The following is a 115,343-nucleotide window of genomic DNA, read 5'->3' on the forward strand; positions in this document are numbered from 1 at the left end:
CCCGGGAGGAGGGTGGCACGCCGGCGATCGTCGAGTCGATCCGGGCGGGCCTGGTGTTCGCCCTCAAGCAGTCCGTCGGCACCGACGTCATCGCCGGCCGTGAGGAGCGGCTGTGGTCGCGGGCGCTGCGCCGCTGGTCGACGAACCCGGGGATCGTGGTCCTGGGCAACCCCCGGGCGCGGCGGCTGCCCATCGTGTCGGTGCAGATCCGCCACGGTGCCCGTCACCTGCACCACAACTTCGTCGTGGCGCTGCTCAACGACCTGTTCGGCATCCAGGCCCGGGGCGGGTGCTCCTGCGCGGGCCCGTACGGGCACCGCCTGCTCGGCATCGACGAGGAACGGTCCCGGGCGTTCCGGGTGGAGATCGCCCGGGGGTGCGAGGGGATCAAGCCGGGGTGGACCCGGATCACCTTCGGCTACTTCCTGTCCGACCAGGTCGCCGACTACCTGATCGACGCCGTCGACCTGGTCGCCCGGCAGGGGCACCGGCTGCTGGCCGACTACCGCTTCGACGCCCGTACCGGCCTGTGGCAGCACCACCGGGGGCCGGGCCGGTCGGTGGGCCTGGCCGACCTGGCCCGGCTGGTGACCGGCGGGGAGCAGCCGGCGGCACGCCGGCGTCGGGCCGGGGAGGATGCCCTGGCCGGCTACCTGCACGAGGCGCGGGAGATCCTGGCCGGCCGCCGGGACCAGGTCGACGAGGGACCCACCGGCCTGCCGGCCGGTGTGGAGGCGTTGCGCTGGTTCCACCTCCCGCCGGCCTGCACCGCTGCCGCGTCACCGCGCTGACCGGGCGCCGCGCCGCCCGGTCATCCCCCGCCGCGCCCGGCGGCGGTTCCTGCCCGCCGCCGGACGCCCGAGCCGCTACTCCGCCGGGTCGGTGCGGGCGGAGCCGGCGACCGCGTAGACGACCAGCCCGGCGAGGGCGAACGTCACCGCGGTCACCGCGGCGGCCCGGCTGTCGGTCGGCTGGCCCTGCCAGGTGGCGACCGCTCCCCAGGTCCCGCCCTGCGGGTACACGGCCGCGATGGTGGTCCAGCCCACCGGCAGGAACCAGGACCGGGCGGCGCCGACCACGCTCGTGCACAGCGCGGTCAGACCGAGCAGCCCGGCGGCGTCGCGGACCACCAGTGCGGCCGGCCCGAACCGGGCTCCGGTGTGCAGCGTGGCGAGCAGCACCGCGAGGACGATCACCCCGCCGGCGAGCAGGTGCGCGCCGCGTCGCCAGGACCACCGCAGTGATGCCGTCCGGTCCAGGTTCGCGTCCGGGCCGACGAGGGTGGGGGCGAACGCCGCGACCATCATCAGGACGGTCAGCACGACCAGCATCGGGGTGGCGTCGCGGTCCTTGGCCAGGGCCCGGTAGAGCGCCCAGACCACCGCGGCGCCGCCGACCGCCGCGGCCAGGGCCACGGGTACCCGGCGTGAACGCAGGTAGAGCAGCGTCCCGGTCACCTGGCACTCCGGGACAACAGGCCCTCGGAGTCCCGGCAGGCCCGCACGGCGTCGCGGACGGCCGTGACCCGGGCCACCGCCTCGGCCTCGGGCAGTGCCCGCAGGCCCTGCCACAGGGTCTTCGCCCCGGTGGTGATCGACGGGTCCTCCTCGATCATGCCGGGAACCAGCCCGACGTCCGAGCGCGGCTCACGGCCGATGAGCCAGTACGCCGCCGCCCGCTCGACCGTCTCGTTGCGGTTCCGGCAGTCGTAGTCGTACGGGACGCCCAGGCTTCTGACGACGTCGAGGACCACGAGGTCGGGGTGGGCGAGCCGGCCCCGCTTGTCGATCCGGACCTCGATCGTGACGACCTCGTCCTGGACGGCCGGCTGCTCCTGGCGGTACCCGATCGTGCGGGTGTCCTCGTGCACGACGGTCGGCGCGTCCGGTAGTTTCGCCAGCGCCGCGAGGCCCTCCCGGGCCCGCGGGGTGATCGTGTCGAGCACGTTGGCGTGGACCCGGCTGACGCACACCGTCGGGGTGGCGTCGGTGCAGACCAGTTCCCGCGCGACGGGGTCGACCGGCCAGGTGAGCACGTCCCGGTCGGTGGGGAGGATCGTCGTCGCCACCCCGACCCCGAGCAGCACCGGCAGCACCGCCATCGCCCGCAGCCGCCACCCGTCGGCGACGAACAGCAGCAGGCCGGTGACGGCGAGCGTGGTCATCGAGATCGCCAGCGCGCCGCTGACCCGGCTGTCGATGGTCTGGTACTCGTGGAAGCCGCCGGAGCCGTGCGCCGGGGAGATCGCCGCGGCCAGCCGCTCCGGGGTCGAGACGGTGCTGAAGAAGACCAGCAGCACGCCGCCCACCGCCAGTGCCGGGGCGGTCACCAGGGCGGGCAGCAGCCGTCCGACGCCCAGTCCGAGCCACGCCGCGGCGACCAGGGACAGCGCGCCGACCGCGGTGACGACGACGAAGTTCAGCAGCGGCACGTACGAGGCGGTGTTGACGATCCAGGCGATGCCCGCCGCGGTCACCACCAGGTAGGCGACCACGAGGGTGAGGGCCATCGTGCCGAGCACCGGCAGCATCCGGGCGGCACGGGGGCGGGCGGTGGTGGCGAACAACTCGCCGACCTTCGCCCGGTGTTCCCGGCGGCCCTGCCAGGCTCCGGCCGCGAGGGCGAGCGGCCACAGCAGGAGCAGGTACTCCCGGATGGCCAGGGCCAGGGCCATCCAGCCGGTCGACCAGCGGCCGGTCGCCACGTACAGCGACCCGACCCCGACCACCACCGTGATCACCGCGGCTCCGAGCGCGGCGGAGCGGCGCAGTTCGATCCCCATGACGCCCACCCGGGCACCCCGCTTCCCGTCGGGCCGCCGGGCGGCGGCGGTGTGCGCGGCGATGGTCCGCCCGCTCATCGGGTGGCCTCCGCACGGTGCTGACGCAGCAGCGCCGAGTAGCCCCGCTCGGCCGGGCTGTCACCGGCGTGACCCGCGTCGCCCTGCGCGGCCAGCACCTCGGGCGTGCCCCGCCACACCAGGCGGCCCTCGTTGACCAGGACGACGTCGGTGCAGGCCGCCACCACGTCCTCGACCAGGTGGGTGGAGACCAGCACGCAGGTGTCGCCGCCGAGGTCGCGCAGCAGCTCCCGGAAGTCGAGCCGTTGTTCCGGGTCGAGGCCGACGGTCGGCTCGTCGAGCAGCAGGAGCCGTGGGTCGTTGACGATGGCCTGGGCGATGCCCGCCCGGCGCAGCATGCCGCCGGAGAGCGTCTTCATCCGGGCGTCGGCCTTGGCGGTGAGCCCGACCCGGTCGATGGCCCGCTGCACCGCCTCGGCGACGCCCGCCTTGGGCATCTCCTTGAGCCAGGCCATGTAGCCGACGAACTCCCGCACGGTGAACCGGGGGTAGTAGCCGAAGTGCTGCGGCAGGTAGCCCAGGGCGCGACGGACCGCCCGCAGCTCGGAGCGGCCGTCGACGGGGTGTCCGAGCAGGGTCAACCGGCCGCCGGCCGGGGACACGACGGTCGCCAGGGCGCGCATCAGCGTGGTCTTGCCCGCGCCGTTGGGGCCGAGCAGTCCGTGCACGCCGGTGGGCAGGGCCAGGTCGAGGCCGTTGACGGCGAGGTACCGGCCGGCCCGGACCTGAAGGCCCTCGGCGTGGATCGCCCAGGGATGGGTGGTGGTGGTCGTTTCGACCGCGCTCACCGCACGCATCGTCGCTGTCTCCTTCGGTAATTTCCAGGGCAGGGTGGCGGTCCGGCCCGGTGGCCGTACCGCTCCGCAAGGTCGGGGGTGGGGGTCGGTCAGGGGTGGGGGTGGGGATCAGTCGCGGTGGGAGAGCCGCCGGAAACCGTCGAGCCGGAGCAGGGCGACGACGGTCAGGACGGCCGTGACGAGCGCCCAGGTGCGGGCGCTGTCCGCCGACAGCACCACCGGCATCCGGGCGGCGACGAGGCTGGGGGCGATCACCGCGAGCGTCCAGGCCGTGATGAGGCCGAGCGCGGCGCGGCGTACGCCGACGAGGGTACCCAGCAGCAGGGTGGCGGCGGTGAACGCCAGGCAGGGCAGCAGCAGCAGCGCCATCGACGCCCCGGTCCCGGCGCCGACCACGGCGAGCGCGGGGATGACGAACGCCAGCACCGCGGCCGTGCGCCGCAGCAGCATCGTCAGGCCGGCGGCGGGCGTGGCGGCGATCAGCTCCCAGGCCGGGTCGGCCCGACGGTGCCAGGCGACCGCCACGCCGGGCAGCGGCGCCAGGGGCGCGATCAGCAGCACCACGGAGGGCAGGCCGACCCACAGCGCGCCGAGCAGCGCGGCGCAGCCGAGCACCGTCACCGTCATGACGAGCCAGGGCAGCAGGGTGCCGACGAACCAGCGGTGCCGGGCCACCGACCAGGACCGGCTGCGGCGGGCCGGGGCCGGGGTGGCCGCGATCTCCCGGTCCAGCGCCGTCGCGACCAGGTCGATCACGGTCCGGCTCTCCGCCGTGGTGCTGCCGGCCAGGCGGGCGCGGCAGTCGGCGCAGTCTTCGAGGTGGACCTCGATCGCCCAGACGCTGGCCTCGTCGAGACCGGGGTCGCCGGTGGCATAGCGGTCGATCTGGGTCAGGTTGGGGTGGGTGGTCATGACAATGCCTCCCGTAGGGCGACCCGGGCCCGGCGGACGCGGGACTTCACCGTGTTTTCCGGTACGCCGAGCAGCACCGACGCCTCGCGCGCCGAGAGCCCGTCGAGGACCGTGGCCCGCAGGGCGGCCCGGACGGCGGGCGGCAGGGTGAGCAGGGCATGCTCCAGTTCCTGGCCGATCCGGGCGGCCATCACCTCGTCCTCGGCGGCGGGGGCGGTGGCCGGCGTCAGCTCCACCTGCGGCACCTGACTGCGGCGGGCGCGGCGGCGGAACGCGTCGACCAGCCGGTGCGCGGCGATGGTCCACAGCCAGCCCACGGCGCTGCCCTGCGCCTCGTCGCCGGTGCGGGCCCGGGTGCCGGCGAAGCTGCCCGCCGCCCGCCAGACCGCCAGGTAGGTGTCCTGGAGCACCTCGGCCACCACGTCCGGGTCGGCGCAGCGGCGCCGCAGGCGCACCTCCAACCACGGGGCAGTACGACGGTAGAGCTCGTCGAACGCCTGGCGGTCGCCACGGGCGACGCGGCGTACGAGTTCACCCTCGTCGTCTGCTTCCATGTCTGTCCTCACGCCTGGTAAGACGACGGCCGCACCGGATCGGGTCCCCAATCGGAGTGACCGGCGTCACACTGTCGCCGGGTCGGGCTCCCCCCATCCTGACCCACCCGCCCGAAGCGGGTCGGCGGGCCGCCTGCCGCGCCGGTGCAGGTCAGTGCTGCTGGGCGGGGAACGCCGGCAGCGCGGTGTCCCGGGACACCGCGTCGAGGTCGCGCTGCGCGACGATGCTGGCGGTGATCTCGTCGGGCGGCACCGGACGGCCGAAGTGCCAGCCCTGCCCGTTGTCGCAGCCGGTCGCGGTCAGCCGGTGGGCCTGCTGGGCGGTCTCGATGCCCTCGGCGGTCACGACCAGGCCGAGCCGGTGCCCGAGGGACACGACGGTACCCAGGAAGTCGTCGTCCGTGCCGGGACGGCGGGCCCCCGGCCGCCGGACCGGCTGCGCCGACGGGCGGGTCAGGCTGGCGTCGAGCTTGAGACCGTGCAGCGGGAGGGAGCGGAGGTTGGCCAGGTTCGCGTAGCCGATGCCGAAGTCGTCGATGACGATCCGTACGCCGAGGGTCATCAGCGCCGCCAGGGATTCCGCCACCACGCCGGTCAGGTCGATCACGGCCTGTTCGGTGACCTCCAGCTGGAGCAGGTGGGGCGGCAGGCCGGTCCGGTCGAGGATCTGCGCCACCTCCCCGGCCAGGCCGTTCTGGCGGAGTTGGCGTACCGACACGTTCACGCTGACGTACAGCCCGGGTTGGATCCGCTGCCACTCGCCGGCCTGCCGGCACGCCTGCTCCAGCAGGTGGCGGCCGAGCGCCACCACGAGACCGGTGTGTTCGGCGAGGTCGATGAACCGGGCGGCGGTCAGCAGGCCGAGCTGGGGATGCCGCCAACGGGCCAGGGCCTCCACCCCGGCCAGCCGCCCGGAGCGCAGCGCGGCGATGGGTTGGTAGGCGGCGGTGAACTCGCCACGGTGCAGCGCCGCGGGCATGGCCGCCGACAGGCGGTAGCGGGCCGCGTCCGCGGCGCTGCGGTCCTGGTCGAAGCGGCGCAGGGTGGCCTTCCCGTCGGCCTTGGCCCAGTGCAGCGCGATCTCACTGTCCCGCAGCAGGGTGGCGCCGTCGTCGGCGACGCTGCCCTCGGCGACACCCGCGCTCGCCGTCAGGGGTACTTCGGTGTCGTTGACGTGGAACGGGGCGGCGAGCGTGGCCAGGGCCCGGTCGGCGATCTTGATGGCGTCCTCGGCGCAGGTGGTGTCGCGGACCAGGATCGCGAACCGGTCGCTGTCCAGCCGGGCCACCAGGTCGACCCGCGGGTCGGTGAGGGCGGCGAGGCGGTGGGCGATCTCGCGGAGCAGGAGGTCACCCACCTGGTGCCCGAGGACGTCGTTGACCGCCGCGAAGTCGTCGACGTCGAGGCAGCAGACCCCGACCCGGTCGACCGGCACGGCGGCGGAACAGAGGCGTCCCAGTTCCTCGGTGAACCGGGTCAGATTGGGCAGGCCGGTCAGCTGGTCGTGGGTGGCGAAGCGGCGGAACCGGGCCTCGCTGACCCGCAACGCCTCCTCGGCCTGGGTGCGGGCGGCCAGCGCGGCCAGCCGGACGGTGTCCTGTTCCCACAGGCTGCGGTCGTGCGCGGCGGACGCGAAGCCCGCCGCGAGCTCCGCCAGCAGGTCGTTGAGGCGGGTGGCGCGGGTGGGGTCGGCGGCGATGCCCAGCGCGGCGGGCAGCCGGGCGCCGATGACCGCGATCGTCCCGCCGAGCGCCTCCGGCGAGCCGAAGCCGGCCGCCACCAGATCGGCGCCGATCCGCTGGCCGTCACCGGGCCGGGCCGGGTCGGCGAGGACGGCGGTGACCAGCCGGGCGGCCAGTGCGCTGACGATCCGGTGCCGCTGCCCGGCGGTGATCGGCACGTAGTGGGCGCGGTGCAGGGCGGTGGCCCACGCCGTGACGAACCCCTCGACGCCGGGCCGGTACCGGTCGTCGATTCCGTCGGCGTCGGGCCGATCGCTCACCTGCGGCGTCCGACTCCGACGTAGAAGCTCATCCGCTCCGGGTGCTCGCCGACCTCGGCCGGCGACTCGGGACGCCACAGCGGTGACCACACCACGCCGGGCTCCACCAGGTCGAGGCCGGCGAAGAAGTCCTCCACCTGGGCGCGGGTGCGAGCGGTGACAGGCGTGTTGGTCCGGCCGCTGAGCCGGGTGCCCTCCCCCATCTCGTCCGGTCGGCTGTCGGTGGTGACGTGGCTGATCGCCACGCAACTGCCGGGGGCCAGGGCCGTCCACAGTCGCTTGATCAGACCGTACGGGTCGTCGTGGTCGGGGACCGCGTGCACCACCGAGACGAGCAGCAGGCCGACGGGCCGGTCGAGATCGAGCAGCCGGCGGGTCTCCGGATGCTCGAGGATGGCCTCCGGGTGGCGGAGGTCTTCGAGCAGGGCGACCGCGTTGGGCTGGCCGGCGAGGATGTGTGTGCTGTGCGTGACCGCCACCGGGTCGATGTCCACGTAGACCACCCGGGCGTCCGGGTCGACCTGCTGGGCGATCTCGTGCACGTTGCCGACGGTGGGGATGCCGGACCCGATGTCGAGGAACTGCCGGACGCCCTGGCCGAGCATGAACCGCACCGCGCGGTGCAGGAACTCCCGGTTCGCCCGCGCGACCAGGCGGAGATCGGGCACCGCGGCCAGGGCCTGGCGGGCGAACTCCCGGTCGACCTCGAAGTTGTGCGAGCCGCCGAGCCAGTAGTCGTAGGCTCGCGCCACGCTCGGCCGGCTGAGATCGACATCCGCTGGCGCCCACTCAGGCCGTTCCATCGTCGCCCTTCCCACCACCACCGTGACGTGACCGCCGCCACTATAGTCGGATATCTTCCACTCCCGTACCGCACCGCGATGACGGTGCGGGGCCACGGCGCCCAGCCGCCGACCGTATGTCCACACGGTACAGACATCGGCCGTCGCGCGCCCGGATCGGGTCGGGAGCGGACGGCGACCCTACGCGGAGGCGACGGACCTCGGCGGCCACGGGCCCGCTCCACTCAGCCACCGTCCAGGTTGCATTGGTAGCTTGCCGGCCCGGCGACTTCCACAGTGGAGGCCGCTGGAGTCGTTGCCGGACAACGGTTTCACGCACATCACGTCGGGTTTGCGGTCACCGCGTGCCCGACGGTCGTCGAGGGAGAGGTTCGTGGTGTTCAAGAAGATGCTGGGTGCGTTCGGGGTGGGCGGCCCCAGCGTCGATACGGTCCTGTCCAATCCGAGCACCCGACCGGGGCTGACGCTCACCGGCCAGGTGAACCTGACCGGTGGCAGCCACGACGTGGAGATCGACCAGATCACCGTCGGTCTGGTCACCCGGGTCGAGATGGAGGGCGCGGAGGAGGAGTACGACGCGCTCGTGGAGTTCCACCGGGTGCCGGTCGCCGGCGGCCTGTTCCTGCGCGAGGGGCAGCAGCTCAGCCTGCCGTTCCAGGTGGCGGTGCCGTGGGAGACGCCGGTGACCGAGCTGAACGGTCAGCACCTGCCCGGCATGACGATGGGCCTGCGTACCGAGGTGGCCGTCCGGGGTGCGGTCGACAAGGGCGACCTCGACCCGGTGTACGTGCACCCGCTGCCCGCCCAGGAGCGCGTCCTGGAGGCGTTCGGCCGGCTCGGCTTCACGGTGAAGGCGGCCGACCTCGAACGGGGCCACATCGCGGGGTCGCACCAGACGCTGCCGTTCTACCAGGAGATCGAGTACTACGCGGCACCGCAGTACGCCCACGCCGTCAACGAGGTCGAGCTGACCTTCGTCGCCAACGGGCACGGCGTGGACGTCGTGCTGGAGCTGGACAAGCACGGCGGGCTGTTCACCGGCGGACACGACTCGTACGGCCGGCACCACGTCGCCCACGGCGACGCGCACGGCGACTGGACCGCGCAGGTCGACGGCTGGCTCCGGCAGGCCGTCGACGGCCGGCAGGATCCGCACGTCGGCTACGGCTACGCCCCGCCCGCCCCGGCCTACGGGACGCCCGGCTACCCGCCGCCGCCCCCGCCGCCCGGCTACGGCGCACCGGGCTACGGCGCACCCGCCTACGGACAGCCTGCTTACGGACAGCCCGGCTACGGGCACGCGGGGCACGGGCATCCCGGCGGCCACCACAAGGAGGGGCACCACGACCACGACGGGCCCGGTATGGGTGCGGTCGCCGCCGGTGTGGTCGGTGGCGCGGCGCTCGGCTTCGCCGGCGGCATGATCGCCGACGAGATCTTCGACGACGAGGACGAGGGCGGCGACGAGGACGCCTGATCCCCCGCCCGGTCCACCGTGGATCGGGCAGAGGAATCATGATCTAATTCAACTGGTTCGTCCGTATATGGTCGGGATTTCCGACCACGAGTCAAGGAGTGTGCATGCCCGCAAGCGCCGACCTCACCAAGCTGGTCGACAAGGCATACCAGGACAAGGCCCTCACCGAGATCGTCGACGCCCCGGTGTCCGCCCTCGCCGGGGTCAGCGACGGCGACGCCAAGCTGCTCAAGGAGGCCTTCGGCATCACCACCGTGGGCGACCTCGGCCGCAACCCGTACTTCCAGACCGCCAACGCCCTGGTCGCCCTCACCGGCGCGAAGTGAGCCCACCCGGTGGCCCGGGACTCCCCCGGGCCACCGGGCACCCGCCCGCGCCGACCACTGTCGGGCGGACCGCGACGACGCCGGCACGGCCGCTGCCGACGGGCGTTCCCGACCGTCGTGCCGGATAATTGTCCGATGACAAATCCTGACCTCGACCCGGACGTGTACCCACCCCTCGACCCCCGCGAGCCGGTGCCGGACGACGTCGGCGAGCTTCTTCCCGACACGCCCGGCGAACTGCCGGAGGCCCCGGTCGAGCCGATGCCCGACGACGGCGATCCGGGCGGCGTGCCCGAGCCGGCCTGACGGCGGGCCCGTCCGGACCGGCCGCACCACCGGACACTGTCCGGTCACACCCCGGTCGGCGCGGGTGACGGTCGAGGCGCCACAGCGGCGACACCGTCCCCCGCCGGTCGGGGCGTCGGCCAGCGACCCCGACCAGCCGGAACGTGCCGCCACCGGGCGAGCTTTCGGGGGTTGCGGACCACCCACAGGTGCCCGACCCGGCCGGTGCCGGTCGCGGCGAGCGCGAGCACGGCGAGGGTACGGCCGAGCCGGTCGGTGGCGACCAGACCCGGCTCGCCGTTGACGGACGTCTCGTCGACGAGCAGGTCGGGTTGCCGCTCCCACACGCCCAGCAGGAAGTTGGCGATGGCCTGCGCCCCGTGCAGCGGTACGGCGGAAGCCGAGACGAGGCCGCCGCCGTCGGTGATCGCGGTGGCGTCCGGATCGAGCACGTCGACCAGGGCGGCGAGGTCGCCGGTCTGCCAGGCGGACCGGAACGCCCGCACGACCGCGGCGTGCTCGGCCGGACGCACCGGTGCGCGGCGTTGCTCACGGACCCGACGCCGGGCCGACGAGGCGAGTTGCCGGCACGCGGCAGGGGTACGGCCGACGATCCCGGCGATCTCGGGGTAGGTGAACCGGAACACGTCGTGCAGCACAAACGCGACCCGCTCGGCCGGGGTCATCGCCTGCAGCACCACCAGCAGGGCCATCGACACGGAGTCGTCCAGGCTCACCCGGTCGGCGGGGTCGACCACCGTCGAGGCTTCCCGGCTGCTCCAGCCGGTCGCCGGGAGGGGTTCGGGGAGCCACTCGCCGACGTACCGCTCCCGGCGGGCCCGTGCCGTCGTGAGCATGTCGAGCCCGATGCGGCTGGCGGTCCTGATCAGCCAGGCGCGGGGGTTGACGACGGCGTCGCGTTCCCCGTCGCTGAGCCGGTGCCAGCGCAGGTAGGTCTCCTGCACGGCGTCCTCGGCGTCGGCGAGCGAACCGAGCAGGCGGTAGCTGAGCCCCAGCAGGACCCCACGATCGCGGGTCACCGGGTCCGGCGGCCCCGGGTGGCCCGGCACGGCGTCCTGCGGCACCTCTGCTCCCTCCCCCGGCCGGCGCGACGGCCGTCGCGCGCCGCCCACGGCTATCGGATCACGTCCGGCGCGGCGGGCACCGCCTGACAGTTCGCCGACCGGCGTCGTCTACCTCACAGAGCGGGCGGTCCCGTCCGCTCACCCGGCAGCTCCACGCGGCGTCGGGTGCGGCCCGCCGTGGCGGCACCACCCGTGGGGAGCGCGTGCGAAGGAGAAGGCGATGTCCGACCCCGTCACGTTCGTCAACGTCATCGACGTCGACCCGTCCCGGCAGCAGGAGGTGATCGACCTGCTGGTCGAGGGCACCGAGAAGGTGGTGTCCCGGCGGCCCGGTTTCGTCTCGGTCACCCTGCTCGCCAGCCTCGACCGGACCCGCGTCGTCAACGTCGCCCGGTGGCGCAGCGCCGACGACGTCCGGGCCACCCAGGCCGACCCCGAGGCGGCCGAGTACGCCCGGCGGACCGCCGCGCTCGCCCAGGCCAGCCCCGGTCTCTACACCGTCGTCGGCGAGTTCACCGCGTGACCGTCGCGGCCTGACGACCGGCGGCCGGCTGCCCCCCGGGAGCGGCGTGGGGTTGCCCCGGCGGCCCGGCCGCTCTCGGCGTGTCGCCCGGCCGGCGTCGACGTGCGCCCGGCCGGGCAGCCGGCGCCCGGTGGTGCCCGGCCCACCCGGCCGGGTACCACCGGATCTTTCAACAGTCTGTTGACAAACAGAGTGTTGAAGCACAGGCTGACGACGTGCACGGGGACGAGGGGCAGCAGAGCGCGGCCGACGCCGAGCGGTGGGCGCGCAGGCGGTTGACCGACCGCGGCGGTCGGGACCTGCCGCGGTTGCCCTGGCTGGCCGAGGGGCAGCCGCACGACGCGACCACGTTGATCCGCCAGGCACTGTGGCGGGCCAACACCGACCGGGACGCGCTGGAGCTGCCCGAGGACCTGCTGGCGGCGATCGCGCTGCTGGCCGCCGCCCGGGCCGAACTGGACCAGCTCGAGGCCGGCCTGCTCTTCGTCGCCCGCGCGGAGGGGCTGACCTGGGCGCAGATCGCCCGTCCGCTGGGTCTGCGGACCGCCCAGGCGGCACAGCAGCGGCACGAGCGGGTGCTGTCGCGCCGCAGTGCCGACGCCGGTCCGTGAGCATCGTCGCGCTCGCCGACGCCGACGCCTCGTGCGGCCGGAAGGCGTACCGGCTCGGCGTCGCGCTGCGCGCCGGGCTGCGCGTACCGGACGGGTTCGTCGTCACCGGTCCGGCGGTCGACCCGCGGCGGATCGCCGGGCAGCTGGACCGGCTGGGCAGCGGGGCGGTCGCGGTCAGGTCGTCGGGGCTGGCCGAGGACGCGTCGACGGTGTCGTTCGCCGGGCAGTTGGAGACCGTCCTGGGTGCCCGCAGCCTCGACGACGTCCTGGGCGCGGTGCGCCGGTGCGCCGCCTCACCGGGTACGGAACGGGCGCGCAGCTACCGGGCACGTCTCGACCTCGGTGACGACGGGCCGGCCGCCGCACCGGTACTGGTGCAGGCCCTCGTCGAGGCCGACCACGCGGGCGTGCTGTTCACCCGGGACCCCCGCACCGGCGGCGACGCGGTGGTGATCAACGCTTCCTGGGGCCTCGGCGAGTCCGTCGTCGCCGGCGCGGTGACCCCCGACGAGGTGATCGTGACCGGCCCGACCGACGTCGTCCGGCTCACCGTGGGGGCCAAGCAGACCCGGCTCGACCTGCGCCGGCACGGTCTGGTGCGGTCCCCCGTCGCCGACGCGGACCGGGCCCGCAGCTGCGTGCGGCCCGACGAGGTGCCGCGACTGGTCGCCCTCGGCCGGCACGCCGAGGACCTCTTCGGCCCCGCCCTGGACATCGAGTGGGCGGTCGCCGACGACCGGATCTGGCTGGTGCAGGCCCGCCCGATCACCGCCCTGGGCGGCGCGGCACCCACCGACGACCCGGCGACGACCACTCCGGTGGTCACCGGTGTGCCCAGCAGTCCCGGCCGGGCCCGGGGGCCGGCCCGCCTCGTCCGCTCGGTGGAGGATTTCCACCGGGTGCGGCCCGGCGACATCCTGGTGTGCCGGACCACCGACCCGGCCTGGACCCCGCTGTTCGGGCTCGCCGCCGCCGTCGTCACCGAGACCGGTGGCATCCTCAGCCACGCGGCCATCGTCGCCCGGGAGTTCGGCATCCCCGCCGTCGTCGGCGTCGACCGGGCGATGACCGCCCTGACCGACGGCGAACCGGTCACCGTCGACGGCACCATCGGCACCGTCACCGCAGGGCACCACCGGTGACCCACCCGTCACCGACCGACCTGCTCGTGTTGCACGCGGTACGACTCACCGGCTTCGCCGACAGCCCCACCGTCGCCGCCCGGTTCGACCTCGACCCCGACCAGACCCACGAGGACCTCCTCGACGCCCAGGCGTACGGCTGGGTCGGCAGATCGTCCTTCGCCGGGCAGGCCGGGTGGTCGCTCACCACGGCGGGACGCCGGCGCAACGAGGCGCAACTGCGCGCCGAACTCGACCGGGTCCGTGCCCACGGCACCGTCGCCGACGCCCACGAACTCTTCCTGACCCTCAACGGCCGGGCGACCCGGGTCTTCACCGCCTGGCAGCTGCGACCGGGCGAGGCCACCGGGACGCTGCGTCAGCTTGCCGGACTCGCCGACGAACTCCGCGACCTCGAACGACACCTGGCCGCGTGCCTGGCCCGCTTCGGCGGCTACCACGACCGGTTCACCCGGGCGCTCACCCGGGCCGGCGACGATCCGGCGTGGATCACCGGCGTGCAGGTCGACTCGTGCCACCACGTCTGGTTCGAACTCCACGAGGACCTGATCGCCACCCTCGGCATCACCCGCTGACCGCACCACGCACCGACGCCCGCAACCGGCACGGTACTGGGACACTGCGCGCATGAGTCAGGGTGTGCCGGCGAGCCGGACGACGAGGTGGTGGAGCGCGTTGCGGATCATCCTGGTTCTGCTGTGGCTGCTCGGGGCCGCGACGACGTGGTCGACCGGGTGTACTGGACGGACACCGACCGGTTCGGACAGGTGAACACCACCGGTGCCGTCGGGCAGGAGAGCTACCCCGGACCCGGTGCCGTCGGCATCGCGCAGGAGTTGCGGGCCGCCGGGCTCGAACACCGCGCCGGTAACCTCAACGCACCGGTGTCCGTCCTCGGCGGAACCGGCGTCCTCCTCGCCGTCGTCGCGCTCGTCGTCGTGGTCACCGGCCCGGCGCCGGTCCGGGGCACCCGGTGGTACTGGTTCTGGTTGATCTTCCTCAGTCCGTGGGGTCTCGGACTGCTGCTCTGGACGGCCCGGGAGCGGCCGTGGTCACGGTCTGCGGCGGCGGTGGCCGCGCGGAACCCGGCATACCCGCGGGACCGGGGCGTTCTCGGCTTCGGCTTCGGCATACTCGCGTCGGTTCTGCTCGGTGCCGTCCTGTTGATCCTCCATGACGTGCTGGGCGACTGGTTGGTGCCGCGACCTGACGCCTAGCAGCGCGCGGTCCGCCCCGGTGCCGGCCGGCGCAGGTCCGATCGGCCCTCGGAAGCGACCGGAGTGCGGCACAATGCGCCCATGACCTCCACCGGATCGTCGCGGCTGTCGTTGTGGTCCACCGACTCGGTGTTGTCGATCGGGTCGCGGGGCTCGGTGCTGTCCATCGGCAGCGTCGGCTCGATCGCCTCCGTCGGCAGCGTCGGCTCCGCCGGATCGGTGCTGTCCATCGGGTCGGCGCTCTCGGTCGGGTCGGCCCTGGCGTGGCGGTCCCGCTGGTCGTTGCTGGCCGACCGTTCCTCGGGGGTCGCGATGGGTTCCCGCGCGAGCGCCCACGGCCTGGTCGGTCCGTCGGCGACGGTGGCTGCCGTGGCGCTGGCCGCCTACGCCGGCTACCTGCTGGCGCGCGGCCGCCGACCGGACGACGGCCGTCGGGGATGGTGACGTCACCCGGGCCGGCGGGGCCGCGTCGCCGCTGTCCGCTCCCGGGCCGGGTCAGCAGTTGCCGATCTCGTCGGTGCGTGTCACCGCCGCCGAGGTGAGCGGCTCGCCCGGTACATCGGGGACCGAGTAGGGCGCTCCGTCGTGCTTCGCGAGTTCCCTGGCGTACGCGTTGCCGACGAGGAAGACGTGCAGTTCGAAGCGCTGCCCCGGCGACCTCTCGTCGCCGACGACGACCCGGTTGGCCTGCCAGCTGTGCGGGGTGGGAAAGCGTAGCGGTTGCTCGTAGAAGTAGGTCCCGCCGGCCGGGCGGACGAAGAGCACGGCGGTGCGGCCGGCCGGTGGCTCGTCCCCCGTGCCGGAGACGTCCGAGCAGTTCGGCACCACCGTCGCGCTGGTGATCGCGAACCGCACCGTCGGCGTCCTGCTCACGGTCGGAGCGACCGTGGGCGGCGGTGTCCGGGTGGGAGGAGGGCTGCCCGGTGTCGTCGATGCCGTGGGGGTGGCCGGTGGGCTCGGTGGGTCGGTCGGCTCCGGCGTCCCGGGTGGACCTGTCGTCGGTTCCGGCGGTGTGGTGGAGCCGGCCGCAGATTCGGACGCCGCCGGTGTCTCCTTGGTGGCGGCGAGGTACGCCGGCACCGCCGCGATGACACCCACGACCAGTGTGACCAGCGCGCTGAGCGCCGCCACCTGTTCGGCGGGTTTCAACGTCCGCCACCATCGGTGCACACCCGCCCTCCTGGCCCGCCACCATTGCCGCATGCCCACCCTCCTACGTCGACAGACACCTGCTTGCAGTGAACACCGCACGGGCAACACGGACCCTCGTCCAGATGGGGTCGACGGGCGCGGAATCCGGGTGGACCGGTCGGGTCCTGATCGTCGAGGATCGGCGGGTGTCCGTGCCTGAACGTCAGATCCGTGCCCGCCACACGGCCACGACCGTCACCGTGTACCAGGCGTACCCACCCGGCATCGCGGTGCCGGCGGTGGCCGCCGGCCGTTTCGTGGCCCCCTTCAAGCGGGAGCGGATGACGTGGATCAAGCCGTCGTTCCTGTGGATGATGTACCGCTGCGGCTGGGCGACGAAGCCCGGACAGGAGCGCGTGCTGTCCATCGAGATCACGCGGGCGGGGTTCGAGTGGGCGCTGGCCCGGGCCTGCCTGAGTCACTACGACCGTGACCTGCACGGCGACCGGGAGAACTGGTCACGGCAGTTGCGGACCAGTCCGGTCCGGGTGCAGTGGGACCCGGAGCGTTCGCTGCGGCTGGCCGCGTTGCCGTACCGCTCGTTGCAGGTCGGGCTGTCCGGCGAGGCTGTCGACCGGTACGTCGACGACTGGATCGTCGCGGTCGAGGACGTCACCGCCACCGTCGGACAGATCCGGGACCTGCTGCGCCGGGGTGACGAGCAGGCGGCGGCAGCACGCCTGCCCGTCGAACACGTCTATCCACTTCCGGACGGGATCGCGGACGGCCTCGCCGCCAGTCCCGCCGAGAATCCCGACCGGCGGCACCGGCAGTGACAGTCGACGTGCCGCGACCCTGACCGCAACAGGTCGACCCACCCACCGGCGCTCCGGCCTCTTGCGCCACCGTGCGCCCCGGGCCCGGGGCGCACGGTGGACGCCGGGGTCGCGCCCGGCTCAGGGCCCGAAGCCCGGTGGCCGGGGCCACTGCTCAGCCTCCGGGTCGGGTCGGTAGCCCGGAGGGGGTTGCCCGGCCGGCGGGCGTACCGGGGCCGGTGGCGAGGACGGACCCGGAGGGTACGCCCCGGCGGTGGGTGCAACCGGGGCGCCGGCCACGGGTGGGCCACCGCCAGGCGGGGGCGCAGCCGCCACGCCGACCACGGGCCGGGCCGGGCCGGACCCGCCCGGAGCACCAGGCGCGGACGCCGGTGGGGTGGCGGGCCGTACCGCCGGTGGCGGGTGGCCGTCGGGCTGCGGCCCCGGGAGCGCCGCCACGGCGGCACGGGGCCGCCAGACCGGTTCCGCACCGATCAGGCTACGGAAATCGAACTGGCACTTCGGGCAGGTGCGCAGTGCGGTCTCGGCGCGGCGGTCACCGCACTTCTGGCAGTAGGTCACCACCGTCTCGTCGGCGTCCATCCCCTGGCAGCGGGGGCAGGCGAACGCGGGACCCTTGTTGTTGAGCTGCACCAGCCGGCCGGCGAGCACGTAGGGCGTGACGAGGCCGCTGATGCTGCTGGCCAGGTCCCGGGTCCGCCGGGTGCGCTCCTGCATGCGTTCCATCTCCGGGTTGGCGACCTTCTCCAGCCGGCAGGTGGTGCAGGTACGCAGGGTCCGTACCGGCAGCAGGCCGCGCAGCCGCGCCTGCTGGTGCAGGAAGGTCACCGCCGGCACGTCGGCCGGCTCGACGGTGATCCGGTCGGTCCCGCCCGCCGCGAGGCGTTCCTCGACCCGGAACACCAGCGACTGCACCTGCCCGACCAGTTTCGGCGGCATGCCGCCCGGCCGGCTGACGATCAGCGTGCCGACCATCAGCATGCCGTCGGCCAGCTCGGCGGGGACCTCGGCGACGGTGTCGGCCGTCTCGAAGGTGAAGGTCGCGCCGCCGGTACGGGTGACCACCGCCTGCCGTTGCGCCGACCCGTCGCCGTCGAGCAGCCGACCCGCGTGCCGGGAGAGCGCCGCCTGCGCCCGGTTGGCCAGGCCGGCGGCGTGCTGCATCATCGCCACGTCACCCGGGCCCGTCTGCCGCCACCACGGGGTGAACGACGCCGCGGCGGTCGGGTCGAGCCGGCCGAGCGCGGCGTCGAACGTGCTCAGCACCGACTCGAAGAGGCTGACGTACACCGAGGTCACGCCCCAGTTCCGCCCCAACCTGCCCGGCCAGCGGTCGACCAGCAGCACGCCGACCCGGACCCCGGGGCCGTCGGCCTCCAGGGTGACCCGCAGCAGCACCGGCACCTGCGTCGGCGAGAGGGTGACCCCACCGAGGCGGGAGCCACGAACCGCCTCCAGGAGGCTGAGCTGTTCGATCTTCAGGTCGAAGGCGAGGTCGCGGATGCCGCGCAGCAGGTGCTGGCGGGCCACGCTCGGCGGTGCGCCGAGCCGACGGTGGACGCCGGCCGCCAGCCGGCCGGGCTCCAGCCCGGCCGCGACGGCCGGCGGCACGGCACCGGGTCCGCCGGGGTCAGCCCAGCTCATTCCGCTGCGTCGTAGGAGACGCTGGTGTCGAAGCTGGACGCCGCGTCGTACCCCCCGGCGTCGTAGGACGTGCTGGTGTCGTAGGAGGTGCTGGCGTCGTAGGAGGTCGGGTCGTACGAGGTGCTGGTGTCGGTGCCGCTGGCGGCCCAGTCGATTTCGGCGGCGGCCGTCTCCACGTGGTCGGCCACGGCGTCGGAGTACTCGTCGGAGACCGTGTAGTTGTTCTCCGCGATGCTCGCGTGGTCGGCCGCCCGCGCCATGGCGCTCTCGGCGGCCTCGACGTTGCCGGCCGCCGCGTTCTCCACGGCGTAGTCGGCCCAGTCCTGCGCGGAGTCGGCCCAGTCGTCGCCGCTGTCCGCGTGCCAGTTCGACCAGTCCTGGTCGCTGACCGCGCCGCTGATCTCGCTGTCCACGATGGACGCGGACGGTTCCGGCAGCGCCGCTACCGCCTCGGTCAGGGTGGTGTCCCCGATCGGCGTGTCGGTGGTCAGGAAGTCGCCCCAGTCCGAGTCGGCACTCATGCTCTGATTCCCCAGATTCTGATGAACGGTGCGGTCAGCGGTCGCCGGGTGGCCCGGCCGAACGACCAGAACTGTCCCACGCCCGCGCCAGGGGCCGCGCGGTCGCGGCGGCGGGGCCGCGGAGCGTCGGCCGAGGTCACCACGGGTGCCGGCCGGCGGGGTGGCGATGGTGTCAACATGCCGACAGACCCGCCGGACGCCGTGCCGGCCCACCGGGTGGTCGGCGGTGGTGGGGTCAGCCCTTGACCGCTCCGGCGGTGAGCCCTTCGGTGAGGAACCGCTGCCCGAAGGCGTACATGATCACCACAGGGATGCTGACCAGCAGTGACGCGGCGGCGAGTTGCCCCTGCGGCACGACGTCTCCGGTGATCATCGACTGCATGCCCACGGGGAGGGTCTTGTACTCGTCCTTGGTGATGAACACGAAGGCGAAGAGGAACTCGTTCCAGGCGTTGGTCAGGGTGAACAGGGCGACCGCCAGCAGTCCCGGCTTGGCCAGGGGCAGCACCACCCGACCGAACGCCTGTAGCCGGGTGCAGCCGTCGACCAGCGCGGCCTCCTCCAACTCGATGGGGATCGACGCGAAGTATCCCGCCAGCAGCCAGGTGGCGAACGGCAGCGTGAAGGTCGGATACGTCACGACCAGCGACCACAGGGAGTCGGTGAGCCGGGCACCGATGAGCAGTTGGTACAGCGGGATGAACAGCAGCGCGCCCGGCATCACGTAGGTGACCAGAACCGTGACGGTGAAGCCCTGCGCCCCGCGGAACCGCAGCCGGGCCAGCGCGTAGCCGGCCAGGGCGGCGCAGACCAGCGCCACCACGGTGGACGCCGTGGACACCAGCACCGTGTTGAGGTACCAGCGACCGAACGGCTTGGTGGTGAACAGGTCGGTGAACTGTTGCAGGGTCCACGGGGTCGGCCACAGGTCGCGCTCGTGCAGAACGATCTGGCCGTCGGACTTGAAGGCAGTGACGACGATCCAGTACAGCGGGGCCAGGACGAAGACGAGCAGCGCGGCCAGGGCGATGCCGGAGGCCAGGCCCGACACCAGGGCGGACGTCCTGCGCCGTCCCCACGACTGCAACGCCGACAGGACCCGGCCGACCGCCGCCGTGACCAGCAGGATCACCCCGAGGACCAGCACCGCCTTCCACAGGATGTGCGGTGACGCCCAGGCCAGCGCGCCGGTGACCACCACGGCGGCGGCCCACGGCAGGGCCCGGCGCGCCGGCCCGGCGGGGCGGGTCGGCGCCGTGTCGGCGTCCCGCCGCAACAGCCGGACCAGCACGTACACCAGCACGCCGATGACCGGCAGCATGACGAGCGTGACGGCCGCTCCCGCGCCGTACTGGAGTTGGAGGATCGCCTTGGAGTACGCGACGAGCACGTACGGTGCGGTCGCGTCGCCGGGGCCGCCCTGGGTGAGCAGCCAGATGAGGTCGAAGTTGTTGAACGTCCAGATCGACGACAGGGTGACGGTCACGGTGATGACGTGGCGCAGTCCGGGCAGCGTCACGTGGAGGAACCGCCGCCACGCCGACGCCCCGTCGACGGTCGCCGCCTCGTAGAGGTCGGCGGGGATGGCCTTCAGCCCGGCGAGGAAGGCGACGGTGAAGAACGGCACGCCCTTCCACACGTTGACCATGATCACCGACGGCATGGCCAGGGACGCCTCGGACAGCCAGCCCGCCGGCCAGCTGTCGACCAGGTGCGCGTCGACCAGCAACGGCCCGATCCCCGACTCGGTGAGCAGCAGGTTGACGCTGCCGAAGATCGGGTCGAGCAGCGAGCGCCAGCTGAACGCGGTGACGACCGTCGGCACCACCCACGGCAGCAGGAGCAGACCGGCCAGCACTGCCCGTCCCCGGCGTCGGTGGTGCAGCAGCAGGGCCGCGGACAGGCCCAGCACCGCCTTGAACACCTCGGCGTACGCGGTGAAGACGAACGAGTTCACCACGCCGGTGTGGAACTGCTCGTCGTCGGTGAGGGCGAGGTAGTTGGCCAGTCCGACGAACACGCTGTGCTGGCCGTGCCGTTCGGTGGTGCTGGTGACGACCGCCCAGCCGATCGGGACGAGCACGAGGGCGCCGACGAGTACGGCCGTGGGAGCCAGGAACAGCGCCGCCAGCCGCCAGTCGCGTCCCAGCCGTCGTCGGGTCGCGGGACGCGCGCCGGGCCTCGACCGTGGGGATCCTCCTGACGCCGGGGCCGGCGCCGGGCGGACCGACGTCACTGCGGCAGACCCTGCTGGGTGAAGATCTGCACCATCTTGGCGTGGGCGGTCTGCACGGCCCGCGCGGGCGACGTGCCCTGGATGACCTGCTGCATCATGTCGGTCAGCACGTAGGCGCCGACGGCGGCCTGCTGCCCGGCGCTGGCCTTCTGCGGGAAGTCCAGGCCGTTCTTCGTCGACAGCGGCAGTTTCTGTTGGGTGATCCTGCGCATGATGGGGAATGCCGGGTCGCCGCTGGTGAAGAACGGGTCGGCGTCCCAGACCCGGTCCCAGGCCGGCAGGGCCAGCCCCGGAGCTTCCTTCGCCACGCCGACGAGCGCGGGGGCGCTGACCAGGTACTGCGTCAGGAGCTTGGCGAGTTCGGCGTTCTTGGCGCCCTTGAAGATGACGAAGCACTGGGACTGGCCCAGCAGCAGGGAGGTGTCGGTGGCCGGACCGGTGCAGTCGGGGAAGACGTGGGTGCGTTCGTAGACCGGGTTCTTCTTGGTCTTGGAGTCCGCGTAGACGCTGAACTGGTTGCGGGTGTAGCCGAGGATCCCGGCGAGCCAGTTCTCGTTGTTGCTGGAGTCGGTCCAGGCGGCGACCCCCGGCGGCAGCATCGGCTTGTACGTCGGGTTGGTGTAGATGTCGCCGAGGAAGGTGACCGCCTGGACGGTCTCGGGAGAGTCGAAGGTGACCTTCCGGCCGTCGTTGGAGGCGATCGCCCCGCCGTAGGAGTTGATCAGGGCCTCGATCATGCCGTTGGCGTCACCGGAGCGGTTGACGGTCATGCCCCAGCCGAACCGCCGTTTGCCGGGGTCGGAGATCGCCAGGCAGAGGTCCCGCAGCTCCTCCCACGTGTAGCTGTCCTTCGGGGTGATGCCCTTGTCCTGCATCCAGTCCTTGCGCAGGAACGACCCGATCCCGATGAAGTGGTACGGGATGGCGAACCACCTGCCGTCGAAGACGCAGAAGTTCTTGGACTCGGCGGTGGGTTCGCCGTACTTCGCCGTCAACGCCTGGACGACGTCCGTCACGTCCTCCAGGTCGCCGAGCGCCTGGAACTGGGCGACGAACCGCGAGTCGGTCATGAACGCGAGGTCACGCGCGACGCCGCCCTTGACCTCGGCATCGATCTTGGCGACGACGTCCCCGGCGTCGGCCTGGACCAGGCTGTTTCCGATCTTTGTGCCGGTGGTGTCGGCGAACTTCCTGATCGAGCTGTCGAGGGCCGCGTTCGCCGCCTCCGAGTACAGCTTCTGCGACAGCATCCCCATCGAGGAGCCCTTCAACGCCGCCGCGGCGTCGACGAGTTCCTGCGGGACCTCGGCCTGCACCCTGGGCGTCGACGGTCCACTTCCTCCGCAGGCGGCGAGGCCGGCCGCACCGAGCAGCCCCACCCCCATTCCCAGGAAGCCGCGCCGGGTCCGTAACGAGCCGTCCTCCGTGGACATCTGTCTCCTCCGTTCCGCCTCACCGCAACTCACCGAAGGCCGGGAAGGATGGTCTTCCCTTGTGGACGTCGGTACCGTTCGCCATCGAGGACGATCATTCGTCCTGGTGGAATGACCGCAGCATGTCGATCAGGGCGGCGCTGCGCTCACTCTACACATTTCGGAAAGTCGCGACCAGACCCTCCTTCCCATCGGAAGACACTTCCGGCAATTCACTGTGATCAATAGGGATGACGGCCGCCGCGAGGTCGGGCGCCCACCCGGCGGCCACCTGCCGGTCGCGGCGGGTCACGCCCGACGAGGGCACCCCTGCGGCGGCCCGCCGCACGACGGACACCGGTCGCGGTCGGGCGCGCGGCGTCGACGCGACCACGGACCCGCGCCCGTCGACCCGACGACACGAGGCACACATGCCCGAGGCGCACATGCCCGACGCGCACGGATCCGGCGTCCAGGCCGGCGTGGCACGATCCGGCCCGCCGGCCACCCGGTCGCCACCTCGACCCGACGCCACCTCGGCCCGACGCCGCCCGGCCGGTCCCGCAGCGGCCCCGCGCCCGCCCACCGGCAGCCTTCCCGTTGCCGATCGATGCACGTGCATCTATTCTTTGGCAGCCCATCGATTGCCGGAACAGGCAGTCGAAATACTGTCGAAACGCTTCGACAACCATCGTGCGACGGTTGACTCGAAGACGGGAGATGCTGATGAAATCCACACTGAGGAGGGTTCAGTTCGCCGTGCTTTCCGGCGTACTGGCGCTGGCCGGGTCGACGGCCGTGATGACGAGTTCCGCGTCGGCCGACAGCATGACCCAACTGAACGCCACCCAACTCGTCGCCAACATGGGAGCGGGCTGGAACCTGGGTAACGCCCTGGAAGCCAACGCCAACGGAATCCCCAGCGAGACGGCCTGGGGCAACCCGGTCGTGACGCAGGCATTCATCGACCGGGTGCGGGCTGCGGGATTCAAGACGATCCGCATTCCGGTCTCCTATCTGGGAAACATCGGGGCCGCCCCGAACTACACGATCAGCTCCGCCTGGCTGGACCGCATCCAGGAAATCGTCGACTACGCCTATGGCCGCGGACTGTACGTGCTGATCAACATGCACGGCGACGGCTACAAGACCATCAACGGTTCGTGGCTGATCTGCGACTCGTCGAACCAGACGACGATCAGGGACAAGTACCAGAAGGTCTGGCAGCAGGTGGCGACCAAATTCCAGAGCTACGGCGAACGCCTCGTCCTGGAATCCATGAACGAGGAGTTCGACGGTCAGTACGGCAATCCCACCCAGCCGTGCTACTCGAACATCAACGCCTACAACCAGATCTTCGTGGACACGGTCCGGCGGACCGGCGGGAACAACACCTCGCGCTGGCTGCTCATCCCCGGCTGGAACACCAACATCGACTACACCGTCGGCAACTACGGCTTCGTGCTGCCGACCGACCAGTACCGCTCGTCGTCCGTGCCGGCCAACGAGCAGCGGCTCATGATCTCCGTGCACTACTACGACCCCTGGGACTTCGCCGGTGAGGAGAACGGCACCATCACCCAGTGGGGGCCGGCCGCCACCAACCCGGCACGCAAGTCCACCTGGGGACAGCAGGACTTCATGGACGGGCAACTGAAGAAGGTGCGGGACACCTTCGTCGCGCGTGGATACCCCGTGTTCGTCGGTGAGTACGGTTCGGTCGACAAGACCTCGGCCGACTCGACGAACAACCGGTACCGGGCGGACTACGCGCGCACCCTGGTCGCCACCGCCAAGAAGTACGGGGCGGCCACCGCCTACTGGGACAACGGCTACAACGGCGCGTACGGGTTCGGGCTGTTCAACCGCAGCAGCGGCGCGGTCACCCAGCAGGGCATCATCGACGCCATCATGAGCGCCGTCGGCGGCACCACCCCGACCACGCCGCCGACCACCACGCCGCCGCCGACCACCGCTCCCCCGACCACCACGCCGCCGCCGACCACCGCCCCGCCGACGACCCCGCCGCCGGGCGGGCGCTCCTGCTCGGCGACGTACACGGTGACCGGTCAGTGGCAGGGCGGCTTCCAGGCCGAGGTGCGGGTCACCGCCGGCAGTTCGGCGATCAGCGGCTGGACGGTGACCTGGACGTTCGGCAACGGGCAGCAGGTGTCGCAGGCGTGGAGCGCGACGCTGACCACCAGCGGCGCGGCGGTGACCGCCCGCAACGTCAGCTACAACGGCGCGCTCGGTGCCGGCGGCAGCACCACCTTCGGTTTCCTGGGCTCGTCGGGCGGCACCAACGCCGTACCGGCGGTGTCCTGCGCGGCGAACTGAGCGGGCGGTGACCGACGCGGGCCGGGGGTCACCGACCCCCGGCCCGCGCGGATCCCGGCCGGCCGGAGCCGGGGCGGTCCAGCGCGCCCACCAGCAGGTCGTAGGTGGCCTGCACCGCCCCCGCCGCGCTCGGCACCAGCACCACTCCGGGACGTAGGCGGACCACCCGCATCAGGTCGTCGTACATGGTGCCGAGCACGGCCGATCCGTCGACGCGCGCGATGAGCTGACGGTGGTGGTGGACCCACTCGTCGTCGGTGTCGCGGGCGCGGCGGTGGAACCGCTCGATCGCGGTCTCCCGCTCGTCGACCAGGACGACCTCGTGGAAACCCGCCCCCTGCCCGCGTGCGAGCGCCGCGAGACCGTCGATCTCGTCGACCGTCGCGAGGTACTGCGGCAGGACGACGTCACCTCCGCCGGCCAACCGGACCGTCACCATCGCCCGCACCAGGGACCACACGACGGGCCAGGTGTCGAACTCCTCGTCGCGCCATCCGCCGACGAGGCGGTGCAGCGCGTCGACGTCGAGATTCAGGGTGCCGGGGTGGCGGTCGGCGTAGCGCGCCGAGAGGGTGGACTTTCCGATGCCCGGCGGCCCGTTCAGATGGATCAGTCGCGCCACCGCGTACCCCCGGTGTGGCGGTCACCCGCCCCGTCCAGGCCGTCGACCAGCAGTTCCGCCTCGTCCACCGAAATGGCCATGGTGGCACCGAGCAGCTCGACGGCCTGCTCACGCTGGCCGGCTTCCACGAGGGCCGCGATCCGGAGCCAGGCGAACGCGTCAGCCATCGCGTCGCTGTCGCCTCCGGCCGTCGACGGCCACCCGGTCGGCGGGGCGGTGGGGTCCTGGACCGGCCGGTCCCCCGCCGTACCGTCCGGGGTTTCCGCTCCGGGTGACGTGGCGTCCGCAGCAGGCGTGCCGGCGGCCGGCGGGTCGGCAGGGCCGGGGGCGCGGTCAGGGGAGGCGGCTTCGTGACTGCGGGCGGCGGCGATCCGGGTGGCCGCGGCCCACGCCCGGGTGTCCGCGTCCGGGGACGCGGCGGCGACGACCCGCGCCTCCAGGTCGCGGACCTGGGTGCCCGGCAGGTCCCGGCGGTCACCTCGACGGCGCAGGACCACCGTGATCACCGCGATGAGCGAGACCGCGACGACGAGGCCCACCGCCAGTGCCAGCAGGCTCGCGTCGGTGCCGCCGGGGCTCACCGGGTCGGACGGCCCCGGCCGGGCCGGTGCCGGTCGGCGACGGCGTGGAGCGGTACCCGGGCCAGGCGGGATGCGGTCGGGACCCGGCACGCGGCGGCCGGCGACACCGTCGCCGTGCTCGTCGCGGTCCCCCACCCCATGCCTGGCATCGTACCGGCGGGAAGGTCGCCCGCCGGGCCGCGCCCGGTCCGTATGCGGTCCCTTTGTCCCCCAGGGTCCGATACCGTGGGGCGGCCAGCAGGCACCTCATGACGACCGCCACCGATCGCCCCGGAGATCCCCCGACGTCCGCGCCCGACCGGTCGGGCCGGACGCGACCTGACCCGCCGCCCCACACCCCCACTGCCAGCCGCCGGCGGCGCAGCCCGGCCCCGGCGGCACGTCCGATGGAGACGGCATGACACGTCCCGATCCCGTCCGCCTCGCCGCACCCCTCCTGCTCGTCCTCACCCTGGCCGCCGGACTGCTCACCGCGCCGGCCGGCCCGGCGCACGCCGCACCGGCCAAGAACCCGCCGCTGACCACCCCCTGGACCGCCCAGGCGCTCGACGGCACGCCCCTGCCGGAGTACCCGCGACCCCAGATGACCCGGGCGGACTGGCTCACCCTCAACGGCGAGTGGCAGTTGCGCCAGTCCGCCACCGACGACGCCCCGACGTTCGGCACCGACCTGCCCGAGCGGATCAACGTGCCGTTCCCGGTGGAGAGCGCCCTGTCCGGGGTGCAGCGCGCCGCCGGCGACACCCGCAACTACCTGTTCTACCGGCGGGTCGTGACGGTGCCCGGGAGTTGGAACGGACGTCGGGTGCTGCTGCACTTCGGCGCCGTCGACTGGCAGAGCACCGTCTGGGTCAACGGCGTGGCGGTCGGTGGGCACACCGGCGGCTACGACGCCTTCAGCTTCGACGTCACCGCCCAGTTGCGGGGCGGCGCGAACGAGATCGTGGTGAAGGTGTGGGACCCGACGGACAGCCGGCAGAACGGCAGCCTGCCGCCGATCGGCAAGCAGACCAAGCAGCCCGGCGGGATCTTCTACACCCCCAGCTCGGGCATCTGGCAGACGGTGTGGCTGGAACCGGTGCCGACCGCCTCGATCAGCCGGGCCGACCTCTCGCCGCGCCTGGCCGACAACACCCTGCGCGTCCGGGTTCTCACCCGGGGCGACGTCAGCGGGCACAGCGTCCTGGCCGAAGCGCTCGACGGCACCACCGTGGTCGGCTCCGCCACCGGCGGTTTCACCGAGTTCACGGTGCCCGTGCCGAACGCCCGCCGTTGGTCGCCCGACACCCCGTTCCTCTACCAGCTACGCGTCACCCTGCGTAATGCCGCGGGCGTCCAGGTGGACCGCACCACCCACTACTTCGGCATGCGCGAGATCAGCACCGGCGTCGTCAACGGCGTCCTGCGGCCCAAGCTCAACGGCCAGTTCGTCTTCCAGGTCGGCACGCTCGACCAGGGGTTCTGGCCGGACGGGCTCTACACCGCGCCCACCGACGCCGCGCTGGCATTCGACCTGCAGAAGCACAAGGACCTGGGCTTCAACATGGTGCGCAAGCACATCAAGGTCGAACCGCAGCGCTGGTTCTACCACGCCGACCGGCTCGGCCTGCTGGTGTGGCAGGACGTCCCGTCGCTGACCGCGCAGGACATCGACGCCACCGACGCGCAGCAGGCGCAGCTCGAAGCCGAGGCCCGCGAGATCGTCGACGAGCACCGCAGCTCGCCGGCCGTCGTCACCTGGACCGTCTACAACGAGGGGTGGGGGGACGGGCGCTGGCCGACACCCGCCGGGTCGCCCAGGCCGTCAAGGCCCAGGACCCGACCCGGTTGGTCAACGCGCACAGCGGCCACAACTGCTGCCAGTCGTTGGGCGACCCCGGCGTCGGCGACATCGACGACTGGCACGTCTACCTGGGACCGGACTCGCCGGTGCCGTCGAGCAGCCGGATCGCCGTGCTCGGCGAGTTCGGCGGCCTCGGCCTGCACGTACCCGGGCACGAGTGGAGCCCGAACGGCAGCTTCTTCGCCTACGAGTGGCAACCGAACTCCACCGCGCTGACCGACCGCTATATCGGCCTCGTGCAGGGCACGCAGAACCTCATGCTCGGCAAGGGGCTGAGCGCCTCGGTCTACACCGAGATCACCGACCAGGAGGGTGAGCTGAACGGATTCCTCACCTACGACCGGCAGGTGGTCAAGATGGACCAGGCCCGGGTGAGGGCCGCCAACCTGGCCCTGATCACCGCGTCACGGTCCGTCGGCAGCTCGGCGCCGGTGGCGTTGCCGCTGAACGCCCGCCGGTCGTTGCAGGTGACGACCCCCGGGTACACCGACCGGTTCCTGCGGCACCGGGACAGCCTCGCCTACACCGAGGTGGTGAACGCGGACAGCTCGGCGCTGCTCAGGAACGACGCGACGTACACGGTCCGGGCCGGGCTGGCCGATCCGGCGTGCTACTCGTTCGAGTCGGTCAACTTCCCCGGGCAGTTCCTGCGCCACCAGGAGTCGCGGGTACGCAACTCCCCGAACGACGGTTCGGCGCTGCTGCGCGCGGACGCCACCTGGTGTGCCCGGGTCGGGGTCGGCGGGAGCGGGGTCTCGTTGGAGTCGTACAACTTCCGTGGCAGGTACCTGCGGCACTACGCCTCGGAGGTGTGGCTGAGCAACGGCACGGGCGGCGAGGCGTGGAACTCACCCGTCCTGTGGGCCGCGGACAGCACCTGGAACGTCACGACCCCCTGGGCACCCTGAGCGGGGCCGCCATCCCGCCGGGGCAGCGTGGCTGCCCCGGCGGTGGGGTCAGCCGATGCGGAACTGGTCGCCGTAGACGGCGAACACCAGTGGCGTGTTCAGGTCGAAGTTGCCGTTGTCGAGGAACACCCGCTGGGCGGTGTCGACCCGGGAGGTGTCCGAGTGGGCCTCCTCCTTCTTCATCTCGACGACCCGCTCGTCGAGGAACGCGGTGAGCCAGGTCCGCTCGTTGCCGCCCTGCGCCGGGGGCTTCGCCCGGAGCAGGGCGCGGCTGCGGATCTGGCGCATGCCCTCGTACCCGTGCATGACCGCCGCGTCGTAGTAGGCGAACTGGCCGAGTGCCCGGACCCCGTCGTTCCTCCCGTCCCGCACCGACGGGGTGAAGTAGACCCGGTCCCGCTCGGACTCCTGCGCGGCCCGGAACACCTGGTCGTTGGCGGCGGTGCGCCAGTCCCGGGGGTAGTTGGGGTCGAGGCCGGCGTGCGAGGCGGTGCCGTTGACGGCGCGCAGCGCGGGCAGGTATCCGGCCAGCACGTTGCCGGGCTTGGTGTTCGTGTACGCCTGGACCAGTTCGAGCATGTCGCCGGTGCCGGAGCAGAAACCGATGATGCCGGCGGTGTAGCCCCGGCCGTCGCCGATGTCCTCGATGTAGGAGAACTGGGCGCGCCAGTCGAGCGAGGAGTTCTCGGCCGCCGAGACGAGCTGCATGGCGACGTCCTTCTTCGCCGGGTCGTCGAGGTTGGTGCCGGCCGGGGCGGTGGCGGTCGGGGTGGGGGTGCCGCCACCGGGCAGGGTCCACTGCTGGTTGGTGGTGCCGCCACAGGTCCAGATCTGCAGTCGGGTGCCGTTGGCGGTGCTCCGGTCGGTCACGTCGAGGCACTTGCCCGAGGCGGGGTTGACCAGGGCGCCACCGCTTGCGGTGGTCCACTTCTGGGCGCCGGTGCCGTTGCAGTCGTACAGTTGGATCCTGGCGCCGTTGGTGGTCGACGCGGCGGTGACGTCGAGGCACTTGCCGAGCGCGCGGATCGAGCTGTCGCTGTTGCCCACCGTCCAGGTCTGGGCGGCGGTGCCGTTGCAGTCGTAGAGCTGCACGGCGGTGCCGTTGGCCGGGTTGGCGCCGGCCACGTCGACGCACTTGCCGGCCAGACCGGTGATCGGGCCGGCGGTCGCGGCGCTGGCCGACGGCAGGCCGTAGCCGACCGACGCGATGCCGGCCAGCAGGGTGCCCACGGCGTAGGCGACTGTTCTTCTGCGCACCATGGCGTTCCTCGGGGATGGGGCGGCGGGGCGCCGGCCGGTCGGTGCCCGGACGCGACGTGCGCCCGGGCGGGCACCGCAGCAATCAGTAAGGTCTATTTACTGATAGCAGTGCGTCGATCGACTGTCAATCACCGCACCGAGCGATCATGGCAGGTCAGGGCGGCACCCGGCGCACCGGCCGACCGCACCCAAGGGGGCGGCACGGTCGCGGTGCCGGCCGGACCGCGCCGCCACCCCACGGTCAGGAACGGTGCTCCGGGCGGAGAAAACCCGACAGCAGGTGCCGGAACTCGTGCGGGTGCTCGACCGCCGGCACGTGCCCGCACCTGCCGAACACGTGCAGCCGGACGTCGGCCAGGTGCTCGAGCAGCGGCCGGGTCGCCGGGTCGAGCGGGGTCACCCGGTCGTCGACCCCGTGCACCAGCAGCACGGGCACGCGGATCGCGGCCAGCGTCCCCGCCGTGAGGGTCAGGTCGTCGACCCATCGCTGCCGGGGCGGCGGGAACAATGACGCGTACGCGGCGGCCCCCGCCAGCATCGCGTCCGCGCGGGCGGCGACCGCAGCATCGGTCACGAGCGCCTGGTCGAGGAAGAGCCGGCTCAGCATGTCCCGCGCCCCGGTCGGGCCGGCGGGGGCGGCCCAGAGCGCGTCGAGGTCGGCCGACAGCGGTGCCCCGGGGGCACCCATCGTCGAGACCGCCACGACCCGGGTGACCCGGCCGGGATGCTCGGCCGCCAGGGCCAGCGCCACGGCTCCGCCCATGGAGTGGCCCACCACGGCGTAGTCCCCGATGCCGAGCGCGTCCATCAGGCCCGCGGCCTGCCGGGTCCACAGGCGCAGGCCGCCCCGGGAGCCCGCCGGGACGGGGGTACGGCCGAACCCCGCGTGGTCGGGGGCCAGCACCCGCCAGGACGGGCCCAGCGCCTGCGCCGTCGCCGCCCAGGCTCCGGACCCGGTGGTGCCGGGTCCGGAGCCGTGCAGCATCAGCACCGCCGGCCCGGTGCCGCTGTCGAGGACGTGGACGGGAGAGCCGTCGACGGTGACCGTCCGCGTGGTCGTCATCGGCACGGGCCGGGTGCGCTCAGGCCGAGGCGGCGTCGACGGACTTCGCGAAGAGTTCCATCATGGCCCGGCCGAACTGCGGCATGTCGGGCCAGCCCCGGCAGGAGACGAGGTTGCCGTCGACGACGTCGGGCGCGTCGATGACCGTCGCGCCGGCGTTCTCCATGTCGCCGGTGATGGGCGGGAAACACGCCGTCTTGCGGCCCTTGAGCAGGCCGTAGACCGCCGGGACCTGAGCGCCGTGGCAGACCAGGGCGACGGGGAGGTTGCGCGCGAAGAAGTGCTCGGTGATGCGCCTGACGTCGGCGTCGACCCGGATCCACTCGGGCGCGCGTCCCCCTGGGATGATCAGGGCGTCGTAGCGTTCGACGTCGACCTCGGCCCAGGGCACGTCGACCGGCAGCTTGCGGCCGTTCTTCTCCACGTAGGCGTCGGAGTTCGGGTCGAACTCGTGGATGACCAGTTGCACGTCACGTCGCGTGCGGGACGCGACGTCGACCTCCCAGCCGCCCTCCTGGACGCGGTAGTAGGGGTACATCGTGTCGAGTTCCTCGGCAGCGTCGCCGGTCAGGAGCAGCGCTCGGGGCATCTGCTTCTCCTCGCAATGGTGGTGGCGGTGAGGTGGACGCGATCCAATCCGATCCGATTGAGCTAGCATTCCTTCGCCCCGCCCGCCCGTCAAGACCGCACGGTCAACGCGTCGCCGTCCTTGATCTCGTCGAACAGCCGACGGAAGCGCTCGCCGGAGCGCAGGATGTGCCGGCGCATCGCGTAGGCGGCGGCGTCGGGGTCCCGCGCGGCGATCGCGGCCACCACGTCCTCGTGCTCGGCCATCGCCAGGTGGGTGACCTGGGTGTCGTGGTGCAGCCGGAACAGGTGCACGTGGCTGTGCAGGCGGGCGAGCGTCTCCCGGATGACCTGGTTCTCCGCGCTGCGGGCGACCAGGTCGTGGAAGGCCGCGTCGCGCAGCCCGAAGGCGCCGTAGGCGGTGGGCCCGACGCCCCCCTCCAGTTCCGCCATCTCCTCCAGCATCCGGCGCAGGCCGGCCACCTGCGAAAGCGACGCGCGTTCGGCGGACCTGCGCGCCGCCGCCGGCTCCAGGAGCAGACGGACCTCCAGCATGTCCTCGAACCGCTGGCGGGTGATCTGGGGTGGGATGCGGTAGCCGGCGTGGGGCACCCGGACGACCAGGCCCTCGGCCTCCATCCGGTTGAGCGCGTCGCGGATCGGCGTCTGCGAGACGCCCAGCTCGCGCGCCAGCACGTCGATCGTGACGCGGGAGCCGGGCTCGATCCGTAGCGACATCAGCTGTCCGAGCAGCGTGTCGTACACCTCGTCGGCGAGCCGGCCGCGCGATCGCGCGGGTGACGTCGTACCCGGCGCGGCCGTGCGGCCCCGCGCGCTGATCGCTTCGTCGTCCATCGTGACGTGAGGTCCTTTCGTGCACCTTCGGGAACCTGTTGACATCAGTTACGACGCTGCGACATGCTGACGCCCCCCACCCGATCGTATAGGAAACGTGACGGGCGACCGTCATTCTGCACCGTCGCCGTAACGCCTGCCAGCGCTCCACTCGATCAACTGGAGCTCCCATGAGCATGCTCGACGTCCCGCCCGGCCCGTCACCGGGTCACCGACGGGTCGGCGTGCCTGCCGACGGCACGACGACGAACCGGCACGACGACGAACCGGCAGGTCATGGCGTGTCCGTGACACCGGTCAACGGGGCGGCCCCCGCGCCGGCCCGGCACCACGCCTGAACAACCAAGCACCTGCTCGGCGAGGCACATAGCGAGGCTCTCGAAGTCCCCACCACCCCAGAAAGCAGGTACCACCATGCGGCACCCGAAGCGAATCGGTCGAACATCGGTCTCCCGGCGCAAGGTACGGCTGGCGACGGCCGCCATGCTGCTGCTCGCCACGACCCTCGCGGCGTGCGGCGACGGCGGGGACGACGGCACGAAGGCCGGCGCCCCGAAAGCGCCGGCGACGGTCCCCGAGCTCACCAAGGACCCGCTGACCCTCAGCTTCATCTGGTTCGACTGGCCCCCGGCCAAGGCGCTGGAGGACTTCGCGAACGCGGAGTACAAGAAGGAACGGCCGAACGCGACCATCAAGGTCAACACCGTGCCGAACGCGAACTGGCACGACGCGATGTTCACCCAGTTCGCCGCACGCAAGACCGACTTCGACATCGCGATCCTGGACTCGCAGCACATCGGCGAGGCCGTGACCAACGGCAACATCCTCGACCTGACCGACTTCGTCAAGAAGAACATCGAGGTCGACGCCTACAACCCGTACCTGCTGGCGGCGTACGGCCAGTTCCCGCAGGCCGAGACCGGCAAGCGCGACGAGAACGCCAGCCTGTACGGGCTGCCGCTGCTCGGCGACACCTGGACGATGATCTACCGCAAGGACCTGATCGGCGACAAGCCCCCGCAGACCTGGGACGAGATGATCTCGGTCGCCGCGAAGTGCCAGGCGGACAACCCGGGCGTCAGCGGGCTCGCCTTCCACCAGGCCAACGGCTCCGACGCGGCGGCCGTCACCTACAACACGGTCAACGGCGTCTACGGCGGCAACCTCTGGGACGCCAAGAGCCGCAAGATCGACGGCGTTCTCAACGACACCGCGGGTCACGAGGCGATGGACGTCCTGGTCAACAAGATGAAGCCGCTGACCGCCAAGGGCTCCGGCAACTGGTTCATCGACGAGGTGAACGCGGCGGTCGCCCAGGGCAAGGCGTGCATCGCGTTCAACTGGATCGCCGCGAGCGGCGGCCTGCTCGACCCGAAGCAGTCGACGCTCGGCACCACCCGGGAGCAGATCCTCTCCAAGCTGGGGTTCGCCACCCTGCCGACCCAGAAGACGAACCTGGTCCCGCTCGGCGGGATGGGGATGCACGTGTCGGCCTACTCCCCCTCGGCGCAGCAGGCCGAGGCCCTGAACTTCATGCGGTGGTTCGAGCAGGCCGACGTGCAGAAGAAGTGGGCCGCGGCCGGTGGCGTGCCGTCGCGTACCGACGCCCTGCAGTCGCCCGAGTTCCTCAACGCCGGACCGTTCAACCAGGTGTACGCCGACTCGGTGCCTCGGATGCGGGACATGTGGAACGTGCCCGAGTACGCGCGTCTCGTAGACATCGAGAACACGAACGTCAACGCGGCGCTCAACGGCGCGAAGAGCCCGAAGGCCGCGCTCGACGACATCGCCCGGGAGCAGCAGGGCGTGCTCGACTCCAGCAACCGCAAGGGCGGCGGCGGGCTGTGAAAGACCCCGTCCCGCTGACGACCGACCGCCCCGGGCAGGTGGCGTCCGCGACGCCACCTGCACCGGGCCGGTCCCGCCGCCGGCTCAGCGACCGCGGCCTCGCCGTGGCCTTCATCTCCCCCGCGCTGCTGCTGTTGCTCGGCATGTCGGTGTTCCCGCTGCTGTGGGCGTTGTACCTGTCGTTCACCGACTACTCGGCCACCCGAGGGGGGCCCGCCCGGTTCGTCGGCTTCGGCAACTACACCGCCATCCTGACGTCGGCGCAGGTCCACCAACGGGCCCTGACCACGCTGATCTACGTGGTCGGCGCGGTCACCCTGCAGACCGTGCTCGGCTTCTCCATCGCCTACCTGATCTCCCGGCGCACCCACGGGCGGGGCGTGCTGACCACCCTGTTCCTGGTGCCGATGATGCTGTCGCCGGTCGTGGTGGGGCTGTTCTGGCGGTTCATGCTCGACGCGCAGTTCGGCGTGGTCAACAGCATGCTCGGCTCACTCGGCCTGGGGCAGGTGGAGTGGCTCACCCGGCAGCGGACGGCCCTGGTGTCCCTGATCGTGGTCGACACCTGGCAGTGGACGCCGTTCATCATGCTCATCGCCCTCGCCGGCCTCACCGCCGTGCCCAAGTACCTGTACGAGGCCGCCTCGATCGACCGGGCGTCCGAGTGGTTCCGGTTCCGCACCATCACCCTTCCGCTGGTGTGGCCGCTGCTGCTCATCGCCGTGCTGTTCCGGGCCATCGAGGCGTTCCGGCTGTTCGACCTCGTCTACATCCTCACCAACGGAGGTCCCGGGGTCTCCACCGAGACGCTGTCGTTCCACGTCTACAAGGTGGCGTTCCTGGGCTTCAACACCGGCACCGCCTCGGCGTACGGAATCCTCATGGTCCTCGTCGTCATCGTCCTCACGCAGCTCTACCTGCGCTACCTGAACAAACTCAAGGAGGGCTGATGGCCGTCTCCGTCGACGAGGCCGTGTCCGCAGGCCCGACCCCGGACCGCCCGTCCCCCGCACGCCGCGTGCGCCGCCGGGGCCGCGGCCGGTCGGTGCTGGAGGTCGTGCTGCTGACCGCGCTGGCCGTCGTGATGCTCTTCCCGGTGCTGTGGATGATCGAGACGTCCATCAAGGAGAACCGGGACGTCTATGCCGTGCCGGCCGAGTTCTTCGGCTTCACGGTCACCCTCGACCACTTCAGGGACGTCTTCGTCGGCGCCGACGGCGGCCGCTCGGCCCTGTCCGTGGCGTTCCTCAACTCGGTGGTCGTCGCCGGGGTGTCCACGGTGCTGGCCACCGTGCTGGGGGTGCCGGCGGCCTGGGCGTACTCCCGCTTCACCCTGAAGGCCAAGAAGGACCAGCTGTTCTTCATCCTGTCCACCCGGTTCATGCCGCCCGTGGTGGTCGTGGTGCCGATCTTCCTCATGTACCGCCAGGCCGGACTCATCGACACCAAGCTCGGCCTGATCCTCATCTACGCCGCGTTCAACGTCCCGTTCACGATCTGGATGATGAAGGGGTTCGTCGACGAGGTGCCCGCCGAGTACGAGGACGCCGCCATGCTCGACGGCTACAGCCGCCTGCAGGCGTTCTGGAAGTTCACCCTCCCCCTGCTCGTGCCCGGCATCGCCGCGACGGCGGTGTTCGCGCTCATCTTCTCGTGGAACGAGTTCGTGTTCGCCATCTTCCTCACCTCCAGCGACGAGGTCCGTACGGCCCCACCGGCGATCGCCGGCCTGATCGGCGGCACCACCGTGGACTGGGGTCTGGTGGCCGCCGCCTCGGTGGTCTTCGCCCTGCCGGTGCTCGTCTTCGCCTACCTGGTACGCCGGCACCTCGTCGCCGGTGTGACCCTCGGGGCGGTGCGACGCTGATGGCGGGCATCGAGGTGAGCGCCCTGCACAAGCGCTACCCGGACGGCACGGTCGCCGTCGAGCACGTCGACCTGTCCATCGGCGACGGCGAACTGTTCGTGATGCTCGGCCCGTCGGGGTGCGGCAAGACGACCACGTTGCGGGCGATCGCCGGCCTGGAGCGGCAGACCAGCGGCGACATCCACATCGGCGACACGCTGGTCAACGACCTGCCGCCGGCCGAACGCGACATCGCCATGGTGTTCCAGTTCTACGCGCTGTACCCGCACCTGAAGACCCGCGACAACCTGGCGTTCCCGCTGCGGGCCGAGGGACTGCCCAAGCACGAGGTGCGGGAGCGGGTCGAGGAGGCGGCCCGGCTGATGCGGCTCGGTCCGCTGCTGGACCGGCGGCCCCGTCAGCTCTCCGGCGGGGAGCAGCAGCGGGTCGCGCTCGCCCGCGCCCTGGTGCGCCGGCCACGCGCCTTCCTGATGGACGAACCCCTCACCAACCTGGACGCGGAACTGCGGGCGGACATGCGCACCGAGATCAAACACCTGCAGGGGGAACTGGGGGCGACGATGGTCTACGTCACCCACGACCAGGTCGAGGCGATGTCGCTCGGTCACCGCATCGCCATCCTCAACAAGGGCCGCGTCGAGCAGATCGGGACCCCGCTTGAGGTGTACGACCGTCCGGCGAGCCTGTTCTGCGCGGCGTTCATCGGCTCCCCGCCGATGAACCTCATCGACGTGGAGGTGGCCGACGGGAAGCTGCGCGGTCAGGGCGGACTGGTCCTCACGCCACCGCCGGGCCTGCCCCGCGACCGTCCCCTGGTGGCGGGCGTGCGGCCGGAGGCGCTGGAGGTCACCGCGCCGGGAGCGGACCGGTCGGTGCCGGCCCGCGTGGTGTCGGCCGAGTGGCTCGGCGACGAGATCATCTACGTGGTCGACCACAGCGGCGGACGCGACGTCCGGGTCCGGATGCCACCGACCGTACGGTTCGCCGCCGACGCGAAGGTCGGGCTGCGGTACACCGGCGGGACCCCGGCGGTCTACGACGTGCGCACGGAAGAGCTGGTGGCCTGATGGGAACCGTTGCGGTCAAGGGGCTGTGCAAGTCCTTCGGCAAGGTCCGCGCCCTGGACGGGGTGACGCTGGACGTGCCGGACGGCGCGTTCTTCGTCGTGCTCGGGCCGTCCGGTGCGGGCAAGACGACGACCCTGCGGGCGATCGCCGGCCTGGACAAGCTCGACGCCGGGTCGGTGCACCTGGACGGCCGGGACGCGACCGCCGACGCCCCGGCCGTCCGCGACCTGGCCATGGTGTTCCAGAACTACGCCCTCTACCCCCGGCACACCGCGTACGAGAACATCGCCTCGCCGCTGCGGGCGCGTCGCCGCTCGGCGGGTGAGATCGCCGCGGCCGTCGAGCGGATGTCGGGCCTGCTGCACATCGAACGGCTGCTGCACCGTCGTCCCGCGCAGTTGTCGGGTGGAGAGATGCAGCGGGTCGCGCTGGCCCGGGCGCTGGTCCGCAGCCCCCGCGCGTTCCTCATGGACGAGCCGTTGACGAACCTCGACCTCAAGCTCCGGGTCGAGATGCGCACCGAGCTGACCCGCATCCACCGCAGCCTCGGGGCGACGTTCGTCTACGTGACCAACGACCAGGTCGAGGCGCTGTCCATGGCCGACCAGGTCGCGGTCCTCAGGGAGGGCACGGTGCAACAGGTCGGCACCCCGACCGAGGTGTACGAGCGGCCGGCCAACCAGTGGGTCGCAGGCTTCGTCGGCAGCCCGCCGATCAGCCTGCTCGCCTGCCACGCCGAGGGGGACCAACTGGTCGGCGCGGCAGGCTGGACGCTGCCCCGGCCCCGCTGGGCCACCGCCAAGGACGGTCAGGCGCTGATGCTGGGCCTGCGTGCGGAGGACCTGTCCGTGGAGCGGCGCGGGGACGCGTCGTTGCCCGGTGAGCTCTACGGGCTCGAACCCCTCGGTGACCGGACGGTGGTCGACGTGCGGGTGGGCACGGAGATCCTGAAGGTCAAGGCCCGACCCACCGTCACCGGTACGCCGGGCGAGCGGCTGCGGGTGGCGGTCGACCTGGACCGGGCACACCTGTTCGACGCGGGCACCGGGCTGTCGCTGTCGGCGGCTGGGCGGTAGCCGGGGCGGCGGCGCGCCGGCCTGCGGTTACGGGCCGGTGACCCGTCCCGTCGCGGCACGCCGGACATCACCACGAAGAGCACAGGAGGCGACGCAATGAGTGACCCGATGGACGTCCTGGCCCCCGAGCACCGGCGGCTGCGGATCGGCGACTCCTGGCGGGACGCCGCGAGCGGCGCCACCTTCGCCGTCGAGGACCCCGCCACCGGCACGACCGTCGCCGAGGTGGCCGACGCCGGCGTCGACGACGGGCTGGCCGCGCTGGAGGCGGCGAGCGGGGCGGCGGCGTCGTGGGCGGCGACCCCGCCACGGCAACGGTCGGAGCTGTTGACCGCGACGTACCGGGCCCTGACCGACCGGTCCGAGGAGGTCGCCCGGCTGATCACCCTCGAAATGGGCAAACCGCTGGCCGAGGCCCGGGCGGAGGTGGCCTACGGCGCCGAGTTCTTCAGGTGGTTCGCCGAGGAGGCGGTACGGGTCGAGGGGCGCTACAGCACCGCTCCCGCCGGGGGGTACCGCATCCTCACCGTGCCGAAGCCGGTCGGACCGTGCGTGTTCGTGACGCCCTGGAATTTCCCGTTGGCCATGGGCGCCCGCAAGATCGCCCCGGCGTTGGCCGCGGGCTGCACGACGGTCACCAAACCGGCGGCCCAGACGCCGCTGACCATGCTGTTGCTGGCCCGCATCATGGAGGAGGTAGGCGTCCCCGCGGGTGTGGTCAACGTGGTGACCACCAGACGTTCCGGTGAGGTGGTCTCGGCGCTGCTGGCCGACACCCGGACCCGCAAGGTGTCGTTCACCGGGTCGACCGAGGTCGGACGGGTGCTGCTGCGCCAGGCGGCGGACAACGTGCTGCGTACCTCGATGGAGCTGGGCGGCAACGCGGCCCTGATCGTGTGCGCCGACGCCGACCTGGACGTCGCGCTGCACGGTGCGCTGGTGGCCAAGATGCGCAACATCGGGGAGTCCTGCATCGCGGCCAACCGGATCTACGTCGAGGAGCCGGTACGCGAGGAGTTCACGAAGCGGTTCGCCGAGCGGATGGGCGCGCTGGTGGTGGGCCGCGGCCTCGACGACGGCGTGGACGTCGGGGCGTTGATCGACGAGCCCTCGGTCGCCAAGCTCGACGACCTCGTCGCCGACGCGGTCGGTCGGGGCGCCCGGGTCCTGGTGGGCGGGGTGCGCCCGGACGGGCCGGGTCACTTCTACCCGCCGACGGTCCTGGTCGACGTGCCCGACGACGCGCGGATGCTGCGGGAGGAGATCTTCGGCCCGGTGGCGCCGATCATCGGGTTCACGTCCGACGACGAGGTGATGGCGAAGGCCAACGACACCGAGCACGGCCTGGTCGGCTACGTCTTCACCCGTGACCTGCAGCGGGCGCTGCGGTTCGCCGAGGGTCTGCAGACCGGGATGATCGGCGTCAACCGGGGCCTGATCTCGGACCCGTCGGCCCCGTTCGGGGGCGTGAAGCAGTCCGGCATCGGCAAGGAGGGGTCACACGAGGGCATCCTCGAGTACCTCGACGTCACCTACGCGGCGATCGACCTGCCGTGACCGTCCCGCCGCTGACGTCCGACCAGCACATCGCCGCCGTTCCGGAGAGGCACCGCCATGCTTGAGACAGTCCGTGGACCACGCCAGCTGATCGTCGGCGAAGGGGTCGCGCAGAACATCCCCCGGGTGGTGGCCGAGAACGGCTCACGGGTCCTCGTCGTGACCGACCGGACCCTGCTGGGGCAGCCGGGGGTGGCCGCGATCGTGGCCGCCGTACGGGAGAAGGTCGAGGTCGTCGAGGTGTTCTCCGACGCGAATCCCGACGTGCCCCTCGCCGACGTCGACCGGGCCGTCGCGGCCGCCGCCGCGGTGGACGCCGACGTGATCCTCGCCGTCGGGGGCGGCACGGTGATCGACCTCGCCAAGATCGTCGGCGTCATCCGGTGCCACGGGGGCACACCGCGCGACTTCTACGGCGAGGCGCGGGTGCCGGGGCCGACGATTCCGCTCGTCGCGGTCCCGACGACGTCGGGCACCGGCTCCGAACTGACCCCCGTCTCGGTGCTGACCGATCCGGACCGGGAGCTGAAGGTGGGGGTGTCCAGCGTCCACATCGTGCCGGACTTCGCGATCGTCGACCCCGAACTCACCTACACCTGCCCGGCGACCGTCACCGCCCACTCCGGCATCGACGCGTTCTGTCACGCGGTGGAGAGCTACACCGCGCGACCCCGGCCCCACGGGCCGCGCGACCCGGTGGAGCAGGTGTTCCTCGGCCGCAACCAGGTCACCGACCACTATGCGCTCCTGGCTGCGGAGCGGATCGCCCGGAGCCTGCGTCGGGCCGTGCGGGACGGCGGCGACACCGAGGCGCGGGCGGACATGTCCTACGGGTCGGTGCTCGCCGGGCTCGCCTTCTCCCACGCGGGCAACGCGGCCCCGCACGCTCTCCAGTACCCCATCGGCGCGGCCACGCACACGCCGCACGGTCTGGGCGTCGGGCTGCTGCTGCCGTACGCGTTGGACGCGGCCCGCGACGCCGTCGGCGACCGGTTGGCGACCCTCGCCGGGGTGTGCGGGCTCGACGTGACCGACGCCGCGCCGGCCGAGGCCGCCGAGGTGTTCCTCGGCTGGCTCCACGGGCTCCTCGCCGACATCGGCATCCCGGCCACCCTGGCGGACATCGGGGTGGCCCGCGCCGACCTTCCCCGCTTCGCGGAGATGGCCTCCGGCGTCACCCGCCTGATCCAGAACCATCCGGGGCCCACCGACACCGCCAGCCTGACCGCGATCCTCGAAGCGGCCTGGACCGGCGACCGGAGCTGACGGGCACGGCCGCCGGGCGCCGGGCCGGGTCGGTGCCCGGCGGCCGGGCCCTACTCCTGCGGTGCGGGCGACCGGGGCACACCCTCCAAAGGGTCCTAGGAGGCAGGTGCCGTCTCGGCGGCCGGGCGTGGGCCGCCTGTCAGGGCGCGGCGGGCGGGTCGGGTCGGTTCAGCGCTTCACCGCCAGGGTGAGACCGTCGGCGAAGGACAGCATCGCCAGGTCGACCCGGTCGTCGGCGAGCAGCGAGACGTTCAACTCCCGGATGGTGGCGGTGTCCCGGTCCTGGTGTTCCTCGTCGAGCACCCGGCCGAAGAACACCGTGTTGTCGAGGACGACCAGCCCGCCCCGGCGGACCAGTCGCAGCGCGGCCTCGTAGTAGCCCGGATAGCCCGCCTTGTCGGCGTCGATGAACACCAGGTCCACCGCGCCCGGTCCGAGTTCGCGCTCCAGGTCGGCCAGGACCTCCCCTGCGGCACCGATGCGTACGTCGATGCGGTCGGCCACCCCGGCGCGTTCCCAGTACGGTGCGGCGATCATCGGCCACCGCTCGGAGATGTCCACCGTGACCAGCCGGCCGCCGGGTGGGAGAGCCCTGGCCATGCACAGTGTGCTGTAGCCGGTGAAGGTCCCGACCTCGACCACCGCGAGCGACGCCGCGGTCAGTCTGACGAGCAGGGCCAGCAGTTGGCCCTCCTCCGGCATGATCTGCATCGCCCGGCCCATCGGCAGGGCGGCGGTCTCCCGCCGCAGGTCGGCGAGGATCTCGTCGTCGCGCAGCGAGACCTGCCGGACGTAGTCGAGCAGTGCCTCGGTGAACTCAGTCTGCTGTGCCATCCGTATCCCCTCCGGCTCGTATCTCCAGTGCGTCACGTAGCCCGGTCCGTGAGGTGACCCCGAGCTTGGGGTAGACCTTGTAGAGGTGTCCGCTGACGGTGCGGTCCGACAGGCGCAGCCGGACGGCGATCTGCTTGTTCGTCAGGCCCTGGGCCGCGAGCCTGGCGACGGACTCCTCCTGCGCGGTGAGCCCGGCCGGCCCTTCGGCGGGCCGGGTGACCGCCAGCCCGGCGGCCCGTAGCTCGTTGCGGGCCCGCGCCGCCCACGGCTTGGCGCCGAGCCGCTCCAGGACCTCCAGTGCCGCGCCCAGTTCCACCCGGGCCGGGCCGATCTCTTTGGCGCGGCGCAGCCGCTCACCGTAGGCGAGACGGATCCGGGCGTGCTCCAGCGGCCAGCGTTCGTGTCCCGGCGCGGTCAGCGCCTGCCGGAAGGCCTCGTCGGTGTGGCTGTCCCGGGCGAGCAGGGCGGCGGCCCCGTGGGTCAGCATGGTCATCCGCGGGGAGAGGCGGTCGAATCCCCCGTCGCGCAGCGCCTGCAGATAGGCGGCCGCCTGCGGTCCGTGCCCGGTGTGCACGGCGGCGTCGGCCAGGTCGAACACGATGCGCCGGGCGCTGACCGGCAGGCGGGTCACCGCCCCGGCGGGGGCGATGGTGGACAGGGTCGTGTAGGCGTGTTCGTGGTCACCGGTGCCCAGGGCCACCAGCGCCCGGGCCTGGTGGGCCAGGATGACCGCCAGCCCGATCCCACGCGGGGTGGCCCAGCGCAGCACCTCGTCGGTCAGCTCCAGGGCCTGTTCGGTCTCACCGCGTACGGCGGCCAGCAGCGCCCGCTGGCAGCGGGCGATGCCCTCCAGGGTCCGCAGGCCGCTGACGCCCGCGACGGTGGCGCTCTCCCGCAGGAGGGTCTCCGCCTCGTCCCAGCGTCCCGACTGGTAGCGGTCCAGGATCTCCATGTGCAGGCCGAACCTCGCCGTCGGTGCTCCCCGGCTGTCGGCCGAGGCGTCCGGCAGGCCACGCAGCACCGGCAGCAACTCGGTGACCGCGTCGAGTGCGGCGGCGGTGGCGGAGAGGGACGCCGTGGACAGGGCGGTGAGTTCCGCCGGTGTCGTCGGCCAGCGGTCGAGCAGTTCCAGGAACCGCTCACGCATCGTGTCGGCGTCGCCGTCCCGGCCGGAGAGGATCGCGCGGCAGCGCAGGACGATGTCCGCCGACTCGCAGTCGGGGCGGGCGAGGACGGTGTCCAGGGCAGTCCAGTGGTCCGGCCGGTCGGCGAGGACGCACACGTGGAACAGCATCTCCAGTGCCATCCGACGCATCGGCATGCTGGTGGTGGGGTCGTCGAAGACCCGCAGGAGGCGACGGTGCGCCATGTCCACGTCGCCCTCGTCGAGTGAGAGCAGGTACGCGCTGACGGCAGCGGTGTGGGTGGTGACGCCGAACTCTCCCGGGGGCGGATTGAGGCGTCCCGCCCACCGGAGCCAGCCGGCGCGGCAGGCCAGTTGGGCCGCGATGCCCAGCCGTTCGGCGCGGTCGGCCGCAGCGGTGCTCAGTTCGGCGGCACGGGCGAACATCTCGGTGGCCGTGGTGAGGACGCCCCGGTCGGCGGCGCGGTCCCCGGCCGTCGCCAGGGCCTCGGCCAGGGAGTCGTCCGGGCCCAGTGCCGCGGCCGCCAGGTGCGTGGCCCGGACGTCCCGGTCGGCGGTGGTCACCCGGGCCAGGTGGCGGTGGGCGGTGTGCAGCTCGGCCCGGGTGGCCAGGTCGATGGTGGTCAGCCGGACCAGTGGGTGGGTGAAGAGCAACCGGTCGGTGCCCACCGTGACGAGGTGGTGCCGTTCGGCGGGGCCGAGCTGGGCGGTCACGTCGGCCTCGTCGGTCGCTTCGGTGAGCGTCGCCAGTCGGGCTCTCCCGTCGAGGGCGGCGACCAGCAGGAGCTGCCGGGCCGGCTCGGGCAGGTCGCGGATGCGTGCCCCGAACTGCCCGCTGATCCTCGGGGTCACCGGCAGGTGGACCGGCAGCGGCATGCTCGCGCACCGCTGTTCCTGGCTGAGCGCCCTGGGTAGCTCGATCAGTGCCAGCGGGTTGCCCTGGGCGTGGTCGAGGATGACACGTCGGACGCGGCTGTGCAGGGTGGGGTGCCGGGCGTCGATCAGCAGGCCGGCGTCGTGGTCCGACAGCGGCGCGAGCTGACGGACGTGTGGTCCGACGGCGAGCGGTGGTCCGGGTTGGTGGGCGGCGGCGACCAGCACCAGGTCGGCCAGGTCACAGGTCCGGCGGGCGACGAAGGCGAGCAGTTCGGTGCTCTCCCGGTCGATCCACTGGGCGTCGTCGACCAGCACCACCAGGCCACCGTCGTCGGCCAGCTCGGTGACCAGGGACAGGGTGGCCGCGCAGGTCGCCAGGCGGTCGGGGACGGGGCCGTCGGCGTGCCCGAGGATGCGCGACAGGGTGACCCGCTGGTGGGCGGGCAGGCGGTCGAGTTCCGTACGCAGGGCGTAGAGCAGCTGGTGCAGGCCCGAATAGGGAAGGTCGGCCTCGACGGGTGTGCCGGTGACCCACACGACGCGGCGGCCGGCCCGGCGGGCCTGTTCGTCGGCGGCGCGCAGCAGTGCCGTCTTGCCGACGCCGATCCCGCCGCTGAACAGCAGGGCCGGGAGGCGTACCCGGCCACGCAGCAGGGAGTCGAGCAGTTCCCTCTCGGCTGATCTGCCGATCAGTTCGGGCCGGCCGTGGGGCGGTGCCCGGTGCCGCCCGTCGTCGGGCGCCGGGTCGGCGAGCAGGGCGAGCTGGTACCGGGAAAGCACCTGGTGACTCCCCACCGATCGATGGGATGGACCCTTTCCCCGCACGGTCATCGGCGCTGGGCCACCGCCAGGACGTAGCCGGCCGCGGTGACGGCGCTGAAGCGTCGGAACAGTTCGACCAGCTGGTCGAAGTGCGCGGGTGCGATCCTGCCGACGAAGTCGGCCCGGACCTCACGCATGCGGTCGGACAGCACCGCGAACGCCCGCATCACGTGGGCGCTGATGTCGTCGCACTCCAGCACCTCGAAGCCCGCCCGGTCCAGTCTGTCGGGCAGCGCGGCGATGATGCGGCACTGTGTGACGGCACAGAAATTGTCGATGATCTCCTTCTCCGCGCCGTTCGCCGGGTGTCTGTCGATGATGTCGGCGATGACCAGGCGTGCGCCCGGGCGCAACACGGTGCCGATCTCCTGGAGCGCGCGGTCCTGGTCCGGCATGTGGATGAGGGATTCGATGGCGAAGGCCCCGTCGAACATACCGGGTCCAAACGGCATGTTCATGGCGTCAGCGTAACGGAAGTGGACGCGGTGGGCTACGCCGAGTTCCCGCGCGCGGGCCCTGGCGGTGTCGATCTGGCCGTGGCTGACGGAGATTCCCGTCACCACCGTCTCGTCCCGTGTCGTGGCGAGGCGCAGCGAGGCGGTACCGGCTCCGCAGCCGACGTCCAGCACCTGGCGGCCGGGGCCGGCGCAGACGCGTTCGATCACCATGTCGGTGAGGCGGGTGGCGGCCTCGGCGACGGAGGTCCGGTCCCCGTCGTCGTGCCAGTAGCCGACGTGGATGTTGCCGTCGAGCAGCGTGGTGAACAGTTCGGTCATGACGTCGTACATGTGACCGACGTCGGTCGATACCGGCGCTGACTTCGCCATGTGGTGTGCCTGGCCTTCCTGCAGGGTCTGCTGGACGCGGAGAGGGCTGCTAGACGCCGAACCTGCTGTCGATCAGATTGAGGACCTCCTGCCGCGACGCGCCGGTCAGGTCGATTCCGGACGGCGTCGACCGGTCGTCGAGGTCGGACAGCAGGCGACCGAGCCGGTCCGTGACCTGTGGTCGGATGCCGTCGTCCGGGTCCAGGGACGCGAGCTGCGCCTCCAGTCGGGCCAGCGTCTCCAGGAGGGGCACCGGCGCGGCCTCCTGCGCCGGCACGGCCGCCGCGCGCAGATGGGCCGCCAACTCCTCGGGGTTCGGGTGGTCGAAGACCAGGGTGGGCAACAGTCGCAGGCCGGTCGCGGACTGCAGCCGGTTACGCAGTTCCACGGCCATCAGCGAGTCGAACCCGAGGTCGGTGAAGGCCCGTCCGGCACCGACGGCGTCCGGGCCCGGGTGACCCAGGACGGCCGCTGCGTGTCCGCGTACCACGTCCACCAGCACCCGGTGCTGCTCACCGGGGGACAACCCGACCAGCCGGTGCAGCACGTTGCGCTGTTCGGTGCTGCGGTGTGCCGGCGCGGGGCGCAGGCCACGCATCATGGTCGACGGGTTGTCGTTCGCGGCCGTGTCGAGACGCGCGGGCACGAGCAGGGACATGTCGGTCCGCAGTGCGGCGTCGAACAGGGCGAGTCCCTCGGCGGCGGACAGTGGCGCGACGCCGGCCCGGTCCACCCGGGCGCGGCCGGTCGCGTCCATCGCGGACGCCATCCCGTCGCTCTGCGCCCACAGCCCCCAGGCCAGTGACTGGGCGGGAAGCCCCAGCGACCGGCGGTGCGCGGCGAGGCCGTCGAGGGTGGCGTTCGCCGCCGCGTACGCGCTCTGGCCGGGGCTGCCGAGGATCCCGGCGGCGGAGGAGAACATCGTGAAGAAGGCCGGTGGCCGGTCCCTGGTCAGGTCGTGCAGGGCGATGGCGGCGTCGACCTTCGCCCGGAGCACGCCGGCGACCCGCTGCGGCGTCATCGACTCGACCACGCCGTCGTCGAGCACGCCCGCCGCGTGGACGACCCCGCCGATCCGGACCCCGGCGAGCACCCGCGCCAGCGCGTCGCGGTCGGCGGCGTCGACCGCGACGACGTGTGCCCCGAGGTGCTCGACGAGTTCCGTGGCGGCGGGCGACTCCGGCCCGCTGCGGCTGAGCACCAGCAGGTTCCGCACGCCACGGTCGACGACGAGGTGGCGGGCGACCAGCCGGCCGAGCGCGCCGGTGCCGCCGGTGATGACGACCGTTTCGTCCGGTGGCACCAGCGGTTCGTCGTCCGTCGCGGCGGGCACCGGGGTCCGCGCCAACCGGGGCACCAGCGTCCGGCCGTCGCGGACCGCGATCTGGCTCTCCCCCGCGGCGGCCAGGGCGCTCAGGGTCCGCTCGTCGTGGGTGCCGTCGGTGTCGACGAGGACGAGGCGGTCGGGGTGTTCCGACTGGGCGGAGCGCACCAGTCCCCACACTCCCGCGCCGCCCAGGTCGGACACGGCGTCGTCGGCAGTCACCGCGACCGCACCGGCCGTCTGGATCATGAGCCGTTCGTGGTCGTCGTGGTGTCCGGCGAGCCATTCCTGTATCTGCCGCAGGGCCTCGGTGACCGCGTCGCACGGGTTCGCCCCGCCGCCCCGCCGGACGTCGAAGGTGATCCCGGCGGGCTCCGGTCCGGCCGGCGTCGGCTGCCACCGTACGTGGAACATCGCTCGCCGCAGCACGGTGTCGGCCGCCACCTGTTGCGTGGTCACCGGCCGCAGCGTCAGGGAGTCCACCGCGTACACGGGGCTGCCGGCCTGGTCGAACGCGGCGACCGCGACGGTGTCCGCGCCGGTGCGACGCAGCCGCACCCGCACCGCCGTGGTGCCGGGGGCGAAAACCGCGACGCCGGTCCAGGCGAAGGGCAGGCCGGCGGCGACGAGCAGCGTGGCCGCGTGCAGGGACGCGTCCAGCAGGGCCGGGTGCACCAGGTGGCGTCCGGCCTCCTCCATCGTCACCTCGGCGTCGACGACGTCGTCGCGCCGCCACGCGGCACGCAAGCCCTGGAACGCCGGGCCGTATGCGAAGCCCTGGTCGGCGAGCCTGTCGTAGGTGCCGTCGGTGTCCACGGGCGTGGCCTGCGCCGGGGGCCAGGTCGGTTCGGCCAGGGGCAGGGGCGGCTGCCGGTCCGACAGGGTCCCGGTGGCGTGGCAGGTCCAACCGGGTTGGTCCGGTGCTCGGGAGTACACCTGCACGGTCCGCCGACCGGTGGCGTCGCCCGCTTCCAGCACGACCTGCACCGGGATCTCACCCTGGTCGGGCACCGCCATCGGCGTGGCGACGGTCAGGTCGTCGACGACGGGGCAGCCGACCAGGTGGCCGACGGTGAGGGCGAGGTCGACGAACGCCGCGCCGGGCAGGAGCACCGTCGCCCCGTACGCGTGGTCGGCCAGCCACGGCTGGGCGTGCCGGGACACCCGGCCGGTCACCACCAGCCGGTCGGTGTCGGGGGATTCCACCACCTCCCGGAGGATGTCGTGGTCGAGGGCGGACGGGCCGCGTCCGGTGTCGCGCCCCAGGCTGATGCCGCCGGCCCAGTACCGTTTGTGCTGGAAGGCGTAGGTCGGCAGGTCGATCCGCCGCCCGGTATCGCCGAGCCACGCGGTCCAGTCGACGGTCCGGCCGTCGGCGTGCGACCGGGCCAGCGCGGCCAGGAGCGCGGCCGGTTCGGCCAGCCGGCGGCGCTGCGTCGGCACCCACGGCACCGGCGCGGTGGCCAGTCCGGCCAGTACGGCGTCCGGGCCGATCTCCACGCAGGAGGTGACGTCGTGCCCGGCGAGGGCGTCGACGCAGTCGGCGAACCGGACGGTGTCCCGGACGTTGGCCACCCAGTGTTCCGGAGTGCACAGTTGCGCCGCCGTGGCGGGTTTCCCGGTCACGCCGGACAGCAGCGGCAGGACGGGCGGCCGTAGCTCCACCGTCGCCAGGACCGCACGGAAGTCGTCGAGCATGCCCTCGATCAGCGGGGAGTGGAAGGCGTGGCTGACGGCGAGCCGCGTGGTCCGGACGCCCCGGGCGGACAGGTCGGCAGCGGCCGCGAGGACCGGCTGTTCCGCTCCGGAGAGCACGACGGCGGTGGGTCCGTTCACCGCGGCGAGGGCCACCTGTGCGGACAGGTACGGTGCCACGGCCGCCTCGTCGGCGCGTACCGACACCATCGCGCCGCCGGATGGGAGTGCCTGCATCAGCCGGGCGCGGGCGGCGACCAGGCGGGCCGCGTCGGGGAGGGACAGCACCCCGGCCACGTGTGCGGCGACGAGTTCGCCGACCGAGTGGCCGAGCACCAGGTCCGGTCGGATGCCGAAGGTCCGCATCAGTTCGGTGAGCGCCACTTCGACGGCGAACAGTCCGGTCTGGGCGTACTGGGTCTGCTCGACCAGTTCCGGGGTGTCGCCCCAGACGACCTCGCGCAGCGGTCGCGGCAGGTGCCGGTCCAGTTCGGCGGTGACCGCGGCGAACGCCGCAGCGAACGCCGGGAACGCCCGGGCGAGTTCGCGGCCCATGCCCGGTCGCTGGGCGCCCTGCCCGGTGAACGCGAACGCCGTCAGCCCGGCCGGGCGCGCCTCGCCGGTGAACACGGTGGGGTCGTCGGTTCCGGCGGCCACCGCGGTGAGGCCCCGTCGCAGGTCGGTCAGGTCCGATCCGGTGACCACCGCGCGGTGCGGGAACGCCGGGCGGGTGGTCAACGTGCGGGCCACGTCGGCGGGGTCCGGTTCCGGCTGGCGGTCCAGGTGGGCCAGTAGGCGCCCGGCCTGCGTCCGCAGGGCTTCGGGCGTGTGTCCGGACACCGGCCAGACCAGGCCGGGGGGTGTCGTCACGGCGGTGTGGGGTCCGGCTGCCGGCGGGGCAGGCTCGGCCGGTGGTTCCTCGATGATGACGTGCGCGTTGGTTCCGCTGACGCCGAATCCGGAGATCCCGGCCCGCCGTGGTCGTTGTCCGCGGGGCCAGTCGCGGGGTTCGAGGAGCAGGCGTACGCCGCCGCCGGACCAGTCCACCTGGCGGCTCGGCTCGTCGACGTGCAGGGTGCGGGGCAGTCGGCCGTGCCGCATCGCGAAGATCATTTTGATGATGCCGGCGACCCCGGCGGCGGCCTGGGTGTGGCCGATGTTCGACTTGACCGAGCCCAGCCACAGCGGGCGTTCCGGGGGCCGGTCACGTCCGTAGGTGGTGAGCAGGGCCTGCGCCTCGATCGGGTCGCCGAGGGTGGTGCCGGTACCGTGCCCCTCGACCACGTCGACGTCGTCCGCGGCCAGGCCGGCGGCGGCGAGTGCCCGGCGGATCACCCGCTGCTGGGCCTTGACGCTGGGAGCGGTGAAGCCGTTGGACGCGCCGTCCTGGTTGACCGCGCTACCGCGCACGACCGCCAGCACGGTGTGCCCGTTGCGTCGGGCGTCCGACAGTCGTTCCACCACCAGGACGCCGACGCCCTCGGCGAACCCGGTGCCGTCGGCGGCCTCGGCGAAGGACCGGCACCGGCCGTCCTTCGACAGTCCCCGGCGACGACCGAACTCGATGACCGCCTCCGGGGTCGCCATGACGGCGACCCCACCCACCAGCGCCAGCCCGCACTCCCTGGCCCGTAGCGCCCCGGTGGCCACGTGCAACGCCACCAGCGACGCCGAGCAGGCGGTGTCCAGGGTCATCGCGGGACCTTCCAGACCCAGCGTGTACGAGATCCGGCCGGAGATCATCGCGCCGGTCCCGGTGCTGCCGAGGTAGTCGTGGTACATGGCGCCGACGAACACGCCGGTGTCGCTGCCCCGTAGCGTGGTCGGGTCGATCCCGGCCTGTTCGATCGCCGACCACGACACCTCCAGCAGCAGCCGCTGCTGGGGGTCCATGTCCAGGGCCTCGCGCGGTGGGATGCCGAAGAAGTCGGCGTCGAAGACCCCGGCGTCGTGCAGGAACCCGCTACCACGGGTGTAGGTGTGCCCGGGCGTTCCCGGCTCGGGGTGGTAGAGGTCCTCGGCCCAGCCCCGGTCGGTGGGCAGCGGTGTGATGCCGTCGCCGTCCTCGACGACGAACTGCCACAGTTCCTCCGGCGACCCCACCCCGCCCGGGTACCGGCACGCCATGCCCACGATGGCGATCGGCTCCCGCAGCGAGTCGGCCAGTCCGGAGTTGCGCAGGCGCAGCCGTTCGTTCTCCTTGACAGCGGCGCGGAGCGCCTGGACCAGCTTCTCGTCGCTCATCGGGACGGGACCTCCTCGTCTGGGTCGCCCGGGTGGGCACCGCCGAGTGCCATCGCGATGAGGCTGTCGGTGTCCAGGTCGTCGATCGCCTCCAGCGCACCCGTCCGGGCCGGATCGCCGGAGGCCAACGCGAGCAGCCGGTCCAACAGGCCCGATCCGCGCAGCTCACTCATCGGGATGGCGTGCAGCAACTGCCGGATCTGCTCGTCGTCGGCGGTGCCGGCGGCCGGTTCGGCCGCGGGGAACAGCACCGTGTCCAGGTGCCCGGCCAACTCGTCCACGTTGGCGTGTTCGAAGACCGTGGTGGCGGGCAGGCGCAGGCCGGTGGCGTCGTCGAGGCGGTTGCGGAACTCGACCGCCATGAGCGAGTCGAACCCGAGGTCGGTGAAGGCCCGGTGGGGGCCGATCGTCGCGGTCGTGGGGTGTCCCAGCACCGCTGCCGCGTGGCCGCGCACGAGGTCCACGAGCATCCGCCTGCGGTCCTGCGGCGGGCGTCCCGCGAGCCGGTCGCGGATGTCGTCGCGGCGGGGCTCCTGCCGTGGGGGTCGCGGCAGCAGGCTCCGCAGCACCGGTGCGGTCGCCTCCCCGGCTGTGGGGTGCAGCCGGGCCGCCACCACGACGGGCCGGGCGCAGCGCAGCGCGGCGTCGAACAGCAGCAGGCCGTCCCCGACCGACAGGGGGGTGACCCCGGCGCGGGTCGCGCGGGCGCGGTCCGCCGCCGCCATGCCGCCGGTCAGGGTCGAGGGTGTGTCCCACAGGCCCCAGACGATCGACCGGGCTGGCAGCCCTCGGGCCCACCGGCGGGTCACCAGCGCGTCCAGTGCCGCGTTGGCGGCCGCGTAGGCGGCCTGTCCGGCGTTGCCCAGGGTCCCCGCGAGCGAGGAGAACACCACGAAGAACGACAGATCCTGGTCGCGGGTCAACTCGTCCAGCCACCCGGCGGAGGTGACCTTGGTGGACATGACGCGTCGGACGCGGTCGGGGGTCAGCGACGTCACCGGGGCGTCGTCGAGCAGCGTCGCGCAGTGCACGACCCCGCCGATCCGGACACCGTCCAGGGCCCGGCCCAGCGCCGCACGATCGGACACGTCGACGGCGAGCACCCGGGCGCCCAGGTCGGCGACGAGCCCGGCGGCCTCGGGTGCGGCCGGCCCGCTGCGGCTGAGCAGCAGCAGGTCGCGGACGCCGTGCTCGGCCACGAGGTGCCGGGCGATCAGCGCGCCGAGGCCGCTGGTGCCCCCGGTGATCACGACGGTGGCCTGCGGATCGACGGCGGGAGGGTCGGCGTCGGCCGTGGTGGGCAGCAGCCGGGGCACCAGTACGCCCACGGGGCGCACCGCGATCTGGGGCTCGTCCCACCCGCAGAGGTCGGCCGGCAGCTCCCCGGTGCCGTCGGCGGGCAGGTCGGCCAGGATGAACCTGCCGGGGTGTTCGACCTGGGCGCAGCGCACCAGGCCCCAGACTGCCGCCGCGTCGGGCAGCGCCGGGTCGTCCTGCGGGGTCGTCTGGACCGCGCCGTGGGTCACGATCACCAGCGGCCGGTCGGCGGTGCCGGCCAGGCGGTGCCGGAGGATCTCCAGGACGTCTCCGGCGTCCCGACCGGTGACGTCGATCCGGTCGTGGCCGTCGGTGACGGCAGGGTCGCGGTGGTGCGGAGGTTGCCATTCGACCGCGAACAACGCGTCGCGCACCCGGCTGTCGGCCGGGTGGCCGCGCAGGGTGAGCGCCTCCACGGTCAGGACGGGGGTGCCGGTCTCGTCGGTGGCGTCGACGGACAGGGTGTCCGGGCCGGTGGGGCGCACCCTCGCGCGCAGGACCGCACCGCTCGGCGCGTGGAAGCGCAGCCCGTTCCAGAGGAACGGCACCCGGGGCCGGTGGCCGTCCGGCAGGAACACCGAGGCGTGCAGGACGGCGTCCAGCAGGGCCGGGTGGGTTCCGTAGCCCTGCGGGTCGGTGGTGGTCCGGGCCTCGACGAGGACCTCGTCGCCGACGCGCCAGGCCGACCGTAGGCCCCGGAACGTCTCGCCGTAGGCGAAGCCCCGGTCGGCGAGCCCGGGGTAGAGCCCGTCGAGGTCGATCGGCACCGCCCCGGGTGGGGGCCATTCGCCCGCCGGGCCGGCGGTCTGCGGCCCCGCCGGGGAGAGCAGGCCCGCCGCGTGCTGCGTCCACGGGCCGTCGTCGTCACCGGTCCGGGCGTAGACGGCGACCGGACGCCGGTCGGCGGCGTCCGGGCCGTCGACGGTCACCTGGATCTGCACGGTGCCGGTGGCGGGCAGGACCAGGGGGGTACGCAGCGTCAGTTCGTCGAGGGCGAGATCGTCGACGGCCCGGGCGGCGCGACGCACCAGTTCCACGAAACCGGTGGCCGGGAAGAGGTTCACGCCGTGGATGACATGGTCGGCCAGCCAGGGTTGGGCGGCGACGGACAGCCGGCCGGTGAAGACCCGGCCGCCCCGGTCGGGCAGGTCCACCCCCGCACCGAGCAGGGCATGGTCGACGGCGTCGAGGCCGGCGCGGGTGACGTCGCCGGTCGCGAGGCTGACGGCGGGCCAGAACCGGGTGGACCGGAAGGGGTACGTCGGCAGGTCGACCCGCCGGGCGCCCGGGAACAGCGCCGGCCAGTGCACCGCGACGCCGTGCACGTGGGCGCGTGCGGTCGCGGTGACCACGGTGACGTCCTCGGGCTGGTTGCGGCGGCACAGCGGGATGTTGGCCGCGGTACGGGGGCCCAGCGCCGACAGGACGGAGTCCGGCCCGATCTCCAGGGACACCGTGACGCCGAGGTCGGTCAGGCGTGCGACGCGGTCGGCGTAGCGCACCGTGTCGCGGACGTGGCGGACCCAGTAGCCGGGCTCGGTGACGTCGCCGCCGGCGACGATGTCGATCTCGGGTCGGTTGAACGTCAGCCGGACGACGACGTCCTGGAAGTCGGCGAGGACCGGCTGCATGAGGTGGGAGTGGAAGGCGTGGGACACCCGTAGCCGGGTCGACCGGTCGAATCCGGCGGCCACCCGCAGGACCGCCTCCTCCGTGCCGGCGATCACCACCGCACGGGGGCCGTTGACCGCGGCGATGGACACCTCGTCGGACAGCAGGGGCAGGACCTCCTCCTCGCCTGCCCGCAGCGCCACCATCGCCCCGCCGCCGGGCAGCGCCTGCATCAGGCGGGCGCGCTCGGCGACCAGCGTGCACGCGTCGTCGAGCGAGAGGACGCCGGCGACGTGGGCGGCGGCGATCTCGCCGATCGAGTGCCCGGCCACGTGGTCGGGCACGATTCCCCAGGACTCGGTCAGCCGGAAGAGTGCCACCTGGAACGCGAACAGGGCGGGTTGGGCGTTGCCGGTCCCGGCGAGTCGGTCCTGGTCCTGGCCGAACAGCACGTCGCGGATCGGCAGCCGGTCCAGCACCTCGTCCATGGCCTGCGCAAAGGCCGGGTACCGGCGGTACAGGTCGGCGCCCATGCCGGGCCGTTGGGAGCCCTGGCCGGAGAAGACCATCGCCAGTCGGGGCGCGGGCGCGGCGGCAGCCCGGAAGAGTCCGGCGCCCGCACCGCCGTCCGCGAGGGTCTGCAGGGCCGTGCGGAACCCGGCACGGTCGCCCGCGACGATGGCCGCACGATGCTCGAACACCGCCCGAGTCGTCGCCAACGAATACCCGACATCGACCGGATCAAGATCCACACACGACAACAACTGCTCCGCCCGGACCCGCAAGGCATCCGAACTCTTCGCCGAGATCACCCACGGCACGACCGACAGCACAGGCGACACCGGCCCGGCTGATGGCCCCGGCCCGGCTGACGGCCCCGACTCGGCTGGCCGCTCCGACTCCCGCGCCTCCTCAAGGATCACGTGAGCATTCGTCCCACTGATCCCGAACGACGACACCCCCGCACGACGAACCCGACCCACCTCCGGCCACACCCGCGCCTCACCCAACACCGCAACCCCACCACCCGACCAATCCACCTGCGACGACGGCACCACCACATGCAACGACGCCGGCAACACCCCAAACCGCAACGCCTGCACCATCTTGATCACACCCGCCACACCAGCAGCCGCCTGCGTATGACCAACATTCGACTTCACCGACCCCAACCACAACGGCCGCCCCACCACCCGACCCCGCCCATACGTCCCCACCAACGCCTGCACCTCAATCGGATCACCCAACCGCGTCCCCGTCCCATGCCCCTCCACCACATCCACATCACCCACACCCAAACCCGCCACACCCAACGCCCGACGAATCACCCGCTGCTGAGCCAACCCACTCGGCGCCGTCAACCCATTCGACGCACCATCCTGATTAACCGCACTCCCCCGCACCACCGCCAACACCCGATGACCCCGACGACGCGCATCCGACAACCGCTCCACCACCACCACACCCACACCCTCGGACCAGGCGGTGCCGGCGGCCGAGTCGGAGTAGGAGTGGCAGCGGCCGTCGGGGGACAGGCCGCCCTGCCGGGAGAACTCGATGAAGGTCGTCGGCGTGGCCATGACGGTGACGCCGCCGGCGAGGGCGACGGAGCACTCCCCGGCCTGCAGCGCCTGCGCGGCCAGGTGCAGTGCCACCAGCGACGACGAACACGCGGTGTCCACGGTGATGGCGGGCCCCTGCAGGCCCAGCGCGTAGGAGACCCGTCCGGACACCACGCTGGAGGCGCGTCCGGCGAGGGTGTAGCCCTCGACGCCGGCGGTGCTCTGTTGCAGCATTCCGTAGTCCTGGCCGTTGGTGCCGGCGAAGACCCCGGTGTCGCTGTCGCGCAGGGTGGCCGGGTCGATGCCGGCGTGTTCCAGGGCCTCCCAGGAGACCTCCAGGAGGAGCCGCTGCTGCGGGTCCATCGCGAGGGCCTCGCGTGGTGAGATGCCGAAGAACTCGGCGTCGAAGTCGGCCGCGTCGTGCAGGAAGCCGCCGCCCCGGGCATGGGTGTGGCCGGGGGCGCCCTGTCGGGGGTCGTAGAGGTCCACCGGCCAGCCGCGGTCGGTAGGGAAACCGGTGATCGCGTCGCGTTCCTCGACGACGAACCGCCACAGGTCGTCGGCCGACCGGATACCGCCGGGGTAGCGGCAGGCCATCCCCACGATCACCACCGGGTCGTCGGCGACGGCCACGACGGTCGGGGTGGACTCGGTGCGGTGGCCGCCGGTCAGCAGTTCCCGGAGGTGTTCGACGAGGCGTACGGGGGTCGGGTGGTCGAAGGCGACGGTGGTCGGCAACCGCAGGCCGGTCGCCTGGTTGAGCCGGTTGCGCAGCTGCACCGACATCAGGGAGTCGAAGCCGAGGTCGCGGAACGCGTGGTCCGCCGGGACGCGGGACGCGTCGCCGTGGCCGAGGACGAACGCTGCTTCCGCGCCGACCAGGTCCCGCAGGTAGCCGGTCTGTTCGGGGACGGACATGCCGTCGAGCCGGGCGGTGGGCGCGGGGAGTTCCGCAGGCTGCCGCGGGGTCCGCCGTTGCTCGTCGATGTCGGCGATGACCAGGAAGGTCTCGTCCCGGTCGAGGGTTTCCTGGAGGGCGTCGACGGCGGTTTCGGCCCGCATCGCGACGAGGCCCTGGCCGGCCAGCCTGCGGTTGCGTCGGTGGGCGTCCGGGGTGTCCCAGGCACCCCAGGCGATGGAGGTGGCCGTACGGCCCTCTCGGCGTCTGCGGTAGGCGAGGCTGTCGAGGAACGTGTTCGCCGCGGCGTAGGCGCCCTGCCCCGCGTTGCCGAGGACACCGGCGACGGAGGAGAACAGGACGAACGCCGAGAGGTCGAGGTCCCGGGTCAGCTCGTGCAGGTTGGTCGCCGCGTCGATCTTCGGCCGCAGGACGGCGTCGAGGCTGGCCGGGGTGATGTCGGCCAGCACGGCGTCGTCGAGCACCATGGCGCAGTGGAACACCGCGGTGAGCGGGAACTGCTCGGGTACCTCGGTGAGCACCCGGGTCAGGGCCTCGCGGTCGGCGGCGTCGCAGGACACGATGGTGACGCGGGTGCCCAGTCCGGTCAGCTCCGTGGTGAGTTCGGCGGCGTTCTCGGCGTCGGGACCGCGCCGGCTCAGGAGCAGCAGGTGTTCGACGCCGTTGCGGGCCAGCCACCGCGCGACGTGTCGGCCGACGGCTCCGGTTCCCCCGGTCACGAGCGCCGTTCCGGAGGGTTTCCACCGTCGGCGGGCTGGGGTGGTGGTGTGCCGGGCCGCCGGGCTCATCCGCCGGGCGTACGTTCCGCCGGCCCGGACGGCGAACCGGTCGGCGCGGCCGCGGCGGGTCAGGATCCGGCACAGGCGGGCGGTGACCTGGTCGTCGCCGGGTGATCCGGGTAGGTCGACGAGGCCGCCCCAGCGGTCCGGCAGTTCGAGGGCGGCCACGGCACCCAGGCCCCAGACCAGGGCGTCGGTGGTGCCCGTCACGGGGTCGGTGGGTTCTGCCGGTACCGCCCCGTCGGTCAGCAGCCACAACGGCGCTGCGCTCCCGGTGTCCTCGATCGCTTGGACGAGGGCCACCGTGGCGGCCAGCCCGGCGGGCACGCCGGGGTGGTCGGGCAGCGGTTCGTCGGCGGCGGCAAGGAAGGACAGCACGCCGCGCAGATCGCTCCCGGCGGAGGTGATCAGGTCGACCAGCTCGGTCCGGCAGGTGGTGCCGGCCGGCACGTCGGCGTGGATGACGTCGATGCCGTGGGTGGTGAGCGCCTCGGCCCAGGCGGTCCCCCACGGGTCGCCGGCCGTCAGCACCAGCCATGTTCCGGGCAGTGCGGTGCCGTCGCCGGTTCCTGCGGACGGCGGTGCGGTGTCGACGTCCGTGGGTTGCCAGACGACGTGGTGACGCCAGGCGGCGGAGGTGGGCCGCGCACGCTCCACCGTGGTCAGCCAGAAGTGTTCGTGTTGGAAGGGATACGTCGGCAACGCCACCCGAGCACCACCCACCAACGCCGCACCCCAATCAACCCCCACACCCGCCACAAACACCTCACCCAACGACAACAAAAACCGCCCCCAACCACCCTCACCACGACGCAACGTCCCCACCACCACACCCCCACCACCCCCCGCCTCCACCACCTCCTCCACCGCACCCGTCAACACCGGATGCGGACTCACCTCAACAAAAACCCGAAACCCCTCACCCACCAACCCCTCCACCGCACCCGCAAAACCCACCACCTCCCGCAAATTACGACACCAATACCCCGCCCCCAACTCACCCCCATCAACCACCCCACCCACCACCGTCGAATAAAACGGAACCCCACCCGACACCGGCACCACCGACCCCAACTCCACACCCAACCGACCCACCACCCCATCCACCCCAGACGAATGCGCCGCATAATCCACATCAACCACCCGCACCCACACCCCCAACTCCCCACACCGCACCACCAACTCCCCCAACGCCCCCACCTCACCCGACACCACCACCGACGACGGACCATTCACCGCCGCCACCACCACCCGACCCCCCAACCCCACCAACAAACCCTCCACCACACCCACCGAAACCCCCAACACCGCCATACCACCCCCACCCGACAACCCCCGCAACAACCGACTCCGCACCGCCACCACCCGCGCCGCATCCCCCAAACTCAACACCCCCGCCACACACGCCGCCGCAATCTCACCCTGCGAATGCCCCACCACCACATCCGGCACCACCCCAAACACCCGCCACACCTCAGCCAACGACACCATCACCGCAAACAACACCGGCTGCACCACATCAACCCGATCCAAACCCACCCCACCCGACACCACCTCCAACAAATCCCACTCCACAAAAGGAGCCAACGCCACCGCACACTCACCCATACGCGCCGCAAAAACCGGCGACGACACCAACAACTCCGCCGCCATACCCACCCACTGCGAACCCTGACCCGGAAACACAAAAACCACACCCCCACCACCACCCGCAACACCACCCACCACATTCGCCGACGCACCGCCGTCCGCGAGGGTCTGCAGGGCCGTGCGGAACCCGGCACGGTCGCCCGCGACGATGGCCGCACGATGCTCGAACACCGCCCGGGTCGTCGCCAACGAATACCCGACATCGACCGGATCAAGATCCACACACGACAACAACTGCTCCGCCCGCGCCCGCAGGGCATCCGGACTCTTCGCCGAGATCACCCACGGCACGACCGACGGAACAGGCGACACCGGCCCGGCTGACGGCCCCGACTCGGCTGGCCGCTCCGACTCCCGCGCCTCCTCAAGGATCACGTGAGCATTCGTCCCACTGATCCCGAACGACGACACCCCCGCACGACGAACCCGACCCACCTCCGGCCACACCCGCGCCTCACCCAACACCGCAACCCCACCACCCGACCAATCCACCTGCGACGACGGCACCACCACATGCAACGACGCCGGCAACACCCCAAACCGCAACGCCTGCACCATCTTGATCACACCCGCCACACCAGCAGCCGCCTGCGTATGACCAACATTCGACTTCACCGACCCCAACCACAACGGCCGCCCCACCACCCGACCCCGCCCATACGTCCCCACCAACGCCTGCACCTCAATCGGATCACCCAACCGCGTCCCCGTCCCATGCCCCTCCACCACATCCACATCACCCACACCCAAACCCGCCACACCCAACGCCCGACGAATCACCCGCTGCTGAGCCAACCCACTCGGCGCCGTCAACCCATTCGACGCACCATCCTGATTAACCGCACTCCCCCGCACCACCGCCAACACCCGATGACCCCGACGACGCGCATCCGACAACCGCTCCACCACCACCACACCCACACCCTCGGAGAAGCCCGTGCCGTCCGCCGCGTCCGAATAGGGCCGGCACCGCCCGTCGGGGGACAACGCACGTTGGTGACCGAAGTCCACGTAGAGACCGGGGGTGGACATGATGGTGGCGCCGCCGGCCAGGGCCAGCGAGCACTCCCCGGCCTGCAGCGCCTGCGCGGCCAGGTGCAGTGCCACCAGCGACGACGAACACGCGGTGTCCACGGTGACCGCCGGGCCTTCCAGACCCATGACGTAGGAGACCCGGCCGGAGGCGACGCCGCCGGTCGTGCCCGAGCTGAGGTAGCCGGCCACGGCGTCGGGCGGCACGTCCACGCGGATGCCGTAGTCGTGATACATCAGGCCGGTGAACACCGCGGTGTCGCTGCCGCGCAGGGTGGCCGGGTCGATGCCGGCGTGTTCCAGGGCCTCCCAGGAGACCTCCAGCAGGTGCCGTTGTTGCGGGTCCATCGCGAGTGCCTCGCGGTGGGAGATGCCGAAGAAGTCGGCATCGAAGTCGGCCGCGTCGTGCAGGAAGCCGCCGCCCCGGGCGTAGGTGTGTCCGGAGCTGCCCGGCTCCGGGTCGTACAGGTCGTCGGGCCAGCCGCGGTCGGTCGGGAAGCCGGTGATCGCGTCGCCCTCCTCGACGACAAACCGCCACAGGTCGTCGGCCGAGCGGATGCCACCGGGGTAGCGGCAGGCCATCCCCACGATCACCACCGGGTCGTCGGCGGTGGCCCGGTTACCGGTGACGGCCTGGCGGCCGGGTGCGGAGGGGGTGTGCCGTCCGCCGGTCAGCTGCTGGCGCAGGTACTCCGCGAGGGTGCCCGGATCGGGGTGGTCGAAGACCAGGGTGGCGGGCAGCCGCAGGCCGGTGGCCCTGCCGAGCCGGTTGCGGAACTCGACCGCGAGCAGCGAGTCGAAGCCGATCTCCTTGAACGCCCGGTCGGGCCGGATCAGGTCGGGGCTGTCGTGGCCGAGGACGGTGGCGGCGTGCGTGCGGACCAGGTCGAGCACCAGTCGTTGTTGCTCCTCGGCCGGTCTGCGGGCGAGCCGGCCGTCGAGCCGGTGCGGTGGGGAGGCGGGTGTGGTGGTGCGGCCGCGCAGCAGCGGGGAGGTCTCGTCTCCCGGTGTGCGGGTGAGCCGGGCCGCGACGAGTTCGGGCACGGGGGTCCGCAGGGCCGCGTCGAACAGCCGCAGGCCGTCGCCGACGGAGAGGGGGTGTACGCCGGCGCGGGCCAGTCGGGCCCGGTCGGCGTCGGTCATCGCCTCGGTCAGGCTGGTGTTCACCTCCCACAGGCCCCAGGCGATCGACTGTGCCGGCGCGCCGTGGGCGTGCCGACGCCGGGCGAGGCTACCGAGTGCGGCGTTGGCGGCGGCGTACGCGGCCTGCCCCGCGTTGCCCAGGACGCCGACGACGGAAGAGAACAGCACGAAGAACGCCAGGTCCTGGTCGCGGGTCAGTTCGTCGAGCAGGACGGCCGAGGTGACCTTGGCGGCCATCACGCGGGCCAGTCGGTCCGGGGTGAGTGACGTGAGGGGGGCGTCGTCGAGGATGCCCGCCGCGTGCACGATGCCACCCACGCGTACGCCGCGCAGCGCCTCGCCCAGTGCGGCCCGGTCCGCCACGTCGACGGCCACGATGTCGGCGTCCAACTCCGCTGCCAGGTCGGCTGCCCCCGGGGCGGCCGGTCCGCTACGGCTGAGCAGCAGCAGGCGGCGTACCCCGTGGTCGGCCTTCAGCCGACGGGCGATCAGGGCGCCCAGGGTGCCCGTACCGCCGGTGACGACGACGGTGGACTGCGGGTCGACGGTGAGCGGGGTGTCGCCGGGGTGCGCGGGGACGAGCCGTGGCACGTGGGCGACGCCGTCGCGGAAGGCGAGTTGTGGTTCGTCCCAGCCGGCGACGTCGGGCGGCACGGCGCCGCCGTCGGAGTCCACCAGCACGAAGCGGCCCGGGTGTTCGGCCTGCGCCGACCGGACGAGGCCCCACACGGCGGCGCTGTCGAGGCCGGGTGGTTCGTCGTCCGCCGTGACGGCGCACGCCTGTCGGGTGGTGAGCACCAGTGGTTCGGGTGGGCCGGTCAGCCGCCGCTGCAGGATGTCCAGTACTGCTGCGGCGTCCTGGCCGGTGACGTCGACGACGTCGCCGGTGCCGGTGGCGGTCGGCGGGTCGAACCGCTGCCACGCGACGGTGAACAGGGCCCCGCCGGGCACACCGTCGCCGGCCGGGGCGCGCAGGGTCAACGCGTCGACGGTCAGCACGGGTGCGCCGGTCTGGTCGACGGCGTCGATCGCCACGGCGTCGGGTGCGACGCGGCGTAGTCGGGCGCGCAGCGCCGATCCGGCTGGTGCGTGCACGCTGACGCCGGTCCAGACGAACGGCAGGCCGTCTGCGGTCCCGCCGTCGAGCAGCGTCGCGGCGTGCAGCACGGCGTCGAGCAGCGCCGGGTGTACGGTGTGCCCGCCGGTGGCCAGGTCGGTGCTCGTCTCGACGGTCACGTCGCCGTCGTGCGACCAGGCCGCGTCCAGGCCCCGGAACGCCGGCCCGTACTGGAATCCGCGTTCGTCGAGTTCCTCGTAGAGACCGGTCAGCGGGATCTCGGTGCCCTCGGTGGCGGGGTGGTCGTCCGGTGGCCGCTGGGGCTCGCGGCTCAGGGTGCCGGTGGCGTGGCAGGTCCACGCGGGTGAGCCGGTGGCGTCCGTCCGGGCGTTGATCCGCACCGGGCGTTGATCCGGTTGGTCGGCGGGGTCGATGACGACCTGCACCTCGACGGTTCCCGACGGGGGGAGCACCAGTGGGGTGGACAGGGTCAGTTCGGCGATGCGGGGGTATCCGGCGAGTTCACCGGCGGTCGCCGCGAGGTCGAGGAAACCGGTGCCGGGGAAGAGGACGTCTCCGCGTACCTTGTGGTCGGCCAGCCAGGGGTGGGTCCGGTGCGACATCGCGCCGAGCAGCACCAGGCGGTCCGGGTCGGGGGTGCTCACCAGGGCCCGGAGGATGTCGTGCTCGATCCGGTCCAGACCGGTGCCGGTGCCGATGGTCGGCGGGCCGGTGGTGTCGGTGTGCCAGAAGTGTTCGTGTTGGAAGGGATACGTCGGCAACGCCACCCGAGCACCACCCACCAACGCCGCACCCCAATCAACCCCCACACCCGCCACAAACACCTCACCCAACGACAACAAAAACCGCCCCCAACCACCCTCACCACGACGCAACGTCCCCACCACCACACCCCCACCACCCCCCGCCTCCACCACCTCCTCCACCGCACCCGTCAACACCGGATGCGGACTCACCTCAACAAAAACCCGAAACCCCTCACCCACCAACCCCTCCACCGCACCCGCAAAACCCACCACCTCCCGCAAATTACGACACCAATACCCCGCCCCCAACTCACCCCCATCAACCACCCCACCCACCACCGTCGAATAAAACGGAACCCCACCCGACACCGGCACCACCGACCCCAACTCCACACCCAACCGACCCACCACCCCATCCACCCCAGACGAATGCGCCGCATAATCCACATCAACCACCCGCACCCACACCCCCAACTCCCCACACCGCACCACCAACTCCCCCAACGCCCCCACCTCACCCGACACCACCACCGACGACGGACCATTCACCGCCGCCACCACCACCCGACCCCCCAACCCCACCAACAAACCCTCCACCACACCCACCGAAACCCCCAACACCGCCATACCACCCCCACCCGACAACCCCCGCAACAACCGACTCCGCACCGCCACCACCCGCGCCGCATCCCCCAAACTCAACACCCCCGCCACACACGCCGCCGCAATCTCACCCTGCGAATGCCCCACCACCACATCCGGCACCACCCCAAACACCCGCCACACCTCAGCCAACGACACCATCACCGCAAACAACACCGGCTGCACCACATCAACCCGATCCAAACCCACCCCACCCGACACCACCTCCAACAAATCCCACTCCACAAAAGGAGCCAACGCCACCGCACACTCACCCATACGCGCCGCAAAAACCGGCGACGACACCAACAACTCCGCCGCCATACCCACCCACTGCGAACCCTGACCCGGAAACACAAAAACCACACCCCCACCACCACCCGCAACACCACCCACCACATTCGCCCGGTTCACGTCCATCCCGTTGCCGGCCACCTCGAGCAGACCCGAGCGCAGCTCGTCGCCCGTACCCACCACGACCGCCCGGGCATCGAACACCGACCGCAACCCCAGCGAGAAGGCGACGTCCACGTCGGTCGAACCGCCGAGCGCGTCCGCCAGTCCGCCCGCCACCGCGCGCAGCCCCGCCTCCGACCGGGCGGACAGCACCCACGGAACCACCGCAGCGGGCACCGGAACGTCGGACGGCGTCGGCTCTGCCGGTTCCTCTGCCGGTGCCTCCAGGATCACGTGCGCGTTGGTCCCGCTGATCCCGAACGAGGAGACGGCGAACCGCCGTGGGCGGCCGGTGTCCGGCCAGGGGGTCGGTTCGCGCAGCAGCGCGACGCCGCCCGTCGCCCAGTCGATCCGGGGTGAGGGCACGTCGGCGTGCAGGGTCCGGGGCAGTGTGCCCCGTCCCATCGCGCCGATCATCTTGATGACGCCGCCGATGCCGGCGGCGGCCTGGGTGTGGCCGATGTTGGACTTCAGCGAACCGAGCCACAGCGGCCGGCCGGGCGGCCGGTGCCGGCCGTAGGTGGCCAGGAGGGCCTCGGCCTCGATCGGGTCGCCGAGCCGGGTGCCGGTGCCGTGGGCCTCCACGGCGTCGACGTCCTGCGCCGTGAGGCCGGCGACGTCGAGCGTCTGCCGGATGAGGGCTTCCTGGGCGGCACCGTTGGGGGCGGTCAACCCGTTGCTGGCCCCGTCGGAGTTGATCGCCGAACCGCGGAGCACGGCAAGCGGCCGGTGTCCGTTGCGACGGGCGTCGGAGAGTCGCTCCAGCACCAGCACGCCGGCCCCCTCGGCCCAGGCGGTGCCGTCGGCGTCGGCGCCGAACGCCTTGCACCGGCCGTCGGGGGCGAGGCCACGCTGCCGGCTGAACTCGACGAACATGCCCGGTCCGGCCATCACGGTCACGCCGGCGGCCAGCGCGAGGGTGCATTCCCCCTGCCGCAGGGACTGGGCGGCGAGGTGCATGGCGACCAACGACGACGAGCAGGCCGTGTCGACGGTGACGGCGGGTCCGGCGAGACCCAGGGCGTAGGCGATCCGGCCGGAGACGACACTCACCGTGCCACCGGTCAGCCGGTAGCCGTCCGAGCCCTCGCCGGTGGCGTCGAGGCGGGGGCCGTACTCCTGGTCGGTGGCGCCGACGAAGACACCCACGCGGCTGTCGGTGAGGCTGAGGGGGTCGATGCCCGCGCGTTCGATGCCTTCCCAGGACACCTCCAGCAGGACGCGCTGCTGGGGGTCCATCGCCGCGGCTTCGCGGGGGCTGATGCCGAAGAACTCGGCGTCGAAGGCCGCCGCGTCGTGCAGGAAGCCGCCGTGGCGGGCGTAGGAGGTGCCGGGCCGGTCCGGGTCGGGGTCGAAGAGGCGTTCCAGGTCCCATCCCCGGTCGGTCGGCAGCGGGGTGATGGCGTCGGTGCCCTCGTCGACCAGCCGCCACAGGTCCTCCGGGGAGCGGACGCCGCCGGGGTAACGGCAGGCCATGCCGACCACCACGACCGGGTCGTCCGTGGTCGGTGCCGTCACCGGTGGCCGTGGTGGCGCAGCGGAATCGCCGGTGGGTTCCGCGCGCAGGAACTCCGCGAGGTCGGCGGGGGTGGGGTACCGGAACGTCAGGCCGGTGGCGAGTTGCCGGCCGGTGGCGGTGCTCAGCCGGGCGGTGAGGCTGGTGACGCCCATCGAGTCGAGCCCGAGGTCCTCGAAGGTGCGGTGCGGGTCGACCGCGTCACCTGTCGCGTGTCCGAGTTCCGCCGCCACGGTGGCACGGACCAGGTCGAGGGTGTCCGGGGCCGGGCCGCCCGGCGCGGTCGGCGCGGGGACCTCCCCCACCCAGTACCGCTCGCGGGTGAACGCGTAGGTGGGCAGGTCGACGTATCCCGCCGGGTCGGGTTGCAGGTCGGCCAGCCAGGCGGTGCCGGTGTCGGTGTCGGCGCGACCGGCGGCGATCGCGGCCAGCGCGTCGCGGCGTCCGGCGGCCTCGGGTGCGTCGATGACGGCGTGGTGGGCGAACCGTGTCCTGGTCAGGGCAAGGGAGCGGCCGACCGCGTCGGGGTCCGCGTCGGGGTGTTCCTGGAGCCAGGTGATCAGGGCTGCGGCCTGGGCCCGCAGGGCCTGCGGCGTCGGGGCCGAGATCAGCCAGGGCACGGGCGTGCCGGGCCGGGCCGGCGGCCGGTGGATGGTCGACGGGGGCGCGTCGGTGAGGACGAGGTGGCAGTTCACCCCGCCCATGCCGAAGGAACTCACACCGCCGAGCAGCCGCCCGTCGGCCGGCCACGGTTGCAGGGTGGTCTGTACCCGCAGTCGCAGGTCGTCGAGCGGGATCTCAGGGTTCGGCCGGGTGAAGTTGAGGCTCGGCGGTAGTTGGCGGTGCCGCAGGCTCAGCACGAGCTTGAGCAGTCCGACCACTCCGGCCGCACCCTCGAGGTGTCCGACGTTGGTCTTGGCCGAACCCACCAGCAGCGGCCGGTCGGCCGGGTGGTGGCGGCCGACGGCCGCGCCGAGCGCCCGGGCCTCGATCGGGTCACCGACCCTGGTGCCGGTGCCGTGCAGTTCGACGTACTGCACGTCGGCGGGGTCGACGCCGGCCTGTCGGTGGGCCTGTTCGATGACCTCCCGTTGGGCGTTCGGGCTGGGCACGGTGAACTGGTGGTCGCCGCCGTCGTGGTTGACCGCGCCGCCGAGGATGACGGCGTGGATCCGGTCGCCGTCCGCGGCCGCCCGGGACAGCAGTTTGAGCACCACGACGACGCCGCCTTCGCCGCGGACGTAGCCGTTGGCCCGTTCGTCGAAGGTGTGGCAGCGCCCGTCGGGCGACAGGCCGCCGAAGCGGGCCGCGCCGAGGGTGGTCTCGGCTCGGATGGCGATGTTGACGCCGCCGGCGATGGCCGCAGTGGACTCACCCCGGCGCAGGCCCTCGCACGCCTGGTATACGGCGACGAGGGAGGACGACTGGGCGCTGTCGACCGTCGTGCTGGGTCCGCGCAGGCCGAGGAAGTGCGATACGCGGTTGGCGATGATGCCGCGGCCGGTGCCGGCGAGGGCGTGCTGGTCGACGGCCTCCGGGTCGGCCTGCAGCACCAGCGTCGCGTAGTCGTCCCACATCGCTCCGACGTGGACGCTGGTGGCGGTGTCGCGGAGCCGGGCGGGCGGGATCCTGGCGTCCTCGAGGGCCTCCCAGCTCAGTTCGAGCAGCAGCCGCTGCTGCGGGTCCATGGCCGCGGCGGCGCGGGGCGAGATGCCGAAGAAGTCGGCGTCGAAGGTGTCGATCGTGTCGAGGAACGCTCCGAAGCGGTGCGGCAGCGGGGGGCCGGGCCAGCGTCCGGGTGGTGCCTCGCCGACCGCGTCGAGCCCGTCGGTGAGCAGACGCCAGAAGTGGCGGGGGGTCGGGGCCTTCGGCAGGCGGCAGGCCACCCCGATGACGGCGACGGGTTCATCCGCCGTACTGCCCGTACCGGCCGTCATCACGGTGCCGGGCGGGTCGGCTCGGCGGTCGCCGGCTGCGCCGGGCGCAGCGGTGGGGGTGCCGACATGTGCACCGTCCGGTGGGCGATGCGCCAGCGTGTCCCCTCGCGGCGGAGCCGGTCCACGTAGTTGCCCAGCCGGCGCAGTCCGAACTGCCCGTCGGTGTAGAGGCCGGTCACCGTGACGATCGAGTACACCTCGGCGGTGGTCGGTCCGAGTGCGGTGATCAGGAGGTTGGACGTCACGTGCCGGAACATCACGCCGACCTCGTCGCGGGCGTGGTTCCACTGGTAGCTGAAGCCCATCATGATCTGCTCCGGGGTGGTGAGCACGCTGGGGTAGCCCTCCGGGGGTGGGTCCATCTGGAAGACGGCGTCGGCGGTGTAGAGGGTCCGGAGCGTGTCGAAGTCGCCGGCGTCCAGCAGCAGTCCGGCGGCGACCACCACGTCCTGGATGGCGGCCCGGTCCCGCAGCGCCCGGGCGTCGAGGAGTTCGGTCTCGCCCGGATCCAGCCAGTCTGATCTGCTCATGACGTCCCTCCCGTGGCGCTGACGCGCCGGATTCCGTCCAGCCATGTCCACATGGCGGCAGCGGTGCTGTCGGCGTACTCGCCGACCATCGTGCAGTGGTCTCCCGGCACCTCACCGGCCTCGTGGTCACCCGGCCACCGGGAGCGCCAGTCGCCGGTGACGGGCGGCTCGTCCGGCGATCCGGGTACCGGCTGGAGGGGGCGCAGGAACAGGGTGCGGGTCCGCACCGGTTCGGGTCGCCAGCCGCGGAACATGCGGCGGTAGCTGCCGAACGTGGTGAGGGACGTGAAGTCCGGGGTGGCGAAGGTCGCCCGGCGGACGACCAGTTCGTAGTTCATGGCGCGCCGCAGGGCCGGGGACATGCCGTCGGGCGGATAGGTGTCCAGCAGGACCAGGGCCAGCGGTGGTGTCCCCGCCTGCTCCAGAGCGTGCGTCACCGCGTGGGCGAGCCATCCTCCCGAGGAGTAGCCGAGCAGGACGGGCGCCTGGTCACCGGGACGTCCGAGGACGTAGCGGGTGAGCACTCCGACCAGTGCCTCGACGGTCGTGGCCAGGGGGTCGCCGGTGCGGAACCCGGGTACCGGCAGCACCGAGAGGTTCGTGCGGCCCTGGAGGTAGTCGGCCAGCCGGGCGAACTGGATGGCCGCTTCGACGGGCGCGAACGGCGGCACGGCGAACACCGTCGGTCCCTGTTCGCCACGGGCCAGGTCGACGAGGGCCGCGTCGGGGCCGAAGTCGGCGGCGGAGTCGAACGTCTCGCGCAGCGCGGCCGCGCCGACGCACAGCGATTCGATCGCGTTCATGTCGCCCCGCAGGGCGAGCCGCCGGTAGATGTCGTGCAGACCGCCGTCGGTGGGTGCGGTGGCGTTCGCGGCGTCACCGCGCAGCAGTGCCAGCAGGTGGTCGGCCAGGGCCAGCGGGGTTTCGTGGTCGTAGATCAGGCCGGGGGGTAGCGGCAGGTCGGTCACCTTGGTCAGTCGGTCGCGTAGCGCGACGGCGCGTAGCGAGTCGAAGCCGAGTTCCCGCAGCGGGCGGTGCGGTTCGACGGAGTCCGGTGAGGGGTGGCCCAGTTCGGTGGCGATCTCCGCGCGGACGGTCCGCAGCAGCAGGTCGGTCTGCTGCTGGCCGGACCGGGCGGCCAGGCGGGTGCGCAGGTCCGTCCGGGCGGGCCGGTCGGTGGTTTCCGACGGTGGCGGTGCCAGTTCGGTGATCAGGGGGCGGGGGCGGGCGGCGGTGTAGGTGGCGGCGAAGCGGGGCCAGTCGATGTCGGCGATGACCGGGACCGGGTTCGTGGTCGCGACCGCGCGGGACATCGCGTGGAGGGCGGTGTCGGGCCGCATCGACCGTACGCCCCGCACGGCGTAGTGGTCGCCGGCCCGTTCGGCCATACCCGGCCCGGCCCATGCTCCCCAGGCGATCGAGGTGGCGGCCTGCCCCCGTGCCCGTCGGCGCTGAGCGATGGCGTCGAGGGCGGCGTTGGCGGCGCTGTACCCGGCCTGGGAGCCGCTGCCCCAGATCCCCGCCGCGGAGGAGAACAGGACGAACGCGTCGAGGTCGTCGTCGCCGGTCAGCGCGTCCAGTACGGCGGCGCCGGCCACTTTGGCGTCGAGTGCCCCGGCGAGGTCGGTCACCTCCGTCTCGGTGACCGTCGCGGGCGGCTGGGGGGTCGCGGCGGTGTGGATGACGGCCCGCAGCGGTCGTCCGGTGGCCCGTAGTCGCGCCAGCAGGGCGGCCATCGCGGCCCGGTCCCGCACGTCGGCCGCCACAACGGTGGTCTCGACGCCAGTCGCGGCGAGGTCGTCGAGCAGGGTCGCGACGCCGGGTGCCCGGGGTCCCCGCCGGGACAGGAGGACCAGGTGTTCGGCGCCGGCGGTGGCGAGCCAGCGGGCGACCTGGCCGCCGAGGCCGCCGGTGCCGCCGGTGACCAGCACGGTTCCGTTCGGCCGCCACGGTGTCGCGGCGGCCGGGGCACTCGCCCGGACGAGCCGGCGGACGTGGCGTCCGCCGGGGCGCAGGGCGATCTGGTCCTCACCCGGGTCGAGCGCCAGCAGGCCGGGCAGTGCGGCGAGGTCGGCGTCCGACGGTGCGGCGGGCAGGTCGATCAGGCCACCCCAGCGATCCGGCTGTTCGAGGCCGATCACCCGGCCCAGGGCGGCGACCGCCGCGCCGGCGACGGTGGTGACGGGTTCACCGGCGACAGACGTCGCACCTGCCGTCACGTACCACACGGGTGCGGGGATGCCGGCGTCGGTGAGGGCCTGGGCGAGGGTCACCGACCTGGTCAGTGCCGCCAGTTCGGTGTCCGCGCCGTCCGGGAGCCACAGGATGCCCGCCGGCTCGGTGGGCAGGGCTGTCAGCCGGGCCGCCAGGGCCTGTCGTGTCGCGCCGTCGTCGGTCAGCCAGGTGACGGTCATCCCGGCCGTGCCGCAGGCGGTCGACACTCGGTCGGCCAGTTCCGGGTCGGCGGCGACGAGCAGCCAGGTGCCGTCGGGGCCATGGGTCGGCTGCGGGGTGGTCAGGGGTTCCCAACGGATCTCGTAGTGCCAGTCGTACCCGTCGGCAGTGGGGCGCGGGGTGGACGCCGGGGTCGGTTCGGGCCAGTAGCGGCGTCGTTGGAAGGCGTAGGTGGGCAGTTCGGCCGGGGTGCCGGCCGGGTGCGGTGGGACGACGGCAGCCACCGGCCCGCCGTGGACGAACAGGTCCGCCATGGCCTGGTCGACGGTGGCGGCCTGGTCGGTGTCGCGGCGTTGGAGGGGCACGACCGCGCGGCGCGGGGACGGTGGCAGGCACTCGCGGACCAACGTGGACAGCACCGCGTCGGGGCCGGCCTCGACGTAGGTGGTGACGCCGGCGGCGTCCAGTGAGCGCAGGGCGTCGGCGAAGCGGACGGTGCGGCGTACGTTGTCCAGCCAGTACCGGGGGGTGGCGAGTTCCGTGCCGGAGGTGATCCGGCCGGTGGTGGCGGAGACGAAGGCGATGGCGGGCTGGCCGAACGTGACGCCGGACAGCACGTCGGCGTACCGGTCGAGCATGGGGTCGATCGCAGCCGAGTGGAACGCGTGGGTGACCGTCAGCCGGGTGGTCCGCCAGCCGCGGGCGGTGAACACCTGCTCGGCGGCGCTCACGTCGGCGTCGGTGCCGGACACCACCACCGACGACGGGGCGTTGACGGCGGCGACGTCGACGGGCCGGTCGAGGGTGCCCAGTGCGGTGAGCACGTCGACCTCCCCGGCGCGGACCGCGCTCATGACGCCGCCGGGTGGTAGTTGCTGCATGAGGGAGCCGCGGGCGGCCACCAGGGTGGCCGCGTCCGGGAGGGAGAGCACTCCGGCGACGTGGGCGGCGGTGATCTCGCCGAGGGAGTGGCCGAGTACGTAGTCGGCGGTGTGGCCGAACGACTCGTACAGCCGGAACAGCGCGACCTCGACGGCGAACAGCGCGGGCTGGGCGTAGCCGCTCGTGTCCAGCTCAGCGGCGTGAGGGGTGGCCGGGGCCGCGAACACGACGTCGCGCAGGGGGATCGCCAGCGTGCTGTCGAAGTGCCGGCACACCGCGTCGAACGCCTGGGCGAAGGCGGGGAACCGCTCGTACAGGTCGCGGCCCATGCCGGGTCGTTGCGCGCCCTGCCCGGTGAACAGCACGGCGGCGCGGACGGTGCCGCGACGTCCGACGTGGACGGCGGGGGTGGGTTCCCCTGCGGCCAGGGACCGGAGCGCGGCGAGCCGGTGCTCGCGGTCCTGGCCGGTGACGACGGCCCGGTGGTCGAACAGTGTCCGGTGGGCCGCCAGCGTGTGGGCCACGGCGGGGTCTCTCAGGTGCGGGTGGGTGGTGAGGTGGGCGTGCAGCGTCGCGGCCTGGGCGCGCAGTGCGGCGGCGCTCCTGGCGGACAGGATCCACGGGTGGTGGCCTGCCGGTTCGTCGGTGTCGGCGGGCGGGTCGGTCGCCTGTTCGAGGACGACGTGGGCGTTGGTGCCGCCGATGCCGAAGGAGGACACGGCGGCGCGGCGGGGCCGGTCGGTGTCGGGCCAGTCCCGGTGGTCGTGCAGGAGTTCGACCGCGCCCTGCGTCCAGTCGACGTGTGACGACGGCGGTGTCGCGTGCAGGGTCGCCGGGAGCTGGCCGTGCCGCATGGCCTGGACCATCTTGATGACGCCGGCCACACCGGCGGCGGCCTGGGTGTGGCCGATGTTCGACTTCACCGAGCCCAGGTAGAGCGGCCGGTCGGGGGGTCGGTGCCGGCCGTAGGTGGACAGCAGCGCCCGGGCCTCGATCGGGTCGCCGAGGCCGGTTCCGGTGCCGTGTGCCTCGACGACGTCCACGTCGGCCGGGGAGATTCCGGCGTTGGCCAGTGCCTGGACGATGACCGCCCGTTGGGCGGCGCCGTTGGGTGCGGTGATGCCGTTCGACGCGCCGTCCTGGTTGGTCGCGCTGCCGCGTACCAGGGCCAGCACCGGGTGACCGAGCCGGTGCGCGTCGGACAGGCGTTCCACCAGCAGCAGGCCGGCGCCTTCCCCCCAGCCGATGCCGTCGGCGTCGTCGGCGAACGCCTTGCAGCGTCCGTCGGCGGCGAGGCCGCCCTGGCGGGCGAACTCCCGCAGCGGGGCGGTGGTGCCCATCACGGTGACGCCGCCGACGAGGGCCAGGTCGCACTCGTGGGCGCGCAGCGCGCGGACGCCGAGGTGCAGTGCCACCAGGGAGGAGGAGCAGGCCGTGTCCACGGTGACCGCCGCTCCGGTCAGGCCGAGGGTGTAGGCGATCCGACCGGACAGCACGGACAACGAACTGCCGGTGACCGCGTCTCCTTCGCGGACGCCGTCGGCGCCGGTGGCGCTGGGGGCGTAGCCGGTGAATGCGGCTCCGACGATGACGTCGGTGCGGCTGCCGCGCAGCGTGGTCGGGTCGATGCCGGCCCGTTCGACGGCCTCCCACGCCGATTCGAGCAGCAGGCGCTGCTGCGGGTCCATGGCGAGCGCCTCGTTCGGTGAGATGCCGAAGAACTCGGCGTCGAATCCGCTCGCGTCGTGCAGGAATCCACCCAGGTTGGGTCCGACGTCCAGCGGGGCCCATCCCCGGTCGGTGGGCAGGGTGGTGACGGCGTCCGTGCCAGCGGCGACCAGGTTCCACAGCGCGTCCGGGGAGTCGACGCCGCCGGGGTATCGGCAGGCCATGCCGACGATCGCCACCGGCTCCAGGGACCGGGCCTCGACCTCGGCGAGCCGCTGGCGGGTGTGCTGGAGCTGGGTGGCGGTCTCGCGGAGGAAGTGGCGGAGTCGCTCGGAGTTGGTCACGGACCCTCCTCGGCTGGTGACGGTCGGCCGGCTCACGAGATCCCGAAGTTCTCCTGGAGGTAGGAGAACATCTCGTCGTCGCTGGCGGTGTCGGACAGCGATCCGCTCGCCGCCGCGCCGGCCGTCCAGTTCGCTGTCAGTTCGGACAGCCGGGCGGTCACCCGGGCCCGGGCCTCGGCGGTGAAGGCGGTGGTGTGCAGGTTGGCCTCCAGCCGGTCGAGGTCGGCGAAGATCGCGTGCGACGGCGGGGGTTCGTTCTCGGGCAGCAGCGCGTGGCGTATCTGTCGTGCCAGCAGCTGCGGGGTCGGGTGGTCGAACACCACGGTGGTCGCCAGCCGCAGGCCGGTGGCGGCGTTGAGCCGGTTGCGCAGTTCGACGGCCAGCAGGGAGTCGAAGCCCAGTTCCCGGAACGGCCGGTCGACGTCGATCGCCTGCGGCTGGGCGTGGCGCAGCACCCCGGCGGCGCGTTCCCGCACCAGCTCGGCCAGGAGGTGTTCCTGGTGCGCCGGTTCGTGGGCCGCGAGCCGTTCCCGTAGTCGGGCCGCGCGGTCCGCGCCGTCGCGGTCGTCGTCGGCTTCGACGAAGTTCTCCACGAACGTGCTCGGGCGCAGTGAGGTGTAGGCGGAGATGAACAGCGACCAGTCCAGGTCGGCCACGACCACGGTGGTGTCGCCGCCGGCGACGGCCCGGCCCATCGCGGTGATCGCCGGCTGCGGGGCCATGGCGCGGACCCCGACGAGGTCGAACAGGTCGCGTAGTTCCTCGGGGGTCGCGGTCAGTCCGGTCTCGGTCCAGCCACCCCAGGCGATGGCCGTCGCGGTCCGGCCGCCGGCACGACGGCGGCAGGCCAGGGCGTCGAGGTGGGCGTTGGCGGCGCTGTAGGCGGCGTGTCCGGCGCCGCCGAGCACGCCGGACAGCGACGTCATCAGCACGAACGCGTCCAGGTCCGCGTCGGCGAGCAGGGAGTCGAGGTGTTCGGCGCCGCGTACCTTACCGGCGACCACCTCGGCGAACTGGGCGGTGGTGAGGTCGGTGGTGAGGGTGTGGCCGCCGCTGACACCGGCCGTGTGGACGACGGCGCGCAGCGGGAGGTCGTCCGGGACGCGGCTGAGGGCAGCGGCGAGGGCCGTCCGGTCGGCGGTGTCGCACGCCTCGAAGGCCACGGTGACGCCGCAGGCACGCAGGTCCTCGGCGAGGCTGTCGGCGCCCGGCGCGGTGGCACCCCGGCGGCTGAGCAGGACGAGGTGCCGGGCACCGTTGCGGGCGGCCCACCGGGCGATCCGGGAGCCCAGGGCGCCCGTGCCGCCGGTCACCAGGACGGTGTCCCTCGGCTGCCACCGGAGACCGTCGGGGCCGGGTGCCGGTGCCCGTACCAGACGGCGGGCCAGCACCCGGGAGTCGTCCACCGCGACCTGGTCCTCGCCGGTGCGACCGGACAGCACGGTGGGAAGGTGGGCCAGGGCGGCTGCCTGCGGCAGTGGGGGCAGGTCGGCCAGGCCGGCCACCAGTCGCGGGTGTTCCTGGGCCACGGCGAGGCCGAGACCCCACAGTTGGGCCTGTGCGGGGTCGGGTGTGCCGGTGGTCGCCGTGGTCGCGCCCCAGGTGAGGCACCACAGTTTCGCCGCCAGCGTCACCTGGGTGAGCGCATGGACCAGGGCCAGGGTCAGGGCGACGCCGCCGGGGACGTCGGGCTGGTCCGGGTCGGTGTGCCGGGTCAGGGCCAGCAGCGACACCACGCCGACCACGGCCGGGGCGTCACGCACCCCGTCGCGCAGCCGTTCGGCCACCCGCCCGCCGCTCGCGTCCTGCGGTGACAGGGTGACCGTGCGCAGGTACGCGCCGCTGTCCTGGAGTCGGGCGAAGACCCCCTGCAGGCGGTCGTCCCGGTCGTGGTCCGCCGGCTGGACCACCACCCAGGTCCCGAGCAGGCCGGCCGTCGGCTGTGGTGGCAGCGGTGTCCACGAGACGTGGTAGCGCCAGGAGTCGGCGAGCGTGGTCTCGGTCGACTGCTGACGCCAGCGGGCGATCGCCGGCAGCGCCGCCCGCAGGGTGGTGTCGTCCGGTACGCCGATGAGGTGGGAGAGCCCGGCCGGGTCGGTGCGTTCCACGGCGTCCCAGAACCGTTGGTCCGCGACGCCGGTGCGGGTGGCCGGGGTGCCGGGTCGGCGGCCGTCTGCGCCGTCGGCCTCGGGGAGCCAGTAGCGGTCGCGTTGGAAGGCGTAGGTTGGCAGGTCGACGACGGTCGCGTCGGTGAACGCCGCCCGCCAGTCGACGTCGACGCCGCGGGTGTACGCGTCGGCGACGGTGGCCAGGAACTGGCGTCGGTCGCCGCGACCGCGCCGCAGGGTGCCGATGATCGTGGCGTCGGTGCCGGACTCGTCGATCAGGTCCTGGACGCCCATGGTGAGCACGGGTTGGGGGCTGACCTCCACGAAGAGGCTGTGCCCGGCGTCGAGCAGGGCCCGTACCGTGGCGTCGAGGGCCACCGGCTCGCGCAGGTTGCGGTACCAGTAGGTGGCGTCGAGGCCCCGGGTGTCGAGGTGGGTGCCGGTGACGGTGGAGTAGAAGGGGACGTCCGACGGTCGCGGGGTGAGGCCCGTCAGTTCCGACTCGATCTCGTCGCGGATCTGCTCCACCTGGCCGGAGTGTGCCGCGAAGTCGACGCCTTCGATGCGCCAGCGCAGCATGCCACGGGCCGACAGTTCGCGTTCCAGGGCGGTGAGGGCGGCGTCGTCACCGGAGACGGTGACGGCGGCCGGTCCGTTGACGGCGGCGATCCACAGCCGGTCCTGCCAGGGTGTCAGGAGTTCCCGGACGTCGGCGACCGGGGCGAGGGTCGAGAGCATCGCGCCGGCGCCGCGTAACCGTCGCAGGGCCCGGCTGCGCAGGGCGACGACCTTCGCGGCGTCGGGGAGGGAGAGGGCACCGGCGACGTACGCGGCGGCGATCTCGCCCTGGGAGTGTCCGGCCACCGCGGCGGGGCGGACGCCGTAGGACGCCCACAGTTCGGCCAGCGCCACCATCGTGGCGAACAGGACCGGCTGGACGACGTCGACCCGGTCCAGGGTCGGCGCGCCGGGCGTTCCCCGGACGACGTCGAGCACCGGCCAGTCGAGCCAGGTGGCGAGGGCCTGCGCGCACTCGGTCATGGTGCGGGCGAAGACGGGTTCGGTGTCCAGCAGGTCGCGTGCCATGCCGTCCCAGTGGGTGCCCTGGCCGGAGAAGAGCAGCACCGGCTGCCGGGCGGTGTCGGTGCGGCGTCCGGTGACGGTGGCCGGGTCGGGCCGGTCCGCGGCGAGTGCCTCGAGGCTGTCGAGGAGGGTGATGCGGTCGGTTCCGGTCACGACGGCGGTGTGTTCCAGGGTGCTGCGGGTGGTGGCCAGCGAGTAGCCGACGTCGGCGGCGTCCAGGTCGTGTTCGTCGACATGGGCGCGCAGGCGTCGGGCCTGGGCGCGCAGCGCCTCGGGAGTGCGGGCGGACAGCACCCACGGCAGGAGCGCGGCCGGTGCGGGCCGGGGGTCGGTGGTGGCGGCGGGTGCCTGTTCGAGGACGACGTGGGCGTTGGTGCCGCTCATGCCGAAGGACGACACGGCGGCGCGGCGGGGGCGGTCGACGGTCGGCCAGGGCCGCTGTCGGGTGGTCAGGCGTACGGTGCCGGTGGACCAGTCGACCCGGGTGCTGGGCTGTTGGGCGTGCAGGGTGGCGGGGAGGACGCCGTGCCGCAGCGCCAGTACCATTTTGATCACTCCGGCGATGCCGGCTGCGGCCTGGGTGTGTCCCAGGTTGGACTTGAGGGAGCCGAGCCACAGCGGTTGTCCGGCCGGTCGGTTCCGGCCGTAGGTGGCCAGCAGCGCCTGCGCCTCGATCGTGTCACCGAGCCGGGTGCCGGAGCCGTGTCCCTCGACCGCGTCCACGTCGCCGCCGGTCAGCCCGGCGGCGGTCAGCGCGGCCTCGATCACCTGCTGCTGTGCGGTGCCGTTGGGCGCGGTCAGGCCGTTGGAGGCGCCGTCGGAGTTGACGGATGATCCGCGCAGCACGGCCAGGACGGGGTGGCCGTGTCGGTGCGCGTCGGACAGTCGTTCCACCAGCAGCACACCGATCCCCTCGCCCCAGCCGGTGCCGTCGGCGGCGTCGGCGTACGACTTGCACCGGCCGTCCGGGGCGAGTCCGCCGTGTTGGGCGAAGGCGACGAAGCTGGCCGGGGTGGCCATGACGGCCGCGCCCGCGACCAGGGCGAGGTCGCACTCGCCGCTACGCAGGCAGTGGACGGCCAGGTGCAGGGCGACCAGTGAGGACGAGCAGGCGGTGTCGACCGTCAGGGAGGGCCCGCGCAGGCCGTAGGTGTAGGAGAGCCGGCCGGAGCCGACGCTGCCGGACACTCCGGTGAGCAGGTGCCCTTCGAGCCCGGCCGGGGGTGGGACGGCGGTGAAGGCGTAGTCGGTGTTGCCCATGCCGACGACGACGCCGGTGCGGCTGCCGCGCAGGGACCGGGGGTCGACGCCGGCCCGTTCGAAGGCTTCCCAACTGGTTTCCAGCAACAGCCGGTGCTGCGGGTCCATCGCCAGGGCTTCGCGTGGGGCGATGCCGAAGAAGCCGGCGTCGAAGTCGGCGGCGTCGGTGAGGAAGCCGCCGTTGCGTACGGGCGGGGGGCCGGCGGCTTCGGTGCCGTCGTGGGCGACGGTGGACGGTGGTGGCCAGTCCCGGTCGTCGGGGAAGCCGGTGATGGCGTCCGTGCCGGCGGTCAGCAGCGCCCAGAGGTCCTCGGGTGAGGTCACGCCTCCGGGAAAGCGGCAACTCATCCCGATGATGGCGATCGGCTCCCGCTGGCGTTCCTCCTCCACGCGGAGCCGATGGGTGGTTCTGTCCAGCTCAGCGGTAACTCGTTTGAGGTAATCCAGCAGTTCGTCGTCGCTCACCAAGATCGAGGCTCCTCAATTGTCAGAACACCTGATCTATGTACCCGAGTCGGACCACGTGGATCTTCCGTAATCTGACTCGCGTGACGCAGACCACAGGACACGACGCCGGCGTCCGTTCGAGCACGCCCTGCTCAACCGGCTTTCGCGTGGGGTTCGGGTCGCGCCGAAGGTCGAACGGAATCCATTTCCGGGATTTCCCGGCAATGGCGGGACGCGCGATTTCGCGCACCCGCTAAATGGACGGAGGAGTCATCTGACCTATGTCCGGAAATTTGTCGGGTGCTAGCCTCGCTCGCGGTGGAGCCGGACGACGGGAACCGGTCGGCCGGGTCCCGGAGTCCGCCATGTCAGCAGCGGACCCGCATCGGGGCTGCGCGCCGCCGGAAGTCCGCTCGGGGCGAGGATCGTCGAGGGTCGGGGGCACACGTATGGGAGTCGGATCCGACAGCCGGCCGGTCGCCGTGGTGGGCGCCGGGGTGATGGGAACGGGCATCGCCACGACCGTGCTCGGCAGTGGACGACCGGTGGTGCTGGTCGACAACGACCCGGCGGCGCTCGACCGGGCCACCCACACGATTCCCCTCCAACTGCGCCATGCCCGGTTGATGAACGCGGCACCGGCCGACGGGCAACCCGGCCGGCTGGTGACGGCCACCTCCGTACGGGAACTGGGTGGGGTCTCGGCCGTGATCGAGGCGGTCAGCGAACACCTCACCGTCAAGACCGCGATCCTCGTCGAGGTGGCCGGGGCCGTCGGCGCGGACGTCCCGCTCGTCACCAACACCTCGGGCATCCCGATCGACGAGTTGGCCGGGGCCCTGCCCCGACCGCACCAGCTGGTCGGCACGCACTTCATGAACCCCGCCTACCTGATCGACCTGGTCGAGGTGATCCGCGGGCCGCGTACCGGCGAGGCGACCGTGGCCGCGCTCATGGCCCTGCTGGCGGGCCTGCGCCGACGCGCCGTGCAGGTACGTGACTCGCCGGGTTTCGTCACCAGCCGGCTGCTGCACCCGATGCTCAACGACGCGGCCCGCCTCGTGGGGGACGGCATCGCCACGGCCGACGAGGTCGACGCCCTCATGCAGGGCTGCCTCGGCCACCGGACCGGCCCGCTGCGCACCGCCGACCTCATCGGTCTGGACAACCTGGTGGACTCGCTGGCGGCGCTGTACGAACGCACGGGCGAGCAGCGGTACCGGCCCTGCGAACAGTTGACGGCGAAGGTGCGCGACGGCCATCTCGGCCGCAAGTCGGGCCGCGGTTTCTACGACTACACGGAGGTACTGTCGTGACGGCGGAGCAGAGCGCGGAGATCCTCGACCCCGAGGAGACGTTGCGGTCGTACCTCACCGACCGGCTCAAGACCACCGTCGAGGTCGGCCAGGACCTGTTCGACAGCGGGCTGGTCAACTCGCTGTTCGCGATGGAGCTGGTGGTCCACCTCGAACAGACCTTCCAGATCGCCGTGCTGGGTGCGGACCTGCGGTTGGACAACTTCCGCTCGGTGCGGTCGATGGCGGCCCTGGTGCGGCGGCTGCGTGACGACCATGGCCGGTGAACGCCGCACCACCGCCACCGCCCGCGACCTGACCAGCACGCTCATCGGCGACCGGGCCGGCGGCTGGGACCTCGCCGGTGAACTGCCCGTCGCGGTGCTACGGGAGCTGGGCCGGCAGGGGGCGCTGTGCGCCCAGGTTCCGGTGGAGTTCGGCGGGCTCGGTCTGAGCAGCGCGGACAACGGTGAGCTGACCGCACACACCGGCGGCCTGTGCAGCTCGGTGCGTAGCGTGCAGACCTCCCAGGGCATGGCGGCCTGGAGCATCGGCCGGTTCGGCGACCCGGACCAGCGGCGGCACTACCTGCCCCGGCTCACCGGCGGGCAACTCGCTGCGGTGGCGTTCAGCGAAGCCGACGCCGGCAGTGATCTGGGCGCGATGACCACCCGCATCGAGATCGTCGACGGCGAGGCCGTGGTCACCGGGGAGAAGGTGTGGACCACGGCGGCCACCTACGCCGACCTCATCCTCGTCGTCGGCCGGTTCGGGTCGGGGGCGGCCGTCGCGGTCGTCCCCCGCGACCGTCCGGGGGTCCGGCTGACGCGGGTCCCGCATCCGTCGGGGTGCCGCGCGGCGGGCCACGCCGACGTCCGTCTCGACGCCGTCCGCCTCCCCGCCTCCGCGATCCTCGGCGGCGGTGGGCACGACCTGTCGATGCTGGTGACCGCGATGCTGCTCTACGGGCGGATGTCCGTCGCCTGGGGGTGCGTGGGCATCCTGCGCGAGTGTCTGCGGGTGTCGGCCACCCACGTGCGTGCCCGCTCCCAGTTCGGCACCGAGCTGGCCCGCCACCAGCTCGTGTCCCGGCACCTCGCCGAGCTCCTCGTCGCCGAGCAGGTGGCCAGCCGTGCCTGCGAGCACGCCAGCAGGTGCTGGGACGACGGTGATCCGGGGCTGGTCGCCGCCGTGGTGCTGGCCAAGCAGGTCAGTTCGCGCAACGCGGCGCGGGGCGCGGCGACGGCCGTGCAGTTGCTGGCCTCCCGGGCCGCCCACGACGGGAGCCCGGTGGCCCGGGCCTACCGGGACGCCAAGCTGATGGAGATCATCGAGGGCACCACCGAGATCTGTCAGCTCATCCTCGCCGACCACGCGCTGGCCACGGCGGGGAGGGTCGATGCCTGACCAGCCGGTGAAGTGTCTCGTCTGGGACCTGGACAACACGCTCTGGCGGGGCACCCTGCTGGAGGGCGACGACCTCCGGCTGCCCGACGAGGTACGTGAGGTGATCACGACCCTGGACGCGCGGGGCATCCTGCAGTCGGTCGCCAGCAAGAACGACCACGCCCTCGCGTGGCGGCAACTGGAACGGTGGGACGTCGCGGAGTACTTCCTCCTGCCGGAGATCGGGTGGGGCCCCAAGTCCGAGTCGGTGCGCCGGATCGCCGACGGTCTGCGGTTCGCGTACTCCGCTGTGGCCTTCGTCGACGACCAGCCCACCGAACGCGCCGAGGTCGCGTTCCACCTGCCCGACGTACGCTGCTACAGCCACGAGGAGGTGCCCGGACTGCCGCGCCGGCCGGAGTTCACCCCGGCGGTGGTCACCGAGGACGCCCGGCAACGACGCCGCATGTACCAGGCGAACGTCCGACGTACCGCCGTGCAACGCGACTTCGCGGGGCCGGACCAGGAGTTCCTCCGCTCGCTGGACCTCCAGATGCGGATCGACCGGGCGACCGACCGGGACCTCGCCCGGGTCGAGGAGCTGACCCGGCGGACCAGCCAGATGAACGCGACGGGCGTGCACTACTCCGATGCGGCGCTGCGGCGGCTGCTCGACGATGCGGGCCACGAGGTCCTGGTGACCACCATGGCCGACCGGTTCGGTCCGCACGGGGCCGTGGGCGTCGTGCTGCTGGCGCGTCAGGAGGGCGTCTGGCAGGTGAAGCTCCTGGCCACGTCGTGCCGGGTGGTGCAGTTCGGGGCGGGGGCGGTGATCCTGAACTGGCTCGTGGACCGGGCCTTCGCGGCCGGCGTCCACCTGGTGGCCGACTTCCGCCCGACGGAGCGCAACCGGATGATGGAGATCGCCTACCGGTTCGCCGGCTTCACCACCGATCCCTGTGCCTGCACGACCGGGTGCGACCGCCCGGACGAGCCGGACACCCAGCATCTGCATCTCGTGCCGACCCCCCGGGACGCGCCCGGCACGATCCGGGTCACCGCCACCGACCTGTTCCCAGCGCGCTGAACCCACCGGGATGTGGACCGCCCCCGGGGCCGGGCCGACAGATCCGATCGACAGTGAACACTGGAGGCCGTAGGTGACATCGACAGCAGACGACAACGCCACCCGGGTCGCGGAGATGTACGACGGTTTCGTCGGGGCGCAGATGCCGGCGAACCTGCACTTCGGCTACTGGTCGGACGACGGCGACCAGGTCGACCTGATCGCCGCGTCCGAACGGCTCACCGCCCGGCTGATCGAGCGGCTGACGCCCGCGTCGGGTCAGCGCATCCTCGATCTGGGGTGCGGGGTGGGTGGTCCGGCGCTCGACCTGGCCCGCTCGTACGACGTGGAGGTCGTCGGCATCACGGTCAGCGACGGTCAGGTGGCGGAGGCCACGGCACGGGCGCAGCGGGGCGGGTTGGCCGACCGGGTGCGTTTCGAGCTCGCCGATGCGATGGAGCTGCCCTTTGACGACGCGTCGTTCGACGGTGCGTGGTTCTTCGAGTCGCTGCTGCACATGCCGGACAAGCAGCGGGCGTTGTCCGAGGCGGCTCGTGTGCTCAGGCCGGGCTCGCGGCTGGCCCTGGCCGACTGCTTTCGCCGGCCCGGTTACGACGAGCCGACGGAGGTCGTCAACCTCATCGACATCGACGACTACGCACCGCTGCTGCGGGAGGCGGGGTTCACGGTGCTCGACATCCGGGACGTCACGGAGCACGCGGTCTTCCCTCCCCCGGCGCAGGAGCAGCTTCGGGAGTACATCCGTCTGCACCCTGACATCGCGCGGCTGTACGGCACGAGCATCACCAACTGGCTGTTCCGGGACGAGGAGGGTGCGCACGAGCGTGGCCCGGGTGGTTTTCCCGGGTACGTCCTGATCACGGCACAGCGTCGTTGACGGTGGCGGGTCCTGTCGGTCGCCTGCAGCCGCCGGCCCGGCTGCGGTTCCGCAGGTGGCGGTGACCGTAGATAATGTAACGATGACCCGTCGTAACAGGAGGATCGCCGGGTGGACGGCCGGGGTGGTCTGCTCGCTGGGCCTGGTCGGCCTCGGCGTGGCGTTCGCCCGCGTGGGCGTGACGGAGGCCGACAAGTGGGCCAGCACGCTCGGGATCTTCGCCACCGCGCTGGGGCTGGCGCTGACCGCCTACACCGCGGCAGCGACCCGCCGGTCCACGTCGCACACCGGGCCGGTCGACCGGGTCGACAACACGATCCGGGGCGGTGAGTTCGCCCAGTCGGTCGTCCAGGCCCGTGACCTGACCGTCGGCGGCCCGTCCTCCCCCGCACCTGCGGCGGCCGTCGCCGGTGCGGTGACCAACACGATCACGACCGGCACGTTCCACGGTCCGGTCGTCCAGGCCCGTGACATCGTCCGGCAGCCGCACGACCCGCCGGTCCGCGACGACGGGGCCGACCCGTCCCGGGGCTTGTGACGTGAAGGGCGACGGGTTCGGACGACGGCTCTTCGGCCGGCGGACGGAGGGGACGACCTCGAATACGATCACGGGCGGGGTGTTCCTCAACGCGGTGATCCAGGGGCACACGATCACCGTGACCCTGCCGCCGCAGGTCACCCCCGCCGGGTTGCCCCGCGCCTCGACGTCCTTCACCGGCCGGGAGACCGAGGTCGAGTCGCTGCTCAAGGAGCTGGCACCCGGTGGGGGCACCGGGGCGGGACCGGTGTCGGCGGTGGCCGGACTGGCCGGGGTCGGCAAGACCGAACTGGTCGTGCAGGCCGCCACCCGGGCACGACGACAGCCGGGCTGGTTCCCCGGTGGAGTGCTCTTCGTGGACATGTTCGGCTACGACCCGCTGCGGCGGCTGTCGCCCGGCGCGGCGCTGCTCGGCCTGTTGCAGGCGCTGGGTCTGCCCGGTGAGTACATCCCCGCGGGCGAGCAGGACCGCAGCGCGCTGTTCCGTAGCGTGCTGGCCGCCTACGCCGCACAGGACCGGCGGCTGCTCCTGGTGATCGACAATGCGGCCACCGCCGCCCAGGTGACGCCGCTGCTGCCGAGCGACGACAGCACCGCCACGGTGATCACCTCCCGCCACACCCTGGCGGTCGGGGCCCGACTGCACGACCTCGACGTGCTGGACGTCGAGACGTCCGTGCGGCTCCTGGCCGACCAGTTGGAACAGCTGCGCGGCCCGGCCGACAGCAGAGGGCACGACGAGCCGCAGGCCGCCGCCGAGATCGCCGGACTGTGCGCGGGCCTGCCGCTTGCGCTGAACATCGCCGCCGGTCTGCTGGCCGACCCCGGCACCCGTACGCTGGCCTCCCTCGCGCAGGCGTTGCGCGCCGCGCACACCCGGCTGGACCGGCTGAGCCGGGAGGACCGTGCGGTGCGTGCCGCGTTCGACCTGTCCTACCGGCAGCTGAGCCCCACCCAGGCCCGCCTGTTCCGGCTGCTGCCGGTCAATCCCGGCCCGGAGGTCGGCACGGAGGCCGCCGCGTGTCTGGTCGACACCGATGCGCACCGGGCCGAAGCGCTCCTGACGGACCTGGCCCGTGCCCACCTCGTCGAGGCCGGCCCCGGTTGGGGGCGATGGCGGATGCACGACCTGGTCCGGCTCTACGCGCAGGAGCAGGCGGCCGACGCCGATGCTCCGGACGCCGCCCGCGCCAGGCTGTTCACCTACTACGTCGGGGCCACCGCCGCCGCCAGTGCCCATCTGCAGCCTCCGTCGGTCGCCGCCGAGCTCACCGCGAGCTCCGTCCCACAGGAGGCGCTGGCCCGGATCGAGACCACCTACGGGGCGGCCGGGCAGATGCAACCGCCCCCGGTCGTGGCCACCTTCTCCACCCGGGAGCAGGCGCTGGCCTGGTTGGAGACCGAACGGCCCAACCTGGTCGCCGTCTGTACGACCGCGGGCGTCCACGGGCACCGCACGGCCAGCATCGGGCTGGCCTCCCTCCTGCACAAATTCCTGTCGTTCCGTCGGTACCTGTCCGAGCTGATCACCGTCACCGACAGCTTCCGGGCCATCTGCCGGCAGGCCGGGGACCGGCACGGCGAGGGCATGGCACTGAACAACCTCGGCATGGCCCTCAACGAGGCGGGCCGGTCCGACGAGGCCGTCACCGCCCACACCCGGGCGGTCGAGCTCATCATCGGGCAGACCGGTGAACGGCACGACGAAGGCATGGTGCTGAACAATCTCGGCCTGGCCCTGCGGGCGGTGGGGCGGTTCGACGAGGCGATCACCGCCCACACCCGGGCGTTGGACATCTACCGTGAGATCGACGCCCGGCACAGCGAGGGCCTGGCGCTGAACAACCTCGGCCAGGTGCTGCGGGCGGTGGGGCGCTTCGACGAGGCGATCACCGCCCACACCCGGGCCGCCGAAATCTGCCGCGAGACCCGGGACCGGCAGGGTGAGGGCATCACCTGGAACAACCTCGGCGCGGACCTGCAGGAGGTGGGCCAGCACGAGCGGGCCGTCACCGTGCACACCTGGGCCGTCGACGTCTTCAGCGAGCTCGACGACCGGTACCACGAGGCCGAGGCCCAGCACTACCTGGGCTCGGCGCTGCAGATGGTCCAGCGGTTCGACGAGGCCGTGGCCGCCCACACCCGGGCCGTCGAACTCTTCGGGGAGACCGGTGACCGGCACAGCGAGGGCTTGGCGTTGACCGGCCTCGGCCTGACCCTGCGCCGTGCCGGACGGTGTGCCGAGGCGGCAACCGCCCACACGCGGGCAGCCCAGGTATACCGCGACACCGGCGACCGCGGCAGTGAGGGCACGGCGCTGAGCAACCTCGGTGTGGCCCTGCAGGACGCGGAACGGTTCGCCGACGCCACCGCCGCCTACGAACAAGCGGTGCAGGCGTACCGGGAGGCCGGTGACCGGCAGGGCGAGGGCGTCGCCACGAACAACCTCGGCAACAACCTGCGGGCAGCGCAGCAGTCGGCGGACGCCGTCGTCGCCCATCGACGGGCCGCCGACATCTTCCGGGCGGTCGGCGACCGGCACCGCGAGGGCAAGGCTCTGCTCGCCCTCTGCCTGGCCCTGCTCGACACGGGGCAGGCCGAGGAGGTGCGACGCCACTATGAACGGGCGATCGAGGCGTTCGCCGGCGTCGACGAACATGAGAGCGCGGCGTTGGTGCAGCGGTGGCTCGTCAGTCTTCACCCGGGGGCGATCCCGCCCGAAGTCATTCCGCCGGAGTTCCACCAGGCGGCGTTCGTCGTGCTGATGAGGCTCGCGTTCGCCGAGGCCAGATCGGGTAGGCCGTCGTTGTGGGGCGGTCCCCGAGCTGTCCGGGACCCGTCGGACGGCAGTTCGGCATCGTAGCTCCGCCGGGCCGGTGATGCCCTACTGGGACCGATTGACCGTTCGCCGCCATATGATCCACGCCGCGCGACGACCGGAAGGGCTCGTCGTTCACTGTCCGAGGGGGCGGTAGCGCAGGTGTACGACGCCGTTTCCGAATCGGCGCTCCTCGAGAAGCTCAAGCTTGGCGCGCATGCCGGGCGGTAGTCCTGGTTTACCCCCACCGACGACGATGGGCAGGATGAACAGCTCGCACTCGTCGAGCAGTCCGGCCTTGAACGCCTGTGCCGCGAGGTTGGCGCCTCCGACCATCAGGTCGCTGCTGGCGGTGGCCTTCAGTCCGCGGACGGCAGCGGGGTCGAAACGGCGTTCGATCCGGGTGTCGGCAGTGGAGACGCCGGTGAGGGTGGTGGAGTAGACGACTTTGCTCGCCCCCTGCCAGACGCTGGCGAAGTCGGCCATGAGGTCCGACCTTGCCGCCAGAGCGGGGTCGGTCTCCCAGACGGCCATCGCCTCGTACAGGCACCGCCCGTAGAGAAACGTGCCCACAGGTCGCAGGCATTCGGTGTGGAACGCGAACACCTCGTCGTCGATGGGCAACCAGGCGAAGGTGCCGCGTTCGTCCTCCATGTAGCCGTCGAGTGAAACGTTGTTCATGTAGATCAGCTTGGCCATACCCCTACCTCTCGGTGGTCAGCTGCACATTCACCAGGTTGGCGTCCAGCTTGGTGAACGCTTGACGCCAGCCCTCCCCGCTCGGCCGCGCCAGATGTTCGGGGAGCCACTGGCGGATCTCCAGTCGCGTCCGACCGTCCGTGTCGTCGTGGAACTCGATGCGCAGTCTCGTCTCGAACGGCTCGATGCCCTCCTGCAGCCGCCCACTGACGCGCATGACACCGTCGATCAGCTCGCCGTCGACGACGTCGGTGAGGTCGATGTGGACGTGCACGCGAATGCCGGGGTCAGCGGCGTTGACCTCGGTCCACCGTTGAAATCCGCCGGGGCGCACGTCGAACTCGATCTCGTCGCGCGGCAGTGAGTTCCCGATCGGGCCCCACCATGCCGCCAGGTGCTCGGGATCGGTGAAAGCTCGGTAGACGAGTTTCCGCGGCGCGTCGAACAGACGCGAGATCGCCAGCTGCGGCGTCGTCGGTCTCATTCCCTCTCCTGATGGTCGTCCGCCGCCGGCTCAGCGGTCTGCATCGCGGCGAGATGGGCGTCGAGGCGGGTGAGGGACGAGTTCCACGAACGCCGGTGGCGCTCGATCCAGTCGGCCGCCTCGCGCAGCGGGCCAGCCTCAAGGTGGCTCGCGCGCCACTTGCCCGACCGCGACCGCGAGATGAGCGCGGCGCGCTCAAGCACCTTCAGGTGCCGGGACACCGCCGGCATCGAGATCGACAGCGGAGCGGTGAGCTCGGTGACCGTGGCGTCGCGTGCGGCCAACGTGGCGATGATCGCCCGTCGGGTGGGATCGGCGAGCGCCGAGAACACCACGCTGAGCTGATCGGTGGCTACCATCGAGACCCTCTCACTTAACCAACATGTTAAACGTATACCCGGCAGGCCGCCCTCACCGCGCTCGACCCGCCGGTGTCGCACACCGACCGGGGCGAGTACACCGAACGCACACTGTTCGGGTTGGCGGGCGAGAGGCGGCAGCCGGCCGATGTGTCGGACCGCGACGTCACCGCCGTGGTCTACGTCTCCGACCGGAGGGCACCAGGTGCCATCCGGGCTGCTCAGCGCCAGAGGGGGTCGGCGTACGGGGGCGGTGGCGGCTGGATCGAGGTTCGTCCCACGTCCGCTGCCCGAGCGGACCCGCCGCGAGTTGAGCCGCCTCGCCGCGCTGAGCGCGTTCCGCCCCGGGTGAGGTTGCACGGGGCCGGTCGCCGTGCAGGGACCCGGACGTCGTGCCGGGCGGCGTGGGCAGTGACGACCGGACCACGATGCCGTATCGGGGACGTCGAGGAGAGCGCGGGGGCTGAATACCAGATCCTCCGCTTGCGCGGAGGTCCCGAATCGAACGGAACAGCAGGAAGCACCCGCATGGCCTCGACTGTCACAGCTTACCCGGGGATCAACTCGTTGAGTCGGCCCAGGGTGAACGCCTCCGATCCGTCCGGCAGGTTCTCCGGCGCCTCGATGCCGACGAAGGTGACCGGCTCGTCCGGCAGCCGACCGTCCCACGTCGTCACCTCGGCCCGCGCGCGCCACCGGTCGACGAGGTAGGACACGGTGAGGTACCGCCGCTCCATCAGCGCCCGTACCCGGTCGGCCGTGGTGAAGGTGTTCTCCTCCACCCGGTTGAACGACGGCCGTCCCGGCAGGTACAGGTGCAGCCACACCGCCTGCCAGCCGCCCTCGTTCCTGGCGAACACCATCGGCAGCGCCACCCGGCCCTGGCCGCGTAGCTGCGACCGCGCCCGCACCGTCCGGGCGTCGAACGGCGCACCGCGCTGGTCCCGCGCCCGGGTCTGGTACCCGAACATCGACTCGGCGACCTCGTCGAACGACTCGCCCGCATAGATGTTGACCTGCGGAACGACGTACCGTCCGCCGACGGTCGGCGGGACGTCGATGAACTCGGTCGCGCCGTTGCGCGCGTCGGTGACGTCTCCGGAGTGCACCACGCCGTCGTGCCGGTAGTTCGTCCAGGACACCTGACCGGCACTGTGGAAGTCGTCGTCGAGCAGCAGCAGCGACAGGTCGTAGTCGGTGCGGCGGCTGGTCTGCCGCCAGTAGGCGAAGAAGCGTAGCAGCTCACCGGAGACCGACGCCCGTGAGCCCCTGGGCATGACGGCGAAGCCGCCCTCGGCTGCCTTGCCGGACAGCGGCAGGGCGACGTCGAGCACCTGCGGATCCACCAGCAGCGGTCGGTGCCACTGCGGCAGCCGGGCGGTGATCTCGGCGTCGAGCAGCGACGACAGCTCGGCCACCAGCCCGGCCGGCAGCGGCGGCCGCTCGTCGGGGCCGACCCACGCGGTGCGGGAGCGGCTCGCATACATCCGGGCCGAGGCGGGGGTCAGCCGGTTGTCGACGTGCTCCCGCAGCGAGAGCAGCACCCGGCCCGATGCCGAGCCGAGCGCGCCGGCGACCGCGTCGACGACCGTGGTCCGCTCCGACGCCGACGCCAACCGCAGCAGCCGGTCGGCGGAGCGCAGTAGCAGGCCCGGCGCAGCCGACAGCACCGATGCGGCCGGACCGATGGCACCGGCGCGGATCGCCGTCTCGGCCCGGCCGGCGAGGTTGTGCACCCGCCGCTCGCCACGCGCGACCGTGAACACCGCCTGCGCGTGCGGCCACTTGTCGTACTCGTGCGGGTGCAGCCGCTCCCCGAGCCGCTTCCAGCGCTCCGCGTAGCGCGCGACGTCACCGAGCTTGTCCGGGTGCGCGGCGACGACCTCGTTCAGCGCGGCCAGCAGCATCCGCCGCTCCGGGCGGCGGAAGGCACGAAACCGGGTGGGTGCCGCCAGCGAGACGTCCCCGCCGGAAACCTGGCAGGCGAGGCGCAGCACGTCGGTCGTGGTGTCCACGCCGACCAGCGGCCGGCCGAGGACGAGGCGGATCCCGTTGAGGACGGCCCGGTTCTCCCGTACCGGGATCTCGGCCGGCTGCGCGCCGTCCGCGCAGGCCACCGCCAGCTCGCCGAGGATCGCGAGGTCGGCCTCGCCGTGCGGCGTCGGGCTGCCGGCCAGGGCCAGGTAGAGCCGTGCCGCCTCCACCTCGGCGGTGTCACCGAGATGCAGCAGGGTCACCCGGTCACCGGCCGTGGTGACCAACGTGTCGTGCACGGCCAGCAGCTCCCCGTAGGTGTGCTGGTAGGTGCCGTAGGCCGGCAGGTCGAGCAGGTTCACCCCGCCCGAGAGGGCGGCGTCCCGCAGCTGCGCGTCGGTCGCCGCGCCCCCGCCGGTGAGCACGGCCGCCCGCAGCCGGTCGACCCAGAACTCGACGGTGTCCGGCACGTCGTGCGGGAACCCGATGAAGTAGGCGTTGTGCTGGACGTGGTCGCCGACCAGCTCGCGTACCGCAGAGACGACCGTGGCGGCGACATCCATCGCCGGCCCGGGGGCCAGGCCGCCGAGGTGCTCCAGCAGGGCCCGCGAAGCCGAGAACCCGACATCGAGCAGCGCCGCGTCCAGCTGCCGCGCCACCGGCGTGCCGTCTCCGGGCCCGGCCGTGCTCGCCGGTACGCGCAGGGTCTTCTGGATGATCAGCTTCTCGATCACGTGCTCCTCCGTTCCGGTCGGCTCTGGCGGGTGGTGGTGCCCGGGGGCGCAGTGGGTCGCCGGGGACTCGAACCCCGAACCTTCCGATCCAACAGGGAGAAGGAAGCGCACCCATCGCCGCACGAGCGGAGGGCGGACGCGCTACTCAGTCGGATGCTCTAGCCAGTTGAGCTAACGACCCAGATGTCGATCATCCATCAGCCGAGTCGACATGGCCACCGGGATTCGCGGTCGCCGCCCTGGGCCGGCCGGGAGGTGCCGCGTGCACCGCAGCTACAGACCGGCGCGACGCAGGGTGGGGCGGGACAGGAACGCGGCGGTGGCGGTGACCGCGATCGCCGCATGGACCAGCAGGGCCGTGGCGAGGCCGAGATGCGCGAACAGGACGCCGATCAGCAGATTGCCCAGCGGAATCGCGGCGAACGCCACCAGTGCCAGCACCGCCAGCACCCTGCCCCGGTACTCCGGTTCACACCAGGTCTGCAGCAGCGACGTCCCCAGGCTCGCGGTCACGCCGAGCAGGGTGCCGAGCGCGACGAAGATGGTCACCACCAGGCCGAGGGAGGCCGCCGTCGCCAGTGCCGCGAGCACCAACTCCCCGTCGCCGTGCTGTGCGAGCCACCTCCGTGTGTCGTCCTCATCCCCTGGTTCCAGGACACCGAACCATGTTCTCGCCCGGCTTTGTCGGGTCCCCATGCGACAGCACCCGCCCAAGATTGCATATCCCACAGGAGACAATTGCGTCGGCGTAATGGCTTCCCGACAGGGCTGATGGAATCCGGTTTCCGACAGCACGGCCTCCACCGGGTGGACCGGCCAGGCTCGTCATTCATCAACGCCAAAGCGTAATGTGATGAATGACTCGTTGCGCGCATGTGACCGTCCTGGATCGAAGGAGTCCGCACATGTCCGAGCAGTACTCGCGGCGCTCCTTCCTCAGCGGGGTGCTGACCTGCGGTGCGCTGAGCGCCTCGGCGGTCTACCTGCTGCCCGGCGGACACCGCCCGCCGCCGGTCGAGCTTCGGCTCGCCACCGGCGCCGACCCCACCGGTGCCCGCAAGCTCCTGCTGGCCATGTGGAACCAGGCCAACCCCGACACTCCGGCCCGGCTGACCGACGAGATCGAGGGCGGATCCGGTGACGAACGCACGAGGCTGTTGACCGCAGCCCGCAATGGCAGTGCCGACATCCTCAACCTGGACGTCGTCGACATTCCCGAGTTCGCCGCGCAGAAGCTGATCACCCCGATCCGGCTGGCCGACCGGAACTTCCTGACCTCGGTGAAGGACCTGCACCAGGTCGCGGACGCCCCGGACAGCTACTGGGCCGCGCCGCTGAACACCGACGTCGGCATGCTGTTCTGGCGCAACCCCGGGACCGCCCAGCCCGGTCCGGTGACGTTGTCGAGCGTGCTCGACAACGCCGACACAGCCTCGTTCGTCGGCCAACTGAGCCCCAACTCGTCGAACTACAACGAGGGTTTCCTGGTCAACATCCTGGAACACGCCCTGTCCGTGGACCCTGACCTGCTCAGCCCGACCGGTGAGATCCTGTTCGAGCTGAAACCCTGGCAGAAAGCGCTGCAACCATTACAGGAGGCTATTGAGGCCGGGAAGGTCACCCGCTCCAGCGACGAGAACGCCAGCCTGGACACGTTCGTGGAGAAGAAGCCGACGTTCATGCGCAACTGGCCGGTGAAGTACCGCGAACTCCAGCAGCGCAAGGACGCTGACCTGCTGGCCGGGAAGATCCAGGTGCGCCCGCTGGCCTACGGGGTGCTCGGCGGCCAGAGCCTCGCGCTGGTGCGCACCTGTCCCCACCCCGAGCAGGCCATCCGGTTCATCAACTTCATGACCGGCACGGCAGCCCAGAAGGTCCTCGCCGGGCACGGCTTCGCCCCGACCCTCGCCGAGGCGTACAACGACCCGAACCTCCGGGCGGTCATCCCGCATCTGGAAGCAGTACGGGGTGCGGTGGAGAATGCCCGACCCCGACCGATGCACCCGGGGTACCGCACGTTCGCCGAGGTTTTCGTCGACCACACCGCCCGGCTGGTGCGCAGTGATCCCGTATCCACCTCGGAACTGACCTCGGAGTTCATCGCCGCCATGAAGGCGGCGCTCGCATGACCGAAGTGGAGGAGGTTCCATGAAGGTCGAGCCGTGGCAGGTGCCGATCCTGGTGATGGCCGGCATCATCCTGGCGGAGCTGGCGACCAGGGTGATCCCGCGCCGCTGGACGGCGCACCTGGCCCGACAACAGGTCCGTACCGTCGCGCTCGGCGGGCTGGCGGTCCTGGTCATCGTCGTCGGGGTGTTGGCGCTCGGACCGGACCTCGCCGACCAGATCGCCAGCGTGGCGGCGTCCATCGCCGGGCTGGTCGCACTCTGGCTGACCTACCGGTCGTACCAGTTGCAGACCACCGCGACCCCGGACGCCGCGACCCCGGTCGGGGCGGCGCGGGACGCCACCGAGCCGGAGGCCGCAGGCAGCACCGGTCAGCCGCCCGGTCGCTGAGCGCCACGTACGGGAGGCAGGCGTGCGGCTTCTTCTCACCTCCGCGGGTGTCACGAACCCGAGCATCCACGGTGCGCTGGTCGACCTGCTGGGCAAGCCGGTCGCCGATTCCAACGCTCTGTGCGTCCCCACGGCGCTGTACGGCAATCCCATGTCCGGGCCCGCCTCGGCCTGGCGGTTCGTAACCGGTCAGACGCCACTGCCCATGTGCGGCCTGGGTTGGAAGTCGCTGGGTGTGCTCGAGCTGACGGCGCTGCCCAGCATCGGCGAGCAGCGTTGGGTCCCCTGGGTCCGGGAGACCGACGTCATCCTCGTGGCCGGCGGCGATGCGGCGTACCTGTGCCACTGGATGCGGCAGTCCGGGCTGGCGGATCTCCTGCCGTCGCTGCGGGACACCGTGTGGGTGGGGCTGAGCGCGGGGAGTATGGTGCTGACCCCCCGGATCGGTGCCACCTTCGTCGAGTGGCAGTCCGCACCCGACGATCGCACGCTGGGGGTCGTCGACTTCTCGATCTTCCCGCACCTGGGTCTCGAACCGGACAACACCATGGTGGATGCCGAGAGTTGGGCGGCCGAGATCGCGGGTCCCGCGTACGCGATCGACGACCAGACGGCCATCACGGTGACCGACGGCACCGTCGAGGTCGTCTCCGAAGGGCGGTGGAGGCGCTTCCCCGAGTAGCCGCGGCCAGCGTGACGGGCACGTTCAGCAGGCCGTGTCGTGCTCCGGCAGGTGCCCGTGCACCAGGTATGCGGTGACCGCGCCCGTCAGGCAGGTGTCGGCCGGGCCGTTGAGGACCGGCGCATGGGTCCGCCTGTCCACGGTGACCAGCCGGGATCCGGTGATGGCCCGGGCGGTTGTGATCGAGTTGGCCGGTGGCACCGAGGCGTCGCGGAGTGCGGCGACGACGAGCGCCGCCGGTGCCCGGTTGCCGGCGAGCGGCGGCGTGTTGTCCCGGCTGACCGGCCAGAAGGCGCAGGGGTTGAGGTTGGCGATCGACGGGCCGAAGACGGGATAGCGGGTGCCGAGTCGGGCCAGGTCGCGGCGGTAGGTCGCCGGGTCGCGCGGCCACGCGTCGTCGCCGCAGCGGAATGCCGTGTTGACCGCGGTGTGGTTGTCCGCCGGCACACCCGGGGTGCCGGGCAGCGGGGCCGGTCGAGGGTCGAGGGGGATCGGTGGCGGGCGGTGGGCGAGGATGGCGGCGAGGTCGGTCGCGACCACCGGCCACAGGTGCTCGAAGTACGTCGCGATGACCGTCAGGGAGCCCAGTTCGCCGGCGGTCCAGGCGTGGTCTCCGGCCACGATCGGCTCGGTCGCGGCCCCGGCGAAGGCCCGGCTGAGGGTTGCCGCGACCTCGGTCGGCGTCGCGCCGAGTCCGAACGTTGCGCTGTTGTCGGCGAGGTATCCGGTGAAGGCGGCGTAGTTCTCCTCGAAGGCCGGGATCCGGGCCAGCTCGTAGGGACGCCAGGCGAGGTCGTAGTTGACCGGGCTGTCCAGCACGAACCGGTCCGCCCGGTGCGGGAACAGGGTGCCGTACGCGACGCCGAGCATCGCCGCGTACGAACCTCCGAGGAAGGACAGTTTCCGCTCGCCGAGCGCTGTCCGGATGGTGTCCATGTCGCGGGCGGCCTGTGCGGTCGTGGCGAACGGCAGCGCCCAACCGGCGTGCCGGGCGCAGGCGCGGGCGTACGCGCGGGCCTGCGCGGCGGTGTCCGCCAGGGACTGGTACGTCGCGGTGCGGACCCAGTAGCCGCCCGGTTCCTCCTCCGGCTGGCCGCAGGTGATCGGGGTGCTGCGCTCGACGAAGCGCATGTCGAACCCGACGATGTCGTAGCGGGCGAGCACCGCGGGGTCGACTACGGCGGCGAGGTTCAGCGGCTCGGGGACGCCGGCGCCGCCCGGCCCGCCACCGGTGGTGACCAGTACGCCGCGGCGCAGCGCCGGGTCGGTCGCGGGGAGCCGGGAGATCGTGATGTCGATCGTCGGGCCGGTCGGCCGCGCATGGTCGAGCGGCACCTGGACGGTGGCGCAACGCAGGCGGCTGTCGGCGACGCCGGGGCAGGAACGCCAGGCGAGGGTCGCCCCGCTGGCCGCGCGGCCGGGGCGACGGCCACGGTGAGGAAGGCGACCACGACAGCGGCCATCGCGCGCATTGGCGTGTCCCCCGACAGTAGATCCGCACAGGTCTATGTCGGACACGTTAGGGCGGGTGGTTGCCATACCGCAACGTGTCTTCGGCACCGCCCCCGTCCTGCGCCCTCGGGTCGACAGGTCGTCGCCCCACGGATCACTGCCGTCCTCCCCTGCACCGGATCGGCCGGTCCTGCGGGCAGGCGTTCAGGAGGAGCAGGTGTCGAGCATGGTCTGCAGGGCGGACTTCTCCGACGACTGCAGGCGTAGGCCCCAGGTGTACTTCACGGTGATCCACATCTTGCTGTAGGTGCACCGGTACGACGACAGCGGTGGCTGCCACGTCGACGGGTCCTGGTCGCTCTTGGACTGGTTGACGTTGTCGGTCACCGCGATCAGTTGCGGGCCGGACAGGTCGTTGGCGAAGCTCTGCCGACGGCTGGTCGTCCAGGAGCTCGCGCCGGAGCGCCATGCCTCGGCGAGGGGGACCATGTGGTCGATGTCGACGTCGGATGCGGCGGTCCAGGTGGCTCCGTCGTAGGGGCTGTACCAGCGTCCGGACGTGGCCTGGCAGGAGGAGTTGACGACGACGGAGGTGCCGTCGCGTTTGAGGACCTGTTCTCGGGTGTCGCAGCTGCCGCTGACGGTGATCCAGTGGGGGAACAGGTCCCGGGAGTAGCCGCTGGTGGAGCCCTCGGTGGCGACGGTGAGGGCGTTGAGTTGCGACTGCGCGGTCGCCTTCGACGGGATCCCCGGCGGCGTCGCCGCCGCGGTCCCCGCGATGCCCGCCGGGAGGGCCGCGCCGACGAGCGTGGCGAGTGCCAGCGTCACGGCGCGCACCCGGGGCCGCGCAAGTCCGGGCGTCTTCGTGGTCGGTCGTGCCATGCCGTGCCTCCAGGTCGCCATCGAGAGCATATGCAGTCACCATCTTCGATGAAAGTGACGGCTGGATGGCAGCCTCGTGAAGAGCCGCAAAGATCGGGCGCAACGCTTACCCACCGCTGGGCCAACTGACCACGGGGCCAGCTGGCCCAGGGTCGGAAGTCGGTCCCCCGCCGCGTTCACCACCGGCGGAAGCTCCTGGACCGACTCCGTGCGGCGATCCCTTGCCCTGATCGTCGTTCTCCTGTCGAGGTCGATGCAGAGGATCCCTCGACTCCACAGCTCGACGATCAATCGGCCGTGACTGCGCGTACGGGCCGGTGGAGGCCGGGTACGGGCGGTCAGCCCGCGCCGACGGACGCCGGGCCGGCCAGGTCGGGGGCGGTCAGGTGGAACGTCGAGGGAGCGGGTTGCCGGCGGGCCATCAGGTGTAGTCGCTGGACGGCGCGGTCGGCGTCGACGGCGATGCGGTCCCGGCAGGCGCAGGGCTCCTCGTCGAAGCCGGCGAACCGGTAGGCGACCTCCATCATCCGGTTGCGGTCGTTGGGCCGGAAGTCGGCGATCAGGTGTACCCCGGCGCGGGCGGCCTGGTCCACCAGCCAGGTCAGCAGGACCGTGCCGGTGCCGAAGGACACCACCCGGCAGGAGGTGGCGAGCAGCCGCAGGTGCCACACCTCGGGGTGCTTCTCCAGGACCAGCACGCCGACCGCGCCATGCGGCCCGAAGCGGTCGGTCAGCGTCGTGACCAGGACCTCGTAGCTGGGGTCGGCCATCAGGGTCCGCAGCATCCGGTCCGGGTAGTGCACGCCTGTCGCGTTCATCTGGCTGGTTCGTAGGGTCAGCTCCTCGACCCGGGACAGTGTCGCGGCGTCGGCCCGCCGGATGTGCATCGCCAGGTCGAGTGAGCGGAGGAAATCCTCTGCGGGGCCGGTGAACCGGGCCTGCTCGTCCGCCCGCCGCTGACCGGCCTGGTACATCTGCCGGCGACGGCGGGCGTCCACGGTCACCGACGTCGGGGTGAACTCGGGGCGGTCGAGCAGGGTGGTGGCCAGGCCGGCGTCGTAGCAGCGCACCTGCGGAAGGTGGTAGGCGACCTCGGCCCGTTCGGCGGGCTGGTCGTCGATGAAGGCGATGGTGCCGAGTGCGAAGCCGAGCTGGTCGGCGATGCGCCGCACGGCGTCGGACTTGCGTCCCCAGCCGATCTGCGGTGCCACGAGGTATTCGGCGACGCCGAGCGCGCGCAGCCGGGCCCAGGCCGGCTCGTGGTCGTTGCGGCTGCACACCGACTGGAGGATGCCCCGGGCGTCGAGGCCGGTGATCACCGCCTGGATCGGGTCGGGGAGCACGACCTGCTCGTCTTCGAGCAGGACGCCCTGCCAGAGGGTGTCGTCGAGGTCCCAGACCAGGCACTTCACGGTCACGGGTGGCGCGGGCGGGGCCTCATCGGTCACGGCGGCTCCTTCGTGGGTTGTCGCTCGTCGGCCGTCCGGGCGGATGACGAGCGTGGCGGCCCGGGCGGGCGCGTCGGTGGTGGGGTCAGGCACCGTGGTCCCCGGATTCGCCGGTGCGGAGCCGGTCGACCAGGGCGACCATTCGGCGTACGGTCCGGAAGTTGTCCAGCCGCAGGTCGGTGCCGCGCACGGTGACCCCGTACGTCTGCTCCAGGTGCACCACCAGTTCCATCGCGAACAGGGACGACAGCCCGCCGGCGGCGAACAGGTCCGTGTCCGGTGGCCAGGACCGCCCGGTGCGCGCCGTCAGGAAGCGCGCCAGCTCCGGTGCGAGGGTGTCGGCACGGTTTCCGGTGTCCGACACGTCCTGGTCGGATGGCACAGTCATCACAGGTCTCCCTCGTAGTGGTAGAACCCCTGCCCGCTCTTGCGGCCGAGGCGTCCGGCCCGGACCGTGGTCAGCAGCAGCTCGCAGGGGCGGCAGTGCTCGTCGCCGGTCCGTTCGTGCAGCACCCACAGGGAGTCGACCAGCTTGTCCAGGTCGATGAGTCGGCGGTGCGCAGCGGACCGGTCGGATGTCCCGGAGATCCCTGCAGGAGGGTGTCGACGGATTCGACGCCGGCCGTGCCGGCGGCTACCACCCGGACCGCAGTGTTGATTCATGGGGTGCGGGATGCGGCTGGTCACCGGTGTCGCGTTCTGCCCCGTCACCAGCGTCTCCCTTCGTTGCCCAGCCCCGTTCGCGAGCCGCGCCGGCCACGGTCACACCTCGGAGTGGTCCGCCTTCCGCCCCTCGACGGACGATCCGTTGACGGACCGGGCTCCGTCGGCGACCGACGATCCGTTGACGGTCGGTGATCCGTTGACGGTGGACGCGTCGGTGGCGGTGCCGTCGGTGGGGACGCCGGGGTCGGTGTAGAACTGCCGTGCCCACTGCCGGTACCGACCGATGGGGCCGTCTCCCCGGGCGAGCTTCGGCTGTTCGACGTGCTCCTGGTGGTGCCACATCAGCAGGTCCGCGCCGGTGTCGACCGAGGCCACCCGTTGGGCGATGACGCTGAGCAGCCGGGCGACGGGCATCGCCGTGGCCCGGGCGGCCCGCTCGGGCAGGAACGGCAGGCCGGCCAGTTCCAGTTTGGTGCCCATCCGCAGGTGGATCCGCCCCGGGGTGGTGGGGGTGGCGTGCAGCATGACGTGCAGGTCGCCCGCGCCGTTGGGCAGCCGGGTGCGGGCCGCGATGGTGGCCAGTCCGATCACGGTGAGGGTGTAGGACTGGCGGATCTGGCGCATGACGGTGCCCCGGGCGGTGGCGGTGACGGTGCTGACCGGCTCCCCCATCACCGGTGTCCCCTCGATGACCAGGTCCCGCAGTCCGTGCAGCGCCGGGAGGTGACCCCAGTCGAAGGCGTTCTCGATGACGTCCTGCGGGTGCCCGGCGATGTCGAAGGTGTTGTGGCTGAACGGTTGCCGATCGTCCATGCCGAAGGTCGGCACCTGCCACTGCGGTGCGAGGCCGAGGGCGTGCCACCACACGTAGACCGATCCGTTGGCCTCGCAGACCGGGAACTGGCTCAGGGTCGCCTTGGGTGGCGGCAGGTCGTAGCCGGTGCGGACGCAGGCCCCGGAGGGGTCGAAGGCGAACCGGTGGAACGGGCAGACGATCTCCTCTCCGTCGAGGGTGCTGCCGACGCCCAGGTGTGCCCCGAGGTGGGGGCAGCGGGGGCGGACCGCACGCAGCAGTCCGCGGGGGGTCCGGTAGAGGACCACCTCGCCGCCCATGATCGGGCGGGTGGTGATGGTTCCGGGGCGGACCTCGTCGGAGAAGGCCACGCAGAACCACCCGTTCGGGTCGGGGCGGGTGGGCCGGTGGAGCCGGTCGGCTGGCGCGGCGGTGTGCCGGCGGATCTCGTGGTCGCGGAGCAGTTGTTTGACCAGTGGTTTCATGGTTGTTCTCCTAGTGGGCGACCGGGCAGGTGCCGGGGCCCGATCCGACGGTCGGCGGCACGGGCTGCGACGTGGTGACCGGTGGCGCGTGGGTTGCGGTGGTCTCCGTCCGGCGCTGCCGCAGCCGCAGGCGCAGCCCGCGCGAGCTGAGGCTGGTTTCCACCTTGGGCCGGAAGGGTTCGTCGCTGACCGGGGTCAGTTCCCAGCGGGCCGTCACGGCGGTGAGGGCGAGGATCGCCTCGGTGAGGGCGAACTGGTCTCCGATGCATTTGCGTGCGCCGGCGCCGAACGGGACGTAGCCGGCCCGGTCGGGTGAGGTGTCGAGCCAGCGGTCCGGGTCGAAGCGGGTCGGTTCGGCGTACAGGTCGGGTCGGCGGTGGATCAGGTAGGGGCTGAGCACGAGGGTGTCGCCGCGGCGTAGCCGTACCCCGTCGAGTTCGGCTTCGCCGGTGACGGTCCGGGTCATCATCCAGGCGGGCGGGTAGAGCCGGAGGGTTTCGGTGACCACCCGGGCCGCCAGGTCGAGTCGGGGCAGATGCTCGGGGCCGGGGAGCGCGCCGTCCAGGACGGTGTCGGTCTCGGCGTGGAGTCGGCGTTGGATGTCCGGGTGGGTGGCTATCAGGTACAGGGCCCAGGCCAGGGTGATGGCGGTGGTTTCCATGCCGCCGAGGAAGAAGGTGAGGGCCTGGTCGGCCAGTTCGGAGTCGCTGAGTTGCCGCTCGTGGTCGCGGCTTTCCACGTCGACCGCGGCGACGAGTGCGGAGAGCAGGTCGGCGTGGTCGGTGGGGTCGGCGCGGCGGGCGGCGACGATGTCGGTGATGGTGGCGAACAGCCGGGCGCGGGCCTGGTCGTAGCGTCGTTTGGCGGGGGTCGGTATCCGGCGGAGCAGGGCCGGGGTCATCATGCGGCGGAAGAAGGCGCTCACCACGGTGTTGGTGTCCGCCAGGGCCCGGCGGAGGGTTTCTGCGGGGAGGGACCCGCTGAACATCGTCTCCATGGTGGCCTGGGTGGTGAGGGTCATCATTTCCCGGGTGACGTCGAGTACCTGGCCGTCGTGCCAGGAACCGGCGGTGGCGTCGGAGGCCCGGCCGAACACTGCCGCGTAGCCGTGCAGCCGTCGGGGGTGGAACGACGGTTGGCACAGCCGTCGTTGTCGCCGGTGCAGCGGGTACGGGCAGGTGGACAAGCCGTCGCCGATGACCTCCCTGATCCGGTCGTAGATCGGGCCGCCCTTGTCGAAGGTGCGGTCGTTAACGAAGACATGCCGGGTCAGGGTCGGGTCGCAGATGAGCAGTGCGGTGGTCGGGCCCAACCGGACCCGCACCATCGTCGGATATCCGGCCAGGGAGCGGATGAAGGCCAGCGGGTCCCGCAGCAGGGGCAACGCGTGCCCGAGCAGGGGTAGTGCGCCGGGTGCCAGGGGTACCGACGCGGTGGTCGTCGTGTGCGTCGCGGTCATGGGTCACCTCGTTTTCCGGTCCGCCGTCGTCGCGCCGGGCGGCGGGCGGGTGATCTCGAGCAGGGCGGTGGTCCAGCGGAAGCCGAGGCCGAAGCTGACGACGAGGATGCGTTCGCCGACCCGTAGTGCGCCGGTGCGGAACATCCGGTCGAGGGCGAGCAGGACGTCGCACGGGCCGGCGTGGCCCAGGTGGCGGCCGAAGGTCCAGTTGGTGTCGGTGGCGCGGCGGTGCAGCGGGGGGCCGGAGAGCACCAGGTCGAGCACGGCCGAGCCGATGGCGATGGCCACCACGTGGGAGATGTCGGCGGCGGTCAGGCCGGTCTCGTCGAGGACGGTGTCGACGCAGTGGCGGGTGCGGCGTTGCAGGGTGTCGATGTGGGGCAGGAGCCCGGTCTGTTCGGCGAGGAAGCGTCGTCCGGGGCCGGCGGCGTCGTCGGGTGCACCGGCGCGGGTCAGCACCTCCAGTTGCGGTTCGGTGGCCTGGGCGGTGGCCAGTAGTCGGGCGAAGCCGGTGCCGCGGGTGAGCACGGCGGCTGCTCCGGCGTCGCCGGCGACGTAGCCGATGTCGCGGACGTGGGCCCACCGCTGGTGGGGGAAGCGGGCGGCGGCGGTGACCAGGGCCGCCGGGGCGGTGGGTTGGGCGGTCAGGTGTTCGGCGGCGGTCACCAGGGCGGCCGCGCCGCCGTCGCTGGCCGCGCCGACCTCGATGCCGGTGCTGCGGGTGGCTCCGAGGACCCGCAGCAGGTAGGGCGCGGGTGTGTAGTGGTCCTCGTCCTGGAAGGTGGCGTGGGCCAGCAGGCTCACGTCGGTGCTGGGGACGTTCGCGTGGCGTAGCGCCAGCAGGGCGGCCCGGGCGGCCATCTGGGTCGCGGTCTGCGCGGTCGAGACCGCTGCGGAGGTGAATCCGTTGGCGGCGGCCATGGACGGCCGACCGGGCGGGGTGCCGTCCCACGGGTCGTGTTCGGGTCGGATCGGGGGTATCCAGGAGCCGGTTCCGGCGATCGTGATGTCGTGCCACAGCACCGTTGTCTCCTCGGCGGTCAGGGAAGGGCCGGTTGGGGGGTGTCGGCGTGCGGCCGGATCAGCCTTCCGCTGTGGTCGGTGGCGTGCGCGCTGACCCCGGTGACGCGGGCCAGTACGTGGCCGTCGGGGGTGGATGCGGTCAGCGTGCCGTCGGCGAAGCGGCAGTGCAGCCGGATCGTCGGGTGGGCGGCGCTGAGCTGGCAGTCGTTGCCGGGTCCGCCGAGGTCCACGGTTTCGATGCCGGCCATCGGGCCGACGAGGGGTGGCCGGTCGCCGTGGGGTGGCAGGAGCAGCAGGTGCACCATGGCGTCCAGCAGGATCGCCGGTACGGTCATCCCGGCCAGGGCCGGGCCCCATGCCTGGTGGTCGAGGCGGAAGGTGGCGCTCGTACCATGGGGTCCGCGGGCGTACTCGCCGGTTCCGGCGAACGGGCCGCTGAGGGTGATCGGCAGGTCGGCGGAGTAGACCGGCATCGTGAAGTCCGGTTCGGGGCGGTGTGCCGTCTGGTCGGTCGGCGCGGGCAGTGCGGGGTGCCGGTCGGCGAGCACGACGGTCGTCTCGCAGAGCAGGTCGTTGAAGCGCAGGACCTTGCCGTTGCGGCCGATCCGGTTGGTGGTGATCCGGACCGCCACCACGGCCCGGTCCGGGGACCTGTCGGTGAGCCGGGCCTCCACCGTGATGGTGCGGGGTGGGCCGGCGGACCTGACGGTCACCGACGTGTGGCAGGCCAGGTCACGGAATCCGGTGACGGTGAGGTCGGGGCAGAGGTGTGCGGCGGCGCCGGCGGCGGCTTCGAGGGCGAAGGTGCCGGGCAGGACGTACTCTCCGTTGACGCGGTGGTGGCGCATCCAGCGGCCGTCCTGCTCGGCGAGGGTGTGTGGTTCCCAGGTCTTGGTGAACACCGCCCAGCGGTGGCCGCGCAGCAGGACACCGTCGAGCAGCGGCGTGGCCAGGGTCGGGTCGGGCGGGATGGGTGGCGGCGCGTCCGGTACGGGCAGCGGCAGCGGGCCGCTGGTGGTGTCGGTGTTGATCCCCCGCTGTCCCAACAGGACGCGTTCCTCGTCGCGGATGAAGAAGACCGCCGCCCCGTTGCCGGGTCGGGTCACCGCGTCGAGGAACTGGGCGGCGCCCTGTCTGCTGCTGATGTAGGCGTCCATCCGGTTGCGGCGCAGGGTCTCCTGCATGGCGGTGCTGCTGGCGACGCCGACCTCCCGCCAGCCGCTCCAGAGGATGGCGAGTTCGCGGTGTCCGTCGGGTGCGGTGCGGTCGGCCCAGGCGCTCGCGTACGCCAGGTATTCGTTGACGGCGCAGTAGTCGACGTCTCCGGGGGCGGGGGCGAGGGTGGCCAGGGTGCTGAAGTTGCACCAGATGCGGGGGGGCCGGCCGGTCAGGGCCCGTTTGAGGTTGCGGTAGCCGGTGGCTTTGGTGGCCCGTACCGCCCGGAAGTCGGTCAGGGTCTTCGCGTGCAGGGCCCGGGAGCGTAGGTCGAGGACGGTGTTGATGAGCAGGTCGATGCGTCCGTGCCGGTCCATGATCTCGTCGAGGACGGCGGTGGTCCGGTCCGCGTCGAGGACGTCGCCGACGCGGTGGTGGACCCGGTCGGGTCCGCACAGTTCGGTGAGCCGGTGCACGGTCCGGCGTACCTCCAGGCGGGCCTGGGCACGTTCGTAGGCGTTCCTGAGGTCCCGCAGCGACGCGTCGGGGTGTTCGCGGCGTCCGGCGGCGATGTACGCGGCCTGGGACGGCAGTTCGTCGTCGGTGTCCGGTAGCGGGGTGCGGCCGATGACGTACAGGTGGGGCCGGTCGGTGGTGCGGGCCACGGCGTCGAGGAGTTCGGGGGTGATGCCCCGGGCCCCGCCGAAGGCGACCACGACCGCGCCGGGGGGCAGGGCGGGTTCCGGTGTCTGGTGCGGGGGCTCGTCGTCGGCGACGGTGAGTTCGTACCAGTTCTGTCCGCGGCAGGCGAGGGTGTGCGTCGGTACGCGGGCGGTCGCGGCCCGGGCCAGTTGTGCCAGTGCGGTCGGGGCGTGTGGCGTGTCGGTGATCAGGGAGTTTCCGCTGCACTGCGGGACTTCGGCCCGTACGGAGCGGACGAGTCCGGTGAACAGCCCGGCGAGGGGGTGGGTCGTTGCCTGCGGTAGTGCGGTGAGCAGCACGGCGGCGAGTGATCCACCGGCCCGCAGGGCGGGCAGCGCGGCCTGGATGGTGGTGAACGCCAGGTCCTGGAGGTCCTCCAGGCGGGCGGCTTCGGTGTCGTCGGTGTCGTCGGCGGGGGTTTCGAGTCGGGTGAGGATCCGGATGTGGCGTGGCACGAACGGTAGGCCGGCCAGGGCGTCGGCGGTGGCGTCGGGCGGTACGTGGGTGGCGGCGTCGACTCCCGGCCTCGGTGACCAGATGGCGATGTCGGGGCCGGTGACGGCGGCGGCGAGGTCCGGGGTGTCGGTGACCACGATGCTCCCGGCCGGGATCGCGGGTCCGTCGGGGTCCGGTGGGGTCAGCGGCCGCAGGTGGAGGGTCTGTCGGCGGCCGATGGGCTGCTCGGCGGGTTCCGGGGCGGCCCCGTTCGGGTCGGGGCCGGTCGGTCCGGTGAACCGGATCGTGGGTGATCCGGGGGCGGCCGGTGACACGACGGTGCCGGTGCCGGTGACGACGCCCCGCAGCACCGCCAGCAGGGCGTCGAGGGCCAGGTAGGTGCGGTCGGTGCCGGCGGCGGCGGGCAGGGCGTGGGGCGGGTCGTCGGCGGTGCGCTCGGGTGTCGTGGTGAGGGTGCCCAGGATGGGTAGGCCGTGGTCCCGGGCGGTGCGGCGGCGGGCGACGGCGACGACGGCGGCGCCTTCGGCGACGGTGCGGCCCGCCGGTACGAGGGTGTCCAGGTGCGCGTCCCATCCGCTGATCGGCCGCAGGCTCACCGCGCCGACGAGGGCCAGGTCGCAGGCCCGGTGGCGGAGCTGGCGCAGGGCCAGGTCGAGGGCGCAGTGGGTGGAGTCGCGGTGGGCGTAGACGCTGGTGCCGAAGCCCCGGAAGTCGTAGTAGTTGGCGGCCCGGCCGGACAGGATGCAGGAGACGGCGCCGGTGAAGTCGTCCTCGTTGAGTTCGTCGGGAACGACGTCGCCGGCGTCGGCGAGGGCCTTGGCGAGGTACTCCCGCAGTGTCTGGGCCTGCCCGGGGTCGGGGAGCAGGTCGAATGTGGCGGCGCACTCCTGCGCGTGGACCCGCAGCGCGGCGCGGGCGTTGTGCGTCGTCGGCAGGCTCGCCCCGACCAGGATCGCGGTGCTGGGCCGCAGTGTGGTTCCCGGTTCGCCGAGGTCGGTCAGGAGCGGTCCGAGGGCTTGGAGCATCATCAGGTGGGCGGGGTCCATGTGCCGCATCGTGCGGGGTGGGATCCGCACGTCGAGGGGGGACGGTAGCGGGTAGGGGCTGCCGAAGCCGGGCTGCGGGGTGGGGCCGTCGCCGACGAGCCAGGCGGGCACCCGGTCGCGGTCAAGGCCGGGCAGGTGGGTGTTCCAGCCGACGACGACGAGGTCATCGGCGTCGGCGGTGCGGTCGATCACCGACGGTTGGTGGGCGGGTCGGGCCGTCGGTATCCGGTCGGCGAGCACCACATGGGCGTCGGCTCCGCCGAGACCGAACGAGGACACCCCGACCATCCGCGGGCGGGCTTCGTCGACCGGCCAGGGTGCGTCGGTGACCGGCACCGTGAGTCGGGTGCCGTCGCCCAGCAGCGGGTGGGGGTCGGTGACGACGGTGTGGCCGGGGATCGTGCGGTGGGCGAGGGCGACCAGCGCGTGCGCCACCGACACGAGTCCGGCCAGGACACCGGTGTGGCCGAAGACCTGTTTGTTCGACGTCAGCAGGCACGGCCGGTCGCGCTCGCCGAGTCGTGACAGCAGGGAGCGCAGTTCGACCTCGTCGCCGACGGGGGTGCCGGTGCCGTGGGCCACCACCCAGTCGACGTCTGCGGCGTCGACGCCGGCGTCGGCCCAGGCCCGGCTGATCGCCAGTTCCTGTCCCCGGGTGGCGGGCGCGTGGATGCCCTTGCCCCGGCCGTCGGCGGCGAGTCCGGTGCCGAGGACGACGCCGTGGATGTGGTCGCCGTCGGCAACCGCGCGGGCGTACGGTTTCAGGGCGAGCATGACGGCGCCCTCACCGATCAGTGTCCCGTCGGCCGCCTGGTCGAAGGGGCGGATCCGGCCGCTGGCGGTGATGCCCTGGGCCCGGCAGAAGAGGGTGAAGCCGATCGGTTCGATCACCGAGGTGCCGCCGACGAGCGCGACGTCGCAGCTTCCCTCCCGGAGGGCTTTGACGGCGGCGTCGAGGCAGAACAGTCCGGTGGCGCAGGCCGCGTCGAGGGTCAGGTGTTGGGCGTCGGGCGGGATCAGGCCGCGCAGCGCGTTACGGGACACCGAGGCGGGCAGGTAGGCCAGGGGGTTGCCGCCGTCACCGCCGTAGTGGGCGCTGATGGCGTGGTCGGCGAGTTCGGCCAGCCAGTCGTCGTCGCCGCTGCGCTGGATGGCGTCACGGATGAGGCGTCGGTACTCGTCGCCGAGGACGATGCCCTGCGTGCCGAGTCCGGTCTGGTCGTGGATGCCGGTGGTCGCGGCGAGCCACCGGTCGCCGGGCCGGCGGTGTACTCCGGTCAGGGCCTGGACGGTGCAGTGGCGCAGCCACCGGGTGGTGCGTGGCCAGCCGGGGTGTCCCAGGAACCCGTCGGGTTCGGCGACGGAGGCGGGGTCGGGGACGAACCCCTGCACGTAGCCGGCTTCCCGGATGTAGAAGCTGTCGGTGTCCGTCGCGCTGGCCGACCAGAAGTGCCGCAGGTCGAAGGCGGACGGTTCGCTGGCCAGCAGGGCGCCTTCGCGGAGCCGGTCGTAGAGGTCGGCGGGGTTGTTGGTGCCGGGCAGGACCACCCCGAGGCCGACCACCGCGATGGCGTCCGGGTCGTGTTCGGGGCCGGCCTGTGGGCTGTGCGGCTGCGGGTGGCGGACCGGGCGTGGTGTCGCGGGGGCCGGTTGCGGTTCGGCGACGGCTCCGGTGGTCGACGAGGGTGGTTCGGTGCTGTTCCCGGTGGTCGACGGGGGCGGTTCGGGTACGACGGCGGCTGCGGTGGGGGGAGGCGACGGGGTTCGGGTGGGTACGCCGACCTGCGCGGCGAGTTTGCTGTGCAGTCGTAGGCCCTGCATGCCGCCGATGCTGATGCCGCCGTCGGCCACGAGAGTCTGCCCGGTGATGAATCCGGTGTCCGGGTGCAGGAGGTGGACGAGCAGCCGGGCCGCTTCGGGGGTGGAGATGGTACGACGTGTCAGGTCGCTGGCGCGTGGCGAGTCTCCGAGCGCGGCGGCCGGGTCGTCGAGGTTGACGACGATCTCGCTGGCCACGGAGCCCAGCAGGACGGTGTTGACCCGGATGTCGTGGTCGGCCAGTTCCAGCGCCAGGTACCGGACGAGGGACTCCAGGGCAGCTTTGGTGACGCCGCCGGGACCGTAGCCGGGGACCGGCTGGTGGGCGCCGACGCTGGACAGGCAGAGAATGGCTGCTCCCGGGCGGCCGACCATCAGCTCGGCGGCCCGGCGGGAGCAGTGGTAGGCGCCCATGACGTTGGTGGACCAGGCCCGCTGCCAGTAGGTGTCGTCGACGTCGAACAGGGGCAGGAACGCGCCGCCGGCCGCGTTGTTGACGAGGAAGTCGAGGCCGCCGTGCCGCTGCCGGATCAGGTCGAACATCCGGTCGATCTCGCCGCGTTTGGCCACCGAGGCCCGGATGAACTCCGCGCTGAGGCCGGCTTCGGCCAGTTCCGTGCGCAGCAGCTCGGCCTGGTCGACGGAGTGGAAGTAGTTGACGACGACGTGTGCGCCGCAGGCGGCCAGCCGACGGACGATGTCCGCGCCGAGGCTCTTGGCCGCGCCGGTCACCAACGCGACCCGGCCGTGCAGGTCTGATGTGTCGGTCATCGGGCGGTCGCCTCCGCCTGCGCCTGGACGACGGCCTGCGCGATCCGCCGCAGGGTGCCGATGGTCAGCAGGGAGGTGTTGGCGCGCAGGTCCGGCAGGCCGTACCGGTCGGCGACCCGACCGAGCAGGGCGACCTGCTTGAGTGACTCCACGCCCAGGTCGGATTCCAGGGCGTCGTCGTCGCCGAGCAGCTCCGGCGGGTAGCCCAGGTAGTCGCCGTACAGGGCGCGGATCTCGGCCAGGACCGTCGCGTACCGCCGGTCGGCGTCCGGTGCGGGCTCGGGTGGGTCGACCGTCACCGGGGAGGCCGGGGTCACCGGCGTCGGCGGCGTCAGGACGGACGGCGCAGCCGGGACGACCGGGGTGGTTCTCGCTACGGGTGGCGGTGCCACCACGTCGGGGGCCGGGACAGGTGGCGCAGGCGCTACGGGTGGCGGGGACACCGGGACACGCAGGGGTGCCGGCGTCCGCACCGGGGGTGGGGCGGTGTCGGTACGGCTGGCGACCAGGGCCCGGACGGCCGCGACCGGGTCGTGCTCGCTCAGCGGTACGACCGCCTGGACGCCCGGGACCGACGCCTCGACGAACCGGGTGACGACCGGCCACTCCCCGCATTCGATGAACGTGTCCGCGCCGGCGGCGTGCAGGGCGCGGACCGTGTGCAGCATCCGGACCTGGGCGGTGAGTGCGCCGGCCACCAGCTCGACCGGGTCCTCGTCGCCGATGTCCCGGCCGAGCCAGGGTGAGGACACCCGCCACCGTCCGCCGCCGTAGGAGACGCGGGGCGCGGAGGCCCGCAGGTCCCGGGCGGCCTGCGCGACCGCCGGGGTGTGGGTGGGGTGTGGGACGTCGAGGCGGACGCTGGGCCAGCCGAGCGCCTCGGCCACCCGTTCGGCCTCGTCGATCTGTTGTCTCGGTCCGCTGAGGACACTCTGTCGGGGGGTGTTTTCGCAGGCCAACACCAGGTGTGGGTGGCCGATCAGCCCGGCGAGTGACTCCGCCCGGCGGCCGTCGACCCCGACGGCGAGCATCGTGCCCGGCCATGCCTGCCGGGTCAGTGCCCGGGACCGGGCCACCGCCAGGCGTGCGGCGTCGCCCACCGAGACGTGTCCGGCGACGGCCAGGGCCCACAGTTCGCCGATGCTCTGTCCCACGATCGCCACCGGTTCGACGCCCTCGGCGACGAGCAGGTGGTACGTGGCGAGGCTGACCGCGAAGATCTCCAGGTAGTGCACCTCGGGGCTGTAGGGGCGTTCGCCGGCAGCGTCCTCGATCAGGCGGGTGCTGATGTCGGGCAGCCCCAACTCGCGGGCCGCCTTGTCGATCAGGGTCAGCGCCTCACGGACCGTTTCGTAGCGGTTGTGCAGGTCGCGCAGGGTGCCCGTACGGGGGGCAGCCACCGTGCCGGGCATGACGAAGACAGAATCCACCATGTGCGTCACCCTCGTTTCCATCCCGGTGGTCGGGCTGTGGTGCGCCGTGCCGGCGCAGGACAATCGACGACGTGCGAGGCGGTCCGGGTGCGGTCTCCCCCGGCCCACGCCGCCCGGCCGGGGCAGGCTCCCCGCCGGCTACTCGGCGATGCGGGACCGGTACGCCCAGCGGAAGACGAGCGGCTCGGTGTCGCTGTCGTCGGGGCGTTCGAAGTGCTCGTAGCCACCGTTGTGCGGGATCTTCACCTTCGGCGCGTCCGGTGAGATCCACTGGCTGCGTAGCTCGGGTGGCAGGCTCGCCGGGCCGCCTTCGAGTGCGATCTGGATGGTGGCGTGGGGGGCTGTGGTGTCGTCCGGCTGGGCGGGGACGGTCATGCGGATAGCTTCCCCGGGCCGGACGAATGAGACATGCGTCAGCTGACGCAGAAAACCGCCTGAAGGTCGGCGAGTCATCCGTCATCGGGCGCCGGCGTTGCGCAGCACCTCCCGGGCGATCTGGTTGCGGCTTTGCAGCCCGAGCTTGTGCAGGGCGCGGGAGATGTGCGTCTGGACCGTGCGGCGGGTCAGGAGCATCGTGGCGGCGATCTCCGGCGTGGAGCGGCCCTCGGCGACGAGCACGGCGACGCGCCGCTCGGTGGCGGTGAGTGCCGCCCAGCCCGACACCGGACGGGGCGCGCGGGGGCCGCTGACTCCCCGGCGTACTCCCCTGCCCCGTAGCCGCGCCTCGGTGCGACGGACGTCCCAGGTCGCGCCCATGCGGCTGTACAGGCCGATCGCCTCGGTGGCGGCCGCCCGGCACTCGTCGGTCGCGCCGTGGCCGGCCAGCACCACCGCGAGGTCTTCGAGGGTCGCCGCCAACTCGGTCCTGGGGCCGGCTGACCGGTAGTGCTGCACGGCTGTACGCAGCGGCCCAGGGTCCTCGGTGGCCAGGCCCATGCAGCGTTGCCGCATGGTTGCGGCCCGCCCCGGTGTCTTCTCGGCCTCGGTCCACAGGCGCGTCAGGTCGAGGGTGGCCGTCACGGTCGAGGTGTCCGTGCAGGCCGACGCCATCCGGATGAGGTCCGCGAACCACGGATGGTGGGGGCCTGTTCCGGTGTCGGGGCGGTGCTGCAGCATGGTGGCGAGCAGTGCGGCACCCCGTTCCGGTTCACCCTGCTGTTCGGCGCGTACGGCCCGGGCCGCGAGGAGGAACCCCTCGCCGTCCTCGTCGGTGCTGCGGTCGGCCGGCACGTCCGGGTGGGAGTGCAGGTGGGTTTCGGCGAGCGCGCGGTCGTCGCGCCGGACGGCGATCAACGCGGTGACGCCCCGTCGTAGCAGTGCGGGTCCCCCGCGGTGCAGGCCCGGATAGAACGGGCCGCAGGGGTCGTCCGCGACCGGGGTCAGCGCCGTCAGTGCCTCGTCCCAGCGGCCGACCCAGTAGTGCAGCATCGCCTCGGTGACGCCGATGGACCCGGCGGCGATGTCGTGGGCCCGGCGGCGCATTTCCCGGGACAGTCGCAGCACCCTTTCGGCCTCGCGCCAACGGGCCATGTTCTGCAGGCTCACGACGCGGCAGTGCAGGGCGAACATCTCCAGTTCCGGGTGGCCGGGGTGACCGACGAGGGCGGTGAGCGCCTGTTCGGCGTGCCGGAGTGCGGCCGGGTGGTCACGCCGGTCGGAGCGGGTGAGGGAGAGCACGACGCTGGCGCCGGCGATCGCGCAGTCGTCGCCGCAGCGGCGGCCGGCGTCGAGGGCCTCGCCGGCGAGGGTTTCGGCTTCGCTAGACCCGCCGGTGCCGGCCCGGCTGATCAGGGCCAGCGTGCCCAGGAGGCGTCCGCGCCACGGTTCGGGTATCGCCGCCCGTCGGGTGAGCGCCTGTCGCAGGATCAGTTCGGCCTCGTCGGTCTTCCCGCTGTTGTTGAGCGCGCGGATCAGCAGCCAGTGCAGCTCGCCGTGCGCGTCCAGTCCGGTGGACGACGCGAGGGCCTCGCGGGCGCGGTCGGCGGCCTCCTCCCACCGGCCGAGCAGTTGCAGCGCGCGGGCCAGTGCGACGCTCAGCGCGGCCCGGTGCGGGTCGTCTGCGGGAAGGTGTCCGAGCTGGGTGCGCAGCAGCCGGACCGTGAGTGCCGGGTCGGCGTGCGTCAACGCGGGGGCGGATCGCTGGAGCCAGTCGGGCACCCACCGGTTCTCGACGCCGCCCGCCGCTTCCAGTTGGTGTGCCACGGTGAGCGGTTCGGCGGCTGCGGCGGCCAGCTCCCGGGCCAGGTCGAGGTGCAGCGCCCGGCGTAGCGGCAGCGCGACGGCGTCGTGCAGGGCTTGGCGGATCAACGGGTGGCAGAAGGTCATCCGCTGTCCGGAGCCGGCGAGGATGCGGGCTGCGACGGCTCTTTGCACCACGTCGGCGAGGGCCCGCACCGGGCGGCCCAGCACGACGCTGAGGTCGGTGACGGTGAACTCGGTGCCGAGCAGTGCGGCGGTCCGCAACACGTCCCCGGCGTCCGGCACCAGACCGAGCCGGCTGGTCAACGCGGCGGTGAGGGCCGGGGGTATCCGGTCGTCGTCGTCACGCAGGTCCGCGTGTCCCGCCACGACCTGGACCAGGTCCTCCCGGGCCAGGACGGCGGCCAGCTCGTGCAGGTAGAGCGGGTTGCCGACCGCTGCGCCCGACCACCGGCTGAGGGTCGGGCCGGGTGGCGCTCCGAGTAGGCCGGTCAGCAGCTGCGCGACCTGCGTTTCGTCAAGCGGTGTGAGGCTCAGCAGGTGCTCGTGGCCCCGGCCGGCGCTGACCGGGGTGCGGGTGGGACGGGACGGGTCCTGACGGTGTGCGGCGACCAGAAGCAGGGGCAGATGTTCGGCGCTGGCGGCCAGGCGCCGCCAGACCACGGTCGACGGCTCGTCCATCCAGTGTGCGTCATCGACGATCAGGACGGTCGGGCCCGCCGCGCAGAGGTCGTCGACGAGGGAGACCAGCATGTCGGCCACGGCGGCCAGGGCCGACCCGGTGGCGGGGAAGACCGGCGGTCGGCCGAGCAGGGTCTGGGTGATGTCCGCCCGGGACGGATCGTCCGGCCGTTGGCGGACGCCGAGACAGGCGAGTAGAACGCTCAGTGGTGACTGGTGGGAGAGTTGGTCGGCGACGGCGTGGAACACCTGGTGGCCGCGATCGGCTGCGGCTTGGGCGATGATGGTGAGCAGCAGGGTCTTGCCGATACCCGGCTCACCGACCAGCCGGAGCGCCGAACCGGTCCCCCGCGCCAGCCGGGTCAACGCTGTCTGCGTGAGGCTCAGCTCACGCTCTCGCCCGACCCATACCTCGGACCCGGATTCCGGGCCTATTCTCAGCATTCCCATCGAAGGTGAATTGCCGCCGAAGGTCTCTCCGGCGACGGACATCCTTTTCCCCGCTGAGCCGAAATCCATCACATCGTATCGCCTGGAAATCAGCTCTATGGTGGCCGCTGGACCGCGCCACAATGCACTGGCAGGTGCCCTGGACCGCCCTCCGCCAGATCAAATAATAGTCTGATATTGCGAGTGCAACACCGCATGATGAGCCATCATCATGGGAAATGGTCGGAAAATCAAGGGAGGTTCGGCGGATTCACCGCAGGCCACTTCGCAGGAGCACCAGCGGGGAGAGCGCCGGATCGCACAATACGTTTCGGTCAGGTTAATTTATGTTGGTCGGTGGATGCCTCGACGGCGGACAGACGCAGCCACGCCGCCGGTCAGGCCGCCACCGCACCCCGAAGGACGCGAGGCTGACAGGGTGAATTCACATCGTCATCGCGAGGGGATTGCCGAATTCCTGCCCGCCTTCGCATCAAGTCCGGCGAGGTCGCCGAATCAGCACGCCAATCACCACCTCGAAAGAGACTTGATCTCCCAAGGTCGAGTTCGATGCTACAACGCCGCCCGCCGAATCCGATAGCCCTGAGTGAATCTTCACCTACCTTCGGTAACGGGTCGGTGATGCTCGATGTGCCCCGCCGACCGCGCGGCGAGGAACGTGGCCGGTCCGGGCGACAGGCGGTCAGGAGGTGCAGAACGGTGCCGGCCGGGTCAGGCCGAGTTCCCTACACTCCCATTCGGTGCCCTGTTCCTGGTACCGCCACCCCGCCTCGGCCGTGTAGTGGAACAGGTAGCGGATGTCGCCGCCCGCCGGCCGCTTCACCTCGGCTGCCGCCCACGTCTGCGCGCACTGCACACCGGTGGACGCGAAGGACCAGCCGGTCGGCAGTTCGACCAGGTCCCCGAGGGTGTCGATCGATGGACAGTCGGGTTGCCCGGGGTCGGCTGCGGGAGGCGCCGACGGGCCGGGCCGGTGGTTGACGGCGAAGGCGACCGTACCGCCGACGGCGAACACCAACGCTGCGGCTGCGGCGCCGGTGGTGATGGTCGCCCGCCGTCGCAACTGCCGGGACCTGCGCAGGGTCCCCTCGTACAGGTCGGCGCTGCCGCCGTGCTCGCTCAGCTCGGACAGGGCCTGACGCAGCGGCCCGAGGTCGTCGGTCATCAGGCCTCCTCCATCACGGCCGAGAGCAGCTCGGGCGCGAGCTCCCGCATCCGGGCCAACGCCTTGCTGGTCTGACTCTTGATCGTGCCGACCGAGCACTGCAACAGCTGCGCGGCCTCGGCCTCGCTGCGGTCCTCGAAGAAGCGGATCACCAGCACCGCGCGCTGCCGTGGGGTGAGCCGGGCGAGCGCCTGGTGCAGGGCGAGCTTGAGATCGGTACGGCCGGCGTGGTCACTGCCGGGCTGGGCCACGTCGGCCAGTTCCCCGGGAAGGGACTCGGCCACCCTGCGCCGCCGCCACCAGCTCACCTGCTGGTGGTACATCGCGGTACGGGTGTACGCCTCGAAGTGCCCCGGGTCGTGCAGCCGCCGCCGGCCCCGGTGGGTCCGGGCCAGTGCGTCCTGCACGAGATCCTCGGCGAGGTGCCGATCGCCGGTCAGCAGGAACGCCGTCCGGAGCAGAGCCGGCGAGCGGGTCCGGACGAACTCCCGGAACTGGTCGTCGATCGAGTCCGCCATGCCCCGCTCGCATCCCCCGACGTGCCGGCACAGGTTGTCAGGGCACGACGGCGTCGGTGCGGCCGGCTGACTGTGGCGCACACCGTAGCCAGCGTGCGCCACAGCACGCAAACCCGGCCCCTGCGGTCAGCCGGAGATGCAGAACGGTGCCGGCTCGGTGAGGCCGAGGTCCCTGCAGTCGTATCCGCTGCCCTCGCCGTAGTACTTCCAGCCCGTACCGGCCGTGTGGTGGAACAGGTAGACGCCGTCACCGGTCTTCGGGCCCTGCGGGACGGCTCCCGCCCAGCCCTTCACACACTCGACGCGGCCGAAGGTCATCCCCTTCGGCAGCTCGATCAGCTTCTGCAGGTCGGTCCCTGAGGGACAGTCGGCGCTCGTGACACCCCCGGCGGCCCTGGCGGTGACGGTGGGCCTGGTGGCGGGGGCGCCGTCCGTCGGGGCAGCCGTGGCCGGCGCGGATACGGCCGGACTGGCGCTGGGTGCCGCCGTGGCAGTCGCAGCGGGCGCGGATGCGGTCGCGTCGGCCCGGGGCGCCTCCGTGGCGGAACAGGCGGGTACGAACAGGACGGCGGCAGCGGGAAGCAGCAGGAAGCGACGTGCAGACATTTCCGGACCCCTATGGATCGTGGTGATCGTTGCGTACATCCGGGTACATGCGATCCACCGCCGGCAGGTTGCCGTCGATCGGAACTTTTTGTCGGGAGACGTCGGTGACGGTGCGTCGACCGTTGATCCTGCTCTCGCTGTCGTAGCCGCAGGAGCCACGGTGCGGGGTGTCCGTGTCCGCAGCCCGGCCGGATAATGACCCTGGCAGCGGCTCGCGCGGCAGTCACGCGCCCGGCCTCCGCCCAGCGATACGCTGGCGATCGTGTGCGATCAGGGTCTGCAGGACAGCGGCGTGGTGGAGACCTGGCATCCGGACGAAGGTTGGGGAACCATCGCCCTCGATCACACTGAGCTGATCGTCTGGGTGCACTTCAGCCACATCGTCGCGGGGCCCACCGAATACCGAAGCCTGACGCCGGGTCAGCGAGTGCGTTGCCGCTACGAAGTCCCAGGCCAGGACGGCTACCCCGCCCGAGCTGTCGACGTCGCCACCCGCTGAGCCGGCGCGACGTGCCAGCAGGGCTACCGGAACGACCTGTCGGTAACGCCGGCAGCCCCAGGATGGCGTCCACCGCCGTTCGTCGGTCGACCGAAGCCGGCCGGATGGCCGGTCACGGCAGCGGGTCCGACCTGATCCTGCGCGTCCACCGGTGCGCCAACCTGAGCACGCCCCGCGACAGATCCGGTCTTTCGATGCGTGGTACCCCATTGTGCAAGGACGTTC

75 protein-coding genes, 1 tRNA gene and 4 pseudogenes (1 of these 80 only partly in view) are annotated in these 115,343 nt (G+C 72.4%); 32 read left to right on the forward strand and 48 right to left on the reverse strand.

All coding sequences use genetic code 11. From position 1 onward, the window contains the following. On the forward strand, positions 1–791 hold the 3' portion of the coding sequence (locus ACN265_RS17525) for an aminotransferase class V-fold PLP-dependent enzyme (protein WP_421408567.1). Its footprint begins 910 nt before the window's first position; the window shows 791 of its 1,701 coding nt (coding positions 911–1,701); the start codon falls outside the window, past its left edge; its stop codon occupies positions 789–791. 75 nt (positions 792–866) lie between these two features. On the opposite strand, the gene ACN265_RS17530 is transcribed toward ACN265_RS17525, so the two are convergent. From ACN265_RS17530 to ACN265_RS17560, 7 genes are all read right to left on the reverse strand, one after another. Next, positions 867–1,457: a hypothetical protein gene (locus ACN265_RS17530; protein WP_421408568.1), complete on the reverse strand. Its 591-nt coding sequence runs from the start codon at positions 1,455–1,457 to the stop codon at positions 867–869. Then, complete coding sequence (locus ACN265_RS17535) at positions 1,454–2,860, reverse strand: hypothetical protein (RefSeq protein ID WP_421408569.1); 1,407 nt, start codon at positions 2,858–2,860, stop codon at positions 1,454–1,456. Before ACN265_RS17535 ends, ACN265_RS17530 begins: the two co-directional genes overlap by 4 nt. After that, positions 2,857–3,657 (reverse strand): ABC transporter ATP-binding protein, encoded by an 801-nt coding sequence (locus tag ACN265_RS17540; RefSeq protein WP_363654763.1) that lies wholly within the window; start codon positions 3,655–3,657, stop codon positions 2,857–2,859. Before ACN265_RS17540 ends, ACN265_RS17535 begins: the two co-directional genes overlap by 4 nt. Positions 3,658–3,765: 108 nt before the next feature. Continuing rightward, positions 3,766–4,569: a hypothetical protein gene (locus ACN265_RS17545; protein WP_421408570.1), complete on the reverse strand. Its 804-nt coding sequence runs from the start codon at positions 4,567–4,569 to the stop codon at positions 3,766–3,768. Beyond that, the gene (locus tag ACN265_RS17550) at positions 4,566–5,123 is read right to left on the reverse strand and encodes an RNA polymerase sigma factor (RefSeq protein WP_420119704.1); all 558 of its coding nucleotides are present in this window, start codon (positions 5,121–5,123) and stop codon (positions 4,566–4,568) included. Before ACN265_RS17550 ends, ACN265_RS17545 begins: the two co-directional genes overlap by 4 nt. Positions 5,124–5,274: 151 nt before the next feature. Then, complete coding sequence (locus ACN265_RS17555) at positions 5,275–7,125, reverse strand: putative bifunctional diguanylate cyclase/phosphodiesterase (RefSeq protein ID WP_421408571.1); 1,851 nt, start codon at positions 7,123–7,125, stop codon at positions 5,275–5,277. Further along, positions 7,122–7,928 carry an SAM-dependent methyltransferase gene (locus ACN265_RS17560; protein WP_421408572.1) on the reverse strand — a complete coding sequence of 269 codons (807 nt, stop codon included), beginning with the start codon at positions 7,926–7,928 and terminating at the stop codon, positions 7,122–7,124. The genes ACN265_RS17555 and ACN265_RS17560 overlap by 4 nt, the downstream gene beginning before the upstream one ends. Before the next feature lie 373 nt (positions 7,929–8,301). Here ACN265_RS17560 and ACN265_RS17565 point away from each other — a divergent pair, with 373 nt between their 5' ends. The 3 genes from ACN265_RS17565 (at position 8,302) to ACN265_RS17575 (ending at position 10,037) form a co-directional block, all read left to right on the forward strand. Then, positions 8,302–9,405, forward strand: a complete 1,104-nt coding sequence (locus ACN265_RS17565; RefSeq protein WP_421408573.1) for a sporulation protein — start codon at positions 8,302–8,304, stop codon at positions 9,403–9,405. Between the two features lie 104 nt (positions 9,406–9,509). After that, positions 9,510–9,731 (forward strand): hypothetical protein, encoded by a 222-nt coding sequence (locus ACN265_RS17570; protein ID WP_420119707.1) that lies wholly within the window; start codon positions 9,510–9,512, stop codon positions 9,729–9,731. 135 nt (positions 9,732–9,866) lie between these two features. After that, a complete protein-coding gene (locus ACN265_RS17575; protein ID WP_168222526.1) occupies positions 9,867–10,037 on the forward strand; it encodes a hypothetical protein in 171 nt (56 codons plus the stop codon). A 44-nt stretch (positions 10,038–10,081) separates the two neighbouring features. On the opposite strand, the gene sigJ is transcribed toward ACN265_RS17575, so the two are convergent. Next, positions 10,082–11,101, reverse strand: a complete 1,020-nt coding sequence (gene sigJ / locus ACN265_RS17580; protein WP_421408574.1) for an RNA polymerase sigma factor SigJ — start codon at positions 11,099–11,101, stop codon at positions 10,082–10,084. 220 nt (positions 11,102–11,321) lie between these two features. Between sigJ and ACN265_RS17585 the strand changes: the two genes are divergently transcribed. The 6 genes from ACN265_RS17585 (at position 11,322) to ACN265_RS17610 (ending at position 15,038) form a co-directional block, all read left to right on the forward strand. After that, positions 11,322–11,624, forward strand: coding sequence for an antibiotic biosynthesis monooxygenase family protein (locus ACN265_RS17585; RefSeq protein ID WP_420119602.1), 303 nt, complete (start codon positions 11,322–11,324; stop codon positions 11,622–11,624). 215 nt (positions 11,625–11,839) lie between these two features. Next, positions 11,840–12,235, forward strand: coding sequence for a DNA-binding protein (locus tag ACN265_RS17590; protein WP_420119603.1), 396 nt, complete (start codon positions 11,840–11,842; stop codon positions 12,233–12,235). Next, positions 12,232–13,377, forward strand: a complete 1,146-nt coding sequence (locus tag ACN265_RS17595) for a PEP/pyruvate-binding domain-containing protein (protein WP_421408575.1) — start codon at positions 12,232–12,234, stop codon at positions 13,375–13,377. Before ACN265_RS17590 ends, ACN265_RS17595 begins: the two co-directional genes overlap by 4 nt. Continuing rightward, positions 13,374–13,952 carry a transcriptional regulator gene (locus ACN265_RS17600; protein ID WP_420119605.1) on the forward strand — a complete coding sequence of 193 codons (579 nt, stop codon included), beginning with the start codon at positions 13,374–13,376 and terminating at the stop codon, positions 13,950–13,952. Before ACN265_RS17595 ends, ACN265_RS17600 begins: the two co-directional genes overlap by 4 nt. 123 nt (positions 13,953–14,075) lie before the next feature. Beyond that, entirely contained in the window at positions 14,076–14,594 is a 519-nt protein-coding gene (locus ACN265_RS17605; protein ID WP_421408576.1) for a hypothetical protein, read from the forward strand. 81 nt (positions 14,595–14,675) lie between these two features. Continuing rightward, positions 14,676–15,038, forward strand: coding sequence for a hypothetical protein (locus tag ACN265_RS17610; RefSeq protein ID WP_421408577.1), 363 nt, complete (start codon positions 14,676–14,678; stop codon positions 15,036–15,038). 51 nt (positions 15,039–15,089) lie between these two features. Here the strand turns inward: ACN265_RS17610 and ACN265_RS17615 are convergent, their stop codons facing one another. Continuing rightward, positions 15,090–15,764, reverse strand: coding sequence for a hypothetical protein (locus tag ACN265_RS17615; protein ID WP_421408578.1), 675 nt, complete (start codon positions 15,762–15,764; stop codon positions 15,090–15,092). Positions 15,765–15,931: 167 nt separating this feature from the next. Here ACN265_RS17615 and ACN265_RS17620 point away from each other — a divergent pair, with 167 nt between their 5' ends. Further along, a complete protein-coding gene (locus ACN265_RS17620; protein WP_421408579.1) occupies positions 15,932–16,561 on the forward strand; it encodes a DUF4291 domain-containing protein in 630 nt (209 codons plus the stop codon). A 120-nt stretch (positions 16,562–16,681) separates the two neighbouring features. Here ACN265_RS17620 and ACN265_RS17625 read toward each other — a convergent pair whose 3' ends face one another. From ACN265_RS17625 to ACN265_RS17640, 4 genes are all read right to left on the reverse strand, one after another. Continuing rightward, complete coding sequence (locus ACN265_RS17625) at positions 16,682–18,205, reverse strand: hypothetical protein (protein WP_421408580.1); 1,524 nt, start codon at positions 18,203–18,205, stop codon at positions 16,682–16,684. Then, positions 18,202–18,726 (reverse strand): hypothetical protein, encoded by a 525-nt coding sequence (locus tag ACN265_RS17630; protein WP_421408581.1) that lies wholly within the window; start codon positions 18,724–18,726, stop codon positions 18,202–18,204. Before ACN265_RS17630 ends, ACN265_RS17625 begins: the two co-directional genes overlap by 4 nt. 235 nt (positions 18,727–18,961) lie before the next feature. After that, on the reverse strand, positions 18,962–20,809 hold the full coding sequence (locus ACN265_RS17635) for an ABC transporter permease subunit (RefSeq protein ID WP_421408582.1): 1,848 nt from the start codon (positions 20,807–20,809) through the stop codon (positions 18,962–18,964). Positions 20,810–20,958: 149 nt separating this feature from the next. Further along, a complete protein-coding gene (locus tag ACN265_RS17640; protein WP_421408583.1) occupies positions 20,959–22,395 on the reverse strand; it encodes an extracellular solute-binding protein in 1,437 nt (478 codons plus the stop codon). Positions 22,396–23,100: 705 nt separating this feature from the next. On the opposite strand from ACN265_RS17640, the gene ACN265_RS17645 reads away from it, so the two are divergent. Continuing rightward, positions 23,101–24,711 carry a cellulase family glycosylhydrolase gene (locus ACN265_RS17645; RefSeq protein ID WP_421408584.1) on the forward strand — a complete coding sequence of 537 codons (1,611 nt, stop codon included), beginning with the start codon at positions 23,101–23,103 and terminating at the stop codon, positions 24,709–24,711. Between the two features lie 28 nt (positions 24,712–24,739). On the opposite strand, the gene ACN265_RS17650 is transcribed toward ACN265_RS17645, so the two are convergent. Both ACN265_RS17650 and ACN265_RS17655 read right to left on the reverse strand, forming a co-directional pair. Further along, the gene (locus ACN265_RS17650) at positions 24,740–25,333 is read right to left on the reverse strand and encodes an AAA family ATPase (protein WP_421408585.1); all 594 of its coding nucleotides are present in this window, start codon (positions 25,331–25,333) and stop codon (positions 24,740–24,742) included. Continuing rightward, positions 25,321–25,914, reverse strand: coding sequence for a hypothetical protein (locus ACN265_RS17655; RefSeq protein ID WP_421408586.1), 594 nt, complete (start codon positions 25,912–25,914; stop codon positions 25,321–25,323). The genes ACN265_RS17650 and ACN265_RS17655 overlap by 13 nt, the downstream gene beginning before the upstream one ends. Positions 25,915–26,311: 397 nt before the next feature. Here ACN265_RS17655 and ACN265_RS17660 point away from each other — a divergent pair, with 397 nt between their 5' ends. Beyond that, a complete protein-coding gene (locus ACN265_RS17660; RefSeq protein ID WP_421408587.1) occupies positions 26,312–27,973 on the forward strand; it encodes a glycoside hydrolase family 2 protein in 1,662 nt (553 codons plus the stop codon). A gap of 140 nt (positions 27,974–28,113) precedes the next feature. After that, positions 28,114–28,665, forward strand: a complete 552-nt coding sequence (locus ACN265_RS17665; protein WP_421411519.1) for an AbfB domain-containing protein — start codon at positions 28,114–28,116, stop codon at positions 28,663–28,665. 48 nt (positions 28,666–28,713) lie between these two features. Here the strand turns inward: ACN265_RS17665 and ACN265_RS17670 are convergent, their stop codons facing one another. From ACN265_RS17670 to ACN265_RS17685, 4 genes are all read right to left on the reverse strand, one after another. After that, positions 28,714–29,925 (reverse strand): chitosanase, encoded by a 1,212-nt coding sequence (locus ACN265_RS17670; protein WP_421408588.1) that lies wholly within the window; start codon positions 29,923–29,925, stop codon positions 28,714–28,716. A gap of 241 nt (positions 29,926–30,166) precedes the next feature. Further along, positions 30,167–30,988, reverse strand: coding sequence for an alpha/beta fold hydrolase (locus ACN265_RS17675; protein ID WP_421408589.1), 822 nt, complete (start codon positions 30,986–30,988; stop codon positions 30,167–30,169). A gap of 19 nt (positions 30,989–31,007) precedes the next feature. Then, positions 31,008–31,577 carry a DJ-1/PfpI family protein gene (locus ACN265_RS17680; protein WP_204926718.1) on the reverse strand — a complete coding sequence of 190 codons (570 nt, stop codon included), beginning with the start codon at positions 31,575–31,577 and terminating at the stop codon, positions 31,008–31,010. Positions 31,578–31,666: 89 nt separating this feature from the next. Further along, entirely contained in the window at positions 31,667–32,410 is a 744-nt protein-coding gene (locus ACN265_RS17685; protein ID WP_420118434.1) for a GntR family transcriptional regulator, read from the reverse strand. Between the two features lie 414 nt (positions 32,411–32,824). Here ACN265_RS17685 and ACN265_RS17690 point away from each other — a divergent pair, with 414 nt between their 5' ends. The 7 genes from ACN265_RS17690 to ACN265_RS17720 all read left to right on the forward strand — a co-directional run bounded on the left by ACN265_RS17690 (position 32,825) and on the right by ACN265_RS17720 (position 41,091). Then, positions 32,825–34,258: an extracellular solute-binding protein gene (locus tag ACN265_RS17690; protein WP_363654807.1), complete on the forward strand. Its 1,434-nt coding sequence runs from the start codon at positions 32,825–32,827 to the stop codon at positions 34,256–34,258. Further along, positions 34,255–35,208: a carbohydrate ABC transporter permease gene (locus ACN265_RS17695; RefSeq protein WP_204926722.1), complete on the forward strand. Its 954-nt coding sequence runs from the start codon at positions 34,255–34,257 to the stop codon at positions 35,206–35,208. The genes ACN265_RS17690 and ACN265_RS17695 overlap by 4 nt, the downstream gene beginning before the upstream one ends. Beyond that, complete coding sequence (locus ACN265_RS17700; RefSeq protein ID WP_204926723.1) at positions 35,208–36,125, forward strand: carbohydrate ABC transporter permease; 918 nt, start codon at positions 35,208–35,210, stop codon at positions 36,123–36,125. Before ACN265_RS17695 ends, ACN265_RS17700 begins: the two co-directional genes overlap by 1 nt. Then, the gene (locus ACN265_RS17705) at positions 36,125–37,192 is read left to right on the forward strand and encodes an ABC transporter ATP-binding protein (protein WP_421408590.1); all 1,068 of its coding nucleotides are present in this window, start codon (positions 36,125–36,127) and stop codon (positions 37,190–37,192) included. The genes ACN265_RS17700 and ACN265_RS17705 overlap by 1 nt, the downstream gene beginning before the upstream one ends. Then, complete coding sequence (locus tag ACN265_RS17710) at positions 37,192–38,268, forward strand: ABC transporter ATP-binding protein (RefSeq protein ID WP_421408591.1); 1,077 nt, start codon at positions 37,192–37,194, stop codon at positions 38,266–38,268. The genes ACN265_RS17705 and ACN265_RS17710 overlap by 1 nt, the downstream gene beginning before the upstream one ends. A 96-nt stretch (positions 38,269–38,364) precedes the next feature. Next, positions 38,365–39,825: an NAD-dependent succinate-semialdehyde dehydrogenase gene (locus tag ACN265_RS17715; protein ID WP_421408592.1), complete on the forward strand. Its 1,461-nt coding sequence runs from the start codon at positions 38,365–38,367 to the stop codon at positions 39,823–39,825. A 57-nt stretch (positions 39,826–39,882) separates the two neighbouring features. Then, the gene (locus tag ACN265_RS17720) at positions 39,883–41,091 is read left to right on the forward strand and encodes an iron-containing alcohol dehydrogenase (protein ID WP_421408593.1); all 1,209 of its coding nucleotides are present in this window, start codon (positions 39,883–39,885) and stop codon (positions 41,089–41,091) included. A gap of 168 nt (positions 41,092–41,259) precedes the next feature. On the opposite strand, the gene ACN265_RS17725 is transcribed toward ACN265_RS17720, so the two are convergent. The 8 genes and pseudogenes from ACN265_RS17725 to ACN265_RS17760 all read right to left on the reverse strand — a co-directional run. Further along, positions 41,260–41,925 carry an O-methyltransferase gene (locus tag ACN265_RS17725; protein WP_420118427.1) on the reverse strand — a complete coding sequence of 222 codons (666 nt, stop codon included), beginning with the start codon at positions 41,923–41,925 and terminating at the stop codon, positions 41,260–41,262. After that, positions 41,909–44,725 carry a helix-turn-helix transcriptional regulator gene (locus ACN265_RS17730; RefSeq protein ID WP_421408594.1) on the reverse strand — a complete coding sequence of 939 codons (2,817 nt, stop codon included), beginning with the start codon at positions 44,723–44,725 and terminating at the stop codon, positions 41,909–41,911. Before ACN265_RS17730 ends, ACN265_RS17725 begins: the two co-directional genes overlap by 17 nt. A 47-nt stretch (positions 44,726–44,772) precedes the next feature. Further along, the gene (locus ACN265_RS17735) at positions 44,773–45,594 is read right to left on the reverse strand and encodes an SAM-dependent methyltransferase (protein WP_420118425.1); all 822 of its coding nucleotides are present in this window, start codon (positions 45,592–45,594) and stop codon (positions 44,773–44,775) included. Positions 45,595–45,643: 49 nt separating this feature from the next. After that, a pseudogene (locus ACN265_RS17740) lies at positions 45,644–50,854 on the reverse strand (SDR family NAD(P)-dependent oxidoreductase); the annotation flags it as partial. Beyond that, positions 50,854–67,245 (reverse strand): SDR family NAD(P)-dependent oxidoreductase, encoded by a 16,392-nt coding sequence (locus ACN265_RS17745; protein WP_421408595.1) that lies wholly within the window; start codon positions 67,243–67,245, stop codon positions 50,854–50,856. The gene ACN265_RS17745 and the pseudogene ACN265_RS17740, both read right to left, overlap by 1 nt. After that, positions 67,245–67,775 carry a nuclear transport factor 2 family protein gene (locus ACN265_RS17750; RefSeq protein WP_357933476.1) on the reverse strand — a complete coding sequence of 177 codons (531 nt, stop codon included), beginning with the start codon at positions 67,773–67,775 and terminating at the stop codon, positions 67,245–67,247. Before ACN265_RS17750 ends, ACN265_RS17745 begins: the two co-directional genes overlap by 1 nt. Further along, a pseudogene (locus ACN265_RS17755) lies at positions 67,772–72,964 on the reverse strand (SDR family NAD(P)-dependent oxidoreductase); the annotation flags it as partial. The pseudogene ACN265_RS17755 and the gene ACN265_RS17750, both read right to left, overlap by 4 nt. 131 nt (positions 72,965–73,095) lie before the next feature. Continuing rightward, positions 73,096–77,973: pseudogene (locus ACN265_RS17760) on the reverse strand (type I polyketide synthase); the annotation flags it as partial. Positions 77,974–78,410: 437 nt separating this feature from the next. Between ACN265_RS17760 and ACN265_RS17765 the strand changes: the two are divergent. From ACN265_RS17765 to ACN265_RS17795, 7 genes are all read left to right on the forward strand, one after another. After that, complete coding sequence (locus ACN265_RS17765; RefSeq protein ID WP_357933485.1) at positions 78,411–79,277, forward strand: 3-hydroxyacyl-CoA dehydrogenase family protein; 867 nt, start codon at positions 78,411–78,413, stop codon at positions 79,275–79,277. Further along, entirely contained in the window at positions 79,274–79,543 is a 270-nt protein-coding gene (locus tag ACN265_RS17770; RefSeq protein ID WP_363657253.1) for an acyl carrier protein, read from the forward strand. The genes ACN265_RS17765 and ACN265_RS17770 overlap by 4 nt, the downstream gene beginning before the upstream one ends. Further along, positions 79,533–80,663, forward strand: coding sequence for an acyl-CoA dehydrogenase family protein (locus ACN265_RS17775; RefSeq protein WP_421411521.1), 1,131 nt, complete (start codon positions 79,533–79,535; stop codon positions 80,661–80,663). Before ACN265_RS17770 ends, ACN265_RS17775 begins: the two co-directional genes overlap by 11 nt. Further along, on the forward strand, positions 80,656–81,729 hold the full coding sequence (locus tag ACN265_RS17780) for an HAD-IIIC family phosphatase (RefSeq protein ID WP_421408596.1): 1,074 nt from the start codon (positions 80,656–80,658) through the stop codon (positions 81,727–81,729). The genes ACN265_RS17775 and ACN265_RS17780 overlap by 8 nt, the downstream gene beginning before the upstream one ends. A 73-nt stretch (positions 81,730–81,802) precedes the next feature. Beyond that, complete coding sequence (locus ACN265_RS17785) at positions 81,803–82,606, forward strand: SAM-dependent methyltransferase (protein ID WP_421408597.1); 804 nt, start codon at positions 81,803–81,805, stop codon at positions 82,604–82,606. Positions 82,607–82,688: 82 nt separating this feature from the next. Then, complete coding sequence (locus ACN265_RS17790; protein ID WP_421408598.1) at positions 82,689–83,144, forward strand: hypothetical protein; 456 nt, start codon at positions 82,689–82,691, stop codon at positions 83,142–83,144. A gap of 79 nt (positions 83,145–83,223) precedes the next feature. After that, positions 83,224–86,007, forward strand: a complete 2,784-nt coding sequence (locus tag ACN265_RS17795; protein ID WP_421408599.1) for a tetratricopeptide repeat protein — start codon at positions 83,224–83,226, stop codon at positions 86,005–86,007. Positions 86,008–86,097: 90 nt separating this feature from the next. On the opposite strand, the gene ACN265_RS17800 is transcribed toward ACN265_RS17795, so the two are convergent. The 6 genes from ACN265_RS17800 to ACN265_RS17825 all read right to left on the reverse strand — a co-directional run bounded on the left by ACN265_RS17800 (position 86,098) and on the right by ACN265_RS17825 (position 90,803). After that, positions 86,098–86,661 (reverse strand): dihydrofolate reductase family protein, encoded by a 564-nt coding sequence (locus tag ACN265_RS17800; protein ID WP_421408600.1) that lies wholly within the window; start codon positions 86,659–86,661, stop codon positions 86,098–86,100. A 4-nt stretch (positions 86,662–86,665) separates the two neighbouring features. Further along, positions 86,666–87,145: an SRPBCC family protein gene (locus tag ACN265_RS17805; RefSeq protein WP_421408601.1), complete on the reverse strand. Its 480-nt coding sequence runs from the start codon at positions 87,143–87,145 to the stop codon at positions 86,666–86,668. Next, positions 87,142–87,504 (reverse strand): ArsR/SmtB family transcription factor, encoded by a 363-nt coding sequence (locus tag ACN265_RS17810; RefSeq protein ID WP_421408602.1) that lies wholly within the window; start codon positions 87,502–87,504, stop codon positions 87,142–87,144. Before ACN265_RS17810 ends, ACN265_RS17805 begins: the two co-directional genes overlap by 4 nt. A 548-nt stretch (positions 87,505–88,052) precedes the next feature. Beyond that, complete coding sequence (locus ACN265_RS17815; protein ID WP_421408603.1) at positions 88,053–90,212, reverse strand: hypothetical protein; 2,160 nt, start codon at positions 90,210–90,212, stop codon at positions 88,053–88,055. Between the two features lie 52 nt (positions 90,213–90,264). Further along, positions 90,265–90,393: transfer RNA gene (locus tag ACN265_RS17820), tRNA-OTHER, on the reverse strand. Between the two features lie 92 nt (positions 90,394–90,485). After that, the gene (locus tag ACN265_RS17825; protein ID WP_377681869.1) at positions 90,486–90,803 is read right to left on the reverse strand and encodes a hypothetical protein; all 318 of its coding nucleotides are present in this window, start codon (positions 90,801–90,803) and stop codon (positions 90,486–90,488) included. Positions 90,804–91,117: 314 nt separating this feature from the next. Between ACN265_RS17825 and ACN265_RS17830 the strand changes: the two genes are divergently transcribed. Genes ACN265_RS17830 through ACN265_RS17840 form a run of 3 tightly spaced genes read left to right on the forward strand, consistent with a single transcriptional unit; the run spans position 91,118 to position 93,411 of the window. Further along, complete coding sequence (locus tag ACN265_RS17830; RefSeq protein ID WP_421408604.1) at positions 91,118–92,341, forward strand: extracellular solute-binding protein; 1,224 nt, start codon at positions 91,118–91,120, stop codon at positions 92,339–92,341. 19 nt (positions 92,342–92,360) lie between these two features. After that, the gene (locus tag ACN265_RS17835) at positions 92,361–92,729 is read left to right on the forward strand and encodes a hypothetical protein (protein ID WP_420115587.1); all 369 of its coding nucleotides are present in this window, start codon (positions 92,361–92,363) and stop codon (positions 92,727–92,729) included. Positions 92,730–92,751: 22 nt separating this feature from the next. Then, positions 92,752–93,411 (forward strand): Type 1 glutamine amidotransferase-like domain-containing protein, encoded by a 660-nt coding sequence (locus ACN265_RS17840; RefSeq protein ID WP_421408605.1) that lies wholly within the window; start codon positions 92,752–92,754, stop codon positions 93,409–93,411. 24 nt (positions 93,412–93,435) lie between these two features. Here ACN265_RS17840 and ACN265_RS17845 read toward each other — a convergent pair whose 3' ends face one another. From ACN265_RS17845 to ACN265_RS17915, 15 genes and pseudogenes are all read right to left on the reverse strand, one after another. Then, positions 93,436–94,746: an alpha/beta fold hydrolase gene (locus ACN265_RS17845; RefSeq protein WP_421408606.1), complete on the reverse strand. Its 1,311-nt coding sequence runs from the start codon at positions 94,744–94,746 to the stop codon at positions 93,436–93,438. A gap of 321 nt (positions 94,747–95,067) precedes the next feature. Further along, positions 95,068–95,745 carry an HNH endonuclease family protein gene (locus ACN265_RS17850; protein WP_420115585.1) on the reverse strand — a complete coding sequence of 226 codons (678 nt, stop codon included), beginning with the start codon at positions 95,743–95,745 and terminating at the stop codon, positions 95,068–95,070. 338 nt (positions 95,746–96,083) lie between these two features. Next, the gene (locus ACN265_RS17855; RefSeq protein ID WP_421408607.1) at positions 96,084–97,193 is read right to left on the reverse strand and encodes an HAD-IIIC family phosphatase; all 1,110 of its coding nucleotides are present in this window, start codon (positions 97,191–97,193) and stop codon (positions 96,084–96,086) included. A gap of 85 nt (positions 97,194–97,278) precedes the next feature. Continuing rightward, on the reverse strand, positions 97,279–97,581 hold the full coding sequence (locus ACN265_RS17860; protein ID WP_377681864.1) for an acyl carrier protein: 303 nt from the start codon (positions 97,579–97,581) through the stop codon (positions 97,279–97,281). Beyond that, positions 97,581–97,834 (reverse strand): annotated as a pseudogene (locus ACN265_RS17865) (3-hydroxyacyl-CoA dehydrogenase family protein). The gene ACN265_RS17860 and the pseudogene ACN265_RS17865 overlap by 1 nt, the downstream one beginning before the upstream one ends. 121 nt (positions 97,835–97,955) lie before the next feature. Next, positions 97,956–99,137: a Rieske 2Fe-2S domain-containing protein gene (locus ACN265_RS17870; RefSeq protein ID WP_421408608.1), complete on the reverse strand. Its 1,182-nt coding sequence runs from the start codon at positions 99,135–99,137 to the stop codon at positions 97,956–97,958. Positions 99,138–99,147: 10 nt separating this feature from the next. Beyond that, positions 99,148–100,596 carry a cytochrome P450 gene (locus ACN265_RS17875; RefSeq protein ID WP_357933534.1) on the reverse strand — a complete coding sequence of 483 codons (1,449 nt, stop codon included), beginning with the start codon at positions 100,594–100,596 and terminating at the stop codon, positions 99,148–99,150. 3 nt (positions 100,597–100,599) lie between these two features. After that, complete coding sequence (locus ACN265_RS17880; protein WP_377681861.1) at positions 100,600–101,619, reverse strand: 3-oxoacyl-[acyl-carrier-protein] synthase III C-terminal domain-containing protein; 1,020 nt, start codon at positions 101,617–101,619, stop codon at positions 100,600–100,602. A gap of 17 nt (positions 101,620–101,636) precedes the next feature. Beyond that, positions 101,637–107,567, reverse strand: a complete 5,931-nt coding sequence (locus ACN265_RS17885) for an SDR family oxidoreductase (protein WP_421408609.1) — start codon at positions 107,565–107,567, stop codon at positions 101,637–101,639. Beyond that, positions 107,564–109,000 carry an acyltransferase domain-containing protein gene (locus ACN265_RS17890; protein WP_421408610.1) on the reverse strand — a complete coding sequence of 479 codons (1,437 nt, stop codon included), beginning with the start codon at positions 108,998–109,000 and terminating at the stop codon, positions 107,564–107,566. The genes ACN265_RS17885 and ACN265_RS17890 overlap by 4 nt, the downstream gene beginning before the upstream one ends. A 138-nt stretch (positions 109,001–109,138) precedes the next feature. After that, positions 109,139–109,375, reverse strand: a complete 237-nt coding sequence (locus tag ACN265_RS17895; protein WP_204925068.1) for a DUF5988 family protein — start codon at positions 109,373–109,375, stop codon at positions 109,139–109,141. 81 nt (positions 109,376–109,456) lie between these two features. Beyond that, positions 109,457–112,399 carry a helix-turn-helix transcriptional regulator gene (locus ACN265_RS17900; RefSeq protein WP_421408611.1) on the reverse strand — a complete coding sequence of 981 codons (2,943 nt, stop codon included), beginning with the start codon at positions 112,397–112,399 and terminating at the stop codon, positions 109,457–109,459. 613 nt (positions 112,400–113,012) lie between these two features. Beyond that, positions 113,013–113,495 (reverse strand): hypothetical protein, encoded by a 483-nt coding sequence (locus ACN265_RS17905; RefSeq protein WP_421408612.1) that lies wholly within the window; start codon positions 113,493–113,495, stop codon positions 113,013–113,015. After that, complete coding sequence (locus ACN265_RS17910; RefSeq protein WP_420115575.1) at positions 113,495–114,013, reverse strand: SigE family RNA polymerase sigma factor; 519 nt, start codon at positions 114,011–114,013, stop codon at positions 113,495–113,497. The genes ACN265_RS17905 and ACN265_RS17910 overlap by 1 nt, the downstream gene beginning before the upstream one ends. Before the next feature lie 126 nt (positions 114,014–114,139). Beyond that, positions 114,140–114,331, reverse strand: a complete 192-nt coding sequence (locus ACN265_RS17915) for a hypothetical protein (protein ID WP_421408613.1) — start codon at positions 114,329–114,331, stop codon at positions 114,140–114,142. A gap of 550 nt (positions 114,332–114,881) precedes the next feature. Between ACN265_RS17915 and ACN265_RS17920 the strand changes: the two genes are divergently transcribed. Further along, positions 114,882–115,118 (forward strand): cold shock domain-containing protein, encoded by a 237-nt coding sequence (locus ACN265_RS17920; protein ID WP_421408614.1) that lies wholly within the window; start codon positions 114,882–114,884, stop codon positions 115,116–115,118. Positions 115,119–115,343: the final 225 nt, after the last annotated feature.

It is taken from the genome of Micromonospora sp. WMMD730 (genome assembly GCF_049178955.1).
In the GTDB taxonomy this organism is placed as follows: domain Bacteria; phylum Actinomycetota; class Actinomycetes; order Mycobacteriales; family Micromonosporaceae; genus Micromonospora; species Micromonospora wenchangensis.

Bases quoted from the DNA above. Each gene is read 5' to 3' on its own strand.
- ACN265_RS17535 (WP_421408569.1), bottom strand. From the start codon at position 2,860: ATGAGCGGGCGGACCATCGCCGCGCACACCGCCGCCGCCCGGCGGCCC.
- ACN265_RS17540 (WP_363654763.1), bottom strand. From the start codon at position 3,657: ATGCGTGCGGTGAGCGCGGTCGAAACGACCACCACCACCCATCCCTGG.
- ACN265_RS17545 (WP_421408570.1), bottom strand. From the start codon at position 4,569: ATGACCACCCACCCCAACCTGACCCAGATCGACCGCTATGCCACCGGC.
- ACN265_RS17550 (WP_420119704.1), bottom strand. From the start codon at position 5,123: ATGGAAGCAGACGACGAGGGTGAACTCGTACGCCGCGTCGCCCGTGGC.
- ACN265_RS17560 (WP_421408572.1), bottom strand. From the start codon at position 7,928: ATGGAACGGCCTGAGTGGGCGCCAGCGGATGTCGATCTCAGCCGGCCG.
- ACN265_RS17570 (WP_420119707.1), top strand. From the start codon at position 9,510: ATGCCCGCAAGCGCCGACCTCACCAAGCTGGTCGACAAGGCATACCAG.
- ACN265_RS17575 (WP_168222526.1), top strand. From the start codon at position 9,867: ATGACAAATCCTGACCTCGACCCGGACGTGTACCCACCCCTCGACCCC.
- ACN265_RS17585 (WP_420119602.1), top strand. From the start codon at position 11,322: ATGTCCGACCCCGTCACGTTCGTCAACGTCATCGACGTCGACCCGTCC.
- ACN265_RS17610 (WP_421408577.1), top strand. From the start codon at position 14,676: ATGACCTCCACCGGATCGTCGCGGCTGTCGTTGTGGTCCACCGACTCG.
- ACN265_RS17625 (WP_421408580.1), bottom strand. From the start codon at position 18,205: ATGAGCTGGGCTGACCCCGGCGGACCCGGTGCCGTGCCGCCGGCCGTC.
- ACN265_RS17630 (WP_421408581.1), bottom strand. From the start codon at position 18,726: ATGAGTGCCGACTCGGACTGGGGCGACTTCCTGACCACCGACACGCCG.
- ACN265_RS17640 (WP_421408583.1), bottom strand. From the start codon at position 22,395: ATGTCCACGGAGGACGGCTCGTTACGGACCCGGCGCGGCTTCCTGGGA.
- ACN265_RS17645 (WP_421408584.1), top strand. From the start codon at position 23,101: ATGAAATCCACACTGAGGAGGGTTCAGTTCGCCGTGCTTTCCGGCGTA.
- ACN265_RS17660 (WP_421408587.1), top strand. From the start codon at position 26,312: ATGACACGTCCCGATCCCGTCCGCCTCGCCGCACCCCTCCTGCTCGTC.
- ACN265_RS17665 (WP_421411519.1), top strand. From the start codon at position 28,114: ATGGACCAGGCCCGGGTGAGGGCCGCCAACCTGGCCCTGATCACCGCG.
- ACN265_RS17670 (WP_421408588.1), bottom strand. From the start codon at position 29,925: ATGGTGCGCAGAAGAACAGTCGCCTACGCCGTGGGCACCCTGCTGGCC.
- ACN265_RS17675 (WP_421408589.1), bottom strand. From the start codon at position 30,988: ATGACGACCACGCGGACGGTCACCGTCGACGGCTCTCCCGTCCACGTC.
- ACN265_RS17680 (WP_204926718.1), bottom strand. From the start codon at position 31,577: ATGCCCCGAGCGCTGCTCCTGACCGGCGACGCTGCCGAGGAACTCGAC.
- ACN265_RS17685 (WP_420118434.1), bottom strand. From the start codon at position 32,410: ATGGACGACGAAGCGATCAGCGCGCGGGGCCGCACGGCCGCGCCGGGT.
- ACN265_RS17690 (WP_363654807.1), top strand. From the start codon at position 32,825: ATGCGGCACCCGAAGCGAATCGGTCGAACATCGGTCTCCCGGCGCAAG.
- ACN265_RS17700 (WP_204926723.1), top strand. From the start codon at position 35,208: ATGGCCGTCTCCGTCGACGAGGCCGTGTCCGCAGGCCCGACCCCGGAC.
- ACN265_RS17705 (WP_421408590.1), top strand. From the start codon at position 36,125: ATGGCGGGCATCGAGGTGAGCGCCCTGCACAAGCGCTACCCGGACGGC.
- ACN265_RS17710 (WP_421408591.1), top strand. From the start codon at position 37,192: ATGGGAACCGTTGCGGTCAAGGGGCTGTGCAAGTCCTTCGGCAAGGTC.
- ACN265_RS17715 (WP_421408592.1), top strand. From the start codon at position 38,365: ATGAGTGACCCGATGGACGTCCTGGCCCCCGAGCACCGGCGGCTGCGG.
- ACN265_RS17720 (WP_421408593.1), top strand. From the start codon at position 39,883: ATGCTTGAGACAGTCCGTGGACCACGCCAGCTGATCGTCGGCGAAGGG.
- ACN265_RS17725 (WP_420118427.1), bottom strand. From the start codon at position 41,925: ATGGCACAGCAGACTGAGTTCACCGAGGCACTGCTCGACTACGTCCGG.
- ACN265_RS17735 (WP_420118425.1), bottom strand. From the start codon at position 45,594: ATGGCGAAGTCAGCGCCGGTATCGACCGACGTCGGTCACATGTACGAC.
- ACN265_RS17745 (WP_421408595.1), bottom strand. From the start codon at position 67,245: ATGACGGCCGGTACGGGCAGTACGGCGGATGAACCCGTCGCCGTCATC.
- ACN265_RS17750 (WP_357933476.1), bottom strand. From the start codon at position 67,775: ATGAGCAGATCAGACTGGCTGGATCCGGGCGAGACCGAACTCCTCGAC.
- ACN265_RS17765 (WP_357933485.1), top strand. From the start codon at position 78,411: ATGGGAGTCGGATCCGACAGCCGGCCGGTCGCCGTGGTGGGCGCCGGG.
- ACN265_RS17775 (WP_421411521.1), top strand. From the start codon at position 79,533: ATGGCCGGTGAACGCCGCACCACCGCCACCGCCCGCGACCTGACCAGC.
- ACN265_RS17780 (WP_421408596.1), top strand. From the start codon at position 80,656: ATGCCTGACCAGCCGGTGAAGTGTCTCGTCTGGGACCTGGACAACACG.
- ACN265_RS17790 (WP_421408598.1), top strand. From the start codon at position 82,689: ATGACCCGTCGTAACAGGAGGATCGCCGGGTGGACGGCCGGGGTGGTC.
- ACN265_RS17800 (WP_421408600.1), bottom strand. From the start codon at position 86,661: ATGGCCAAGCTGATCTACATGAACAACGTTTCACTCGACGGCTACATG.
- ACN265_RS17805 (WP_421408601.1), bottom strand. From the start codon at position 87,145: ATGAGACCGACGACGCCGCAGCTGGCGATCTCGCGTCTGTTCGACGCG.
- ACN265_RS17810 (WP_421408602.1), bottom strand. From the start codon at position 87,504: ATGGTAGCCACCGATCAGCTCAGCGTGGTGTTCTCGGCGCTCGCCGAT.
- ACN265_RS17830 (WP_421408604.1), top strand. From the start codon at position 91,118: ATGTCCGAGCAGTACTCGCGGCGCTCCTTCCTCAGCGGGGTGCTGACC.
- ACN265_RS17835 (WP_420115587.1), top strand. From the start codon at position 92,361: ATGAAGGTCGAGCCGTGGCAGGTGCCGATCCTGGTGATGGCCGGCATC.
- ACN265_RS17850 (WP_420115585.1), bottom strand. From the start codon at position 95,745: ATGGCACGACCGACCACGAAGACGCCCGGACTTGCGCGGCCCCGGGTG.
- ACN265_RS17860 (WP_377681864.1), bottom strand. From the start codon at position 97,581: ATGACTGTGCCATCCGACCAGGACGTGTCGGACACCGGAAACCGTGCC.
- ACN265_RS17870 (WP_421408608.1), bottom strand. From the start codon at position 99,137: ATGAAACCACTGGTCAAACAACTGCTCCGCGACCACGAGATCCGCCGG.
- ACN265_RS17875 (WP_357933534.1), bottom strand. From the start codon at position 100,596: ATGACCGCGACGCACACGACGACCACCGCGTCGGTACCCCTGGCACCC.
- ACN265_RS17885 (WP_421408609.1), bottom strand. From the start codon at position 107,567: ATGACCGACACATCAGACCTGCACGGCCGGGTCGCGTTGGTGACCGGC.
- ACN265_RS17890 (WP_421408610.1), bottom strand. From the start codon at position 109,000: ATGGTGGATTCTGTCTTCGTCATGCCCGGCACGGTGGCTGCCCCCCGT.
- ACN265_RS17895 (WP_204925068.1), bottom strand. From the start codon at position 109,375: ATGACCGTCCCCGCCCAGCCGGACGACACCACAGCCCCCCACGCCACC.
- ACN265_RS17900 (WP_421408611.1), bottom strand. From the start codon at position 112,399: ATGGATTTCGGCTCAGCGGGGAAAAGGATGTCCGTCGCCGGAGAGACC.
- ACN265_RS17905 (WP_421408612.1), bottom strand. From the start codon at position 113,495: ATGACCGACGACCTCGGGCCGCTGCGTCAGGCCCTGTCCGAGCTGAGC.
- ACN265_RS17910 (WP_420115575.1), bottom strand. From the start codon at position 114,013: ATGGCGGACTCGATCGACGACCAGTTCCGGGAGTTCGTCCGGACCCGC.
- ACN265_RS17915 (WP_421408613.1), bottom strand. From the start codon at position 114,331: ATGACCTTCGGCCGCGTCGAGTGTGTGAAGGGCTGGGCGGGAGCCGTC.